At 69.9% G+C, this 112,898-nt stretch carries 106 protein-coding genes, 1 pseudogene and 1 riboswitch (1 of these 108 running past the window's edge); of the genes and pseudogenes, 58 read left to right on the forward strand and 49 right to left on the reverse strand.

Translation table 11 applies throughout. From position 1 onward, the window contains the following. Positions 1-15: 15 nt before the first annotated feature. The gene (locus tag HSO01S_RS13425; RefSeq protein WP_066042267.1) at positions 16-975 is read right to left on the reverse strand and encodes an alpha/beta hydrolase; all 960 of its coding nucleotides are present in this window, start codon (positions 973-975) and stop codon (positions 16-18) included. Between the two features lie 205 nt (positions 976-1,180). On the opposite strand from HSO01S_RS13425, the gene HSO01S_RS13430 reads away from it, so the two are divergent. Both HSO01S_RS13430 and HSO01S_RS13435 read left to right on the forward strand, forming a co-directional pair. After that, complete coding sequence (locus HSO01S_RS13430) at positions 1,181-3,931, forward strand: AAA family ATPase (protein ID WP_066042270.1); 2,751 nt, start codon at positions 1,181-1,183, stop codon at positions 3,929-3,931. Continuing rightward, positions 3,928-4,449 (forward strand): MarR family winged helix-turn-helix transcriptional regulator, encoded by a 522-nt coding sequence (locus HSO01S_RS13435; protein ID WP_245636007.1) that lies wholly within the window; start codon positions 3,928-3,930, stop codon positions 4,447-4,449. The genes HSO01S_RS13430 and HSO01S_RS13435 overlap by 4 nt, the downstream gene beginning before the upstream one ends. A 24-nt stretch (positions 4,450-4,473) precedes the next feature. Here HSO01S_RS13435 and HSO01S_RS13440 read toward each other — a convergent pair whose 3' ends face one another. The 5 genes from HSO01S_RS13440 to HSO01S_RS13460 form a co-directional block, all read right to left on the reverse strand. Then, on the reverse strand, positions 4,474-5,688 hold the full coding sequence (locus tag HSO01S_RS13440) for a low temperature requirement protein A (RefSeq protein ID WP_157079079.1): 1,215 nt from the start codon (positions 5,686-5,688) through the stop codon (positions 4,474-4,476). A gap of 99 nt (positions 5,689-5,787) precedes the next feature. Then, positions 5,788-6,555, reverse strand: coding sequence for an MBL fold metallo-hydrolase (locus HSO01S_RS13445; RefSeq protein ID WP_066042276.1), 768 nt, complete (start codon positions 6,553-6,555; stop codon positions 5,788-5,790). Between the two features lie 12 nt (positions 6,556-6,567). Continuing rightward, a complete protein-coding gene (locus HSO01S_RS13450; RefSeq protein WP_066042279.1) occupies positions 6,568-7,122 on the reverse strand; it encodes a TetR/AcrR family transcriptional regulator in 555 nt (184 codons plus the stop codon). Next, positions 7,119-8,213: a hypothetical protein gene (locus HSO01S_RS13455; RefSeq protein WP_066042282.1), complete on the reverse strand. Its 1,095-nt coding sequence runs from the start codon at positions 8,211-8,213 to the stop codon at positions 7,119-7,121. Before HSO01S_RS13455 ends, HSO01S_RS13450 begins: the two co-directional genes overlap by 4 nt. 97 nt (positions 8,214-8,310) lie before the next feature. Beyond that, positions 8,311-8,913 (reverse strand): NADPH-dependent F420 reductase, encoded by a 603-nt coding sequence (locus HSO01S_RS13460; RefSeq protein WP_066042959.1) that lies wholly within the window; start codon positions 8,911-8,913, stop codon positions 8,311-8,313. Positions 8,914-9,098: 185 nt separating this feature from the next. On the opposite strand from HSO01S_RS13460, the gene HSO01S_RS13465 reads away from it, so the two are divergent. From HSO01S_RS13465 to HSO01S_RS13485, 5 genes and pseudogenes are all read left to right on the forward strand, one after another. Beyond that, positions 9,099-9,863 (forward strand): ABC transporter ATP-binding protein, encoded by a 765-nt coding sequence (locus tag HSO01S_RS13465; protein ID WP_066042285.1) that lies wholly within the window; start codon positions 9,099-9,101, stop codon positions 9,861-9,863. Then, positions 9,860-11,203 carry an FtsX-like permease family protein gene (locus HSO01S_RS13470; protein ID WP_066042287.1) on the forward strand — a complete coding sequence of 448 codons (1,344 nt, stop codon included), beginning with the start codon at positions 9,860-9,862 and terminating at the stop codon, positions 11,201-11,203. Before HSO01S_RS13465 ends, HSO01S_RS13470 begins: the two co-directional genes overlap by 4 nt. 42 nt (positions 11,204-11,245) lie before the next feature. After that, positions 11,246-11,959 (forward strand): annotated as a pseudogene (locus tag HSO01S_RS13475) (NADPH-dependent F420 reductase); the annotation flags it as partial. Positions 11,960-12,050: 91 nt separating this feature from the next. Continuing rightward, entirely contained in the window at positions 12,051-12,626 is a 576-nt protein-coding gene (locus tag HSO01S_RS13480; protein ID WP_066042294.1) for a dihydrofolate reductase family protein, read from the forward strand. Between the two features lie 56 nt (positions 12,627-12,682). Beyond that, positions 12,683-12,907, forward strand: coding sequence for a DUF433 domain-containing protein (locus HSO01S_RS13485; protein WP_066042297.1), 225 nt, complete (start codon positions 12,683-12,685; stop codon positions 12,905-12,907). Positions 12,908-13,048: 141 nt separating this feature from the next. Here the strand turns inward: HSO01S_RS13485 and HSO01S_RS13490 are convergent, their stop codons facing one another. Next, positions 13,049-13,393, reverse strand: a complete 345-nt coding sequence (locus tag HSO01S_RS13490) for a MerR family DNA-binding transcriptional regulator (protein WP_066042299.1) — start codon at positions 13,391-13,393, stop codon at positions 13,049-13,051. A gap of 81 nt (positions 13,394-13,474) precedes the next feature. Here HSO01S_RS13490 and HSO01S_RS13495 point away from each other — a divergent pair, with 81 nt between their 5' ends. Next, positions 13,475-14,353: a CE1 family esterase gene (locus HSO01S_RS13495; protein ID WP_174522993.1), complete on the forward strand. Its 879-nt coding sequence runs from the start codon at positions 13,475-13,477 to the stop codon at positions 14,351-14,353. 57 nt (positions 14,354-14,410) lie between these two features. On the opposite strand, the gene HSO01S_RS13500 is transcribed toward HSO01S_RS13495, so the two are convergent. The 5 genes from HSO01S_RS13500 to HSO01S_RS13510 all read right to left on the reverse strand — a co-directional run bounded on the left by HSO01S_RS13500 (position 14,411) and on the right by HSO01S_RS13510 (position 17,416). Next, complete coding sequence (locus HSO01S_RS13500) at positions 14,411-14,908, reverse strand: immunity protein CdiI family protein (RefSeq protein WP_066042303.1); 498 nt, start codon at positions 14,906-14,908, stop codon at positions 14,411-14,413. Positions 14,909-14,979: 71 nt separating this feature from the next. Continuing rightward, a complete protein-coding gene (locus tag HSO01S_RS18800; RefSeq protein WP_157079080.1) occupies positions 14,980-15,153 on the reverse strand; it encodes a hypothetical protein in 174 nt (57 codons plus the stop codon). A gap of 114 nt (positions 15,154-15,267) precedes the next feature. Beyond that, positions 15,268-15,681, reverse strand: a complete 414-nt coding sequence (locus tag HSO01S_RS13505) for a hypothetical protein (protein WP_157079081.1) — start codon at positions 15,679-15,681, stop codon at positions 15,268-15,270. Positions 15,682-15,879: 198 nt separating this feature from the next. After that, a complete protein-coding gene (locus tag HSO01S_RS18805; RefSeq protein ID WP_157079082.1) occupies positions 15,880-16,026 on the reverse strand; it encodes a hypothetical protein in 147 nt (48 codons plus the stop codon). A 385-nt stretch (positions 16,027-16,411) separates the two neighbouring features. Then, on the reverse strand, positions 16,412-17,416 hold the full coding sequence (locus HSO01S_RS13510; protein ID WP_066042309.1) for a PIN domain-containing protein: 1,005 nt from the start codon (positions 17,414-17,416) through the stop codon (positions 16,412-16,414). Between the two features lie 422 nt (positions 17,417-17,838). Here HSO01S_RS13510 and HSO01S_RS13515 point away from each other — a divergent pair, with 422 nt between their 5' ends. Further along, on the forward strand, positions 17,839-19,239 hold the full coding sequence (locus tag HSO01S_RS13515; RefSeq protein WP_066042312.1) for an AAA family ATPase: 1,401 nt from the start codon (positions 17,839-17,841) through the stop codon (positions 19,237-19,239). After that, a complete protein-coding gene (locus HSO01S_RS18385) occupies positions 19,240-19,869 on the forward strand; it encodes a DUF4276 family protein (RefSeq protein WP_084361677.1) in 630 nt (209 codons plus the stop codon). Between the two features lie 377 nt (positions 19,870-20,246). Here HSO01S_RS18385 and HSO01S_RS13520 read toward each other — a convergent pair whose 3' ends face one another. Further along, a complete protein-coding gene (locus HSO01S_RS13520) occupies positions 20,247-21,023 on the reverse strand; it encodes a hypothetical protein (protein WP_066042314.1) in 777 nt (258 codons plus the stop codon). A 1,084-nt stretch (positions 21,024-22,107) separates the two neighbouring features. Between HSO01S_RS13520 and HSO01S_RS13525 the strand changes: the two genes are divergently transcribed. The 3 genes from HSO01S_RS13525 (at position 22,108) to HSO01S_RS13535 (ending at position 24,232) form a co-directional block, all read left to right on the forward strand. Beyond that, a complete protein-coding gene (locus tag HSO01S_RS13525) occupies positions 22,108-23,253 on the forward strand; it encodes a hypothetical protein (RefSeq protein WP_157079084.1) in 1,146 nt (381 codons plus the stop codon). A 395-nt stretch (positions 23,254-23,648) separates the two neighbouring features. Beyond that, on the forward strand, positions 23,649-23,873 hold the full coding sequence (locus HSO01S_RS13530; protein WP_066042321.1) for a ribbon-helix-helix domain-containing protein: 225 nt from the start codon (positions 23,649-23,651) through the stop codon (positions 23,871-23,873). Continuing rightward, positions 23,870-24,232, forward strand: a complete 363-nt coding sequence (locus HSO01S_RS13535) for a type II toxin-antitoxin system PemK/MazF family toxin (RefSeq protein WP_066042323.1) — start codon at positions 23,870-23,872, stop codon at positions 24,230-24,232. The genes HSO01S_RS13530 and HSO01S_RS13535 overlap by 4 nt, the downstream gene beginning before the upstream one ends. Positions 24,233-24,256: 24 nt before the next feature. Here the strand turns inward: HSO01S_RS13535 and HSO01S_RS13540 are convergent, their stop codons facing one another. Further along, positions 24,257-25,534, reverse strand: coding sequence for a multidrug effflux MFS transporter (locus HSO01S_RS13540; protein WP_066042326.1), 1,278 nt, complete (start codon positions 25,532-25,534; stop codon positions 24,257-24,259). Next, positions 25,531-26,421, reverse strand: a complete 891-nt coding sequence (locus HSO01S_RS13545) for a helix-turn-helix domain-containing protein (RefSeq protein ID WP_066042328.1) — start codon at positions 26,419-26,421, stop codon at positions 25,531-25,533. Before HSO01S_RS13545 ends, HSO01S_RS13540 begins: the two co-directional genes overlap by 4 nt. A 127-nt stretch (positions 26,422-26,548) precedes the next feature. On the opposite strand from HSO01S_RS13545, the gene HSO01S_RS13550 reads away from it, so the two are divergent. From HSO01S_RS13550 to HSO01S_RS13580, 7 genes are all read left to right on the forward strand, one after another. After that, complete coding sequence (locus tag HSO01S_RS13550; protein WP_066042331.1) at positions 26,549-27,565, forward strand: zinc-dependent alcohol dehydrogenase family protein; 1,017 nt, start codon at positions 26,549-26,551, stop codon at positions 27,563-27,565. Between the two features lie 37 nt (positions 27,566-27,602). Beyond that, positions 27,603-28,271: an NADPH-dependent F420 reductase gene (locus HSO01S_RS13555; RefSeq protein ID WP_066042333.1), complete on the forward strand. Its 669-nt coding sequence runs from the start codon at positions 27,603-27,605 to the stop codon at positions 28,269-28,271. A gap of 36 nt (positions 28,272-28,307) precedes the next feature. Beyond that, the gene (locus HSO01S_RS13560; protein WP_066042336.1) at positions 28,308-28,634 is read left to right on the forward strand and encodes a carboxymuconolactone decarboxylase family protein; all 327 of its coding nucleotides are present in this window, start codon (positions 28,308-28,310) and stop codon (positions 28,632-28,634) included. Then, complete coding sequence (locus HSO01S_RS13565; protein WP_066042339.1) at positions 28,631-29,032, forward strand: (R)-mandelonitrile lyase; 402 nt, start codon at positions 28,631-28,633, stop codon at positions 29,030-29,032. The genes HSO01S_RS13560 and HSO01S_RS13565 overlap by 4 nt, the downstream gene beginning before the upstream one ends. Before the next feature lie 92 nt (positions 29,033-29,124). Then, positions 29,125-30,111: an aldo/keto reductase gene (locus HSO01S_RS13570; protein ID WP_066042341.1), complete on the forward strand. Its 987-nt coding sequence runs from the start codon at positions 29,125-29,127 to the stop codon at positions 30,109-30,111. Between the two features lie 90 nt (positions 30,112-30,201). Beyond that, positions 30,202-30,777, forward strand: coding sequence for a helix-turn-helix domain-containing protein (locus HSO01S_RS13575; protein WP_169799987.1), 576 nt, complete (start codon positions 30,202-30,204; stop codon positions 30,775-30,777). A gap of 2 nt (positions 30,778-30,779) precedes the next feature. After that, positions 30,780-31,361, forward strand: a complete 582-nt coding sequence (locus HSO01S_RS13580; protein ID WP_066042348.1) for a hypothetical protein — start codon at positions 30,780-30,782, stop codon at positions 31,359-31,361. A 47-nt stretch (positions 31,362-31,408) separates the two neighbouring features. Here the strand turns inward: HSO01S_RS13580 and HSO01S_RS13585 are convergent, their stop codons facing one another. The 4 genes from HSO01S_RS13585 to HSO01S_RS13600 all read right to left on the reverse strand — a co-directional run bounded on the left by HSO01S_RS13585 (position 31,409) and on the right by HSO01S_RS13600 (position 33,559). After that, entirely contained in the window at positions 31,409-31,720 is a 312-nt protein-coding gene (locus HSO01S_RS13585; protein WP_066042351.1) for a transcriptional regulator, read from the reverse strand. After that, on the reverse strand, positions 31,710-32,186 hold the full coding sequence (locus tag HSO01S_RS13590; protein WP_066042353.1) for a hypothetical protein: 477 nt from the start codon (positions 32,184-32,186) through the stop codon (positions 31,710-31,712). The genes HSO01S_RS13585 and HSO01S_RS13590 overlap by 11 nt, the downstream gene beginning before the upstream one ends. A 205-nt stretch (positions 32,187-32,391) precedes the next feature. Further along, on the reverse strand, positions 32,392-32,922 hold the full coding sequence (locus tag HSO01S_RS13595) for a hypothetical protein (protein WP_066042356.1): 531 nt from the start codon (positions 32,920-32,922) through the stop codon (positions 32,392-32,394). Positions 32,923-32,992: 70 nt separating this feature from the next. Further along, positions 32,993-33,559 carry a TetR/AcrR family transcriptional regulator gene (locus HSO01S_RS13600; protein WP_066042359.1) on the reverse strand — a complete coding sequence of 189 codons (567 nt, stop codon included), beginning with the start codon at positions 33,557-33,559 and terminating at the stop codon, positions 32,993-32,995. Between the two features lie 90 nt (positions 33,560-33,649). Between HSO01S_RS13600 and HSO01S_RS13605 the strand changes: the two genes are divergently transcribed. From HSO01S_RS13605 to HSO01S_RS13650, 10 genes are all read left to right on the forward strand, one after another. Further along, entirely contained in the window at positions 33,650-34,672 is a 1,023-nt protein-coding gene (locus tag HSO01S_RS13605; protein ID WP_066042363.1) for an aldo/keto reductase, read from the forward strand. 68 nt (positions 34,673-34,740) lie between these two features. Beyond that, complete coding sequence (locus HSO01S_RS13610; RefSeq protein WP_066042365.1) at positions 34,741-35,211, forward strand: nucleotidyltransferase domain-containing protein; 471 nt, start codon at positions 34,741-34,743, stop codon at positions 35,209-35,211. Further along, positions 35,211-35,573 carry a ribonuclease HepT family protein gene (locus tag HSO01S_RS13615; RefSeq protein ID WP_066042368.1) on the forward strand — a complete coding sequence of 121 codons (363 nt, stop codon included), beginning with the start codon at positions 35,211-35,213 and terminating at the stop codon, positions 35,571-35,573. The genes HSO01S_RS13610 and HSO01S_RS13615 overlap by 1 nt, the downstream gene beginning before the upstream one ends. Before the next feature lie 36 nt (positions 35,574-35,609). After that, the gene (locus HSO01S_RS13620; RefSeq protein WP_245636009.1) at positions 35,610-36,170 is read left to right on the forward strand and encodes an RNA polymerase sigma factor; all 561 of its coding nucleotides are present in this window, start codon (positions 35,610-35,612) and stop codon (positions 36,168-36,170) included. Continuing rightward, entirely contained in the window at positions 36,160-37,050 is an 891-nt protein-coding gene (locus HSO01S_RS19225) for a hypothetical protein (protein WP_157079085.1), read from the forward strand. Before HSO01S_RS13620 ends, HSO01S_RS19225 begins: the two co-directional genes overlap by 11 nt. A 55-nt stretch (positions 37,051-37,105) precedes the next feature. Further along, positions 37,106-37,567, forward strand: a complete 462-nt coding sequence (locus tag HSO01S_RS13630) for a DUF6278 family protein (protein ID WP_157079086.1) — start codon at positions 37,106-37,108, stop codon at positions 37,565-37,567. Between the two features lie 58 nt (positions 37,568-37,625). Further along, a complete protein-coding gene (locus HSO01S_RS13635; protein ID WP_066042379.1) occupies positions 37,626-37,952 on the forward strand; it encodes a hypothetical protein in 327 nt (108 codons plus the stop codon). Positions 37,953-38,011: 59 nt separating this feature from the next. Continuing rightward, positions 38,012-38,515, forward strand: coding sequence for a helix-turn-helix domain-containing protein (locus tag HSO01S_RS13640; protein WP_066042382.1), 504 nt, complete (start codon positions 38,012-38,014; stop codon positions 38,513-38,515). After that, entirely contained in the window at positions 38,512-38,838 is a 327-nt protein-coding gene (locus HSO01S_RS13645; protein WP_066042386.1) for a HepT-like ribonuclease domain-containing protein, read from the forward strand. The genes HSO01S_RS13640 and HSO01S_RS13645 overlap by 4 nt, the downstream gene beginning before the upstream one ends. Positions 38,839-38,900: 62 nt before the next feature. Continuing rightward, positions 38,901-39,137: a PLDc N-terminal domain-containing protein gene (locus HSO01S_RS13650; protein WP_084361682.1), complete on the forward strand. Its 237-nt coding sequence runs from the start codon at positions 38,901-38,903 to the stop codon at positions 39,135-39,137. Positions 39,138-39,158: 21 nt separating this feature from the next. Here the strand turns inward: HSO01S_RS13650 and HSO01S_RS13655 are convergent, their stop codons facing one another. The 5 genes from HSO01S_RS13655 to HSO01S_RS13675 form a co-directional block, all read right to left on the reverse strand. Beyond that, positions 39,159-40,148 (reverse strand): carbohydrate kinase family protein, encoded by a 990-nt coding sequence (locus tag HSO01S_RS13655; RefSeq protein ID WP_245636010.1) that lies wholly within the window; start codon positions 40,146-40,148, stop codon positions 39,159-39,161. 101 nt (positions 40,149-40,249) lie between these two features. Further along, positions 40,250-40,579, reverse strand: coding sequence for a putative quinol monooxygenase (locus tag HSO01S_RS13660; protein WP_066042392.1), 330 nt, complete (start codon positions 40,577-40,579; stop codon positions 40,250-40,252). Beyond that, entirely contained in the window at positions 40,576-41,397 is an 822-nt protein-coding gene (locus tag HSO01S_RS13665; protein WP_066042395.1) for an ATP-binding cassette domain-containing protein, read from the reverse strand. Before HSO01S_RS13665 ends, HSO01S_RS13660 begins: the two co-directional genes overlap by 4 nt. Next, positions 41,394-42,440: an ABC transporter permease gene (locus tag HSO01S_RS13670; protein WP_066042399.1), complete on the reverse strand. Its 1,047-nt coding sequence runs from the start codon at positions 42,438-42,440 to the stop codon at positions 41,394-41,396. The genes HSO01S_RS13665 and HSO01S_RS13670 overlap by 4 nt, the downstream gene beginning before the upstream one ends. A gap of 71 nt (positions 42,441-42,511) precedes the next feature. Then, positions 42,512-43,615, reverse strand: a complete 1,104-nt coding sequence (locus tag HSO01S_RS13675; RefSeq protein ID WP_066042401.1) for a substrate-binding domain-containing protein — start codon at positions 43,613-43,615, stop codon at positions 42,512-42,514. A 161-nt stretch (positions 43,616-43,776) separates the two neighbouring features. Here HSO01S_RS13675 and HSO01S_RS13680 point away from each other — a divergent pair, with 161 nt between their 5' ends. Both HSO01S_RS13680 and HSO01S_RS13685 read left to right on the forward strand, forming a co-directional pair. Continuing rightward, on the forward strand, positions 43,777-44,772 hold the full coding sequence (locus HSO01S_RS13680) for a LacI family DNA-binding transcriptional regulator (protein ID WP_169799988.1): 996 nt from the start codon (positions 43,777-43,779) through the stop codon (positions 44,770-44,772). 424 nt (positions 44,773-45,196) lie between these two features. Further along, positions 45,197-48,199 carry a GH32 C-terminal domain-containing protein gene (locus tag HSO01S_RS13685; protein ID WP_245636020.1) on the forward strand — a complete coding sequence of 1,001 codons (3,003 nt, stop codon included), beginning with the start codon at positions 45,197-45,199 and terminating at the stop codon, positions 48,197-48,199. Between the two features lie 88 nt (positions 48,200-48,287). On the opposite strand, the gene HSO01S_RS13690 is transcribed toward HSO01S_RS13685, so the two are convergent. Next, entirely contained in the window at positions 48,288-49,112 is an 825-nt protein-coding gene (locus HSO01S_RS13690; RefSeq protein ID WP_066042408.1) for a GNAT family N-acetyltransferase, read from the reverse strand. A 101-nt stretch (positions 49,113-49,213) separates the two neighbouring features. Continuing rightward, positions 49,214-50,392: an FAD-dependent monooxygenase gene (locus HSO01S_RS13695; RefSeq protein WP_066042411.1), complete on the reverse strand. Its 1,179-nt coding sequence runs from the start codon at positions 50,390-50,392 to the stop codon at positions 49,214-49,216. 86 nt (positions 50,393-50,478) lie between these two features. Between HSO01S_RS13695 and HSO01S_RS13700 the strand changes: the two genes are divergently transcribed. Further along, positions 50,479-51,123 (forward strand): TetR/AcrR family transcriptional regulator, encoded by a 645-nt coding sequence (locus HSO01S_RS13700; protein ID WP_066042414.1) that lies wholly within the window; start codon positions 50,479-50,481, stop codon positions 51,121-51,123. Here the strand turns inward: HSO01S_RS13700 and HSO01S_RS13705 are convergent. Together HSO01S_RS13705 and HSO01S_RS13710 are read right to left on the reverse strand one after the other, a co-directional pair. Beyond that, the gene (locus tag HSO01S_RS13705; protein ID WP_066042417.1) at positions 51,099-51,701 is read right to left on the reverse strand and encodes a GNAT family N-acetyltransferase; all 603 of its coding nucleotides are present in this window, start codon (positions 51,699-51,701) and stop codon (positions 51,099-51,101) included. The two genes, HSO01S_RS13700 and HSO01S_RS13705, sit on opposite strands and share 25 nt — an antisense overlap. Continuing rightward, positions 51,698-53,131, reverse strand: coding sequence for an XRE family transcriptional regulator (locus HSO01S_RS13710; RefSeq protein ID WP_084361713.1), 1,434 nt, complete (start codon positions 53,129-53,131; stop codon positions 51,698-51,700). Before HSO01S_RS13710 ends, HSO01S_RS13705 begins: the two co-directional genes overlap by 4 nt. 179 nt (positions 53,132-53,310) lie before the next feature. On the opposite strand from HSO01S_RS13710, the gene aceA reads away from it, so the two are divergent. From aceA to HSO01S_RS13735, 5 genes are all read left to right on the forward strand, one after another. After that, a complete protein-coding gene (aceA, locus tag HSO01S_RS13715; RefSeq protein WP_066042423.1) occupies positions 53,311-54,642 on the forward strand; it encodes an isocitrate lyase in 1,332 nt (443 codons plus the stop codon). A 37-nt stretch (positions 54,643-54,679) separates the two neighbouring features. Next, positions 54,680-56,359 (forward strand): malate synthase A, encoded by a 1,680-nt coding sequence (gene aceB / locus HSO01S_RS13720; protein WP_066042426.1) that lies wholly within the window; start codon positions 54,680-54,682, stop codon positions 56,357-56,359. A gap of 84 nt (positions 56,360-56,443) precedes the next feature. Further along, positions 56,444-56,767, forward strand: a complete 324-nt coding sequence (locus HSO01S_RS13725; RefSeq protein ID WP_218003816.1) for a type II toxin-antitoxin system Phd/YefM family antitoxin — start codon at positions 56,444-56,446, stop codon at positions 56,765-56,767. Continuing rightward, positions 56,764-57,036: a type II toxin-antitoxin system RelE family toxin gene (locus tag HSO01S_RS13730; protein WP_066042429.1), complete on the forward strand. Its 273-nt coding sequence runs from the start codon at positions 56,764-56,766 to the stop codon at positions 57,034-57,036. The genes HSO01S_RS13725 and HSO01S_RS13730 overlap by 4 nt, the downstream gene beginning before the upstream one ends. 55 nt (positions 57,037-57,091) lie before the next feature. Continuing rightward, entirely contained in the window at positions 57,092-58,687 is a 1,596-nt protein-coding gene (locus HSO01S_RS13735) for a cation:proton antiporter (RefSeq protein WP_245636011.1), read from the forward strand. A gap of 60 nt (positions 58,688-58,747) precedes the next feature. On the opposite strand, the gene HSO01S_RS13740 is transcribed toward HSO01S_RS13735, so the two are convergent. From HSO01S_RS13740 to HSO01S_RS13760, 5 genes are read right to left on the reverse strand one after another with little or no spacing between them, the layout of a single operon-like run. Further along, positions 58,748-59,599, reverse strand: coding sequence for a hypothetical protein (locus HSO01S_RS13740; protein ID WP_066042438.1), 852 nt, complete (start codon positions 59,597-59,599; stop codon positions 58,748-58,750). Continuing rightward, positions 59,596-61,113: a polysaccharide deacetylase family protein gene (locus HSO01S_RS13745; protein ID WP_169799989.1), complete on the reverse strand. Its 1,518-nt coding sequence runs from the start codon at positions 61,111-61,113 to the stop codon at positions 59,596-59,598. Before HSO01S_RS13745 ends, HSO01S_RS13740 begins: the two co-directional genes overlap by 4 nt. A gap of 19 nt (positions 61,114-61,132) precedes the next feature. Then, entirely contained in the window at positions 61,133-62,944 is a 1,812-nt protein-coding gene (gene glmS, locus HSO01S_RS13750) for a glutamine--fructose-6-phosphate transaminase (isomerizing) (RefSeq protein ID WP_066042443.1), read from the reverse strand. After that, a complete protein-coding gene (locus tag HSO01S_RS13755) occupies positions 62,944-63,969 on the reverse strand; it encodes an NAD-dependent epimerase/dehydratase family protein (RefSeq protein WP_066042446.1) in 1,026 nt (341 codons plus the stop codon). Before HSO01S_RS13755 ends, glmS begins: the two co-directional genes overlap by 1 nt. 54 nt (positions 63,970-64,023) lie before the next feature. Further along, positions 64,024-65,409, reverse strand: coding sequence for a nucleotide sugar dehydrogenase (locus HSO01S_RS13760; RefSeq protein WP_218003817.1), 1,386 nt, complete (start codon positions 65,407-65,409; stop codon positions 64,024-64,026). Between the two features lie 359 nt (positions 65,410-65,768). On the opposite strand from HSO01S_RS13760, the gene HSO01S_RS13765 reads away from it, so the two are divergent. Then, positions 65,769-67,115: a glycosyltransferase family 2 protein gene (locus HSO01S_RS13765; RefSeq protein ID WP_066042449.1), complete on the forward strand. Its 1,347-nt coding sequence runs from the start codon at positions 65,769-65,771 to the stop codon at positions 67,113-67,115. Positions 67,116-67,121: 6 nt separating this feature from the next. On the opposite strand, the gene HSO01S_RS13770 is transcribed toward HSO01S_RS13765, so the two are convergent. From HSO01S_RS13770 to HSO01S_RS13780, 3 genes are all read right to left on the reverse strand, one after another. Further along, positions 67,122-69,770, reverse strand: a complete 2,649-nt coding sequence (locus HSO01S_RS13770; protein WP_084361683.1) for a helix-turn-helix transcriptional regulator — start codon at positions 69,768-69,770, stop codon at positions 67,122-67,124. Between the two features lie 252 nt (positions 69,771-70,022). Further along, the gene (locus HSO01S_RS13775) at positions 70,023-70,784 is read right to left on the reverse strand and encodes an HAD-IIB family hydrolase (protein WP_066042455.1); all 762 of its coding nucleotides are present in this window, start codon (positions 70,782-70,784) and stop codon (positions 70,023-70,025) included. A 90-nt stretch (positions 70,785-70,874) separates the two neighbouring features. Beyond that, entirely contained in the window at positions 70,875-72,479 is a 1,605-nt protein-coding gene (locus HSO01S_RS13780) for a carboxylesterase/lipase family protein (RefSeq protein ID WP_066042459.1), read from the reverse strand. 88 nt (positions 72,480-72,567) lie between these two features. Here HSO01S_RS13780 and HSO01S_RS13785 point away from each other — a divergent pair, with 88 nt between their 5' ends. The 4 genes from HSO01S_RS13785 (at position 72,568) to HSO01S_RS13800 (ending at position 76,589) form a co-directional block, all read left to right on the forward strand. Continuing rightward, the gene (locus HSO01S_RS13785; protein WP_245636012.1) at positions 72,568-74,139 is read left to right on the forward strand and encodes a DUF7059 domain-containing protein; all 1,572 of its coding nucleotides are present in this window, start codon (positions 72,568-72,570) and stop codon (positions 74,137-74,139) included. Between the two features lie 43 nt (positions 74,140-74,182). Then, positions 74,183-75,418, forward strand: a complete 1,236-nt coding sequence (locus tag HSO01S_RS13790; RefSeq protein ID WP_066042467.1) for an FAD-dependent oxidoreductase — start codon at positions 74,183-74,185, stop codon at positions 75,416-75,418. 118 nt (positions 75,419-75,536) lie between these two features. Then, positions 75,537-76,331, forward strand: coding sequence for a hypothetical protein (locus HSO01S_RS13795; RefSeq protein ID WP_066042469.1), 795 nt, complete (start codon positions 75,537-75,539; stop codon positions 76,329-76,331). Between the two features lie 48 nt (positions 76,332-76,379). Beyond that, entirely contained in the window at positions 76,380-76,589 is a 210-nt protein-coding gene (locus HSO01S_RS13800) for a hypothetical protein (protein WP_066042472.1), read from the forward strand. 44 nt (positions 76,590-76,633) lie between these two features. Here the strand turns inward: HSO01S_RS13800 and HSO01S_RS18815 are convergent, their stop codons facing one another. Next, positions 76,634-76,780 carry a hypothetical protein gene (locus HSO01S_RS18815; protein WP_157079089.1) on the reverse strand — a complete coding sequence of 49 codons (147 nt, stop codon included), beginning with the start codon at positions 76,778-76,780 and terminating at the stop codon, positions 76,634-76,636. Between the two features lie 59 nt (positions 76,781-76,839). On the opposite strand from HSO01S_RS18815, the gene HSO01S_RS13805 reads away from it, so the two are divergent. Then, complete coding sequence (locus HSO01S_RS13805) at positions 76,840-78,525, forward strand: AMP-binding protein (protein WP_066042475.1); 1,686 nt, start codon at positions 76,840-76,842, stop codon at positions 78,523-78,525. Positions 78,526-78,644: 119 nt separating this feature from the next. On the opposite strand, the gene HSO01S_RS13810 is transcribed toward HSO01S_RS13805, so the two are convergent. Then, positions 78,645-79,850, reverse strand: a complete 1,206-nt coding sequence (locus HSO01S_RS13810; protein WP_066042478.1) for a low temperature requirement protein A — start codon at positions 79,848-79,850, stop codon at positions 78,645-78,647. 97 nt (positions 79,851-79,947) lie between these two features. Beyond that, entirely contained in the window at positions 79,948-80,349 is a 402-nt protein-coding gene (locus tag HSO01S_RS13815) for a DUF3592 domain-containing protein (RefSeq protein WP_066042482.1), read from the reverse strand. Positions 80,350-80,384: 35 nt separating this feature from the next. Here HSO01S_RS13815 and HSO01S_RS13820 point away from each other — a divergent pair, with 35 nt between their 5' ends. From HSO01S_RS13820 to HSO01S_RS13830, 3 genes are all read left to right on the forward strand, one after another. Continuing rightward, entirely contained in the window at positions 80,385-82,097 is a 1,713-nt protein-coding gene (locus HSO01S_RS13820; protein WP_066042486.1) for a cation:proton antiporter, read from the forward strand. A 28-nt stretch (positions 82,098-82,125) separates the two neighbouring features. After that, on the forward strand, positions 82,126-82,641 hold the full coding sequence (locus HSO01S_RS13825) for a gamma carbonic anhydrase family protein (RefSeq protein WP_066042494.1): 516 nt from the start codon (positions 82,126-82,128) through the stop codon (positions 82,639-82,641). A gap of 66 nt (positions 82,642-82,707) precedes the next feature. Then, the gene (locus HSO01S_RS13830) at positions 82,708-83,901 is read left to right on the forward strand and encodes an acyl-CoA dehydrogenase family protein (protein ID WP_066042497.1); all 1,194 of its coding nucleotides are present in this window, start codon (positions 82,708-82,710) and stop codon (positions 83,899-83,901) included. Positions 83,902-83,904: 3 nt separating this feature from the next. Here HSO01S_RS13830 and HSO01S_RS13835 read toward each other — a convergent pair whose 3' ends face one another. Then, on the reverse strand, positions 83,905-84,885 hold the full coding sequence (locus HSO01S_RS13835) for a DUF4349 domain-containing protein (RefSeq protein WP_084361684.1): 981 nt from the start codon (positions 84,883-84,885) through the stop codon (positions 83,905-83,907). A gap of 171 nt (positions 84,886-85,056) precedes the next feature. Here HSO01S_RS13835 and HSO01S_RS13840 point away from each other — a divergent pair, with 171 nt between their 5' ends. After that, positions 85,057-85,272 (forward strand): hypothetical protein, encoded by a 216-nt coding sequence (locus HSO01S_RS13840; protein ID WP_066042503.1) that lies wholly within the window; start codon positions 85,057-85,059, stop codon positions 85,270-85,272. A gap of 30 nt (positions 85,273-85,302) precedes the next feature. Here HSO01S_RS13840 and HSO01S_RS13845 read toward each other — a convergent pair whose 3' ends face one another. Next, positions 85,303-86,133 (reverse strand): aldo/keto reductase, encoded by an 831-nt coding sequence (locus HSO01S_RS13845; RefSeq protein WP_066042506.1) that lies wholly within the window; start codon positions 86,131-86,133, stop codon positions 85,303-85,305. A 61-nt stretch (positions 86,134-86,194) separates the two neighbouring features. Beyond that, the gene (locus HSO01S_RS13850; protein WP_066042509.1) at positions 86,195-87,403 is read right to left on the reverse strand and encodes an MFS transporter; all 1,209 of its coding nucleotides are present in this window, start codon (positions 87,401-87,403) and stop codon (positions 86,195-86,197) included. Positions 87,404-87,441: 38 nt separating this feature from the next. On the opposite strand from HSO01S_RS13850, the gene HSO01S_RS19230 reads away from it, so the two are divergent. Then, positions 87,442-88,269: a Pr6Pr family membrane protein gene (locus tag HSO01S_RS19230; RefSeq protein WP_157079090.1), complete on the forward strand. Its 828-nt coding sequence runs from the start codon at positions 87,442-87,444 to the stop codon at positions 88,267-88,269. A 101-nt stretch (positions 88,270-88,370) separates the two neighbouring features. On the opposite strand, the gene hrpA is transcribed toward HSO01S_RS19230, so the two are convergent. The 3 genes from hrpA to HSO01S_RS13870 are packed head-to-tail and all read right to left on the reverse strand — an operon-like array spanning position 88,371 to position 96,687. Continuing rightward, positions 88,371-92,480, reverse strand: a complete 4,110-nt coding sequence (gene hrpA, locus HSO01S_RS13860; RefSeq protein WP_066042520.1) for an ATP-dependent RNA helicase HrpA — start codon at positions 92,478-92,480, stop codon at positions 88,371-88,373. Between the two features lie 23 nt (positions 92,481-92,503). Further along, positions 92,504-94,207, reverse strand: a complete 1,704-nt coding sequence (locus HSO01S_RS13865; protein ID WP_066042522.1) for a carbohydrate-binding protein — start codon at positions 94,205-94,207, stop codon at positions 92,504-92,506. Next, on the reverse strand, positions 94,204-96,687 hold the full coding sequence (locus HSO01S_RS13870) for a glycosyltransferase family 2 protein (RefSeq protein ID WP_084361685.1): 2,484 nt from the start codon (positions 96,685-96,687) through the stop codon (positions 94,204-94,206). Before HSO01S_RS13870 ends, HSO01S_RS13865 begins: the two co-directional genes overlap by 4 nt. A gap of 272 nt (positions 96,688-96,959) precedes the next feature. Between HSO01S_RS13870 and HSO01S_RS13875 the strand changes: the two genes are divergently transcribed. Together HSO01S_RS13875 and HSO01S_RS13880 are read left to right on the forward strand one after the other, a co-directional pair. Beyond that, the gene (locus tag HSO01S_RS13875; RefSeq protein WP_169799990.1) at positions 96,960-97,694 is read left to right on the forward strand and encodes a DUF1684 domain-containing protein; all 735 of its coding nucleotides are present in this window, start codon (positions 96,960-96,962) and stop codon (positions 97,692-97,694) included. Next, on the forward strand, positions 97,691-99,985 hold the full coding sequence (locus HSO01S_RS13880) for a thioredoxin domain-containing protein (RefSeq protein WP_066042529.1): 2,295 nt from the start codon (positions 97,691-97,693) through the stop codon (positions 99,983-99,985). Before HSO01S_RS13875 ends, HSO01S_RS13880 begins: the two co-directional genes overlap by 4 nt. Before the next feature lie 128 nt (positions 99,986-100,113). Here the strand turns inward: HSO01S_RS13880 and HSO01S_RS13885 are convergent, their stop codons facing one another. Continuing rightward, entirely contained in the window at positions 100,114-101,208 is a 1,095-nt protein-coding gene (locus tag HSO01S_RS13885) for a sulfurtransferase (protein ID WP_157079091.1), read from the reverse strand. Positions 101,209-101,389: 181 nt separating this feature from the next. Here HSO01S_RS13885 and HSO01S_RS19640 point away from each other — a divergent pair, with 181 nt between their 5' ends. The 4 genes from HSO01S_RS19640 (at position 101,390) to HSO01S_RS13900 (ending at position 104,828) form a co-directional block, all read left to right on the forward strand. Beyond that, the gene (locus tag HSO01S_RS19640; RefSeq protein ID WP_281177826.1) at positions 101,390-101,518 is read left to right on the forward strand and encodes a hypothetical protein; all 129 of its coding nucleotides are present in this window, start codon (positions 101,390-101,392) and stop codon (positions 101,516-101,518) included. A gap of 153 nt (positions 101,519-101,671) precedes the next feature. Then, positions 101,672-102,847, forward strand: a complete 1,176-nt coding sequence (locus HSO01S_RS13890; RefSeq protein ID WP_066042534.1) for an RtcB family protein — start codon at positions 101,672-101,674, stop codon at positions 102,845-102,847. 146 nt (positions 102,848-102,993) lie between these two features. Then, positions 102,994-104,016, forward strand: coding sequence for an ATP-binding cassette domain-containing protein (locus HSO01S_RS13895; RefSeq protein ID WP_066042537.1), 1,023 nt, complete (start codon positions 102,994-102,996; stop codon positions 104,014-104,016). Next, on the forward strand, positions 104,013-104,828 hold the full coding sequence (locus HSO01S_RS13900; protein WP_066042539.1) for an ABC transporter permease: 816 nt from the start codon (positions 104,013-104,015) through the stop codon (positions 104,826-104,828). The genes HSO01S_RS13895 and HSO01S_RS13900 overlap by 4 nt, the downstream gene beginning before the upstream one ends. A gap of 31 nt (positions 104,829-104,859) precedes the next feature. On the opposite strand, the gene HSO01S_RS13905 is transcribed toward HSO01S_RS13900, so the two are convergent. Then, positions 104,860-108,294 carry an AfsR/SARP family transcriptional regulator gene (locus tag HSO01S_RS13905; RefSeq protein ID WP_066042541.1) on the reverse strand — a complete coding sequence of 1,145 codons (3,435 nt, stop codon included), beginning with the start codon at positions 108,292-108,294 and terminating at the stop codon, positions 104,860-104,862. A 60-nt stretch (positions 108,295-108,354) separates the two neighbouring features. Further along, a riboswitch (guanidine-III (ykkC-III) riboswitch) is annotated at positions 108,355-108,418 on the forward strand. A 14-nt stretch (positions 108,419-108,432) separates the two neighbouring features. Here HSO01S_RS13905 and HSO01S_RS13910 point away from each other — a divergent pair. Next, on the forward strand, positions 108,433-108,747 hold the full coding sequence (locus tag HSO01S_RS13910) for a DMT family transporter (RefSeq protein ID WP_066042544.1): 315 nt from the start codon (positions 108,433-108,435) through the stop codon (positions 108,745-108,747). A gap of 98 nt (positions 108,748-108,845) precedes the next feature. Here the strand turns inward: HSO01S_RS13910 and HSO01S_RS13915 are convergent, their stop codons facing one another. Next, complete coding sequence (locus HSO01S_RS13915; RefSeq protein WP_066042546.1) at positions 108,846-109,889, reverse strand: YeiH family protein; 1,044 nt, start codon at positions 109,887-109,889, stop codon at positions 108,846-108,848. Then, positions 109,886-111,544: a dolichyl-phosphate-mannose--protein mannosyltransferase gene (locus tag HSO01S_RS13920; RefSeq protein WP_084361688.1), complete on the reverse strand. Its 1,659-nt coding sequence runs from the start codon at positions 111,542-111,544 to the stop codon at positions 109,886-109,888. The genes HSO01S_RS13915 and HSO01S_RS13920 overlap by 4 nt, the downstream gene beginning before the upstream one ends. A 43-nt stretch (positions 111,545-111,587) precedes the next feature. On the opposite strand from HSO01S_RS13920, the gene rsmI reads away from it, so the two are divergent. Together rsmI and metG are read left to right on the forward strand one after the other, a co-directional pair. After that, the gene (gene rsmI, locus HSO01S_RS13925) at positions 111,588-112,433 is read left to right on the forward strand and encodes a 16S rRNA (cytidine(1402)-2'-O)-methyltransferase (RefSeq protein WP_066042549.1); all 846 of its coding nucleotides are present in this window, start codon (positions 111,588-111,590) and stop codon (positions 112,431-112,433) included. A 27-nt stretch (positions 112,434-112,460) separates the two neighbouring features. Beyond that, positions 112,461-112,898, forward strand: the 5' portion of a protein-coding gene (gene metG / locus HSO01S_RS13930) for a methionine--tRNA ligase (protein ID WP_066042551.1). 1,137 nt of this gene lie beyond the right edge of the window; only the first 438 of its 1,575 coding nucleotides appear in the window; its start codon is at positions 112,461-112,463; its stop codon lies beyond the right edge, outside the window.

Below are 112,898 nucleotides of genomic sequence, written 5' to 3' on the forward strand. Positions count from 1 at the left end.
GCCCGCCCGCCCGGCTCAGCGGAACGCGTCGATCAGCGAAGCGTTCGCCAGCCAGATCGCGTGCTTGGCCGACTCAGTGCCGTGCAACGAGTTGACCATCACGAAGTCGTGCGTGATCCCGCCGAACCGCACGTTCGCGGTCGGCACCCCGGCCTCGCGCAGCCGAGCGGCGAACGCCTCGCCCTCGTCGCGCAGCACGTCGGCCTCGCCCGTGATGATGAGGGTGTCGGGCAGGCCCGCGAGCTGGTCGAGGCTCGCCTGCAGCGGAGATGCCGTGATCTCGGCGCGCTGGGCCTCGTCGAGGGTGTACTGATCCCAGAACCAGCGCATCCCCTCGCGGCCGAGGAAGTAGCCCACCTCGAACTCGTCGTACGACTCCGTGTCGAAGGCCGCATTCGTCACCGGGTAGAAGAGCACGAGCTTCGAGATCGCGACATCGCCGCGCTGCTTGGCGAGAAGCGCGACCGCGATCGCCATGTTGCCGCCGACCGAGTCGCCCGACACCGCGAGCCGGCGCGCATCCAGACCCTTGCTGGCGCCGTCGGTGACGATCCACTGCGCGGCGGCGTACGACTGCTCGATCGCGACGGGGTACTTCGCCTCGGGCGAGCGGTCGTACTCGGGAAAGACGACGGCCGCGTTCGAGCCGATCGCGAGGTCGCGCACGAGGCGGTCGTGGGTGTGGGCGTCGCCGAACACCCAGCCGGCGCCGTGGATGTACAGGATGACCGGCAGGTCGCCCTGGGCGTCGAGCGGCTTGACGATCCGCAGCTTCACCGTGCCGGTGGGGCCGCCGGGGATGTCGATCCACTCGTCCTGAACCTCGGGCTTGTCGATCGGCGAGTCCTGCACCGAGTCGACGGCCTTGCGACCCTCCTCGGGGGTGAGCTGGTAGAGGAACGGGGGAGTGGATGTCGCGTCGGCGAACTCCTGCGCGGCGGGTTCGAGCGCGATGTTCTTCGGGTTTCCGGCCATGATGCCTCCAGTGTCGAGTGACGTGTGACCCTCAGAGTCGCAAGGGGCCCGATGGGGCGTCATCCGTGACCTGACGTAACCTCTCGGCCAGCGGGGTGGCAGACGGGCAGGCCGGCACGGGCGGCACGGCGGCGCGGCGGCATGACGGCAGCCCAACAGCCCGGCACCGCTCGACGCGAGCAGACCTCTCGCCTAAGATGGTGACATGTCACTCACCATAGCTTCGCGCGCCGGCGGAGGGCCCCTGATCGGGCGCTCGGCCGAACTCGAGGAGCTCCGTGGCGCGGTCATCCACTCGGAGCCGGTGGGAGTCGCGGTCCTGGTGGAGGGCGAAGCCGGCATCGGCAAGTCCTCCCTCCTCGCCGAGATCACCAGCCGGGCCGCCGACGCCCACTACCGGGTGCTCACCTGCACGGGCTTGGAGCGAGCCTCTCCGGTCGGGTACGCCGCCCTGCACCAGATGCTGCGGCCGCTGCTCCGCCACCGAAACCGTCTTCCCCACCGCCAGCGCGAGGCTCTGGAATCGGCCTTCGGCCTGGCCGACGGCTCCTCGCCCGACCGGCTGCTCGTGAGCGTCGCCGCCCTGGGCCTGCTCGAGGAGGTGGCGTCGTCGACGCCCCTGTTCATCGCGGTCGAAGACCTGCAGTGGGTCGACAAGTCCACGCAGCACGTGGTGGAGTTCATCGGTCTCCGCCTGGGCGGCTCGCAGGTGTCCCTCGTCGCCACGACCCGCCCCGCGTGGAACGGCGGGCCCGGGTTCCAGGGTCTCGAACGGATGCTCCTGGGTCCCCTCGACGACGCCGCCTCACGAGAGCTGCTCGCCGAGGTGGCGCCCGACCTCAGCGAGGCACAGCGGGTCCGCGTGCTGCGCGAGGCCGGCGGCAACCCGTTGGCGCTCCGCGAACTGGCGATCGCGGTCAGCGGGCCGGCCCGGCGGACCGGGCTCCGCAGCGTCATCCCGACCACCCAGCGGCTGGAACAGGCGTTCCTCGGCCAGCTCGTCGACGTGCCCGAGCGCAGCCGCACGCTGTTGCTGCTCGCGGCCGTCGCCGACGACTCCCGCATGCTCGACGTGCTCGACGCGGCCCGGCTGCTGGGGCTCGACCTGGGCGACCTCGCCCCGCTCGAGACCGCCGGCATGCTGCGTGTGGTCGACGAGCGGCCGCACTTCCGCCACCCCCTGCTCCGCGCCGCCATCCTGGGCGCCTCGCCGACCGAGGCTCTGCAGCGGGCGCACTCGGTGCTGGCGCAGACGGTTCGCGACCCGGCCCGCGCCGCCTGGCACAAGGCGGCCTCGACCTTCGAACGCGACGACGTCGTCGCCCAGGATCTGGAGCACGCCGGGGCTCAGGCCCAGCTGCGCGGAGCTCTCGTCGAGGCCGCCGCGGCCTACCACCGCGCCGCCGAACTCTCCGAGTCGAACGACGGCCGCTCCGCCCGACTCGCGCGGGCCGCCGACGTCTCGCGCGCGGCCGGTCTCGGCGCCGAAGCCCTCGAGTCGGTCGAGGAGGCGGAGCGGATCGCCACCCGCCCCGAGACGATCACCCTCCTGGCCACCACCCGCAACGGCCTGGCCCTGACGACCGGCTTGACCGGGCACTCCCCGGCGGACATCGATCGGACGATCGCGCGCCTCAAGGGCCCCGAGAACGCCGACCGCCGGATGGACGTGCTCTGGGCCGCCGCCATGACCGTCCGAGGCCGCAATCTCCCGCCGGCCGAGTGGCGCAAGGTCGAGCGGCAGGTGCGGGCGATCCACACCCAGAACCCGCTCAAGCCCATCATCCTGGCCCTGATGTCCCCGCTCGGTCAGGTCGACGAGGATGTGCGCTCCGCGCTCCCGCAGCTCATCCCGCAGCTCGATCAGTCGCCGATCGGGATGCTCAGCCTCGCGATCGCCGCGGAGTCGCTGCACGACATCGAGACAGCACTGACCTGTTGGGGGCTCGCCCGCGAACGCTTCCACGAGCGCGGCGCCCCGGCCGACGAGGCGCAGGCGCTGCGCGGCAAGGCGACCCTGCTGATGCTCCGCGGCCGCATCAAGGAGGGGCTCGCCGAGGCCGAGTTCGCGGCCCGGATGGCGCGGGACACCGCGCAGCCCCTCGTCGAAGGGATGTGCATCGCCACGATCGCCCGGGGCTACGCGACCCTCGGCGACTCGGAGCTGACCGCGGCCACCCTGCAGCGTCAGCACGAGCTCGCCGCGATGCATCCATTGGCCATGGCCACCGCGGATGCGCGGTGGGCCGCCGGGATCGTCGCGCTCTCGGAGAACCGGTACCGGGACGCGCTCATCGACCTCACCCACGTGACCGTCCACCCGACCCGGGGCCTGTGGGCGATCGCCGACCGCACCGAGGCGGCCGTGCGGGCCGACCGGGCCGACACCGTGCGGGACAGCGTCGACGCCGCGGAGGGAGCCGCTCGGGCCTACCGCTCTCCCTTCCTGGGTTCCCTGGTCGCACGCAGCAAGGCGCTGCTGTCGGATGCGGAGGGCAACGCGAAGGATGCGGAGCAGCACTTCGCGGCCGCGATCGGGATGGGCGAGTTCAGCGAATCGCCCTTCTCGCTGGCCCGCACCGAGCTGCTGTTCGGCGAGTGGCTGCGCCGGGAGCGGCGGCCGGTCGAGGCCCGCCCGCACCTCAAGCGGGCGATGGACACCTTCGACTCGAGCTCGGCCACCGGCTTGGCCGAGAGGGCGGCGGCCGAACTGCGGGCGGCGGGCGAGGCACCGCGCCGCGGTCCCGCGGCGGCCGAGCTCTCGCCGCTCACCCCGCAGGAACTGCAGGTCGCTCTCCTGGCGGCCAGGGGCATGAGCAACAAGGAGATCGCCGACCGCGTGTACCTCTCGCACCGCACGGTGAGCACGCACCTCTACAAGACCTTCCCGAAGCTCGCGATCTCGAGCCGGTCGCAGCTGCGGGATGCCCTCGAAGAGGGAGGATATTTCAAGTGAGTACATCCGATCGACCGAGCCCGCCTGAAGGCTCTCCCTACTCGCTGATGAGCGACGAGCAGATCCGGGCCTGGTACGCCTACATGAAGGTTCAGCTGCGGCTCCGCTACGAGATGAACCGGCAGCTGCAGGCCGACAGCGACCTCTCGCTTCCCGACTACGACATCCTGGTCGCGCTCACGAGCGAGCCGTCGGGCACCATGCGGATCGCGGCGCTCGCGACCCGGCTGGGCTGGGAGCGCAGCCGCACCTCGCACCACGTGCGGCGGATGCAGCAGCGGTCGCTCCTCGAGACCAGCACGGGTGTCGACGACCGCCGCGCCACCGACGTGCGGCTGACCGCTGAGGGATGGCGGGCGTTGCACGCCGCGACCCCGTCGCACGTCGAGCTCGTGAAATCGATCTTCCTGGATGCGCTCGACGAGTCAGACCTCGAACAGCTCGCCGGCATCATGGAGCGCGTCTATGAGCAGCTCATCGAGCACGGGACCCTGCCGCGGCCGAACGATCACCCCTGAGCTGAGCGGTCGGCCTCGCCCCGGTCATCCTGGTTCGCCCCGGTCATCCCGCCTCGCCGGGCCGCCGTCGGCCGTGCGGCTGAGCTGGTCACGGGATGCGACGACCACCGTGGCCGCGCAGATGATCGCCCCGAGGGCGACGACGCCGACCGGGTGCAACTGCTCCGTCGCGAGCGGAAGAAGCGCCGCGATCGCCGCCGATGGGAGGAGTACCCGCGCGCGCAGGGCGCCCTCCGGCATCAGTTGCGCGTTGACGCCCCACAGCGACACGAGGAAGGCCGCGATCGGCAGAGTGACCGCCGCCCCCATCACCCAGGGTGGGATGACGCTGTGCCCGTCGCTCGATGCGACCGCGACCTCGAGACCGGCGCCCAGCATGGCGAGGGCGGCGAACACCACGTAGTGCCCATAGGCCCAGATGTACGAGAACCGTCGGCGCAGGGCCAGGCCCTCGGCCGACGGCTGGAGATAGTAGAGCCACCACAGCGCGAACAGCGTCACGACCGCGGAGAGCGCGACGACCGTCAGCTCCGGGCTCGGTCCGTTCTCGGTGATCGAGCGCTGGAAGCCGGTCATCGCCGCGAGCACGCTCTCGCCCAGCAGGATGATGGTGAACAGACCGAAGCGTTCGGCGATGTGACCGGGGTTCCAGCCCGGGTCGCCGACCCTCGCAGCCCAGAGCGGAACCGCGAGCTCGAGCACGATGAGAACCACCGAGAGCCAGAGCCCCCACGGTTCGGACACGAGGAGCCGTGCCAGCCAGCAGAGCTGCAGCGTGCCGTAGCCGACGATCGTGCGCACGGCACCGCGGCGGTGTGCGGGGTCGGCGGAGGCCGCTCGCACCCACTGGGCGATCAAGCCGACCCGCATCACGAAGTAGCCGAAGATGAGAACCGCGTAGTCGCCGTCCTCGAAGGCAGCCGGAACACCGGAACCCAGGATGAGCACCCCGACCATCTGCACCATCGTCGTGATGCGGTAGAGCGCGTCGTCGTTGTCGTAGCCCGACGAGAACCAGGTGAAGTTCATCCAGGCCCACCAGATCGCGAAGAAGGTGAGCCCGAACGGGATGAGGGTCGACTGCACCTCTCCCTCCTCGATGCCGTGCACGAGTTGGGCGACCGCCTGCGCGATCGCCACGACGAAGGTCAGGTCGAAGAGCAGCTCGAGGGGAGAGGATGCGCGGTCGCTCTCGTCGATGCGTCGCGCGACCAGCGGCACGCGGAACTTCACCGCCATGGGCTCGGGGAGTCGTCGCGCATTGGGTGCCTTCCTTTGGAAGGTCAGCCTGCACGCTCACGGCGGTCGGAGAATCCGTCGTCTGACGTACGGTTCGGGTCAGACGCCTTCCGCGGGGCCGTGGCCCGGCAGGATGATCCGCGGATCGCGCAGGAGCGTGTAGCCCTCTCGGCGCGCCCGCTCGGCGTCCCAGTGCCACATGGGCTGCAGCATCTGCCGGCCCGAGGTCGTCGAGGTCGGATGTCCCGTGATGAGGGCGTCGCCGGTCACCAGGATCCCGTGTTCGGGCAGTTCGAACACGAGGTGGCCGGGCGTGTGTCCCGGGGTGAGGCGCGGGATGACCGTGTGCCCGCTGAACCGCACCGGGACATCCGGATCGAGCACCTGGATGCCGTCGCGCACGCCGGGATCCTTCAGTCCGCCGGCTCGCACGGCGTGGAGAGTCCAGGCGAGGTAGCGCGGCTGCCAGAGGTGCGGGACGATCTGGCCGATGCCGATCTGGTGGAGCTCGGCGCGGGTGATGTTGGGGATCTCCTCGCGGGCGGCCCAGACGGTGACGGCTGCCGTCTCGCCTCCGGTATCGGTGACGGTTCCGCCTCCGGTGCCGACTCCGATGCCGCCTCCCATTTCGGTGAGCCGGCGCACCGAGCCGATGTGGTCGGAGTGCCCGTGCGTCACCAGGATGTTCCGCAGCGGGGCGCCGCCGGCCGCCTCGGCCAGCGAGTCGTCGACCAGGTCCGCGTCGGCGGGGTAGCCCGTGTCGATCAGCGTCGCGCTGCCCTCCCCGACGAGAACGACCCAGTTCGACGCGGGCCCTTCGGTGAAGAACACCCCGGGGGCGACCTCGCGTGTGGTGCGTGCGTTCATCCTGAGTTCCCCCTACGACCGGGGTTTCTCGAGAACCCGGGAGATCAGATCCTTCGCGTCCGAGCTCGTGCTCGTCGAGAGGTCGATCGCCATCACCGTGTTGATGAGCATCCCGCGGGCGAGGAAGGTCTCGGCCTCGTCGGCCGAGAGCTTCGCGGTGTGCAGCAGGAAACCGAGCAGTTCTTCGAACCCCGCCCGGGCGGCGGGCCCGACCGCCGGGTCGGCGCTCGCCGCGAAGGCCTGAAGCAGGATGAGGTGCACCTGCTCCTTCTGGGCCAGAGCGACGTAGGCCGCGCCCAGCGCCCGGAGCGGCTGGTCGGGGTTCTCGTCGAGGGCGACTCGGAAGGCGCTCATGATGCGGTCGAGCGACTGGCGGATCACCTCGATGAAGAGGGCCTCCTTGCCGCCGAACATGCGCACCACGTAGGGCTGGCTGATGCCGGCGGCCCGGGCGATCTGGTCGGTGCTGGCCCCGAAGTAGCCCCGGGCGGCGAAGACGCTCGTGGCGGCGTCGATGGTGAGCGCACGCCGCTCGGGGCCGGGAACGCGGGGCACGGGATCGGTCACTCGGCCACTGTACCGGCGGCCACTGTGTCGGTGGCCACCGTGCTAGTGGCCGCTGCACCCGCGGCCCCCGTGCCCGCGGCCCCCGCACCCGAGGCCTGGCTCGCGGCCTGGTGCGCGACACGGCGACCAGCCCGACGCGTGGCGACGAACAGGAGCCCGGCGGCCGCGACGTTCCACGCCACGAGCACCAGCACCGGTCCGAGCGTGTTGGTGCCGCCGAAGTACCCCACGCTCACGATGAGCCGAAAGGCCGCACCCTGGGGGAGCAGCTCACCCAGAGTCGCCACCACGGGCGGCATCAGGAAGGGGCTCACCGTGGCTCCGCCGGTCGCGTTGCCCGCGACCGTGAACAGCAGGGTCGAGATCACGTTGCCGATAGGCCCGATCGCCGCCGCGATCGCCATGGTCGAGATCGACACGGCCGCCGACAGCAGCGCGAGGCCCGGGATGACCACCCACAGGCTGGCCGGAACGGCGCCCAGCACGGGGCCGGCGATGACGGCCGTGACCGCGGCGCTGACGACCGCGCCTCCTGCGACGGCGATGATCCGAGCGCGAAGGGTCAAGAACGCCATGGCGGTCAGGATCTGCGCCAGGATGAACGCGGCCAACGTCACCCCGAACACCAGGTAGAAGCTCGAGAGCCCCTGCCGGTCGTACTGAACGAGGGGCACCACGTCGGTGGTCGACTGCACGGGCAGGCCCGCCGCATCCGCCAGCCCGTCGATCAGGCCGGTGGCGGCCATCGTCACGCTGCGGCCGTTCGCGCCGGCGGTGTAGACGTCGAGGCCGGTCGCACTCGGGATGAAGGCGGCGACGGCGTCCTGGCTGCGCAGGAGGTCTTGCGCTTCGGCCGCGGTGCCGACGACCGTCACCTCGGCCTTGTCGCCCCAGGCGGACTGAGCGGATGCGGCGAGCTCCTGACTGGTGGTGACGACGGGCACGTCGAGCGGCGCGGGGTCGCGCTGGAGGCTCAGATAGATGCCGACGAACGCCGATGCGACGAGCGCCGACAGGATGATCTGGATCGCCAGGATGGGCAGCGCCTTCGACCGGGTGGCCGGGCGGTCGTGGGTGGGGTGGTGGGTCACGATGGTCTCCTTTGTAATCATCACATTATCACTTAGGTAATGTATCAATGCATAACGTAGAGAGAGACCGGACTATTCCCGCCCGACGCGACCGGCGTCAGAACTGGATGAGGTCCCGCCCGGCCAGCGGCCCGCCCGGGAACTGATGGAGCCGCCCGCCGTCGCGGAGCGAGCCGAGGTCGATCGCTTCGAACCCGAGCGCCGTGACGAACTGCCCGACGGCCGCCTTCGCATCCGCGTCGTCGCCCGAGAAGAAGATCACCCTCGTGCCCTGACCCACCTGAGGTGAGCTGCCGAGAACGGCCGGGCTGAGGGTGTTGAAGGCCTTGATCACCCGTGCCCCCGGAGCGTGCGTGGCCACGATCTCGCTCGAGGTCGAGTCGCCCAGGTCGAAGGGCACGAAGGTCGGCGCCTCGATCGGGTTCGTGGTGTCGATGAGGATCTTGCCGGTCCAGCTGTCCACCTGCCCGAGGGCTTCGGGAACGTGACTCCAGGGCACGGACACGACGACGATGTCCTCCTCGCTCGCGGCCTGGGCGGTTCCGGCGACCGCCGATCCGCCGATCCGGCCCGCGAGCTCCTGAAGCGACTCCGGTCCGCGGCTGTTGCTGAGGGTGATCCGGTCGATGCCGGCCGCTGCCGCCCGAGTCGCGATCGCGGTGGCGATGGCTCCGGCGCCGATCAGTCCGAGTGTCGTCATGGTCATCCCTAGGGGGTCGTGGTGCTTCGTGTGAGCTGGCCCGGCGAGAGTGCAGCGGGTCAGTGACGAAGATCCCGCACCGCGCCCAGCCGCGCCATACGTCAACTCACGGATGTGCCCGGGTGCCCTTTCCGCGATGCTGATCAGCACGGGCCTTTCCGGTTCGAGACCCCAGGAGACACGCAATGCAGAAATCAGCCGGCAGCACGGATGGCGGTCTGCTGCTCGAGGCGCAGAACCTCACGAAGGCCTACCCCGCGGCGGACGGCTCATCGGTCGAGGTCCTGCGCGATGTCTCCCTCACCGTGGGTCAGGGCGAATTCGTCGCCATCGTCGGGCCGAGCGGATCGGGCAAGTCGACGCTGCTGTACTGCCTCGCCGGGCTGGAGCCCTACACCTCCGGCAGGGTGCTCCTCCGTGGAAGGCAGCTCGACCAGCTCGCGCCCAAGGCGCTCGCCGCGATCCGGCGCGACGAGGTGGGCTTCGTGTTCCAGTCGTTCAACCTCATCCCGTCGCTCACCGCTCACCAGAACGTGGCGCTGCCCGCACGACTCGCGCACCGGGCCGTCTCCGCATCCGCCGTCGACGAGGTGCTCGCCTCGGTCGGGCTGCAGGGCCGTGAGGGATTCCGCCCCGGACAGCTCTCGGGCGGCCAGCAGCAGCGCGTCGCGATCGCCCGGGTTCTGGCGGCGAGCCCGTCGCTCGTGTTCGCCGACGAGCCGACCGGGGCCCTCGACACCCAGGCGGGTGCCGCGGTGCTCGAGCTGCTCCGCCGCGTCGCCGGGGGAGAGCGCTCGGTCGTGATGGTCACTCACGACCTCGAGGCGGCCGCGCGGGCCGACCGCGTGCTCGTGCTGCGCGACGGGATGGTGCACCGCGAACTGCTGCGCCCCACCGCGAGCGAGGTGCTCGAGGCGCTGACCGCGGCGGCGGATGAGGCGTCGCGATGATCCGGCTGGTCTTCCGCGATCTGGTGACCAACGTGCCCATCTGGCTCGGGGCGCTCGTCGTCACTGCAGCCGCGGGTGCGGCCGTCTCGGTCGCGGCCGGCCTCATCACCTCGGGTCTCGGACTCGACTTCGTGTATCTGGCGGGGCTCACGACCCTCGCGTCGATCTCCACCGTGCTGACGATCATCTCGATCGTCGCCGTCCTGGGCACGGTCGCGCGCTTGACGGTCGACCTGCAGCGCCGAAGCTATGCGCTCTGGCAGCTCGTGGGCGTCTCGGCGGCGCGGGTCACGTGGATCGTGCGGGCACAGCTGACCATCGTCGCCCTGCTCGGGTCGGCGCTCGGCACGCTCATCGCGGCCGCGTTCATCCCCGCCATCCTCCGCTTCGGGCTCTCGGATTCGTCCGGCCTGCAGGAGATCGAGCCCCGAACCCAGCCGATCGCCCAGCTCATCGTCATCCTGTTCGTCACCGCGGTCGTCGTGCTGGGAGGCCTGAAGGCGTCGAGACGCGCTGGGCAGGTGCGCGCCATCGAGGTGCTTCGGGATGCCGACAGGGGAGCGGCCCGGATGGGGGTCGCGCGGTGGATCCTGCTCGCGCTCACCCTGGCTCTGGCGCTCCTCTCGACCTGGAGCGTCGGCAAGAGCGCGGGCGGCGGCGCCGGGCAGCTCCTGCTCATCGGCCCTCTCTACACGGCGGTCGCGGTCTCGGCGATCCCGCTCGTCGCACCTCCCTTGCTGCGGGGGTGGACGAAGGTCATCCCCGATCGGTTCTCGAGCGCGTGGTTCCTGGCGCGCAACGCGGCCTCGTTCAGCGTGGGCCGCAGCACGGCCACGATCAGCGCGCTCGTCGTCACGATCGCCCTGCCCGGCAGCTTCTACGCCGCGTTCACCACGAACGGCAACTTCGTGACGGCATCCACCGGCGAGTCCATGGGAGCCCTTGGGCCCGGCAGCTTCCTCATCCTGCTCGGCGGCCCGCTGCTGGTGTCTCTGGCCGGAGCGACGGCGACCGTGCTGATGGCGACCCGCACCCGTGAGCAGGAGACGGCGCTGGTGCAGGCCGCCGGTGGTGGTCGTGGGCTGGTGCTGCTGCGGGCGACGTGGGAGGCGGTCATCCTCGTCGTGACGGCGGCCCTCATCTCCGTGGGCGTGCAGCTCGTGACGGGTGTGGGAATGGCGCTCAGTCTCAGCCGCATCACCGCGACGGTGCCGTCGTTCGGGTTCGGGCCGGCGGCGATCGCGGCGGCCGTCTGCATCCTCGCGGTCACGGCGGCCAGTGCGCTGCCCGTGGCCTCGGCCTTGCGTCGCCCGGTCAGGGCCGTGCTCGCGGCGGAGTGAGCCGGCCTCGCTGCGTTACTCGAACATCCTGATTCGACAACAAGAAAGGACACCACCATGTCAGTCATCGCCGTAATCGGTACCGGTCGGGTAGGGCTCGCTTTCGCCGAGGCCGCGGTCGCAGCCGGGCATCAGGTCGTTCTGGCCAACTCGCGGGGCCCCGAGACGCTGACGGATGCCGTCGCGACGCTCGGCGCGTCGGCGACGGCCGACACCGTCGAGGGCTCGGCGGCCCGGGCCGACCTCGTGCTGCTCGCCGTGCCGCTCCACAGCTACGCCGACCTCCCGCCGGCGGCGCTGAACGGTCGCATCGTGATGGATGCGGGCAACTACTACACCGACTGGTCGGGTCACATCCAGGAGCTCGACGACGAGACCACGACCACGTCGGAGCGCTTTCAGTCCCTCTTCCCGGCGGCTCGGGTGGTCAAGGCGTTCAACAGCATCTACGCCGAGGACATCGCAGCCGATGCGCGGCCGGGTGGCGCAGCGGTGCGCGCGCTCCCGGTCGCGAGTGACGATGCTGCGGCGAAAGAGGTCGTCACGCAGCTCATCGAGAGCATCGGCTACGAAGTCGTGGATGCGGGCCCCCTCAGCGAGGGCTGGCGCTTCCAGCGCGGCACGGCGGCGTATGTGGTGCCGCTGACCCGCGCCGAGTTGGTCGAGGCGCTGGCGCAGGCGCGGCGGTACCGCGACATGGCGTCGAGCGACGTGACGACGGCGCGGACGCACCAGGTGCCGGGGAGTGACGCGTAGCGGGTGGGTGCTCTTCCCGGCGCCATCGCCTCGCCAGTACCCTGACAACGCACCGGCGAACCACTCCGCCCGCGTCGAAGGAGAGCAACGGATGAGACCCCTGCGCTACGGAATCAACGTCACCCTAGACGGTTGCGTGCATCACGAGGCGGGCATCGCCCCCGACGAAGAGTCGATGCGCTTCTGGACCGCCCAGATCGCCCGAGCGGATGCGGTGCTCTATGGCCGTGAGACCTACCAGATGATGGAGTCGGCTTGGCGCCGGCCGGCCTCGGGTGCGTGGCCTGACTGGATGACCGAGCGGGACATCCCCTTCGCCGAAACCCTCGACGCAGCGAAGAAGTACGTCGTCTCGAGCACCTTGCCCGAGGTCGACTGGAACGCCGAGCTCGTGCGCGGCGACCTGGAGCAGGCGGTGCGAAGCCTCAAGGGAGAGCCGGGGGAGGGCCTGTCCGTCGGCGGAGTCACGTTGCCGCTGGCCCTGGCCGACCTCGGCCTGATCGACGAGTACGCGTTCGTCATCCATCCGGTGATCGCAGGGCGCGGCCCGACCCTGTTTGCAGGCCTCCACGAGAGGCTGAAGCTCGAGCTCATTGATCGCCAGGAGTTCCGGTCTGGTGCCGTGGCGCTGATCTATCGTCCCGCAGGCGGCGGACTGGCTACCTAGCGGAATGCGCCGGCCGTCACCAACCGAAACGCACGTCCCAGCGGTAGCCTCGTTTCATGTCTCTGCTGGCTCGCATCGTCGTAAACCCGGAGGTCGTGCACGGCCGGCCGGCCGTTCGCGGCACCCGCGTCCGGGTGACCGATGTGCTTTCGCTTCTCGCGGCGGGTGCGTCCGAGGCCGAAATTCTCGATGACTACCCGTACCTGACGGCGTACGACATCCGGGCCTGCCTCGCCTATGCGGCCGCGCAGGCCGACCACCCGATCCTGCTCGCGTCTTAGTTCGTGCGTTTCCTCGTCGACGCTCAGCTGCCGCCGGCGATGATCGAGGCCGGTGACCTCGTCGAACTCCGCTGAGCAATATCGCGGCGGTAACGGGTCTCATCGACCCGCACGGTGCGAACCCAGGCGTTTAGAGCCACCTCAGCGCCCCCGCTCCTCCAGAAACGCACTCACCTGCCGATGCGTCTCGGTGAGTCGCTCGATCCGCTCCGCCAGCCCCGCCCGCACCTGCACGAGCTGTTGCGCGAGCGCGTCGTGCGCATCCGCCGGCGCCTCCCCGGTGCAGGCCAGCACCGACACCACGACCTCGCGCGGAAAGTCCATGCCGAAGAGCAAGTGGATGATCTCGGCACGTTCCACCGTCGAGTCGTCGTAGTCGCGATACCCGTTCGACTCGCGGCGAGCAGAGATGAGCCCGTGCTGCTCGTAGTACCGCAGCGATCGCGCGCTCACACCGCTGCGCCGGCTGACCTCGCCGATCTTCATCGTGCGTTTGACCTTGACATGATGTCAGAGTCTAGCGTGACGGTGTTCGGGCGAGATCCGCCGGAACACGAAGGATGTCTGATGCGATCAACTGTCACGGCCGCCGGCCGAACCCGCTCGTTCACGGTGATCGGGGAGCCCGACGGTGCCGAAGACCGCGCCCTCGTGCTGGTCTTCCACGGCTCGAAGCAGGACGGTGAGGTCCACCGCCGTTTCACGGGAGGCGCCCTCGACCGTCTCGCGACTGAAAATCGTGCGGTAGTCGTTTACCTCGACGGCTACCGCGGCAACTGGAACGACGCCCGCGCCGAGAGTTCCTTCCCAGCCCGCCTCGAGCAGGTGGATGACGTCGCGTTCGCGCGTGCCGTGGTCGACTCCGTGCGCCGATCCCACCGCGTCGACGTGCGCCGGGTCGTCGGCGTCGGCTACTCCAACGGCGGCCAGATGGTCTTCCGCCTCATCCACGACGCACCGGATCTCCTGACGGGCGCGGTCGTCGTGGCAGCGACCATGCCCGATCGGGACGGCTTCCTCGGCCCCTTCTCGGAGACGACGAAGCACCCCATCCCCGTCACTCTCGTGGCCGGCACAGCGGATCGCATCGTTCCCTACAAGGGCGGCCGGATGGCGTGGTGGGCGCGTGCGATATTCAAGGTCGGGGGAGTGGCGCTCTCCGCGCCGGCCACGGCCGAGTACTTCGCTCGTCGCAATGGCGTCACCGCCGTCCCCACGGTCGTGGACGTCCCGGCATCGCCCGGCATGCGCCGCCGCCCGCGGACGGAGGAGACAACGTACCGCGAGCCGGGCCGCCCGCCCGTCACCTTTTACACGGTGCACGGCGGCGGCCACACCGTTCCGGCGGCGAAACCGGCGCCCGCCGTTCTTGGACGAACGGGGGCAGGTCGCCGCATCGACGACATCGTTCTCGACACCGTGGGCGCACTCAACCAATCTGCGTGAGGTGAGTCGTCTCGCAGTCGGCCGGGTGCCAACTAGTTATCGGGTCCGGCGGCTGACTTAGAAGGGTTCGTCCACGCTCGGAATGATCTCGTGAAGCGACCCGTCTTCGCTCGTGCGCATGAGGCGGACCGGGCCGGATTCCTCGCGGAGCTCGGCGAGGCGCTTGAGCTGAGCGACTTCGGCATCCGCCAGCTCATTGAAGAACGCCTCGGCCTCAGGGTTCTCGGCAGGTACCTGACTTCGTGTACTGACCTTGCCGCGGAAGACGTCGTACTCGATTTCGAATCCAGGACCCACCTCGCGCGCAAGGAGTCGCGCCAGTCGCTCGCCCTCCGCAACGTGAGCTCCGGCCAGCGCTTCGCTCTTGAAGCCCCGAGTCTGCAGATCGAGGGACGCGTAGAAGGAGCTGTCCCATTCCTGCAGCGCGGTCACGAGCTCGTCGCTCAGTCGAGTCTTTTCGTAAGCAACCGGCCCCATGAACCAGACCACGGATGGGGCGTAGTCCGAAAAGAGGCGGATCGTCGTCCTGCGCTGCACGCGCTGATCACTGGTCACGGCCCGAGCGTATCGCCCGGAGCGTCGACCTGCACGAAGGGCGAAGTGCACGCGATGACGGTGTCTCCGGCCTATTTCATGTCGAACTCGGCCGTCAGGCCTTCCCGCCGCGTCTTGCTGAAGTGGTCGTCGATGCGCTTGGCAACACCGTCCGTGATCTTGTCCGTCATCTTCCCGGCAAGGATGACCAATCCAGCCGCAGCGGCCGTCACCGCGGCGGACGCGACGTACCCGATCAGATCCACGGTGCCCTCCTGTGGCGAGGGTACCAGCGGACGCTCGTGCTACGTCGAGAAGGAAAAGCGCTGTCGCGTCTCGGCTATTCACCCACGTTGAACGTCGGTCCGACCGCCACTCTCCTATCTGCTCAAGTCGGCTCGTTCGCGTCGGAATGATTGCCCGGACCATCTCCAAAGGGGTCGGGCCGTGAGAAGAATGAGCACCGCAAACAGGCTCTGACTGATCACGCCGAACAACGAGAGTCCGCCGACCATAACGAAGACGGTCCAGTTCACCGCGATGTCGGCGATGATCACGGCGATGCCGAGCACGATGCCGGAGCGCCGTCGGAAGATGATCAGCCCGGCGGTGGCCGGATCCAGGATCGTCAGCGACACCCAGAACAGCCGGACGCCGGAAGGGAAGTCGCTGTAGGCATTCAAGCCGCTGACGATCAGATCCGCCGTGTGAGTGGTTGTTCCCACGAGGAAGCCGAGCACCCACACGACTTGGAATACTCTGAGCGCTCGCGCTGATGCGGCGGGAGCGATCACGCGCTCATGTTACTGACCCGGATGGTGCCGCCGAGTCCTTCTTTTAGTCCACGAAAGCGTCGAACGTCTCCTTGATCCAGAGGTCGTCGGCGCAGTCCTCTGAGCAGGCGCGGTGGTCGTAGACCATCTCGCTGCGGGGCACCCGGATGCCGCATTGCCGGCAGCGCCGGAGCCGGCCGCTGAACCGCTCGTGCACACTCACAGCGGCACCGCCCCGACGTACTTGCGCAGGGCCGCGCAGACCACTGCATTTATGTCCTCGCCTCGTGCCGCGGCAATAAGACGAGCCGTCCGTTCGAGCTGGTCGGGAACCCCGACGATCAGCTCTATTTTGCTGGCTGTCATAGAGCAATTCTAGAGGGTGTGGCCACACCAGACAAGTGTAAAATGATGATTGCTCGTTCGGTTTCTGAGAGACTGACGACGTGCCGAATCAGCCTAAGACACCCAAGCGAGGGTTTCGCATTCCTACTGATCTCTACGAAGCCGCCCAGGCAAGGGCCGCGAGTGAAGGGCGGACAGTCAGTGATGTCGTGCGTGACGCGCTCACTCGCTACGTACAGGATGTGACCGACTCGGGAATGGGGAAACAAGACTCCAATCGATCTGCGTGGAGTGGCTCCCCGTCGTGAGTGAACGTGGTCGGCGCCTTAGGCAGTACCGCCTTCCAACGCATTCCAGGATCGCCAACCCCACAATGGCCTCATCACGGATCACTGGACCCTGAGCGTCAGCGGGGTGGCTTCCTTCGCTCTTCCAACCCCAACACTTCTACGGTTCCCTCTCCGATGATCCGAGTCTCATGGCCCGCGGTTTCTCCTCGCCACCGCACATGCAGGTTCCAGCGCGCTGACATTTCGCTGAAGTCCACATCGTCTCCGAAGCCTTCGTCGATGATGAGGATCGCAGCGTCGATGTCTGCGATCGCTTCTACGCTGAGCTCATATATCTCTGAGCCATAGCGCTTCTTTACGTCTGCTGTCTGGTCCAGGAGATCTACCCGCCCCACGCGCCGTACGTCAGCATGGTCTGGGCCGGGAGGGCTCCAGCGTGTGATATTCAACCCCGGGAGACCGTCTTTGATCAGGGTTTCAATCTCCATGGGATGGATGTGAAGGCTACTGAAATCGAACTGGCCACTCTCGTATTCGCCGGGGAGTTCCAAACTGGCGAAGGACCGCAGCACAGTTAGCTCTGCGCCGGTCTCACGCCGAAGTTCCGCTGTGAGATCGCTACTTCGCTTTGTGAAAACACTGTCGTCTGACACCAGGACCAAATTTTCGAATGGCGGTTCGTCTACTTGTTCAAGGGCGGTGAGCCACAGCAACGTGTCTCTATACCCACCACCACTCTCATCGAACGGTGCCAGTCGGTTAATTGCTCGCTCGGTCATATCGATATGGGTGCGATCGGGCGGTTCCGCGATTAGGAACCCGATCTCGTGCAGGCGGGTGTTCAGGATCGATTCGTATTGGTCAACTTCATCGGCATAAACCCGGAGTAACGACTCCGCAGCCGCCTTCGCACGGTTCGTCGATTTGCGGATTACGCCCTTTACCTGCCGGATTTTATCCTCGTGGTCGCGGCGATACCCGCCGATAGCCTCGAGTCGAGCAACTTCTGGCAGGACAAGCCGCAAGCGGTCTGCATCGACGGCATCTTTCGCGACCCGCCACTTACGATCACGGAGGATCGCATCCTTCATAATGACGTTGGCGTCAACGATGACAAGCATTCATCCCCCACGGATTCACCCTTGGCTACATCACAACTTGCGTTCGAGGTCGGGCGACGGCGTGCCTCTCGCATTCAAGATTAGCCCTGGGGCTCTTTGTCAAATGTAATGGCTGGCCTCTGCGAATCGGCATTCCATTCTGGGCACGCGCTCACGCCGACGCTACGGACGACTCCGCAAGCTACAGCAACTAGTCTGAAGTGTCGCTGAGGATGGTCTTCCCGGCATGACTGAACTCTTGCATGCGTCTAGTGCAACGAGGATGCATATACTGCGCTATCCGCACCAGTCCCCTCCCTCGATATGTTCAAACTCTCGGGTGCGCGGCGCGCCGGCCACTTGGCGCTCAAACATCGGGTCCTTATTAGTCGGACGGACGGTTCGTTGAAACGGCGTGGTGAGCGAGGCAGTAGCTTTGGGACATGCTTACGCGTATTGAAGTCAACGGGTTCAAAAACTTGTTCGACATTGCGGTGGACTTCGGACCATACACGTGCATCGCTGGCCCAAACGCACTTGGTAAATCCAACCTGTTTGATGCGATTGAATTTCTTTCGCTGATCATGGACTACCCGTTCATGGAGGCTGCGCAGCAGATTCGCTCGGCCGGTAGTCGTATGGGTGACCCGCGCACACTGTTTTGGGTGGGGGGCGTCGAGCCGCCTCCGCTTATGACGATTGCAGCGGAGATGATAGTTACAGGCGTAGTTCACGACGACTTTGGGCAAGAAGCGAAGGCGACGAGCACTTTTCTTCGATACGAACTGACTCTTGAGTACGCACCTCCTACGGATGCTGGCCCAATCCAGATGGGTGCTATTCGGTTAGTTCGGGAAGACCTCAACTACATAACGCAATCCAAAGCTGCGACAAGAATTCGTTGGAAGAACAACGCCACGAAGTTCAGACAGCGCGTCATCACAAATGATCGGAAGGGCACCGGCTACATCTCTACAGGGGGGGACGGTGCCTTCCAAGTCCATCAGGACGGAGGCAGTCGCGGTCAGCCTCGTCGGTCAGCGGTAGCGCCGCGCACGGTCTTGTCGACCATCAACACGTCGGATGATCCAACCGCGCTCGCGGCGCGGCGTGAGATGCAGCAGTGGCGAAACCTCGCGCTTGAGCCGTCAGCGATGCGTGCCCCCGATTCCGTGATGGGTACTTCGGCGATTGGGTCAGATGGCTCCCACCTCGCAGCAGCACTCTTTCGAATGGCTGACCAAGGCAAGCAATTGGATGTCTATGCAGGAGTTGCTGCGACAGCATCTGCGTTAGTAGATGTTCGGGATGTGGGTGTGGACTTCGACCCAAAACGCGACCTCTTGACTCTCGAAGCTCAGATCGGGAATGGGCCACTTTTGCCGTCGCGGGTGCTGTCTGATGGAACGATGCGGTTCCTTGCACTATCCGTAATAGAAGCTGATCCCGCTTTTGGTGGAGTGATCTGCATGGAAGAGCCTGAGAACGGAATTCACCCGGCGAAGATCGAATCAATGGTGACGCTCCTCCGGGATCTTGCTGTTGACCCTCAAGAAGAGCCCGGAACGGACAATCCCCTTCGCCAGGTGATTGTCAACACTCACTCGCCGCGCTTTGTAGTTTTCCAGCACGACGACGACATGTTGCTTGCCGTGCCTCGTAGCGTCGTAATCGAGGGCGAGACGAGGCAAACAATCAAATTCGCACCGTTGTGGGACACGTGGCGAGCGGACGCATCCGGCGAGGGCGTGTCTAAGGGCCTGATCGGTGACTATCTCACAGCCCCAGACGATGCGCCGATGATGCTCGATTTTCCGGGCCGCGAACTCGGAGAGATTGACTGAATGACCGACCTCCAGTACGCGCTCATTCGTGAGGGCACCTCAGACGATGGCCTGATCCCGCACATTTCAGCGCTCTTGCTGAGGGCGGGGGCATCCGCCGTAATCGGTGCAGCGCGTCAATATAAGGGCTCAACTAGAGAGCGCCTCAGCCAGTTGCTTGCCGAGCCGAAGCCGCCGGCCCTGATCTTCGTCCACCGCGACTCCGATTCCGCCGATCCCTCGTCGAGACATCAGGAAATCGCCGCGGCTGCTTCCGCGCTCGGGTGTGTCGAACGAGTGATACCAGTGGTTCCAGTGCAAGAACTTGAAGCATGGTTGTTAACAGATGAAGGCTCGATCAGGGCGGTGGTTGGACGGCCAAGCGGTCGAACACCAATGGGCCTACCGGCTCTGCGAAACATTGAGACGACATCGAGCCCAAAGGAAGTCCTCCAGAACGCCTGCCTTATTGCGAGCGAGAAGACTGGCGTCCGGCGCAAGAAGGAGCGGGGACAGTTCAATGTTCGACGCGCAAGCCTCTTGGAACGAATTGACATCGATGGTGCGGTGACTTCGCTGGCGTCATGGCAGCGCTTCGTCGGTGACCTCACTACTGCGGCCGTTCGGGCACTCGAAAATGATGCCACTTGAAGCGACGTATTTCCTCGTCACGCTAACCTGCCATGCGCGATCAGGGCGGCGAGTCTAAATGATGATCGCGACCAGAGTATGCGGAGACTCCCGCTAAGTCGCTGCGCTGTTTGATGCGGTAAGCGACCAGCTTTCAAGCGCCACGAGAACGCAGTGATGGGGTGAGGCCCGCGAGCTGTTTGCCGCGGGCAGCCCGGCGCGCCGGCACGTGGGCGAAGCGCGGGGCTTCACGCAGGTGGCCCCATTCGGTACTGCTTCGTCAAGCAACGATTGATTGACTTGGAACTTGAATCATGCTTGTCAGAACCATCCGGCGACGACTACTCACGCTCCGAATGCGTGTGCCGCGGGAGATGTCGCTTGTCTCCCGCGCAGGTTTACTTCGGCTTCTCGTCCACACCAGGCATGTCGGCGACCAGTTTTAGCGTCGGAGACTGAGTAACTCCGGCAATGATGCTCTGGAACATGACTTCCATAGCCGCCATCTTGGTTTTAGCCGCACTCTGGGTCAAGACGACCGCGCCGATGAAGGCGAAGAGTTCAATTAGCAGTGCTCCGATGCCAAAAAACTCGTAAGTCCGATAGGTCAGCGCGGCACCGACGGCGACGAGCGGCATGCCAATTCTTCCTCGGAAGGATGCCTCGGCATCCAGGCGGTCGTATTTGTCGTAAAGGTCCTTATTTGCAGCCTGGAGCGACACTTCTGCGAGGTCGACTTCGTCGATGACGCGCTGGCGCAGAAGTGGTAGAAGGCGTTCGCTGGTCCATTGCCAGAAACCCTCCTGCATGTACTCATTGACTGTTATGTCTTCGAAAGCCGCGATGTCCGAAGCCTCCGCCTGAAGCTCGCGCTGGGCTTCCGATGTCCAGTGTGCTCTCTCTTCGGCCTTGAGGAGCGGGAAGGGTCTCAGTACCCAGCCCGATGGAACGTTGCGAGATCTCGCGTCCGTGACCGTTCTCTCTATCAGCTCATCGAGATTCGTTACAGTTGTCGGCTGTAGCTCATCCCTCAGGTCATTGGAGAGTGTAGGGAATGACTCACCTACGCGTTCGGTCAGAACGCCGATCAGGTAGGCAATAAACGCCAGTGCCGCCCCGACCCCCGCCGGACCAAGCCACCCGGCCACGTCATACAGCTGGCTGATGATGCCCACGGAATCTTCCTTGGTCGGGACTAGCGGCCCAAACGCAAGCCACGCAGCAATGAGCCACATTGCACCCACGGCGAGCGGAACACGGAGCTCCCGGATGCCAGGTAAGAGTGCGGCTAGCATCGATTTCCCCTAGAGGAGCTCAGCGCAACTTTCGGAGAATATTCCAGTACGCCCCAGTTTGCTTGCCCTGATTGTGGATGCACCCCGCATTGAGATCGAAAGCGGTCGTCGGCCACTGCAAAGTTCATGTTAATGGGCACCTCGCGGTAGGGGGGAGGAGGACGCAGGAGTGAAATCTTGCGCCTCGTTCACGCCGAGATTCGCAAGCGGTCTGCCAATGATGCAACAGTGCGAGATGTCTGAGCGGTATTGCCGCCCCAGCCAAAGGCACAGGGGCAAAATTTGGTTGAATCGCGGGCCCTCAGGACGAGCTCCAGAGCTCTCGAAATTCTCGGTGATACCGGGGTGCGCGGGCTTGCGGCACTCGATCGGCAGCGCCGGAACTGCGGCCACTCCAGCGCTGCCGCGAGGATGCCACGACGTGACGTGGTGGCTGTCGAGGTCGCCCGTTGCGGCCCATTCGTCAGGAGCACTGACGACTTAGGCGCGTATTTCTGGACGTGCTGGCTAGAAATCTTGAACGAAGGGGCGCCAGCGAAGGCTCGCCTACTCCGTATAGGCAGCTAGGGTCGAGCTGGTGAGTGATGAATTCGTATCACCAAGGGGTTGGTAGGTCGGCGCAAGCAGGGATTGATTGGCGCTAATGGCAGAACTATCGCGGGTTGGGAGACCTCCCACGTATCATGCAGTCATCACGGCAGCCAAGCAGTTCAGGCCTGAGCTGCTCCTTCCCCTCCTCGCGAGCGCGAGTGCCGCGAATGACCCATTGGTGGGTGCCGGCCGGGAGTGGGTGCGAACTCAGCCCTGGGTCTATGCGGCTATCGCTCGGGAAAGCATCCTTCATGGATCGCTGTCGAGTCCGAATGTGCCCACTGGGCGGACCGTCGAGCGTCTTCGCCAGATCTTCATCGATTCCTACGATGATCTCCATGACCCGACTCTCTCGGCTATCATCGGGCCGCTGATGTATGAGCAGTTCCCCTACCAGCTCTCACCTGGCGAAGAATATGCCCGCATTCAAGCCCTGTACGGGGACCCGAATCTCGGAGAGGTGCCACCGTGGGGGGATATCCTCGGTCAGTCGCTAACGGACGCGCTGAGGGCGAACATAGTCATCAGCGCATGGATACACCATCACGATGGACAATTCCGACTGTCGATCCTCGATGACCCTGAGTATTCGGAGGTGTGGGAGAAGATTGCTTCCCGCGAATCCGTCGAAGTTCACGCCCGTTACCTGACGGCGACGATCGCAGAAGCCAAAGGGCTTGCCGCTGTGGCTCCCGTGCTACCGCGTAGTCTTCAGCGATACCGCTACAACCCTCTTTGGCAGAAGCCGCTAATCGATCTCGGCGATACGGGAGTTTGGGCTCCAGACAGCATGCTACTTCGAGGGGCAATTGCACCCGGTCGCCTGTACTACGCAGCAGCAAGCCAGTGGAAAGCGAACTTCGCAAACGAGCTCGGCCATCGCACGGAGCTCTACGTCGGCGAGCACCTGAGGATCGTCGCCGGCCAAAACGTCGAGCCGGAGATCGAATACGCCGTTGGGAAGAGATCACTGAAAACGGTTGATTGGATCTGGTCTGCCGACAGCGCAACGATACTAGTCGAGAGCAAATCGGCCCGGATGAGCGTCGGTGCGCAGGCGGGGCTGGACCTGCAGCGCGAAGCCGATCTCCTTCGGAAAGCACACATGCAGATCGATTCCACCGTGGAGGCGATCCATGGCGGGCGCCACCCGGAACTGGCTCACCTGTCGGCAGAGAAGCCCTTTCTGGGCATGATCGTTACCTCTGAGCCGTTCTACCTCGGCAACGCCGAGCTTCCCGAATATGGGGCCATAGGACAGACACCCCGTTTAGTTCTATCTCTACGCGAGCTCGAACAACTGGTGTGCTTCCCTGCAGAACTTGTCGTCGCCCACCTCCTGCCCATACTCGACGACCCGGACCAGCGACGCTGGTCCTTTAACAACACGCTCACTCAGCTGCGAAATTCGGCATCACCAATCAGCAACCCGATTCTTCTAAAAGCAACGGAAGAATGCGCCTTCCTCGAACTCCAGAACATGACCAAGAAGGCCCTTGGTGCGGGCTCTTCCCCCTGACGTTCGTGGTTCGTCCGCTCGGCTCCTGGCCCTTTGGCCGACTCGCCGACCCGCGAGACAGGCAACGGGCACTCGCTGCGGCGGTCACGATGATGTCGGCCGGATCCGTCGCTCTCGCGGTTGCCTCGATCGAACGCGCGGTCTGGGCGTGGTCCGCTTTGATCCTCGTGGTCGTTCAGCCTGCTCCAGGCGTCGCCACCGGGGGTGAGTACGCGGCCGACACGGAGTTGTGTTCGGTGCCGGCCACGCGAGGCGACCGCCCATTCTTCGCCCCGCTCCAGGCCGCCACGATCGTCGGCGGACTCGTGCTCGAGAGGAACGCCCCTACCCAACCGAAGCGATCCCCGACCTTGCGGGCTGGGAATGGTCCGGTCAGACTGCGGTAGTATTGCGGTATGACCATGAAGCTGAGTGTGAGCCTCTCCGAGAGCGACGTCGAGTACATCGACGAGCTCGCGCGCGCTCGATCGGGCAACCGGTCGGCTGCCATTCACGATCTCGTTCGGATTGCTCGAGAGCGCGCAGCGGTCAGCGATTACGCTCTGGCGAACGATGAGTGGATCGACTCCGGCGAGGCTCGTGCGTGGAAGACGGCCGAGGCCGACGGCCTCGGGGCATGAGGAGAGGAGACGTGGTGGCCGTTCGCCTCGACCCGGCTGAAGCCGGCGAGGCGTCGAAAACCCGACCCTGCCTCGTGGTCAGCAACGACGGCGCCAACGAGGCGGCGACCGTGATGGGCCGGGGCACGATCACCGTCGTGCCGTTGACCACCAACGTGACAAACGCGCGCGGGGAGTTTCAGGTGCTCGTGTCAGACGGCGACGCGCTCGAGTCGATGGGCCTGACGAGTGTGTCGAAGGTGCAGGCCGAACAGGTGCGCACGGTGTCGGTCGAGCGACTCGCCGGCGCCCGCGGGGCCGCGCCCGGCTGGGTGATGCAGCAGGTCGACCACGCGCTGCGCTTTCACCTGTCGCTCTAGGCGGTCTGCGGCCAAGCCCCGCGCCTATCGAACGCGGAGGCCGTCGAGGAGGCGCTCCTTGGGGTTGAACGAGCCGTCGAGGGCGGGCGCCTGCCGCGAGACCGCAAACCCCGCGACCAGCACCACGAGGCAGACGCTGAAGGCGATCGAGAGCGACACCGGCAGGCTGACGCTCCCCGCCCCGACCGTAGCGGTGCTGACTCCTGCGAGCGCGAACTGGCTGAACCCGATGATCGCCGACGCGGTACCGGCCGCACGCGGCACAGCACCGATCGCGGCCGCCACCGCATTGCCCTGCAGCAGCCCGAATCCACCCAGGAAGAGCGGCAGGCACAGCGCCATCAACCAGGCCGGCATCCCGGTCAGGGCCACGACCGCGAAGGCCGCCGCAGCCACCGCCATGACGACGAGGCCGAGGGTGAGGATGCGGCGTGGCATCCAGCGACCGGCCAGCCGCGACGCGATGAACGTGGCGACCACGAGCACGAGGGCGTTCGCGCCGAAGGCGAGCCCGAACTGCGCGGGGTCGAGCCCGATGACGCCCTGGTAGAGGAAGGGCGCGGCCGAGACGTAGGCCATCAGGCCGGCGAACGAGAAGGCGCAGACGAGCGCATTGCCGATGAAGAGGCGCGAGCGGAGATCGCGCAACGCCGAGCCGTCTTCGGCCGCACGCGCACGAAGATGCTCGCGGCGCGACACCGGGTGGGTCTCGGGGATCGCGACCAGCGCGACCACGAGCATCCCGACCGTCAGCGCGAAGACGATCACGAGGGCACCCCGCCAGCCGATCGGGCCGGCGACGAAACCTCCCACCACGGGGCCGACGATCGGGGCGATGCCGCCGATCGTCATCACCAGGCTGAACGCGCGAGCCGCGGTGGCCCCGGTGGCGATGTCGGCGATGACCGCCCGGCCGATGACCATGCCGGCCGCCCCGGTCGCGCCCTGAACGAGGCGGGCGGCGATCAGCACGGGGAGGGTGGGGGAGAAGACGGCGACCGCGCCGGCGAGGCAGCAGAGGGCGGCACCGATGATGAGCGGGCGGCGGCGGCCGAACCGGTCGGATGCAGGGCCGAGGATGAGCTGGCCGACACCGATTCCGACCAGCGACGCGGTGAGGGTGAGCTGAGCGCCCGTCTCGTCGACGCCGAAGTCGGCGGCGAGCTGCGGGAACGACGGCAGGTAGAGGTCGGTGGCGATGGGGGCGACGGTCGAGAGGAAGGCGATCGCCACGAAGATGGGCAGGGGGATCTGGCCCGGTGCGGCGCTCGCGCGCGGGCCGGGCCGGGATGTGCGGCTCACGAGGCGGTGTCTGCGGCCATCGTCGGGAACGCGACATCCGTCTGCGTCAGAGCCCAGCTCGCCAACAGCCGCAGCTTCTCCTCGGTCGCGGAACCACGGGCGGCGTTGTAGACGGTGAGCGTCAGCCCGGGATCGGCGGGGAGGTCGAGGGCGTTGTAGATGAGCTCGAGCCCGCCGACCGCCGGGTGCACGAACGTCTTCACGCCGGAGTGGTGAAGGCTCACCCGGTGAGCGGCCCAGCGGGTGCGAAAGTCGTCGCTGCGGGTGGAGAGCTCGCCGACCAGATCGGAGAGGCCGCGGTCGTAGGGGTTGCGACCGGCCTCGGTGCGGAGGATCGCCACGTTGTCGTTGGCCGCCCGCTCCCAGTCGTCGTAGAACTCGTGCGCCTTCGGGTCGAGGAAGATGAACCGCGAATGGTTCACCGGCCGCTCCGTGTTCGCGAACAGCGGCGAATAGAGGGCGTGGCAGAGCAGGTTGCCCGCCACGAAGTCCATCCGCGCGTTCCGCACGAACGCCGGTGCCGCCGAGATGGAGTCGAGGAGGAGTTGGATGCTCTCCCGCAGCTTCGGCTGCGCGGGCCGCTTCTTCGGGCCCCGGATGCCCGCGTTCGCGGTGCGGGACAGGTCGAAGAGGTGCGCTGTTTCTGCATCATCCAGGTGGAGGGCGCCGGCGATGGCGTTGAGCACGCTGTCGGAGACGCCGGTGAGGTTTCCGCGCTCGAGGCGGGTGTAGTAGTCGGTCGAGACGCCGGCCATCATCGCGACCTCCTCGCGGCGCAGCCCGGGCACTCGCCGCTTGCCGCCGTAGATCGGCACGCCGGCCTGCTCGGGGCTGATCCGTGCCCGCCGAGCGGTCAGGAACGCCTGGATGTCGTCGCGGTTGTCCATGTCGAAAACGCTACGCCCGAGGGGAAGGCCGTTGAGAGGGTTTGTCATAACCGGGATAACCCCGCCCTCTCAGGAGGTCTTCGCGCGGGTGTCGACTGGACATCCACCACCCGAAAGGAGCCCCACCGTGCGTGGAGCAGTCATTTACGCCCCCGGCGACGTGCGCGTCGAGAACCTCGACGACGCCGCCATCCTGAAACCCACCGACGCGGTCATCCGCCTCTCCGCGACCTGCGTCTGCGGGTCGGACCTCTGGGACTGGCGGGGCATCAACCACGTCGACCAGCCCACCCCGATGGGCCACGAGTACGCCGGCGTCGTCGAGGAGATCGGCGACGACGTCACGACCGTGAAGGTCGGTGACTTCGTCGTCGGGTCGTTCTTCGCCTCCGACAACACCTGCCCCATCTGCCAGGCCGGCTACCAGTCGTCGTGCGTGCACCGGGAGTTCGTCGGCGGCGCCCAGGCCGGACGGCTTCGGGTTCCCCTGGCCGACGGCACCCTCGTCGCCACCCCGGGTATGCCGGACGCCGACCTGATCCCGTCGCTGCTCGCCGCATCCGATGTGCTGGGCACCGGCTGGTTCGGCGCGGTCGCCGCCGAGGTCGGCCCGGGCAAGACCGTCGCGGTGGTCGGCGACGGCGCGGTGGGACTGCTCGGTGTTCTCGCCGCGAAGCAGCTCGGCGCCGAACGCATCATCGCGATGAGCCGCCACGAGTCGCGCCAGAGACTCGCCCGCGAGTTCGGGGCCACCGACATCGTCGAGGAGCGCGGCGACGCCGGCGTGGCCCGGATCAAGGAGCTCACCGACGGGCTCGGCGCCCACTCGGTGATCGAGGCCGTCGGCACGCAGGAATCGATGATGCAGGCCATCCGCTCCACTCGCCCCGGCGGGCACGTCGGCTTCGTCGGCGTCTCGCACGACGTGGAGATCCCCGGCGAGCAGCTGTTCTTCTCGGCCGTGCACCTCCACGGCGGGCCGGCCCCGGTGCGCAGATTCCTGCCCGAGCTGATCGACCTGATCTGGAACCGGCAGATCGACCCGGGCAAGGTCTTCGACCTCACCCTCCCGCTCGAGGAGGCCGCCGAGGGCTACAAGGCCATGGATGAACGCCGCGCCATCAAGGTTCTGCTTCAGCCGTGAGTATTCGGATTCGACCGCACGAGAGAGAAGATCCATCATGAAGATCGCTGTTCTGGGAACCGGGATGGTCGGGCGAGCGCTCGCCGGCCGCCTCGCCGACCTCGGCCACGAGGTCGCCGTGGGCACGCGCGACGTCGCCGACACGCTGAGCTCTGAGGAGTATGCCTCCTGGCAGGAGGGGCATCCGACCGTGGTGCTCCGACCCTTCCGGGAGGTGGGCGAGTTCGGCGACGTGGTGCTCAACGCGGTGGCCGGCATCCACGCGTTGGCCGCACTCGAGGCGGTCGGTGCGGCAGCGCTCTCGGGCAAGGTGCTCCTGGATCTCGCGATCCCGCTGGACCTGTCCGCCGGGCTGCCGCCCACGCTCACCACCGCGAACACCGACTCGCTCGGCGAGCAGATCCAGGCCGCGTTCCCGGACGCGCTCGTGGTCAAGTCGCTGCACACGGTGTACTACGAGGTCATGATCGATCCCGCTCGGGTGCCCGGTGAGCACTCGATCTTCGTGGCCGGAAACGACGAGGCGGCGAAGACCATGGTGTCCGGCATCCTCGAGCAGTTCGGCTGGCCCGCCGGGTCGATCATCGACCTCGGCGACATCACGGCCGCCCGGGCGACCGAGATGTACTCGCGGCTGTTCTTCGCCCTCTACGGGCGGCTGGGCAGCTTCGACTTCAACATCAATGTCGTGCGCGCCGGCGCCTGACATCCCTTCCCAACGATAAGCACCAAGGAGAACCCCATGACAGACCAGCCCAAGCAGATCGGCGGCGGCCGCCGCATGTTCGGCGACTTCGCCCCGAAGCTCGCCGCCCTCACCGACGACGTGCTGTTCGAGGATGTCTGGAACCGGCCCGAGCTGTCGGCCCGCGACCGCAGCCTCATCACCGTGGCCGTGCTCGCCGCCGGGGGTGACACCGCGCAGCTCGAGTTCCACCTCGGCCGTGCTGTCGAGAACGGCGTGACGAAGGATGAACTAATCGAGGCCATCACGCACGTGACCCTCTACGCCGGCTGGCCCAAGGGCATGGCGGCGATGGGAGTGGCGAAGGAGGTGTTCTCGGAATGAGGATCATCCCGAAGCCGGCGACCGTCAAGAACCCGCCGGAGCAGTTCACCGGGGACGTGTGGGTCGACCCGATCGTATCGCCCCAGAACGACGACCAGCGCGCCACCGTGGCGATGGTGCGGTTCAGCCCCGGTGCCCGCACCGCCTGGCACTCGCACGCTCGTGGCCAGACCCTGCACATCACGGAGGGCGTCGCGCTCCTCGGAAGTCGCGACGGCACCGTCATCGAGGCGCGGCCCGGGCAGACGATCTACACCGCGCCTGGGGAGGAGCACTGGCACGGCGCTACGCCTAGCGACTTCATGCAGCATCTGGCGTGTTTGGAGATGGGGGAGGATGCCGCGGCCACGACCGTGTGGCTGGAGCACGTGACGGATGCCGAGTATCAGCGGCGCTAGACCGCACCTTTAGTAGACCGCACCGTCGGCAGACCTCGGCGGGCGCAGAGCTCACCGGACCTTGACCTCAACCGAAGTAGAAGGAGAACGCGATGCACACACGCACACTCGGACAGGGCCTCGAGGTCTCGGCCATCGGCCTGGGCGGCATGGGGATGTCGCAGGGGTACGGCCCGAACCCCGGCGACCGTGACGAGATGATCGGCGTCATCCGCGCCGCCGTCGACCGGGGGATCACCTTCTTCGACACCGCCGAGGTCTACGGGCCGTACGTGAACGAAGAGCTCGTCGGCGAGGCGCTGGAGCCGGTGCGCGACCAGGTCGTCATCGCGACCAAGTTCGGCTGGGACATCCAGGGCGGCAAATCGGTCGGGCTCGACAGCCGCCCCTCGCAGATCAGGCGGGTCGCCGAGGCATCCTTGAGGCGGCTCCGCACCGACACGATCGACCTCTTCTACCAGCACCGCGTCGACCCGGATGTGCCGATCGAGGACGTGGCCGGGGCGGTGGGCGAACTGGTGCAAGAGGGGAAAGTGCGGCACTTCGGCCTGTCGGAGGCGGCGGCTGCGACCATCCGGAAGGCGCACGCGGTGTTCCCCGTCACCGCGGTGCAGAGCGAGTACTCGCTGTGGACCCGCGACCCCGAGGCCGAGGTGCTGCCGGCGCTCGCCGAGCTGGGGATCGGGTTCGTGCCGTTCAGTCCGCTCGGCAAGGGCTTCTTCACCGGGACCGTCGACACGGCGGCACCCTTCGGGGCCGGCGACGTGCGGAGCGGCATCCCGCGGTTCGAGGCCGAGAACCGTGCTGCGAACCAGGCGCTGGTCGATCACGTGACGCAGCTCGCTGCTGCCCGGGGTGCGACGCCGGGGCAGATCGCTCTGGCGTGGTTGCTGGCGCAGCATCCGTGGGTCGTGCCTATCCCGGGCACCCGCCGCCTCGAGCGGCTCGACGAGAACGCGGGTGCGACCGGGGCGGCGCTCTCGGCGGATGACGTGGCCGACCTCGACGGCATCGTGGCGCGGCTCGGGGTGCGGGGCGATCGGTACAACGAGGTGCATATGGGGTACGTGGGGCGGTGATCGTGTGGCCGACCGCTTCACTGCCCGGGAATGCTCGCTAAGATTATGATTTACGCGACATATTGCTAAAAGTGAGCGGAGGTGATCGACGTGGCAGACGCATCCACGCTCATCCGCGCCGCCCGCAGGAGTCGCCGGCTGACTCAGGAGCAGCTCGCTGATCGCGCGCAACTCGATCAGGCCAGCGTCTCGCGCTCTGAGCGGGGTCGGGATGCGGGCTACAGCACGATCGATCGGCTGCTGGCCGGGGCGGGTCACCGGCTTTACTCGGCTCCCACTCGTCGGGACGATGCGGCGACGGCTGCTGCCGAGATCCGTCGACGGCTTCGGAGCGGCGACAAGGATCGCGCTCTGCGCGCGTTGCTGCAGCTCAACGACAACCTTCTCGCCGAGCACGGTCTCGTGCGCGGGGTTCTCGGGCTCGCCGAGCCCGAATCGACCGGCGATCCGGTCTGGGATGCAGCGGTCGCAGCACTGGTGGCGTGGCGCCTCGGGGCAGAGAGCATCCCGCTGCCGGCCTGGGTCGACGAGCCGGGGCGCTTCCTCGGCGTGCCGCGGATGCTCGAGGTCGACCCCGCCGACCCGGTGCCGCCACGCTCGGAAGTGCCCGACGAGTTCGCCGAGCGGGGCGTTCTCGCCTGGCGTGACACCTTCGCGAGCGTCTGATCATGCCCACTGCTCTTGACCGGGACGACATCATCGCTGGCCTGCGCGAACTCATCGCCGAGCTTCGCGCCGCCGGTCAGGTCGCGGGCATTCGGCTCGCCGGCGGGGCAGCGCTGGCGCTTCGCTATTTCGACCGAGGGACAACTCAGGATCTCGACTCGCTGCACGTCCGCCCCGGTAGTGATCAGGAAGTCGCCGCTGCAGCAGCTCGTGTAGCCGAGCGGCACGACTGGGATCCGGCCTGGCTGAACTTCGAAGTCACTCGAGCCGATGCGCTCCCGACTCTCGGCCGTGAAGTCGTCTGGGAAGCCATCCACGACCAGGATGGCATTCTCGTCCAGGTGGCCTCGAAGGAGGCGCTGCTCGCTATGAAGCTACGGGCCAACCGGCCGGGTCGTGACACCCGCGACATCCGTCTCCTCCTCGGCCTGTGTGGCGTGCGGACTCTGGAGGCGTGCGAGGACTTCTATGAGGAGTTCTACCCGGGCGACAGCCTCGCTCCGCGTGCCGTGAGCATCGTCACTGCGATCCTCGCCGAAGGCCCGCTTCACGTGCCTGACCCGCCGGAGCCGGTCGAGCTCTGATCGGCCGCCGACGCCGGCACGCAGGTTCGCCCGAGGCGGAAGGCTGCTCAGCCGCCGAGGCCGCCGGCGATGCGGCGGAGGGCCGCGACGTGCCGGTCGAAGGCGAGCCGGCCCTGGCTGGTCAGCGCCACCGTGGTGGTGCGGCGCTGATCGCCGCGGGTCGCCGAGGAGGCCTTCGTGACGCGGACGTAGCCGATGTCGGTGAGGCTGCGCAGCGTCTTCGAGAGGTTGGCTTCCGTGAGCCCGAGGGTCGAGCGGAGCGCCGAGAACTCGGCCGCGTCGACCGGGCGGAGCAGCCCGCAGATGCGGAGCCGGGTGGGCGCGTGGATCTGTTCGTCGAACCCGTCGTCAGCGTCCACGCCGCAGCTCACGATCGTAGGCACGGTCGTAGAGGACGCCGCCGCCCCACATCGCAGCGCACGCCGCAGCCGCGCTGGCCGCCACCCACGGGGCATGCCCGGTGGCGGCGAGGGCGAACGAGACGCCGAGCAGCAGCACGACGACGATGCCGAGAACTATGGCGATGGCAAGACTCCGCGGGCCCGCCGTGCGGGTGACGGTCAGTCCGGTGATGCGCTGGTAGGCCAGCGAGAGGAAGGCGATGCCGAGGCTGCCGAACGCGACCATCACGAACTGCGCCGGTGCGCCCGGGCCGGGCGACCCGACGATGAGCGCCGTGGCGAGCCCTAGCAACGGGTAGTACCAGGCGGGGGTGCGGATGCGGTCGGCCAGCACCTGCCGGTCGGCGTCCAGGGCCGACAGGGCGTCGCGGGCGGCGGCGTCGGTGGGCCGGGCGGTCGTGCTGTCGTCAAAGTCGCTTGCCATGTGGTCAAGTCTTTCACTTGCCGAGGAGTTAAGCAACGCGGGTGTCGGTGTCCGATTGCCAGAACATCGACGGACGGCGGGCGTGCTCGCGTGGGGAAGGACATAGGCGTTAGAATTGCGTCGTTCGCCGCGTTGAGCGGTGGAAAGTGAACCCGAGACCCGTCCGGAATGGTCGTGGCGCTCGGGTTTTGCGTTTAACCAGCGTTCAGGCGTCGATCACTCGGGCTACGTTGCCGCGGCACCGTCGTTGCCAGTCTCCTCCGCGGGCCCACGCCCATGCGATCGCGTCGGGGATGGCCAGAAGCGGTTCGGACGAGGCTGCCTCGTGCCGATAGGCGAGATCCCGCGCGTCAGAGACTCGAGTCGCCTCGATCAACCACTGGCGGTCACGGCTGACGAGGGTCTCGTCACGCTCGAGAACGAGCGTTTGACGCTGGCTGCGCGCACACTCCTTGACCAAGGCGCGCAGGCAGTGTTCACGTCGCGCCAGATCGGTTCGATGGTGTGCCCTGGCGCGGTAGATCGTCGCTGCGGGACGAAGCCGCACGATTCCGTCCAGAATCTGGCGCTTGCGTGAGTCGCTCTCCTTCTTCATGTGAAGACGCGGCTGTCCTCGCAGGGTCAAGTCGCGGATGAGAAAGCGTGCCGCGGGGACGTCGATGGGGTGGATGGCGGCAGCGACGAGAAGGTAACTCCGCGCTTTCGTCTCGTCCACGAAGACGTGCTCCCCGGTCATCGCTCGTGGATCTCCCGACGGACAGTGATCGGGTGGAGAATCATTTGAAGATGATGACAACTCAGATGACCTATTGCGCGCGGAGGCCGTCGAGGAGGAGGCGGACCATGGGGTTGGGGGTGCCGTCGGGGGAGGGGGCGCGGTGGCTGAGGTCGCCGACCGCCTGGAGGAGTTCGAGGGGGTCGACGCCGGGGCGGATCTCGCCCGCCGCCGACGCCGCTTCGAGCAGCGACGCCAGGGCGGGGCCCAGCTTGCTCGTGAGGAGCGCTGGGAGGGCGTCGTAGGCCGGATCGCCTGAGCGGAGCGCCGCCGAGAGGCCCTGCTTGGTGGCGACGAAGCGGGTGAAGCGGGTGATCCAGAGGTCGAGGGCCTCGCCGGGCGGATGCGTGGCCAGCAGCGAAGCCGCCTCGGCCGCAGTCGCGTCGATCTCGGTGGTGAAGACGGCGGCGACGAGCTCGGCGCGGTTCGGGAAGTGACGGTAGAGGGTGCCGACGCCGACGCCCGCCTCTGTGGCGATCTCGCGAGCCGGCGCATCCACCCCTGAGCGCGCGAAGACGGTGCGGGCCGCGACCAGGAGGGTGTCGAGGTTCTGGCGGGCATCCGCTCGCACCTTGCGTGGCGGATCCGGTGTCGGCACGACAGGGCCCCTTGCGTAAGCGGAACAACGTTCCGTATAGTGGATGAGTAGCGGAACGGCGTTCCGCATCCAACTCTAGAGGAGAACCCCATGCAGTATCGACCCCTCGGCCGCACCGGAATCCAGGTGACGCCGTACGCCCTCGGCGCCATGATGCTCGGCTCGTTCGGCAACCCTGATCGGCAGGAGGGCGTGCGGATCATCCACCGCGCACTCGACGGCGGCATCAACTTCATCGACACCGCCGACCGCTACGGCGACTCGGAAGAGGTGGTGGGCGAGGCGCTCGCCGGCCGGCGCGACGAAGTGGTGCTCGCCACGAAGTTCTGGGGCCCGGTCGACGAGGACGTGAACCATCGTGGTGCGTCGCGGCGGTGGATCCGGCAGGCCGTCGAGCGCTCGCTGCGCAACCTGCGCACCGACCGCATCGACCTCTACCAGCTGCACCGCCCCGAGCCCGAGACCGACATCGACGAGACGCTCTCGGCGCTCACCGACCTCGTGCGCGAGGGCAAGGTGCTCGCAATCGGCACGTCATCCATGCGCGGGTCGGAGATCGTCGAGGCGCAGTGGATGGCCGAGCGGCGTGGGTTCGAGCGGTTCCGCACCGAGCAGCCGAACTACTCGATCCTCGACCGCGAGATCGAGCGGGAGATCCTGCCGGTGGCGCAGCGGTACGGCATGGGCACGCTCGTCTACAGCCCGCTGGCCGGTGGCGCGCTGTCGGGCAAGTATCGGGCGGGGCAGGCCAACGACAACTTCCGGGCGGGGACGGGAATGCGGCACTTCCGCGATGAGCGTCGGCTCGCCGCAATCGAGGAGCTGGTCGGGCTGTCGGAGGAGGTGGGCATCCCACTGACGCACTTGGCGATGGCGTTCACGATCGCGCATCCGGGCGTCACCTCGGCGATCGCGGGGCCGCGCACGATGGAGCAGCTCGAGGACACGCTCGCGGGTGCGGAGGTGTCGCTGTCGGACGAGATCCTCGACCGCATCGACGCGATTGTGGCGCCGGGCGAGAGCATCGGGGCGATGGACATGGTCTATCGGGGGCCTGAGGTGCTGGATGCGTCGATGCGGCGGCGGCCTGTGGCGGCGCGGTCGGCGGGGTAGGGGCTGCGGCTGCGGCTGAGGCTGGACAGCTCTGGTCACTGGTGCAGCTGGGGTGATAAAATCATTTTATGGATCTGCAGGAGGCCTACGACGATGCGGGGCGCGATGCCGAGCGCGCCCGGCTTCGTCGTGTGCTCCTCCTCCGGGCGATGCTCGCCGAGGGGAAGTCGCAACGCGAGGTCGCTGCTCGGTTCGGCGTGACGCAGCCGGCGATCAGTTATCAGGTCGCCCGCGAGCGTACGGATGGCGTGCGGCCCAGTGAACTCGTGGCCGCCGGCGGGTCGGTGCTCCGGCACGTCGCCGAAGAGCAGGGCTTCACCCAGGTCGCCATGTTCGGCTCAGCGGCCCGCGGTGACGACCGTCCCGATTCGGATCTCGACCTCCTCGTGCAGCCGCCGGCCGCCACGGATGCGTTCGACATGACGCGTCTGGAGGAGACGCTTTCCGCCGTTTTCGGCCGGCCGGTCGATCTAGTCAGTTATCGGGGCCTCGACCCGCGACTGGATCAGGACATCCTCAGAGACCGGGTGCTCCTCTGATGGAAATGCGCGTCGCGAAGGAGCTGCTGCACATCCAGCGGTGGCTGTCCGTGGCCGCGACGATCGTGGTGAAGGGCCAGGGGGCCTACCGCTCCGACGAGGTCGCTCAGGAAGCGGGCGATTCGCTGATGATCAAGATCGGCGAAGCGGCGAAGGCCCTCGCGGCTCGCGGCGTGCAACCACCTAAGGGAGTGAGTTGGGGTGACGCGGCGAAGAACCGCGAGAAGCTGGCTCACCATTACTCGATCACCGACCGCGAGGTGACCGGGCAGACGTTGTCGGTGTCACTTCCTGCGTGGGAGCGTGCGCTCGCTCCGCTGTTCTCCGAAGCGGCGGCGGTCGTCGACCGAACTGGCGTGTGACCTTTCCGCGTCCTGCGACATCTCTAGGGTATGGGGGTGCCTGTGGATGACAGCGGAGTGACCGATGCCGTGCTGCTCGAGCGGCTGGCTCGGGGTGAGCCCGACGCGCTGGGGGCGGTGTTCGACCGGCACGCATCCGCTGTGACGCGGTACGCCTGGGCGCTCGCCGCCGACCGGCGTGACGTCGAGGAGCTGGTGCAGGACACGTTCCTCACCGCCTGGCGGCGAGGCGCCGCGATTCCGCAGGAGTCGCTACTGCCGTGGCTGCTCGTGACCTGCCGCAATCTCAATCTCAATCTGCAGCGAGCGCGGGCCAAGCACCGCGCGGATGAGCTGCGCGACGACCTTCTCGCGGCATCCGGTGCGCAGCGCGCCGACGACGACAGTGAGGATGCTCGCGAGCAGCTGCGGTGGGTGATGGCGGAGATCGAGCGCCTCCCCGCCGTCGACCGGCGGGTGTGCGAACTGTGCTTGATCGAGGGCCGCTCGTATGCCGAGGCGGCCGAACAGCTGGGGCTGACCGTCGGTGCTGTGAAGCAGCGCGTGCTCAGATCCAGGACGCGACTCAGGAAGGTGGTGACCGACGATGAGAACTGACCCTCCCGCCGGCGACGAGCTCGCCCGCATGCTCGCGACGATGCGTTCGTCTGTGATGAACGCCGCGGTTCAGGATGCGCCCGCGCTGGTCGCGGCCCGGCCTAAGACCAGCGGGTCGGCCGTGCGACGGCGTGCGCTGGGTATCGTCTTCGCCGTCGTGGGGCTCGTGGTGATCGGGGGCGGGGGAGCGGCGCTGGCGACAGGCCTCATCCCGAACCCCTTCGAGGCGCCGCCTGCGCCGGTCGTGACCGTCACGGTCACCCCGACGCCGTCGCCGTCGCCCACGCCGACTCCGACTCCGACGGCCGAGCCGCTGCCACCCGCGCCTGTGACGCCGGCCGCGCCCGTGGTCGACCCGCTCGACCCGGGGACGTGGGTGGTGGACTACGGGCAGGTGGGGAGCCTCAAGGTGGGCGACCCCATCGCGCCGTTCGCCGAGGCCGCGGGCTTGGAGCCGAATCCGTCGCCGATCGACTGCCCGTCGGGGTACTACCGGATCGGTACGTTCGACGAGAACTCTCTGGATGTGTCCATGGCTCTGACGCAGGCCGATGCCCGAACGGACCCGGTCGACGACCCGATGCTCACGTTCGCGAGATTCTCCACGCGCGGAGTCGCCAGCTCGCCGCTCGCGGGTTCGCCGGTGACGGCGGCGGGCATCCGCCTCGGCTCGTCGGAGGCCGAGTTGCTGGCGGCGTATCCCGACCTCCAGGTGGGGCGCTCGAAGTACGACGACACCCAGGGCTACACCACCTACACGTCGGGCCCGGTCGACGGCCGGTACCTGGTGTTCCAGGTCACTTCGTCGCCCGACGGCACGCGCAACGTGCGCCTGATGCAGACCTCGACGGTGGACTTCGCCTACGACATCTGCGACTGATCCGGACCTCGGGAGCCACTTGACGGCGGATGCGGGGCGGGCGGATGGTGGACCGGTGACTCGAGCCCGCCGCCAGCCCACGCAGGTGCTTCCACCCGCCATGTCCCGCCGGTACGCGACCTACGCGCCGGTCCCTTCCGGCAAGGGGTCAGGGAGTTCGGGGCTGGAGGAGCCGATCACCGACGTCGGAGGCTACGACGACCTGCTCGATGCGCTGGAGCGGCGAGGCGTCGACATCGACGTGAGCCGTGCGGGTCTGGTCGAGCTCGATGCCGTGCTGGATGCGCTTCCGCGCGGGCTGGAGCGGGCGGTGGGGATGTACTTCGGCGATGTGGTCATCCGCTGCCTGCCGGGTAGCCGGTGGAAGGTGGTCCGCGAAGGCCGCCCGTGCGTCGAGGTCGCGGGAGGGGCATCGGCCGACGTCATCGCCGTCGCGGAGTCGAGGCTCGCGGGTGGCCCGCATACGTTGATCGAGGTACTCGACCACCTCGACGAGCTCGCCGGCCGCAACGCCTGATCGCCCGACATCGGCGGTCGTCGCTGCTGTGCGACGGCCCCGTCGGCATACTGGGAGCATGTCTCGCGTTCAGCGCATCGTCGTCGCATCCGCTCTGCTCGTCATCGCCGTGCTCGGCTTGGTGAGTGTCGCGAGCCAGATCGGGGTGACGTACTACCTCCCGCCCGACGACAGCGGGTTCGCCAGCACGCACGTCGCCGTGTTCGCGCCGGCGGTGGTCGGCACAGTCGTCGCCGCCCTCGTGGTGTTCGTGCTCGTGGTTCTGCTGATCGTCGTGGTGCGGCGGGCGGTGCCTCTGGGAATGTGGATCGCGGCCGCCGTCGTGGCGATCGTCGCCTTGGTCACCCCGTTCGTCGTCGGGATGCTGGACCGCCCGACCTTCTAGCGGCGCGATCGGGACCAAGCTCACTGGAGGCCTCAACTACGATCCGCTATATTCGTCGCATGACCCCGGCGGCCGAGCTTCTTCGCAGCGCACGGGAGACGTCTGGGCTCACGCAGAAGGAACTCGGTAAGCGGGCGGGCGTCACGCAGAGCGTCGTGAGCGCCTACGAGAGCGGCCGGCGCGAGCCGTCACTCAGCACTCTCTCGAAGCTGATCGGGGCGACGGGACTGCGGCTCGAAGCGCGGGTCGCTCCAGCCCGCACCCCAGAAACTCACGATCTCCGCGCGCTCGTTCACGTACGTCGGCGCGACCTCGAGGCGGCGCTGGCGCCTCTCGGTGCGGCCAGCATCCGTCTCTTCGGCAGCGTTGCGCGGGGCGAGGCGACCGCCGACAGCGACGTCGATCTGCTCGTGCAACTTGAGGAAGGCGTGGGCCTCTTCGCGCTCTCGCGGATGCGCGGGGAGGCCGAGCGGATCCTCGGAACCGCTGTCGACGTGATCCCCGAGGACTCCCTGAAGCCCGATGTCCGTGAGACCGTTCTCGCCGAAGCCGTCGCACTGTGAGTCGGAGCGACGAGCGCCTGCTCGGCGACATTGCCCTCGCATGTGAGGCCATCATCGACTACTCCAGTCGAGCGGCGGCGCCGGACGATCTCGTCTTCGACGCCGTCCGCATCCGGCTCGTGGTGATCGGCGAAGCGGTGAAGGGCTTGAGCGACGCGACCACGGCTCGGGCACCCGAGGTGCCGTGGAGCGACATCGCCCGAATGCGGGACACGCTCGCCCACCACTACTTCGACACCTCGCACGCGATCGTGACGGAGACGGCGCGAACGGACATCCCTGCCCTCTATGAAGTGGCGGGCAGATTGCTGCGGTCTCGGTAAGAACGTCCCCCGAGCCTCCTTGAGGTGCCCAGGTAGCCTGGAAGGCACAGGAGGTGCTTCCCATGTATGAACCGACAGTTCCTCTTCTGCCGATACTGATCGGCGTGGGGGCGGTGGCGCTCTACGTGGCCGCGATTGTTTTCGCGATCAGGCAGGTCATGAAGTCGGCAGAACTCAACTCCACCGAACGGTCGATCTGGATCGTCGCCGTCCTGCTCGCCCCGTTCGCGGGCGCGCTGGTCTGGTACGCGCTCGGGCCGCATCCGTTCGGTCTGCGCGCCGGCCGCGACCCCTCCTGAGCGACCGCACGGATCCGTTGCTTAGGAGATCGACGGAGCCTCGACGAGGCGCGGGGTGAGGTCAGCACGCGTGGGCGGGTTCGCCCCGGGGCGGGAGACCGTGATTGCCGCGGCTCGGACCGCGAAGTCGCCTAGGCGGGCGAGGGTGGTGGGGTCGAGGGTGGTGCCGGTGCGGAGGGACTCGACCGGGAGGCCCGCGTCGAGCAGCGCGGCCAGCCCGTCGATCAGGGCGCTCATGAATGAGTCGCCCGCGCCGATCGTGTCGGCGACCGTCACCGGGACGCCGGGGATCGAGAGGCGCGCCGACCTGGTCGCGAGCAGGGCGCCGTCGCCACCACGCGTGACCGCGACCAGGGACGGGCCCAGACGCAGGATGCGGTCGGCCGCGTCGTCGGGGTCGGCTCCGGGGTACAACCAGACCGCGTCCTCGTCGCTGAGCTTCACGACTGCGGCTGAGGCGGCGAGCTCCTCGAAGCGCGCGAGCACGCGGGCATGCGCGGGCACGATCGAGGGGCGGATGTTGGGGTCGAGCGTAATAAGAGGTACGGGGAAGCCGGCAGCGGGGTGCGCGAGGGCGTCGAGAAGACGGGAGACCGCGGCCCCGCCGGGCTCGAGGAACGCCGCGATCGAACCGGTGTGCACGATGCCGGCCGCGGCCAGCAGGGGGCTCGCCGCGGAGAGGCCGGCGGGGAGCGACCAGCGGAGGTCGAAGGAGTAGTCGGCCGAGCCGTCGGCCGCGAGCCGGGCGGTCGCCGTCGAAGTGGGCTCGGGATGCTGCGAGCCGGGCGCGAGCGCGACCCCGGCCGAGCGGAGGTGGGCGGCGATCGCCTGGCCGTGGGCATCCGTGCCGATGCGGGTGATCAAGGTCGCGCGCCGGCCGAGGCGGCCGAGGCCGAAGGCGATGTTCATGGGGGAACCGCCCGGATGCTCGACCGCGGCGCCGCCCGGCTGCCTCACGACGTCGATGAGCGACTCGCCGATCGCGACGACGGAGGTGGGGGAGTGGGACACGATCGGGCCTTTCGGGCGTGGGTGGAAGGACGGCCCCGCCCGCGCGAGGTGCAGCGGGCAGGGCCGTCGAGATGGTGCGGATCGGGCGGGGCAGGAGGAGGTCAGGCCCCGAGGGCCCCAGCGCCCGCGACCCCGCCGAGCGGCTCGAGCCACGTCAGCTGCGACCCGTCCTCGACGATCAGCGGCCCGAGCCGGGCGTTGAACTCGGCCCCGTACGCCGCACCGATGTGCGCCGCGAAGGCCTCCTCGTCGCGGTAGACCTCGTAGACGAAGAACCGCGACGGCTGCGAAGCCAGCCGCGACGGGGCGAACTCGACGCAGCCGGGCTCGGCCCGCACCTGCACGGTGAGGTCGGCGAGCAGCGCGGCCACCGTCTCCTCCTGGCCGGGAAGCGCGGTGAACTCCGCGAACAAGACCTTGGGGCCGGTCATGCCGTCGCCGCTCCCGTCATGATCGCCACCGCATCCGTCATCGAGTGCGACTGCGGAGTGATCGTTGCCGCCCGCTTGCCGAGACGCTGGATGTGGATGCGGTCGGCCACATCGAACACGTGCGGCATGTTGTGGCTGATCAGGATGACCGGCACACCACGGTCGCGCAGGTTGCGGATGAGCTCGAGCACCTGGTTCGACTCGCGCACACCGAGCGCGGCGGTGGGCTCGTCGAGCACCACGACCTTCGAACCGAACGCCGCGGCCCGCGCCACGGCGACCGCCTGACGCTGACCACCCGAGAGGTTCTCGACCGGCACCGTCACGTCTTGAAGGGTCGAGATGCCGAGCGTCGTGAGCTCGTCGCGAGCGGCCTTCCGCATGCCGGCGGTGTCGAGCATCCGGAACACCGAACCCAGGATGCCGGGCCGCCGCTTCTCGCGACCGAGGTACAGGTTCGAGGCCACATCCAGCGCGGGCGAGACCGCGAGGTTCTGGTAGACGGTCTCGATGCCCGCACCACGTGCATCCTGAGGTCGCTTGAAGCTCACGCGGCGCCCGTCGAGGAAGAGCTCTCCCTCGTCGGGGATCTCGGCACCGGTGAGGCACTTGATCAGCGTCGACTTGCCGGCGCCGTTGTCGCCGATGATGGCGAGCACCTCGCCGGGGTAGAGCTCGAGGCTCACCCCGTCGAGGCCGACCACGCGACCGAAGGTCTTGACGAGGCGCTTGGCCTGCAGCACCGGCGTGCGGGTCTGCCCGTCAGCCGACGAGGACGACGACGAAGAAGCAGAGGAGGAGGGGGAGGTGAGAGTCACTTGCGTACCTTTCGGATCCACTGGTCGACCGAGACGGCCACGATGATCAGGATGCCGACGGCCAGCGTCTGGTAGAGCACGTCGAGCCCGGCGAGCGAGAGCCCGTTGCGGAAGACGCCCACGATCAGGGCGCCGAGCAGCGTTCCCCACACCGTACCGCGGCCGCCGAAGAGGCTGGTGCCGCCGATGACGACGGCGGTGATGGAGTCGAGGTTCAGGTCGGCTCCGGCGTTGGGGCTGGCCGCGTTGCTGCGGCCGATCTGGATCCAGGCGCCGATCGCCAGGATGGCGCCGGCGGCGAGGTAGACGCTCAGCAGCACGCGGTTCACGCTGATGCCGGCGAGGCGCGCGGCCTCCTTGTCGTCACCGACCGCGTAGACGTGGCGCCCCCAGGCGGTCTTGCCGAGGATGAACGCGACGACCACGTAGAGCACGAGCATGATCACGACGCCGAAGCTGACCCGCACCCCGAAGAGGTCGAAGGTCTGCCCCGTCCAGGGCAGAAGGCTCGGCATGTCCGACCCGCGCACGGTCGAGCCGCTCGAGTAGAGCAGCGTGAGCGCCACGAAGATGTTGAGCGTACCGAGGGTCACGATGAACGGCGGCAGCTTGAGCCGCGTCACGAGCAGACCGTTGAACAGGCCGGCAGCGAGGCCGACGACGAGCCCGAGCACGAGCGCCAGCACGGCGGGCACCCCGTTCGAGGTCGCGGTTTGCGCGATCACCATCGAGGCGAGCACCATCACGGCACCCACCGAGAGGTCGATTCCGGCGGTCAGGATGATCAGGGTCTGGGCGACGGCCAGCGTTCCGACCACGGCGACCTGCTGGGTGATCAGCGAGAGGTTCGCGGGGGCGAGGAAGCGGTCGTTCAGGATGCCGAAGACGATGATCGCGACGACCAGCACCACGGCCGGGCTGACGGCCGGGTAGCGGTGCAGCACACCGCGGACGCGGTCGAGCGGGGTGCGGCGGTCGAGGAATTCGGATGCGAGATCGAGCGAGGAGGTCGGCGGTGTCGACGCCGGTGTCTTGGTGCTCACGGGAGCCTTTCTGAGGAGGGGGAACGGGAAGGGGCCGGAGGGCGCGCGGTCACGCACCCTCCGGCCGGGGATCACTCACCCCAGCAGATGTCGGTCGCCGCCTGCGAGGTGATGCTGTCCAGGCCGTCGACGGGGGTGTCGGTCACCAGCTGCGAGCCGGTGTCGAAGAAGTCGAGGCCGGCGCTGGTCTCGGGCTTGGTGCCGTCGGTGGCGAGCTTCGCGATCGCCTCGACGCCGAGCTCGGCCATCTTCACCGGGTACTGCTGGGCGGTGGCGCCGATGACGCCCTCGGAGACGTTCTTGACGCCGGCGCAACCGCCGTCGATCGAGACCAGGAGCACGTCCTTCTCCTTGCCCGCGGCCTGCAGGGCCTGGTAGGCGCCGTAGGCCGCCGGCTCGTTGATCGTGTAGACGACGTTGATGTCGGAGTTCTTCGACAGCAGCGTCTCCATCGCGGTGCGGCCGCCGTCCTCGGCGCCGTTGGTGGCCTCGTTGCCGACGATCTCGTAGTCGCCGTCGCTGTACTTTCCGGTCGCCGCCTCGTCGCCGTTCTTCTCCGGGTCGGCGGTGTCGATGCCGAGACCGGTGAGGAAGCCCTGGTCGCGGTTGTAGTCGACCGAGACGACCTTGTCGTCGAAGAGGTCGAGCAGCGCGATGGTGGCCTTCTTGCCGCCGAGCTGGGCGGCGGTCCACTTGCCGATCGACTCACCGGCGGTGAAGTTGTCGGTGGCGAAGGTGATGTCGACCGCGTCGGCCGGGTCGGGAGCGGTGTCGAGGGCGATCACGAACAGTCCCGCATCCCGCGCCTTCTGGATGGCGTCGACCACCGAGGGGCCGTTGGGCGTGATCAGGATGCCCTTGTCGCCCTTGGAGATGGCGTTCTCGATCGCCTGGATCTGAGTGTCCTCGTCGCCGTCCTCCTTGCCCGCGGCGAGGGTGAGGTTGACGCCGGCCTTGTCGGCGGCCGCCTTCGCGCCGTCCTCCATGGCCACGAAGAACGGGTTCGAGGTGGTCTTGACGATGAGCGTCACGCCCACGTCGCCGCCCGAAGCCGAGTCTGAGCTACCGCCGGAGCTGCTGCTGCCGCTCGAGCAGGCGGCCAGACCCACGGATGCGACGAGGGCGATGGAGGCGAAGCTGCCCAGTCGGGCGGCAGTCGATGTGCGATTCTTCATTGAAGTCCTCATTCTGCAATCGGGAGGCCTGTCGCCTCCGACAACGATGTCAGTGTCTAGGTATAGACGGGTCCGGCCGATAGAGTCAAGCCCGAGATGCAATCAGGGAGTGCGTTATGACATCGTTATCGGGATCTGGGGTGCCTCGGAAGCGGCCGACCATGAAGAACGTGGCCGATCTCGCCGGGGTGGGCGTGAAGACGGTTTCCCGCGTGATCAACCAGGAGCGGCACGTCTCGGCCGACACGATCGCGAGGGTGATGCAGGCTGCCGAGCAGCTGCAGTACCAGCCCGATGTGCAGGCCGGGAATCTTCGTCGGGCCGACCGGCGCACCGACACCCTCGGGCTTCTGGTCGGCAGCGTGGCCAACCCGTTCTCGGCCGCCGTGCACCGGGCGGTCGAGGATGCGGCCATCCATCGTCACGTCGCCGTGTTCGCCTCGAGCCTGGATGACGACCCCGAGCGCGAACGGGCATCGGTCGAGGCGTTCCTGCGTCGCCGGGTAGACGGGCTCATCCTCACCACGATCCAGCCCAGCCAGGCCTATCTCGGCCCGCAGCTCGAGCAGGGCATGCCCGTGGTGTTCGTCGACCGGCGGCCGAACGGCCTGGTCGCCGACACCGTGCTGACCGACAACCTGGATGGCGCGGCCCGCGCGACCCGGCACCTGCTGGGGGCGGGTCACCGCCGCATCGCCTTCCTCGGCGACAGCGGGGACATCTACACCGCCAAGGAGCGCAAGCGCGGGTATCTCGAGGCTCTGCGGCTTGAGGGCGTAGCCCCGGACGCCGAGCTCGTGATCGAGAATCTCGGCGAAGAAGTGCAGGCCGAGGCCGCCGTGAACCGGTTGCTCGCGCTGGCGGATCCGCCGACCGCGATCTTCAGCGCCCAGAACCTGATCACGATCGGGGTCATCACGGCGCTCCGCGCGCACGGGGCCTCCGAGCGGGTCGCACTGGTCGGTTTCGACGACGTTCCGATGGCGTCGCTGCTCTCGCCGGCGGTGACCGTGATCGCCCAGGATCCGACGGCGATCGGCGCCATCGCGGCGCGTCAGATCTTCGCGCGGCTCGACGGGAACGCGGAGCCGGCGCAGGACTTCATCGTGCCGACCCGGCTGATCGAACGCGGCTCGGGCGAGATCCGCCCCGTCTGACCGTCGCGAAAAGTTGTTCAGAACCGCCCCTTGAATTGTCCGGTGGACAGTCCGTAGTGTCGCCGACATCCACACCGACAACGATGTCACCCCTGTGACACGCGCATCGAAGGGCGTCCACGTGCACCATCAGAAATCCCATCCGCAGCCTCGCCGACAGCGATCCGCGACGACGACGAGGGCCGCTGCCGTCGTGGTCGCGTCGGTGCTCGCGAGCGCCGGCCTGCTCGCCGCGGGCCCCGCGACCGCCGCGCCGGCGACCGCGAGCCCGGCCGTCGCGAGCCCCGCATCCGTCAGCCCCGCGTTCGCGCGCCCGGCCGTCGCGAGCCCCGCATCCGCCGCCGCGCTCGCCGCAGCGACAGCTCCCGCGCCGCCGGCCGAGCCGTACCGCCCCTACCTCGGCTACAGCCCCGAGAAGAACTGGATGAACGACCCCAACGGCCTGGTCTACTACGAGGGCGTCTACCACCTCTTCTACCAGTACAACCCGTTCGGCACGATCTGGGGCAACATGAGCTGGGGTCACGCCACCAGCCCGGATCTCGTGCACTGGACCGAGCAGCCGCTGGCGATTCCGCAGGATGCCGACGCCGACATCTTCTCGGGCTCGATCGTGGTCGACCACGACAACACCTCGGGCTTCGGCACCGCCGAGAACCCGCCCCTCGTCGCGATGTACACCTCGGCCTACAAGACCGGCAAGCAGGCGCAGGCGCTGGCCTACAGCACGGATGCCGGGCAGACCTGGACGAAGTACGCCGGCAACCCGGTGCTCGACCGCGACTCGAACAACTTCCGTGACCCGCACATGTTCTGGTACGACGGCGGCACGCCCGAGACCTCGTACTGGGTGGTCGTGACGGTCGAGGCGACCGAGCACCGCGTGCTGCTCTACCGCTCCGACGACCTGAAGAACTGGACCTACCTCAGCGACTTCGGCCCCGCCAACGCCACCGGTGGCGTGTGGGAGTGCCCCGACCTGTTCCCGCTGCCGGTCGACGGCGACCCGGCCAAGACCAAGTGGGTCATGGTCGTGAACCTCAACCCGGGCGGCGTCTCGGGCGGCTCCGGCGGCCAGTACTTCGTCGGCGACTTCGACGGCACGACCTTCACCTCCGACACCACCCGTTCGGACGACTCGGTGCCCCCGGGACAGCTCTTCGCCGGCTTCGACGACGGCAGCTACGACGGCTGGACCGTGGCGAACGAGCCCGGCAACTGGAAGAACGGTCCGTTCGGATCGGCTCCGGCCGCCGGTGCGATCGACGGCCAGCAGACCGTGACCGGCCAGATCGGTGAGGGCCTGATCAACGGCTTCAACGACGGCGACTGGCCGATCGGCACGGTCACCTCGCCCGACTTCACCGTCTCGTCGCGCACCATCAACTTCCTCGCCGGCGGCGGCAAGCACCCGCACATCGAGGGCGGCCAGCTCGGCAACGAGGCGCCCGCGGGCAGCGAACTGCTCTTCGACGGCTTCGAATATCCCGGAACCGAGAGCCTCGCCGACCACGGCTGGACCTTGACCGGTGACTTCACGGCGGCCCGCAACCCCTCCACCAACGGCGGCGACTACGCGATCGGCGCGAAGCGGATCAACACCTGGGAGGGCGGGCCGAACGGCGACGACAATACCGGCACGCTCACCTCGGGCGCCTTCACGATCGACAAGGACTACGTGAGCATGCTCGTCGGCGGCGGGAAGCGCGACGCGGCGAGCGGCCAGACCCTCCAGGTCGAGCTCGTCGTCGACGGCGCCGTGGTCGACACCGCGTCGGGCGAGAACGACGGGGCGCTCAACTGGAAGAGCTGGGACGTCTCGGCCTACCAGGGCAAGCAGGCGAGCATTCGGGTGAACGACCAGGCGACCGGCGGCTGGGGGCACATGACGCTCGACAACGTCGTGCTCGCCGACTCCCCGGCACTCGTGCGCAGCAGCGAGACGACGGTGAACCTCGTCGTCGACGGGCAGGTCGTGCGCAGCACCACCGGCAACGACAGCGAGGGCCTCGACTGGAACTCCTGGGACGTGTCGGAGTTCGCCGGACGCACCGCGCACATCACGGTCGTCGACAACAACCGCGCCGGCTGGGGGCACATCCTCGCCGACCAGTTCGTGTTCTCGGACGAGCCGGCCACGCCCCGCATCCGCTCGTACGACTGGCTCGACTGGGGCCGCGACTACTACGCCGGCGTGACCTACGACAACGCACCCGACGGCAAGCGGATCATGGTGGCCTGGCTCAACAACTGGGACTACGCCAACCAGATCCCCACCGGTCAGTGGCGGAGCGCCATGGCGCTGCCCCGCGAGCTGTCGCTCCAGACGGTCGACGGCACACCGAAGCTGGTGAGCGAGGTGGTCGACCAGGTCGACGGCCTGTCGAAGCCGTTCGCCGCGGTCGCGGTGCCGGCCGGCCCGGTCGCCGAGGGCGAGACCGCGCTGCCCGTCGGTGACGTGGGGGCGGTGTACCGAGTGGATGCCGTGCTGAAGCCGGGCACCGCGTCGCGTTTCGGGCTCGCGTTGCGGACGTCGGAAGACGGCACGCAGTCGACACCGCTCGTCTACGACACCGCATCCGGAACCCTGCAGCTGGACCGCACCGCGTCGGGAGACGTGGCCTTCAACCCGACCTTCGCCTCGGTCGAGAAGGCGCCGGTGGCGCTGGACGCCGACGGTCGCCTGAAGCTCGAGGTCTACGTCGACAACGCGTCGGTGCAGGCCTTCGCCCAGGGCGGGTCGACGACGATCAGCGACCAGATCTTCCCGGATCCGTCGTCGACCGGGATCTCGCTGATCTCGACCGGCGGCTCGGCCGAGATCGAGAGCCTCACCGTCACGCCGCTCTACGGCGGGATGTACGACCCGCAGCGGGTGCTCGCGGTTCCCGGTGCGCCGGGGGCGGTGGTCGCCGAGTCGACGGAAGCCGGGACGGCCAGCGTGAGCTGGTCGGCGCCGGTGGATGACGGCGGGTCGCCGGTGACGGGCTACACGGTGCGTGCTGTCGGTGGCGCTGCCTCTGCTGGCGGCAGTGCCGCCGCTGTCGCCGCCGACGGTTCGGTCGTCTGCCAGGTGACCGGCACCTCGTGCCAGGTCACGGGATTGGCCGCCGGTTCGACGGTCGCGTTCACGGTCACGGCGTCGAATGTCGTGGGAGACGGGCCGGCCTCGGCGGCCAGCGCGGCCGTCGTGGTCGCGGGCCCGTCGGTGGGTGGAACGCCGTCGCCGACGCCCGCTCCGTCGTCGTCCGCCGACCCGTCGAGCCCGGCATCCGCTGCCGGGACCGGCGGTAACGGGGGGAACCTCGCCGCGACGGGCGCGAACGGGATCGCCAGGATCGGCCTGGCGGCTGCGGCGCTCGCGCTGCTCGGCGGCGGGGTGGCGCTTCGTACGCGCCGGCGCCGCGCATCCCGTCCGACCGTGTGACCCACAGTGTGACCCGCGGGTGACACCCACGAGGGCCGGCGTCGAAAGGCGCCGGCCCTTCGGGGTCTCCGGCCACCGGCCTTCCGGCTCAGGCCCTCCAGGTCCAGTTCGTGCGGTCGTAGAGGTGCGCGAAGCCGGCGCGGCGGAGGTTGCGGTGCGAGGCGTCGTCGGGCGAGGCGCTGGTCTCGGCCGAGACCACTCGGCAGCCCGCGTCGGCCGCCGCCTGCACGCGTGCGGCCACGAGCGTGCGCTGGATGCCCCGCCGGCGGTGGGAGGGCAGGGTACCCCCGGTGTTCAGCGAGGCGGCCTCGCCGATGAGGTGCACGGCTCCCGCGCCCACGAGGAGGTCGCCGTCCCAGACGCCGATCACCCGGGCGACGGGGTCGGTGATCGCCGAACGGAGCATCGGCGTCAGGTCGGGTTCAGCCATCCCGAACGCCTCGCGCACGATGTGCTGCCACGCCGGGGCGTCGTCGGCGACGAGGGTCCGCACCTCGAGATCGGCAGGTGGTTCGGGATGCTCGGCGAAGGCCGTCGTCGACCGGGCGAACTTGGCCCACGCCGACGACGGTGTCAGCCCGAAACGCCGGCTCGTCTCGTCCCAGTCGCGCGGGAGGGCCGAGGGGGCGATCGTGATCGTGCCCTCCTCTTTTCCGGAGGATCGGAACACCTCGACGATCTCGCCGATCAGGTCGGCGTCGACCGGGTCGCCGGGCCCGAATCCCAGCGCCTTCGTCCAGTACCCCGAGGGGTCGTCCCGCATGGCGGTGACCACCCCGCCGCCGATTTCCTCCGTGCGGATGCCGAGGTCGCGCTCGGTGCGCTCCGGAACGCGCGCGAGGAAGCGCCGGAAGTACTCCGCCTCGGCCTTCTCGACGAGGCGGGTCGTGCGGGCGTCAGGAAGAAGGGTCACGGAAGTTCCAGTCGGGTCGATCGTCACGGGTCGGTGCCGTCGCGGTCCGGGTGCTCAGGACGACGTGCTTCGAACCTTTCATAGGTGGACGGCCCGGGACATCAGTAGTTTCCCTGAACTTCACCGTCGTCCAGTCCCGCGAGCCAGTTCCCGATCGAGGCATTTCCCTCGGGCGTCGCCAGCAATCGGTTGAAGGTCGCGCGGATGGCGAGGGCCGACGGATCGGCCGCCCTGATCAACGCACTCTGCGTCAGGGTGGAGGTGCGGAGCGCCTCCCCGAAGGCGCGACGCTCGACCGCGTAGTCGTCGAGGACGTTCTCGGGCTGCGAACCCCGGACGAAGGCGGCAGCCCGCCATCCCAGCCCCATCGCATCCTGGATGCCGGCGTTCAGGCCCAGCCCGCCGGTAGGCCAATGGATGTGCGCCGCATCGCCCGCGAGCAGCACCCGACCCCGCCGGAACGTGGCCGCGAGACGATTCGCGTCACCGAAGCGGGAGAGCCAGGAGGGGTCGCGGAGACCGAGATCCGTTCCGGTCATCCGCTGCACGAACCCCCTCAGCGTCTCGAGGTCGAGTTCCTCGTCGGCCGACTGGTGCTCCGGGTCCCAGCCGGTGAGCCGGTGGCGCCCATCGGGCAGGGGCGCGACGATGAGCGCACCGTCCGGCCTCACGATCCGGGTGCCGGGCGCGGGCGGGGCATCGAGGTGCACGTCGCCCACGAAGCCCCAGGCCGAGCTGGCCTCTCCCTCGAACGGGATGCCGGCGAGCTCGCGCACCGCACTGCGGCCGCCATCGCTGCCGACGGCGAGTGCAGCGTCGAGGTGGTGGGTCCGCCCGGCCTGCAGATAGGTCACGGTCACGGTCGAGTCGGTCTGATCGAGCCCGGTCACCTCGGCGCCGGTGCGGATGTCGACGCCCAGACCGCGTGCCCGCTGCTCGAGGAGGGCTTCGGTCGTGGTCTGAGGGATGAGCAGCATGTAGGGGAACTGGGTGGTCAGCGTGTCGAAACGGACGCTCTGCTCGAGCAGGCCGAAGTGCCACGCGGGCACCGGGCGGCCGGCGGCGAGGAACGGTTCGACGGCGTCTCGGAGCGCCAGGATCTCCAGGGTCCTCGGCATCATCCCCAGGGCCCGGGCGTGGGGGGAGCGCTCGACCCGCTTCTCGAGGATCACGGCGTGGACGCCCGCAAGAGCGAGTTCGGCGGCGGCCCAGAGTCCCGTCGGTCCGGCGCCGACGATCACGACGGTGTTCGAGGTGGGGTGTGCGGTGGGGGTGGTCATGGCGCGCGGTGTCCGATCGTTCGGGTTAAATTCGATATAGGGGCATGTTATGAATACAAAGCTGTGTAATGACTTAGGGTGATCTCATGGCATCCCGTGCGTACACGTCGGAACGGCGGGCGATCGGCGCGGCGCGGACGAGGTCGGACATCCTGCAGAGTGCGCTCGCTCTGTTCGCCGAGAACGGCTATGCCGCCGTCACGATGCCGCAGATCGCCGAGCGTGCCCGCGTCTCGATGGCGACCGTGTATTCGGCGGTGGGGAGCAAACCCCAGCTCGTCGTCGCCCTCTACGACGAGGCCGTGGAGGATTCGGTGGCCGACGCCGCGATGCGCGTCGTGGCCGAGGCGACGACTCCCGCAGAGGTGGTGCTGGCGATCGCGCACGGCACCCGATCGCTCTCCGAGCGGCACCCGTGGCTGCTCGGTGCCCTCTACGACAACGCCGGAGCCGAGCCGGTGATCGCCGACCGTCTCGCGGCCGCCCTCCGTGATCTGCGGGAACGGATGGAACAGGCCGCATTGCGCATCGAGGCGCTCGGTGGCGCCGACGACCAAGACGTGCCCGAGATGACGACCATTCTGCTGTTCTACTTCGGCGTCGCGCCGTGGCGCTCGCTGCGTGACGCCGGCTGGTCCTGGGACCGGGCCGAGCAGTGGCTCGCCCTGCAGGCGATGCGAGCGCTCGGTCTCGGTCTCCCGGACGCTCAGCGCGGGCGGGTCACCCGGTAGAGGTAGTGGAGGGGATCGTCGAGCGGGTTGTCGGGGGTGAGGGGGCCTTCGGCGATGCGGGTGAGGCCGGCGCGTTCGAGGGCGCGCCACGACCCCCGGTTCGCGGCGACCACGGACACCAGCACCGTGGAAGTGCCGGGGAGTTCGGCCCAGACCCGCTCGACCGCGGCGCGGATCATCGCTGTGCCGATGCCACGACCCCGGAAGGCCGGGTCGCCGAGCAGGTAGTCGAGTTCCACGGCCCCCGCGGGCACCGGCCCTAGGCCAGCCGCGTCGAGCAGCGACGCGAACTCGATCAGCTCGGAGGGGTAGTCGTCGATGACGGATCGCTGCAGCAGGCCGACCGGCACCTCCGCGTGCGGAGACCCCGACTCGGTGAGCAGCACGACGAAGTCGTCGCCCGGCTCGTCACCGCGGACGCTCGGCCCGAAGTCGTGCTCCACCGCATCCGGGGCGGGGTCGTGGTTCCACCAGCGCCGCACCTGGGGTTCGGCGAGCCAGCCCGCCAGCATCGGGAGGTCGGAGGCCTCGAGGCGCCGGAAGGTGAACGAGAGGGCGTCGCGCGCATCGGGACTCATGGCGCCGCCGGCGCGTGCCGCTCCAGGAACTCGAAGACCTCGGTCGAGTCGACACCCGTGAACCCGGTCGTCGGCATCGCCGCGTGCAACGACGAGTTGAGCCGGGCCGAGGGGTAGGCCTGCCCCGACCACCGCGCCGCGAGCGCCACCGGGGGCCGGCGGCAGCATGACTCGTCCGGGCAGCGGGAGGCGAACCGGTGCGCGGTGTCCCGCCCCCGGAACCACTTCGCGTGCGCGAACGCCGTTCCCACCGACACCGAGAACTGCCCGCGCGACGAGGGCTGGATGCGCGAGGTGCACCAGTACGTGCCCGCCGGCTTGTCGGTGTACTGGTGGTACGGGCTGAACCGGTCCTCGACGTCGAACACGCGGCGCGCGCTCCAGAAGCGGCAGACCGTCTGCCCCTCGACCGCACCCAGCGCATCCGTCGGGAACTGCACGGCGTCGTTCTCGTAGGCCTTCGAGATCGTGCCCGACTCGTGCACCTTCAAGAAGTGCACCGGGATGCCGAGGTGCTCGGTGGCCAGGTTCGTGAAGCGGTGGGCCGCCGTCTCGTAGCTGACGCCGAATGCGTCGCGCAGGTCTTCGACCGACAGCTCACGTGCATCCTTCGCCGCCGAGAGGATGTCGACCGCGCCCTTCTCGGGGATGAGGAGGGCGGCCGCGAGGTAGTTCGTCTGCACCCGCTGCTGCAGGAACTCGGCGTAGTCGCGCGGTTCGCCGAGCTGCAGCACGTGCGACGACAGCGCCTGCAGCACGACCGAGCGCGGGTCGGCGTCCGGCGACTGGCCGAGCGGCACGTAGATGCGGCCGTTGCGCAGGTCGGTCACCGACCGGGTCGACCCGGGCAGGTCGCCCACGTAGTGCAGCGTGAACCCCAGGTGCGACGCCAGATCGGATGCCACGCGCTGCGACAGCGGGCCGCCTGAGTGGCCCACGGCCGCGTGCAGCCCGGCCGCGACCTGCTCGAGGTCGGCGAAGTAGTTGTGGCGCTCGCGCATGGCCCTGCGCAGAGAGGTGTTGGCCCGGCGCGCCTCTTCGGGCGTCGCCGCGCGCTCGTTGTGCACGCGCTCGAGCTCGCGATGCAGCCCCAGGATGGTCTCGATGGCCTCGTCGCTCAGCGACTTGCGCACCGGCAGCGGCGGCAGGCCGAGCGAGGCGAACAGGGGCCCGCGCTGCGCCCGCTCGAGCGCGATCTCGAGCGCCGCCCGCCGGCTCGGCGGCTCGGCCGAGAGCAGCTGGTCGATCGACACCTCGAACACCCGGGCGAAGCGCTGCAGCTCACCGAGCTTCAGTTCGCGCTTGCCGTTCTCGATCACCGAGACCTGCGAGGGCGCCCGCCCGATGGCCGCGCCGAGGTCGTCGAGGGTGAGGCCGCGCTCCGCACGCAGCTGGCGGATGCGGCGGCCGATGGTGAGGGAATCGAGCATGATCCCATCCTGCGCGGCGGGGGCGAACGGATGCGGCATGCCGACACCCTCTCATGTCGGCTTCTTCGTGAAAACAGAAGAACGGCCGAACTTCTGCTGCCTTCGACCCGGAAAAGGTCGTTCAGAGCGCCCAGAGTCGAACCCACGCCGTAATTCGATTCGCAAGGGAGCGCCGACAGATGAGCACGGAGACGAACACCGGAAACACCATCCGGCCCGGAGAGCAGACCCGGCCCGGGGACCAGACCCAGACCGCCGCCGACCTCGAGCGCAGCTGGAAGACCGACGCCCGCTGGAACGGCATCCAGCGCGACTACACCGCCGAGGACGTCATCGCCCTGCGGGGCCGGGTCGCCGAGGACGCGACCCTCGCCCGCCGAGGCGCCGAGCGGCTCTGGCAGCTCCTCCACACCGAGGAGTGGGTGCCGGCCCTCGGTGCCCTCACCGGCAACCAGGCCGTGCAGCAGGTGCGTGCCGGCCTCAAGGCCATCTACCTCTCGGGCTGGCAGGTCGCCGCCGACGCCAACCTCAGCGGCCAGACCTACCCCGACCAGAGCCTGTACCCGGCGAACTCGGTGCCTGCGGTCGTGCGGCGCATCAACAACGCCCTGCTGCGCGCCGACCAGATCGAGTTCGCGGAGGGGCTGCCCCAACGCGAGTGGATGGCGCCCATCGTCGCCGACGCCGAGGCCGGCTTCGGCGGCCCGCTCAACGCCTACGAACTCATGAAGTCCATGATCCAGGCCGGAGCCGCGGGCGTGCACTGGGAGGACCAGCTCGCCAGCGAGAAGAAGTGCGGGCACATGGGGGGCAAGGTGCTCATCCCGACCAGCCAGCACATCCGCACCCTCAACGCGGCCCGGCTCGCCGCCGACGTCGCCGGGGTGCCGACGGTCGTCATCGCCCGCACCGACTCGCTGGCCGCGAACCTCATCACGAGCGACGTCGACTCGCGCGACCAGCCGTTCCTCGACGGCACCCGCACGCCCGAGGGCTTCTACGGAACCACCCCCGGCATCGACACCGTCATCTCCCGCGGCCTCGCCTACGCCCCCTACGCCGACCTGCTCTGGGTCGAGTCGTCCGAGCCCGACATCGAGCTCGCCCGCCGCTTCGCCGAGGCGGTGCACGCGGAGCATCCCGGCAAGCTGCTCGCCTACAACTGCAGCCCCAGCTTCAACTGGAAGGCGAAGCTCACGGATGCGCAGATCGCGACGTTCCAGAGCGACCTGGCCGCGATGGGGTACGCCTTCCAGTTCATCACCCTCGCGGGCTTCCATGCTCTCAACCACTCCATGTACACGCTCGCCCGCGGCTACGGCGAGCGGCAGATGAGCGCCTACGTCGAGCTGCAGGAGGCCGAATTCGCCTCCGAGGCCGACGGCTACACCGCGACGCGACACCAGCGTGAGGTGGGCACCGGCTACTTCGACCGGATCGCCACGGCCCTGAACCCGACGAGCGCCACCCTCGCGCTCGTGGGTTCGACCGAGTCCGAGCAGTTCCACTAGACCGCCACCCCGACGACTCCGAAAGGCACCCACGACCATGTCCCACCCCATCCCCACCTCGATCACCGTGCACGCCGACACCGACACAAACGCAGGCACCGATCGCTTCGACGAGATCCTCACCCCCGAGGCCCTGCACTTCCTCACCCGCTTGCACGACCAGTTCGCGGGCCGCCGGCAGGAGCGCCTGAACGACCGGATGCTCCGCCGCAAGTCGGTCGAGAACGGCCGCGACCTGCGCTTCATCCCCGAGACCGCCGCCATCCGCGACGACCCGACCTGGCGGGTCGCGGGTGCCGGCCCCGGACTCGACGACCGCCGCGTCGAGATCACCGGCCCCACCGATCCGAAGATGACGATCAACGCCCTGAACTCCGGTGCAAACGCCTGGCTGGCCGACCTCGAAGACGCCACGAGCCCCACCTGGCCGAACGTGATCGGCGGGCAGCTCGCCCTGCACGACGCGATCCGCGGGAGGCTGTCGCATACGAGCGACGACGGCCGGCCGTACCGGGTCACAGCTCCGGCCGACGAGCAGCCGACGATCATCCTCCGGCCCCGCGGCTGGCACCTGGTCGAGAAGCACCTGCGCTACACCGACCGCGGCGGCTCCACCCGTGCGGCGAGCGCGAGCCTGGTCGACTTCGGGCTTTACCTCTTCCACAACGCCCACGCGCTGATCGAGGCCGGCCGCGGCCCCTACTTCTACCTGCCGAAGATCGAGAACCACCAGGAGGCCCGGCTCTGGGACGACGTCTTCACCTTCTCGGAGAACGCCCTCCGCCTGCCGCACGGCACGATCCGCGCGACCGTGCTGATCGAGACGATCACGGCGGCCTACGAGATGGACGAGATCCTCTACGAGCTCCGCGAGCACGCCGCGGGCCTCAACGCCGGGCGCTGGGACTACGTCTTCAGCCTGATCAAGACCTACCGTGAGCGTGGCGCGGGCTACCTCCTGCCCGACCGCGATCGCATCGCGATGACCCTGCCGTTCCTGCGGTCGTACACCGATCTGCTCGTGCAGACCTGCCACGCGCGGGGCGCATATGCCATCGGAGGCATGAGCGCGTTCATCCCGAACCGCCTCGACCCCGAGGCCACCGAGCGGGCGCTCGCGAAGGTCGCCGACGACAAGCGGCGCGAGGCCGGCGACGGGTTCGACGGCACCTGGGTCGCGCATCCGGATCTCATCCCCACCGCCCGCGCCGAGTTCGACGCGGTCCTCGCGGGACGCCCCAATCAGCTCGAGAGGCGACGAGCCGAGGTGCAGGTCTCTGCCGCCGACCTCGTCGACCTCACGGGTATCGACCGCACGGTGACGGATGCGGGGGTGCGGTCGAACGTCTCGGTCGCCCTCCGCTACATCGAGAGCTGGCTGCGGGGGACCGGGGCCGCAGCGATCGACGGCCTGATGGAGGATGCGGCGACCGCCGAGATCGCGCGCTCGCAGCTCTGGCAGTGGATCCACCTCGGGGTGACCACGGCCGAGGGCACGCGGATCACCCGCGACCACGTGGGCGAGGTACTGCACGAGGTCGTGCGGAGCCTGCCCCACCGCTCGCTCGCCGACCGCTTCGACGACGCCGAGGACGTGCTCCGCCGCGTCGCCCTCGAGGACGAGTTCCCCACCTTCCTCACCATCCCCGCCTACGCCCACTACCTCGCCGACGACGCCCGCACCCCCGCCCGCCACCCCCAGGGCCTAGCCGCCTAGCCGCAACCGCGCTTGCGGCGCCGACCCTCGTTTCGCCTCGATTCACCGGCCGAGACGAGGGTCGGTTGCGCTAGAATTCTGTACATGGCCACCATCCCCGTCGCAGAAGCCCGCGCGAACTTCTCCAAGATTGTGGAGTCGGCCGCCACCACCCACGAGCGCTTCGAGGTCACCCGCAACGGGAGTCGGGCCGTGGTGATCCTCGGAGCCGACGACTACGACGTCCTGCTCGAGACCATCGACATCCTCGCCGACTCCGACACCCTCGATGCGATCCGGGAGGGGCTCCGCGATCTAGAGTCCGGCGACGTCGTCGACGCCGATGACGTGCGCCAGGCCATGGTCGAGGCGCGGCGGCTCGGCGAGGAGCGGCGTTCCGGCGGCGCGCCCGCAACTCCCGCGGAGTGACCGAGCAGTACGAGGTGCGCTTCACCCGCTCGGCGAAGCGTGCCCTGACCGAGAGACTCCCCGAGTCGGTGGCGGCTGCCGCGTTCGAGTTCATCATGGGTGCCCTCCGCGACAACCCGAAGCGCGTGGGCAAGCAGCTCGACGAGCCGCTCTTCCCGCTCTATTCCGCCCGGCGCGGTGAGTACCGCATCCTCTATCGCGTCGAAGACGGTCGCCTGATCATCGAGGTGGTCTCCGTGATCCACCGCCGGGACGCCTACCGCACCTGAGCCGGGCGGGAGCCGGGGTCGGCGAAGGCCTGCCGCTCTCGCCATAATGGTGTGCATGGACCCGGTCGGAACCATCGTGTGGATCGTCTCGTTCGTGGCGGTCACGGTCGCCGTCTCCGGGCTCGCGGGGCGGGCGGGGGTCTCGGCCCCGATCGTGCTCGTGATCGTCGGGGCGGTCGTGTCGTTCATCCCGGGCGTGCCCACCATCGAGGTCGAGCCCGACCTCATCCTGTACGGGCTGCTGCCGCCCCTGCTCTACGCGGCGGCCATCCGCACCTCGTTCGCCGACGTCCGGGCCCGGCGCGACGGCATCCTGCTGCTCTCGGTGGGGCTGGTCGCATTCACCGTCGTCACCGTCGGGCTCACCGCCTGGCTCGTCGTCCCGGCGATCTCGCTCGCGGCCGCGTTCGCGTTCGGCGCGGTCGTCGCGCCGACGGATGCGGTGGCCGTCACCGCGATCGCCGGCCGCCTCAAGCTTCCCCGGCGGCTCGTCACCGTGCTCGAGGGCGAGAGTCTCCTCAACGACGCCACCGCTCTGGTCGCCCTGAACGCCGCCATCGCCGCGATCATCGGCGCCTCGAACCCGAACGCCCAGCCGCTGACGCCGTGGAACATCATCCTCGAGTTCGTCATCGCGATCGTCGTCGGTGTGGGGTTCGGCTTCGTCGTCGGGTTCGTGCAGGCCATGATCCGCAAGCGCCTGCACTCGCCGGTGCTCGACACCAGCCTGTCGCTGATCACCCCGTTCGTGGCCTTCATCCCAGCCCAGCTGCTGCACGGCTCGGGGGTTCTCGCCGTGGTCGTCGCCGGTCTCTACCTCGGCTTCCGCGCCCCGGTCATCCAGACCGCCGAGGCCCGCATCGCCGAGTCGCTCAACTGGCGCACGATCCAGTTCCTGCTCGAGAACGCGGTGTTCCTGTTCATCGGGCTGAGCCTGTTCTCGATCCTGCAGGGGATGATGATCGGCGGCGAGAGCATCGGCCAGACGATCCTGATCTGCGTCGTCATCCTGTTCGCGATCTTCCTCTCCCGCTTCGCCTGGATGATGCTCACCACCTCGATCTACCGGTTCGGCCCGCAATGGCTGCGCAACCGCGGGTGGAGCTGGCGCAACGGCATCGCGGTCTCGTTCGCCGGTATCCGCGGGGTGGTGACCCTGGCCGCCGTGTTCCTGCTGCCTCCGGAGACGCCCGGCCGCTCCTTCCTGCAGTTCCTCGCCTTCGTGGTCGTGGTCGGAACGCTGCTCGGCGGCGCCCTGCTGCCCTTCGTCATCCGTCGCCTGCGGCTCCCGCCCCCTGACTTCTCCCAGGAGCAGACCGAGGTGCACCTGCTCATGGCCGAGGCCCAGAACATCGGGCTCGAGAAGCTCGAGGCCGAGGTGACGGATGCGATCGACCAGCGCGTCGTCGACCGCCTGCGCATCAACGCCACCTTCTTGAGCGACTCGCTCGAGAACCCCGGCCCCGAGGGCGCCGAGCCGCCCTACAAGGCCTACGCGCGCCTTCGCCGCATCATGATCGCGGCCGAGCGGGATGCGGTGCTCACCGCCCGCTCGGAGGGCCGCTACCAGGAACGCGCGGTCAAGGCCGTGCTGGCGAAGATCGACGTCGAGGAGACCGAGCTGAACCTCGGGCGGCCGCGCGCGGAGTAGGCGCAGCGACCGCGCCCGGAGGCCGAGCGCAGGCACGGGCGCGGACGCGGGTGCCGCGGCTCAGCGCACCTGGCTCGTCGTGATCACCCTGGTCCACGGCCCCGCCGGGACATCGCCGTCGTCGACGAAGCGCCACGAGACCCCGGCCTGCTCGCCGTTCAGCTCCTCGAAGCCGAGGCAGCCGACGACCGCGGGGGAGACATCCATTCCGGCCCCGCCGTAGCGCGCGTTCAGTGGCCGGGCATCGTCGGCGCCGAAGACGTACTCGGCGTCGTCGTACTCGCCCGGCCCCGCATCCTCGATCTGCGCGTAGCAGGTGGCCCCGCCGTAGCTGATCGCGACCCACCGGTTCTTCAGGTAGCTGAATCCGTTGTCGCCCTGGTGGGACACGTAGGGTTCCTGACCCGCCCAGGGCACGACGGAGTCGCGTCGCGCGAAAGCTCGCGGGTCGTTGATGTCGTCGAAGGGCAGGTCGAGGTAGAACGGGTTCTCGAGCGGGGTGATCGCGGTCGGGAAGTAGTCGTTGCCCGCGGTGCGGGGCTCGGTCTCGCAGCCGCCGCCCGTGATCTGCCCGTCGCAGCCGCCGTAGTGCTCCTGCCAGAGCGAGTCGAAGGTCGAGAGCACCTGGCTGCCGTCGGAGGCCGAGGGGTCGAAGATCTCGCCGACCCAGAACGTCGTCGCCACGATGCCGGTGTGCTCGGGATACCCGCCGCCGGACGGGGCACCCGGGGTGCCCGGGGTCGGGGTGGACCCGGCGACCGTTCCCGAGCATCCGGCCAGGTTCATGCAGATGGGGAACGCCGAGCACGCGGCCAGGGCTCCGCCCGCGAGGCCGAGCACGGCCGCCGCGGCGAGGCCCCGCCGGAGGGGGGTCCGGCGGGGCGGATGAGGGAGCGGCCGGCGTCGGGTCATCCGGCCGCTCCGGTCGTGGGCGGAGTCACGGTGTCCGTCGTGCCCTTCGGGGCATCCGTTCCGCTGTTCGAGTGCACCTCGACGGGCCCGGCGACCTTCGGCGCCACGGCGGGCGCCGGGAGGGCTGCCACCGTCGGAGCCGGGGCTCCGACCGAGTCGTAAAGCGAGTAGTCGTCGGTCTCGAGCGTGCCGTTGCCGAACACGTTCAGGCCGAAACTGATTCCGGTGTAGCCGGCCGGGATCGCCGCGGTCGTGAACACCGCCTCGGAGAACACCGGGTTCGCGGCGAACCACGGGCTCGAGGTCCAGTACTGCCAGACCCCGGCCGTCGTGCGCAGGTAGATCGCGAACTGGGTCGGCACGGTCGAGGTGTACCAGGCCCGCATCGAGTACGTGTGCCCGGTGACGACCGTCGGGGTGCAGGCGCCGAGGTCGAAGGCGGGCAGCAGCTTCGCATCGCCGTCGACGTAGTTCGACACGGTGACGTAGCCGGCCACGGACCCGGTGCGGGCCGGGGACTTCGTGGTGATGACGGGGGTGTTCGAGCCGTAGCCGCCGGTCATCCAGCAGCTCGGCATCCCGTTGACGCCCGCCGTCTCGAGGCTCGGGTTGACCACGGCGTTCACGCCCGGGCCGGCCGGAGCCGTCACGGGTCCGGCGACCGCGGGCTTCACCGTGCCGCCGACGACCTGGCCGACGGTCTTCACCACCGTGTTGTTCGACGCCGCCCGCGGGGCCAGCCAGGTGAGGAACTGGCTGAACACGGTCGGCGTGACGTTGAGGTCGCAGCCGGATGCGCAGACGTTGTGGAAGGTGAGCGGCACCCAGCCCCCGGTCTTCTCGGCGTTCGTCACCGAGGCCTTGAGGTCGGCCAGGGTCCACGTGTTGTCGACCTGGTCGAGCGCCTTGAGGTAGAACGGCTTCGACGGCGGGATCGACTCGGTGTAGCTGCAGTCGGTGCAGCCGAAGCGGCTGCGGAGGTCGCCGAGCATCCTGGCGCTGTTGTAGCCGCAGTTCTTGGCGGCGGTCTCGTTGGCGGGCACGCTGCTGGCGAAGGGGTAGGCGAAGCTCGTGACGGTGTAGCCCCAGCTCATCAGGGTGCTGCGGTCGTTGCAGATCTGGCGGCTGACCTCGGTGGCGGGGAGGGTCGCGAGATCCGGGTGGTTGACCGTGTGCCCGCCGATCTCGTGGCCGGAGGCCTTCAGGGCGTCGAGGCCGGCGCGGGTGAAGTAGCCGTTAGCGCCGACGAAGCCGGAGACGATGTAGAACGTGCCCTTCATGCCCTTGGCGTTCATCAGGTCGGCGGCCGCCTGCTGGTTGGCGTTGCCGTCGTCGAAGGTGAGGCTGATGACGGTCTGCGGCTTTGCCACGGCGGCGGGCGCAGCAGCGCCGGTTGCAGCACCCGGCACCGCGGCCGAAGCCGGCACCGCGCTCGTGAGCACCGGCCCGCTCAGGGCGGCGGTCGCGGCGAGGGCCGCCACCGCCACCCGGGCGAGGAGGGAACGGAAGGACATCGTCGTCCGGATCATCACGTCACTCCACCGTCACGGACTTCGCGAGATTGCGGGGCTTGTCCACGTCGCGCCCGAGGGAGAGCGCGAGGTCGCGGGCCAGCACCTGCAGCGGTACGACCGACTCCAGCGGTCCCCAGCGGTCCATGCCGCCGGGCATCGGGGTGCCGAGGCTGAGGCCGAGTGCCGGGATCGTGCTGCCGGCGCCGCCGATACGGATGACGCGGCCGCCGCGGGCCTCGACCTCCGAGATGTTGCTCTCGATCCGCGGGTCGCCCGAGTCGATCACGACGACGGGGGTGCCGAGCTCGATCAGCGCGAGCGGGCCGTGCTTGAGCTCGCCGGCCGGGTAGTGCTCGGCCCAGCGGTAGCTCAGCTCCTTGAGCTTCAGCGCGCCCTCGGCGGCGTAGACGACTCCCGAGCCGCGCCCGAGGAACAGGTAGCCGCTGGCGTCGTGCAGCGCGTCGATCAGCGGCGGGATGCGGTCGTGCGAGACCGCGATGGCGTGCGCCAGCAGGTCGGGCAGCCTCCGCAGGTCGTCGACGTGCAGCAGCGCGGTCTCCCGGCTCATCCGGCCGGTCGCGACGAGCGCGGAGAGCGCCATCGCCACTCCGCTGATCGCCTGGGCGACGAAGGTCTTGGTCGCGGCGACGCCGATCTCAGGGCCGGCCTGGCAGTCGAGCACCGAGTCCGCCGTGCGGGCGAGTGTCGAGTGGGCGGTGTTGGTGAGCGCGAGCAGCGACGACTCCGCGAGGTCGAGATCCTCGATCGCCCGCAGCACGTCGGCGGTCTCGCCGGACTGGCTGAGCGCGATCACGAGCGTGCCCGGCTCGAGCACGGTCTCCGAGGCCTCGCTCGCGATGATGGAGGAGACCGGCAGTCGGCCGAGGGCGCCGAACGCCGAGCCGACCACGCGGCCTGCATTCAGCGAGGTGCCGCAGCCGAGCACCGCGACGCGGCGGAAGTCGGGGATGCCGAGGCCGTCCCAGAGCGCGCCGTTCGCGATCCCGGGAGCCAGCTGGTCGATGATCCGGGCCGCCGTCTCGGGCTGCTCGGCGATCTCCTTGCCCATGAAGTCGGGGTGGCCGTCGAGGTCACGGACCACGGCGGTCCACGACGAGCGTACGAAGGGCGGGGGAGTGGCGGGCTGCCCGTCACGGGTCCAGATCAGCTCGTCGGCGAGCTCGACGACGTCGCCGTCGCGCATGGCCTGGAAGCCGTCGACCCGGGAACCGATCGCCTGCACGTCGCTCGCCGCGAAGACCCCGGAGGGCGAGCTGGCGACCAGGAGCGGCGACCGGTGCGTGGCGGCGACCAGCCGGCCGGTGTCCGCATCCAGGGCGACGATCGCCCAGGAGCCGGTGAGCCGGGCGATCGTCGCCTCGACGGCGGCCCGCAGGTCTCCGGATTCGCGGAGCTCCTCCTCCACGAGGTGGCTGATGACCTCGCTGTCGACCTGCGTGATCAGACGGTGGCCTCGGGCGGCGAGCTCGCGGCGCAGGGCCTCCGCGTTCTCGATGATGCCGTTGTGCACGATGCTCACGCGGCCCGAGCAGTCCAGGTGCGGATGCGCGTTGGTCTCGGTCACCGCACCGTGCGTCGCCCAGCGGGTGTGGCCGATCCCGGCTCCCGGCAGGGTTGCTCCCGACCAGCCGGCGAGCTTGTGCGAAAGCGACTCGACGCGCGCGATCGTGCGGGAGGTGGCGGTGATGCCGCCCGTGGTCCGTACGGTCACGCCGGCCGAGTCGTACCCGCGGTACTCCAGCAGGGCCAGCGCGCCGATCAGGAACGGGGCGACCGGGGCATCCGTCCGGCACGCCACGATGCCGCACATCAGGCGCTCCGGCCGTCGAGGATGACCTGGCGGCGGACGAACTGCGGCTCGCGCTCACGGCGCTCCCGGCTGTGCATCTCGCCGGCCACCCGGAGGATGATGTCGTCCAGGCGGGTCGCCGGGTCGAAGCCGACGAGCTCGGCGGCCTTGGTGTAGTCCGGCACCCGACGGCGCATGTCCTCGAAGCCGGCCGCGTAGGCCTCGCCGTAGCTGAGGTGGGTGACGTGGCTCGTGCTGCCGGTGACGTCGATGATCCGCTGCGCGAGCGAGTTGATCGAGACCTCCTCGGCGCCGCCGAGGTTGAAGGCCTGACCGGTGGCGCGCGGCTCGGCGATCAATCGGACCATCGCGGGCACCACGTCGCCGACGTACGAGAAGCAGCGGGTCTGCTCGCCGTCGCCGTACACGGTGAGCGGCTCGCCCCTGAGCGCCTGGCCCACGAGGTTGGGTACGACCATCCCGTAGCGGCCGGTCTGCCGCGGGCCCACGGTGTTGAAGGGCCGCACGATGGTCACGTCGAGGCCGTACTCGGTCCAGTAGGCGTGGGCGAAGGCCTCGTCGATGCCCTTGGCGGCGGCGTAGGTCCAGCGCGACTTGAGCGGCGAGCCGAGGATGCGGTCGGATTCCTCGGTCAGCTTGTCCGAGGCGTTCTTGCCGTAGATCTCGCTGGTCGAGACCAGCAGCAGCGAGGCCCCCGTGGCGACGCAGGCGTCGAGCACGTTCTCGGTGCCGTGGATGTTCGTGCGGAGGCTCGACAGCGGCTGCTCCACGATGAGCTTGACGCCGACGGCGGCGGCGAGGTGGAAGACGCGGTCGGCGCCGCGCACGGTGGCGAGCACCTTCTCGCGGTCGAGCACCGAGCCGTGTTCGATCGTCAGCCGGGGATCGTCGAGCGAGCCCATCAGGTTGCGGGGAGCACCGGTCGACATGTCGTCGAGGACGACGACCTCGTCTCCCTGCTCGAGAAGGTGTTCTACGAGGTGGCTGCCGATGAAGCCGGCTCCACCGGTGATTACGGTACGCATGTCATTCAGTCCTGTTCACTCATCGAGGTCTGGGTAAGGGGTGGTGGTCGGGGGTCAGAGGATCGAGCGCTGCGGGATGTCGGTCCCGCGGTAGGTGGTGTCGAGCACCAGCTGGTGCGACTGGATCCAGTCGACGTCGCTGTCGGTGTGCCGGGTGTGCAGCACGACGAGGGCGGCGCCGAAGGCGGCCGGATCCTCGAGGTTGCGGAGCACCGCGCCGCTCGGCAGCGTGATCGTGTCGAAATGCGCGTCGGTGAAGGCGACGGTCGCCCCCCGCGCCACCAGGCGGTCGAGGATCTCGAGCGCCGGCGACTCGCGGAGGTCGGCGACGTCGGGCTTGTAGGAGACGCCGACGACCAGCACGCGGGTGCCGTGCATCCCGAGGCCGGAGCCGGAGAGCACCTCCTGCACGCGGTCGACGACCCGGGTGGGCCGCGCCGCGATCTCGGTCATGGCCTGGGTGATCATCGGGGCCGAGACCCGGTTCTCGCGCAGCTGCCAGAGCAGGTAGTGCGGGTCGCACGGGATGCAGTGACCGCCGACGCCGGGGCCGGGCAGGAACGCCATGAAGCCGTAGGGCTTCGTCGAGGCGGCGTCGACGACGTCGGCGATGTTCAGATCGAGCGTCTTGCAGATGTCGGCGAACTCGTTGGCCAGGGCGATGTTGACAGCGCGAAACGTATTCTCCAAGAGTTTGGTCATCTCGGCCGCGGCCAGCGAGCGCACGCGGTGCACGCGTCCGACGTAGCGCAGCAGCAGGCGCGAGGCCTCCTCCTCGCACTCGGGGGTGGCGCCGCCGACGACGCGCGGCACTTCCTCGTGGTCGAACGAGGCGTTGCCCGGGTCGATCCGCTCGGCGCTGAAGGCGACGAAGACGTCCTGGCCGACGGTCATCCCGCGGGCCATCAGGGGCGTGACCAGCAGGTCGTCGGTGCATCCGACGTAGGTGGTCGAGGTGAGCATCAGGATCTGGCCGGGCATCACGTGATCGAGCACCATGGCGCAGGCGGCGCGGAGGATCGACAGATCGGGCACCAGGTGGTCGTCGACCGGCGTGGGCACGCAGACGATCACGGCGGCGGCGCGGCGGAGGTCGTCGGGGTCGCTCGTCAGCACGAAACCGGGGTCGTCCAGAGCGGTCGACAGACGGGCACGGTCGCTGTCGAGCAGGTCGGCCTGGCCCGCCTCGATGATGTCGATGCGGCGCTGCGAGACGTCGAGCCCGAGCACACGGGTGTGGGCTCCGTGGTAGGCCAGCGCGGTGGGAAGGCCCACGTAGCCCAGGCCCACGATGGCGACGTCGAACTCGAAGCCGGCCGCCTGGGCCGCCTCGGCGGCGGTGGGCGTCCGCTCGATCGACGCGGGATCGGCGTCGGCGTCGCGGCCGCGCCTCCAGTCCTCGTCGATGTGCGTACGGGTGATGCTCTCGAATGTGGTCACGGCGTTCTCCCTCGGATGTCCGGTGCCGATTGGCAGTCAGAAAGACGGTGTCGCCGGCTGCGGGATGAACGAGTGGGTGTCCCCGGGTGAGGCCTCGTTCATCCCGGCGCCGGATGACGCGGTCGGGTCGGGTTGAGAGATGAGCGGATGTTCGGACTCTTGCCCCCGGACACACTGTCGCCGTCGCCGGAGAGCGAAATCAATCGGATCCGGGAGTCGTGCGGTTTCCCACGCCGGGTTCGCGTGGGGCTGCGGGAGCGCGCTCCGGGGTGCGGTTTCCCGCAGCCATCGTGCGGGTGGTCCAGGGGCCGTCGTCGCCTAGCGTGGGCGAGGAACACCGAGTGAGTGGGGAGGGGACCATGCTGTCCTTCGTGATCGTGGTGATCCTCGTCTTCGGGGTCAACACACTGCTGTGGACGACCGCGGGCGGCCTGCGCGTCATCGCCGCCTGGGTGGCGAGACTGCGGTCGACGCCCGAGCGGGATGAGGCGCGCCGCGAGGCCACGCCCGGCCGCGACCGCGTCGCCATCCTGATCGCCGCGCACAACGAGGAGTTCGTGATCGGCCACACCCTGGAGGCGCTCGAAGGGGTCGGCGACGACATCGCCGTCTTCCTCGTCTCGGACGGGTCGAGCGACGCCACGGCCGACATCGCCCGCAGCCACGGCGCCACCGTGCTCGAGCTCAACCCGAACCGGGGCAAGGCCGGCGCGATCGTCGAGGCGGTCAAGCACTTCGAGATCGCCGACCGCTTCGAGGTGCTGCTGCTGCTGGATGCGGACACGCGGCTGAGCAAGGACTACTTCGACACCGGCCTCGGCGAGTTCGCCGACCCGGGCATCGTGGCCGTCGCCGGCCGCGCATCCACGCTCTTCAACCCGCGCTCGCCGACGCGGATCGGCCGCATCCTGGTGGCCTACCGCGAACGCGTCTACATCGCGATGCAGTACCTGTTCAAGTTCGGGCAGGCCTCGAAGCACGCCAACGTCGTGCCGATCGTGCCGGGGTTCGCGAGCATGTACCGCACCCGCATCCTGGCCGACATCGACATCGCAGCCCCCGGTCTCAAGATCGAGGACTACAACATGACCTTCGAGCTGCACGCCAAGAAGCTCGGGCGCATCTCGTTCCATCCGCACGTGGCCATCGCGCTGACGCAGGATCCGGACACCTTCGCGGACTACGCCAAGCAGGTCGAGCGCTGGAACACCGGGTTCTGGCAGACCGTCGTGCGGCACCGCTTCCGGTTCCGCCTGTTCTGGTTCGTGCTCACGCTCTTCATCGTCGAGCTCGTGATGGCGAGCGTCGTGCTGATCTCCCTCGTGCCCTCGATCGTGCTCTCGCTCTACGCCTCCGCGGTCGTCGCGCTCGGCTGGGATCCGACCGGCACCGCCGCGGAGATCACGACGCTGCTGCCGCCGCTCGCGCTGGTGCTCGGCGTGGTGCTGCCGGACTACCTGCTGACGCTGATGGCGGCCGTTGTCGCGCGCCGGCCGGTGTACCTGCTCTACGGCCTCTGCTTCCCGATCCTGCGAGTGATCGACGCGGTGCTCTGCGCGATGGCGCTCGCCGTGGCGCTCACGGGCCGCACGAGCGGCACCTGGACGAGCCCCTCCCGCCGCGCCATCCGCTCGGAGCCCGGCGGGGCCGAGGTGACCGTCACGGAGGGCAGCGTGCCCAAGGAGGCCGTCCCGGCGGTCAGCTGACGGAGGTCAGTTCAGCAGGGACGCCAGGTGGGAGCGGGAGCGTGCCCCGACCTTGCGGTAGATGTGGGTCAGGCGGAGCTCGACCGTGCGGAGCGACAGGTACAGCTCGCTCGCGATCTCGCGGTTGCGGAACCCGCGGCTGACCATCTGGGCGACCTCGCGCTCCTCGGCCGTGAGCATCGCGAGCACGGCGCTCGCCTCCGCCGGCGCCCGCGGCACGTCGGGCGCATCCGTCCGCCGGGCCCAGCGCACGGCGCCGCTGCGCTCGAAGGCGGTCACGGCATCCGCGATCGCGCGGTCGGCGGCCTTGGCGTCGCCCTGCCGGGCCAGCCACTCGCCCTGGGCGAGGAGGGTGCGACCCCGGTCGTAGCCGAGCGAGTCGGTCGGTGCGCGGCGCACGGCCTCCTCGAACAGGGCTCCGGCGAGGTCGTCCGGTGCCACCAGGGCGCGGGATCGGGCGACCGCCAGGTCGAGCCACTGCGTGGGCCGGCGCACCAGCTGATCCTCGAGGCGGCGCAGCACGCCTTCGGCGTCCCGCGGCCGGCCCGCGGTCATCAGGGCTTCGACGAGATCGGCGGAGTGCCGGATCATCGCGGGGTTGCGCGGGCCCGCCCCACCCGTCGCCACGTCGGCCTGCTGCAGCAACCGGACGGCCTCCTCGGGCTCGCGCGCGAGGAGCGCGTCGGCTCCCTGGAGGGTGAACAGCATCGCCAGCACCGCGCTGTGGTGCTCGGCCGAGGCGCGTGCGAGGCAGTCCTTCGCGTAGCCCACCGCATCCTCGGAGCGGTCGCCCGACGAGGAGTACCAGTAGAGCGCGAGCGCGCGGGTCGAGCGGTTGATGACCGACTCGACGGGCTCGGCCATCCACTCCTCGACCGCGATCCGGGCGCGGTGGAAGTCCTGCGCGCGCATCTCGTTGATGTACGCCATCTGGCGGGCCCACTCGTTGGCGAGCCGGTGATGGGAGTGCCGGCGGAAGATGATCGTGTACACGCGCCTCGCCTGGCCGTACCGCTCGCGGTAGCTGAGCGTCTCGCCGAAGGTGACGAGCGAGTACACCGAGAGCCGTTGCAGGTCGTCGGCGCTCAGCCGATCGGTGCTGAGCCCCGGATCCGGCACGCCCTCGATCGCATCGAGCAGGGCGCCGGCCTCGTCGTGGGCGAAGATCGTGGAGGCTCCGGTGCGGGGGGCGAACCGCGCGCCGAGGGCATGGCCGCGCCGCGCCTCGTCGAGCTCCCAGCGGGAGCTGCGGAAGAAGGCGGCCCGGGAGAGCAGGGTCACGGCGCCGGCCGGGTCGTCGTCGCCGTACAGGCTCACCGCCGCGTCGACCTCGCCGGGAGTGATGGACTGGGAGCGCTCGAAGTCGATCGTGATCCGCTCGGCCGCGAGGGCCATGTTGAGCGAGGCGGAGGCCGGCGGGAAGCGTACGAACTTGAGGTAGCGGGCCGCGAGATCCAGCTCGGCCTGCGCGGTCAGCGCCCGAACGAGCCGGAGCACCCCGTCGTGGTGCCCGGTGAGGTCGGCCGCGAGCAGCAGCGCGCGGTCGGCCAGCTCGACGGCCGTGGCCGGGTCGCCGTCGGCGACGAAGCCGGCAGCCGCCTCGAGCAGCGGATCGGTGGAGGGCTCCCCGGCCACGTCGAAGCTCTCGTGCCAGATGCAGAGCCGGGGGTCGGCCTCGCCGACGGCGCGCGCGAGTTCGAGGTGCCGTTCGCGGCGGAGTCGCGGCCTCATCTCCCAGTACAGCGAGGAGCGGAGGAGCGGTTCGTCCAGTCGCACCGACTGACCACGGGCGACGGCGAGCCCGGCGTAGAGGATCTCCTCGAGGGCGTCCGCGTCGTCCGGTCCGCCGAGCAGCGCCGTGAGCGGCATGATCGGTGCCAGGGCGATGCTCTGCAGCAGCCGCCGCTGGTTCTCCGGCACGGTGGTCAGGCGCTCGGCGGCGGCGGCCTTGAGTGCGTCGTGGGGTCGGGCCGGCAGCACGAGCGGCTCGAGTCCGGCTGCCTGCTCGTGGCTCAGCGAGCGGGCCGCGTCGATCATCACGAGCGGATTGCCGTCGCCCTGGGAGGCCAGGATGCGGAGAGTTCCGGCATCCGCCCCGGCGCCGAGCTCGGAGGAGAGCAGCTCGGCCGACTCCTCGATGCCGAAGCGCGGGATCTCCCGCTGCGCGAAACCGGCGAGCGGGCTGTCGGGGGTGAGCGGCGCTGCGGATGCGACGAAGCGGAGGCCGGTGCCGGCGAGACGCCCGGCCATGAAGCCGATGAGGGTCTGGCTCTCGGCATCCATGCGGTCGAGGTCGTCGATGAACACCATCAGCGGGTCGAGGTTGAGCCCGCGCAGCAGGGAGAGGAGGTCGCGCGCGGCGGCGAACATGAACTGCGGCTCGGTGGATCGGAGGGTGAATCGCCCGCTGAACTCCACCGCCCGCGAATCGTCGATCGAGGCGAAGATGGTCGAGAACCCGGAGAGCGGCCAGGCCGCCTCGGCGGGGTTCGCGCGGAGCAGCACCGACTGCGCGCGCAGCCGGTTGTGGGCCACCTCCAGCAGGCGGGACTTCCCCATCCCGAGCTCACCGGTGAACACTGTCGCCGTCTCGGCCGGGGACGCGGCGGCATGCTCGATGTACTCGAGCTCGTCGGTACGAGCCACAAACGTCATCACGGCTCCTTCCCGTCGGGTCGGGGAACCAGCCGCCGCGGATCGCTCGGGTGAAGCGAGGCGGGTCTGGTCAGGACCGCGCCGTCTGCGCAGCGGCGGCACGCGAGGTGCGCCGATAACGGGTACCTGATGTTTACCCCAGGCCCCCGGTGTTCACAACCCCTGAACTGGGGGACTGTGGTGAATCCTCAGCATCGTCGGATGCCCGGAAGCGCTCTCTCACGAACGCCCGGTGCTCCCGAGCCCCCTCCGTCAGGAGCGTTCGGCGAGGAATCCCTCGACGAAGGCCGCCGTGTCCTGCCAGCCCTCGACCGCGCGGGTCGGCACGCCGAGCGCCTTGACGGGGTAGTCGTTGCCACCCTCGTCGAGGCGGTCACCGACGAAGAGCATGTCGGCGAGCGGGATGCCGGTGAGCTCGGCGAGCCGGTTCATCCCGTACGCCTTGTCGATGCCCTTGCGGGTGATGTCGACCGAGGTCGACCCGCCCGAGCGCACCTCGAGGTCGGGCAGCAGGGCGGCGACGGCCGCACGGAGCGACTCCTTCTTCTCGCCCGTCGGGTCCCAGGCCGACTTCGCGTCGACGGGGGCCGCCTGGCCGAGTGCGGAGAAGGTGATCTGCGATTCGCGGTCCTCGAGCACGGGGCCCCAGGTGTCGGTCTCCCAGAGGCCGAGCTTCTTGGCCTCGTCGGCGAGCGCCGTGAGCGCCCGCTCCTTCTCGTCGTCGGTGAGGGTCTCGGCGTAGACCTGCACCCAGGTGTCGGCCTCGTAGCGGTAGTACTGGGTGCCGCAGGTCGGCATCAGGTGCAGGCGCTCGAGCTGGGCCTCACCGGTGGTCGGCAGGTTGGCGATGAGCTGCGACTGGAACTGGCCGAACTGGCCGCCCGAGATGACGCAGACCGGTACGACGTCGAGCAGTCGCACGAGGAGTTCGGCCATGCGGGGATCCAGCGGCGCCTTCGAGGGCGCGAGCGTGTCGTCGAGATCGAAGGCGACCAGGCGGACGTTCGTCGTCAAAGGGGGTTCTCCTCGTGTGCGATGGGGTGCGATGGTTCGGCGGATGAGCCGGGAGGGCCCGCGGATGCGGGTGCACCGCCCTAGATTGTGTCAGATGAACCCGATGACCTCATCGCCCCAGGCCAGGCGCACCGCTGCGTCGGGGTCGTCGACGATCTGCTCCTCGTGTCCGATCACCAGGGTGGAGCGCGTGTCCTCCTCGTAGACGGGCCACGACCCGGGGTCGCCGCCGGTCGCGAAGGCGAGCCAGTGCGCCTGCATCGAGGCGCTCACCCGCTCGGCCTCCGGGAGGCCGCCCAGGTCGAAGCTCGGATCCTTCTTGTTGACGCCGAGCGTGCCGAACACGTAGGCGATCTCGGTGCCGTGCGTGGCGCCGAGGCCGAGCATCTTGAGCATCGGCGTCGAGTGGTCGAACCGGTACATCCAGGTCGCAGCGCGCCGGCTGTGCGCCGAGGCGAGCCAGATCGATGGCATCCGGAACCCGGCGTCGCGCGCGAGCTCGGCCGGCGTGGTGCGCTTCGGGAACTCGGGGTACGCGGCCTCGATGCGGGCCTCGGCGGCGGCGACCTCCGGATGCTCCGCGGCCAGTTCGGCGAACATGGTGTGCACCGAGGCGCCCGTGATGGGCATCAGCGGCGACTTCATCATGCGGAACAGCGTCGCCTCGTCGTGGTTCGTGCCGATGATCAGGGGGATCGGCAGCTGGGTGCCCGCGCGGTAGGCGTCGAGCGGATGCACGGGGACGACGTCGCCGTCGACCACGGGGGCGATCGCGAGGGAGCCCGGGGCGTCGCCGGCGACGGCGGCCACGAGCTCGAAGGCCGCGGCCGAGAGCCGCTCCGGCGACACCCGGCGGAGTTGGGCCGGGTCGTCGGGCGAGACGCCGAGGAGGTCGAGGAAGCGGTGCGACACCGCGGCGGCCCGCACCTCGTCGTAGACCGAGGTCGCGGGGGAGCTCTCGGCGATCGCGCGGTGGAAGAGCCCCTCGGCCAGGGGCGAGGTGAGCAGCGTGGTCACGCAACCGCCTCCGGCGGATTCGCCGAAGACGGTGACGTTACCGGGGTCGCCCCCGAACGCGGCGATGCTGTCCTTGACCCACCGCAGGGCGAGCAGGATGTCGCGGAGGCCGAGGTTGGTGTCGAACGGCTCCTCCTCGGTCGCGAAGGCCGAGAAGTCGAGGAAGCCGAGGGCGCCGAGCCGGTAGTTGACGCTGACGAACACGACGTCGCCGCGCTCGATCAGGTGCACGGGGTCGTAGAGCGTGGGGGCGCTGCAGCCGGCGACGTAGGCGCCGCCGTGGATCCAGACCATCACGGGGCGGAGGCCATCCATCCCGTCGTCGCCCTCGAACTCGTAGTCGTCGGCACCGGAGTCGGCTCCGCCGTAGGCGGGATCGGTGTCGGCCTCGGTGTCCTTCGCGAAGACGTTGAGCGTGAGGCAGTCCTCGGACTGCACGATGCCGTCCGGCAGGGGCATCGCCTTGCCCTCGTGCTGCGGCGCGGCCGGGCCGAAGGCCTGAGCGCTGCGCACCCCGTCCCAGGGCTCGGGCGGCCGGGGGCTCCGGAAGCGCAGGGGTCCGACGGGGGCCGCTCCGTAGGGGATGCCGCGCCACGAGCGGATCCCCTTGACGACGCTGCCGCGGACGGCGCCCGACGGTGTCTCGACGATGAGGGGATCGGCCGCGACACGGTTCATGTGGCCACTGTAGCGATCGGAGGCATCAGCGCGGGGGTGATTGTCCGAGGCATCCGCCGGGGGCTGACGAGAGGGGTTGAATAGGGGAGTGAATACCGAGCTGATCGACCGACTCCGCGACGACCTGACCGCGGCCCGGTACCGCGTCGACGCGCTCGACGCCCTCTGGGGCGGCGCCGCTGCCTCCGCGCTCTTCCGGGGCCGCACGCTCCCGGCCGTGCGGGCGCTGGCCCGCCGCCGGGCCACCGGTGCCACGGTCACGCCGGTCGAGACCCTGGGTGCGCTCTTCGTGCTCGGCGAGACCGTGGGCCGTCACGAGCTCGACGCGGCCCTGCCCGCGCTCGGCTCGCTCGGCGCCGAGGAGCTCGGGCTGGTCGGGCCCGAGGACGACGGGCTGCGTGCCCGCCTCGACCTCCGCCCCTACAGCTTCGTCGACGGGCAGGGGGCCGGCAGCTGGTGGATCCTGTCCGACCTCGGCGAGACCGCGCTCGGCCGGGCCCTCGACCAGGACCACGTGCTCGGCGTCGGCGGCGCCTCGAACACGCTGAGCGGCCTGATGATCACCGAGCCCGCCGACTCGGTGCTCGATCTCGGCACCGGATGCGGCATCCAGGCCATGCACGCCACCCGCTTCGCCCGGCGTGTGGTCGCGACCGACATCTCGCGCCGGGCGCTCGCCATGGCGGCGCTGAACGCGCGGCTGAACGGGATCGACTCGATCGAGTTCCGCCACGGCTCGCTGTTCGAGCCCGTCGCGGGGGAGCGGTTCGACCGGATCGTCTCCAACCCGCCGTTCGTGATCACCCCGAGGGTCGAGGGCGTGCCGCAGTACGAGTACCGCGATGGCGGGCTGATCGGCGACGCGCTGGTGGAGAGCGTCGTGCGCCAGGCATCCGAGCACCTCACGCCGGGCGGCATCGCGCAACTGCTCGGCAACTGGGAGTACCGGGTGGCGGGCGACGCCGTGCACGGCGGGCTCGACCGGGTGCGGGGGTGGGTCGAGTCCGGGGCGGGCGCGGGCGCCGGTGCCCATGAAGTGCTCGACGCCTGGGTGATCGAGCGCGAGCGGCAGGATGCGCCCACCTACGCCGAGACCTGGATCCGTGACGGCGGCACCCGCCCGGGTTCACCCGAGTTCGAGGCCCTCTACGCGGCCTGGCTCGACGACTTCGAGCGACGCGGAGTGTCCGAGGTCGGTTTCGGCTACATCCTTCTGCGGCGACCGCCGGGCGACGGGCCGCGCGTCCCGCTCGCGCGCTACGAGCACGTCGACTCGGCGCTCGGCGACAACCCGGTGGGGCTCGGCGACCACCTGGCGACGAGCCTGGCCGGGCACGACTGGCAAGAGGCGCGGGATGACGCGGAGCTCGAGCGCGCCCTGCTCCTGCACGCGCCCGACGTCACCGAGGAGCGGCACTACTGGCCCGGCCACGACGACCCCGTGGTCATGACGCTGCGGCAGGGCGGCGGGCTCGGGCGGAGCGTTCCGCTCGACACGGGGCTGGCGGCCTTCGTGGGCGCCTGCGACGGCGACCTGTCGGCCGGGGCGATCATCGCGGCGATCGCCCAGGTGCTGGAGGTCGACGAGGCGGCGTTGCGCGCGGAACTCGTGCCGCGCATCCGCTCGCTGCTGGACGACGGGTTCCTGCTGCCGGCCTGAACTGCTGCTGGTCGCCGCCGCCCGCCGCCCCTAGAGTTGCGCCATGCGACGGCGCATCGAGTGCGAGGTCTGCGTGGTCGGCGGCGGGCCCGCCGGGATCATGCTGGGTTACCTCCTCGCGCGCTCGGGCATCGACGTGGTCGTGCTCGAGAAGCACGGCGACTTCCTGCGCGATTTCCGGGGCGACACCATCCATCCGTCGACGCTGTCGCTGCTCGGGCAGCTCGGGCTGCGCGAGGCGTTCCTCAGGCTGCCGCACACGGAGGTGCGGACGATCGACTTCGTGGTCGACGGCGTGCGGATCCACGCGGTCGACTTCTCGCGGCTGCCGGCGCCGGACGACTTCCTCAGCACGATGCCGCAGTGGGACTTCCTCGACTTCCTGGCCGGTCAGGGGCGGGCGCTGCCGTCGTACCGGCTCCTGATGTCCACGGCCGCCACGGGGGTGCTTCGCGAGGGGGCCGCCGTCGCGGGCGTCACGGCGGTCGGCCCCGAGGGCGAGCTGGAGATCGTCGCGGGGCTCACTGTCGCCGCCGACGGGCGCTCATCGACCGTGCGGGCTGCGACCGGGCTCCGACCGCGCGAGTACGGCGTGGGGATCGACGTGCTCTGGTTCCCGCTGCCGTCGCCGGAACGCCGGCCGCCCTCGACCATCGCCTACGTCGAGGGCGACTCCTTCGTGCTGACGATCGACCGCCGCGACCACTACCAGGCCGGAATGGTCATCGCGAAGGGCGGAGCGGCGGCGCTCGAGGCCGAGGGCATCGAGGCCTTCCGCACGCGGCTCGCCCGCACCGCCCGCCCGTTCGCGCCGGTCGTCGACGCGCTGCGCTCGTGGGACGAGGTGAAGCTCCTGGCGGTGCAGGTCTCCCGGCTCGAGCGCTGGCACCTCCCCGGGCTCCTCTGCATCGGCGACGCGGCCCACGCGATGTCGCCGGCGTTCGGGGTGGGGGTCAACTACGCGATCCAGGATGCAGTGGCCACCGCCAACCTGCTGACCGCGTCGCTGCGGGCCGGCCACGGCGCCCCGGAGGAGCTGCTCGCGGCCGTGCAGCGCCGGCGGCTGCCCCCGGTGCGGGCGATGCAGGCCCTGCAGCTGAGGCTGCACCGTACGATCGCGACGCCGGAGCGGAAGCCGCTGCTGGCCGATCCGCCGACCGCGCTGCAGCGGGCCGGCCTCAACCTCACCGTCCCGGTCATCCGGGCGCTCGCTCCCCGGCTGATCGGGCGGGGCTTCCGCCCGGAAACGATCAGCGAGGCCGTGCTGGGCGCTCAGTGACGGGGGTCAGCTGATGCACGGGCTCAGTGACGTCGGCGCTCAGTGATCTGCCAGTCGCCGCGGCGAGACTGGACTCCAGCGACGGCGCATCGGGCGCCCTGAGATCGGAGCGATCACCATGGGATTCCTCGACCGACTCCTCGGCCGGGACGAGCCGCAGCAGGCCGTGCCCGCCCCCGCACCGGCGCCAGCGCGCCCGGCATCCGCTCAGCCCGCGTCCCCGTCCGCGGCCCCTTCCGCGAACGGTCAGCCCGCGCGCAGCGAGGACGAGATCGCGGTCGAGCGCTACCGGTACCTCCTGCGCACCGCGCCTCCCGAGACGATCGAGCAGGTGCACGAGGAGGCCTTCACGAAGCTGACCCCGGACCAGCGGCGCATCCTGTTCACCCAGCTCAGCGAGAACGCGCCCGCCGGCGAGCAGCCCCGCGGCGACGACCCGCGCTCGCTCGCACAGGCCGCGACGCGCTCGGAGCTGCGCCAGCCCGGCACGATGGAGCGTTCGTTCGCCGGGGCCGGCCGCGCCGGCGGCGGTGGCGGGATGGGCTTCGGCGGCATGGTCGCCTCGTCGCTCCTCGGCACCGTGGCCGGCTACGTGATCGGCTCGGCGCTCGTCAGCGCGTTCCTGCCCGACCCGGGAGCCGACCAGGCCGGGGCCGATCAGAACGGCGACCAGAACGCTGCCGACCAGAACGGCGATCAGAACGGCGCCGACCAGAACGGTGACCAGAACGGCGGCGACCAGGGCGGTGACCCGGGGGCAGATGCAGGCGGCGACGGCAGTGTCGACGCCTCCGGTGCCGACGGCGGCGGCGACTGGTCCGGCGGCGGTGGCGACTTCGGTGGCGGAGGAGACTTCGGCGGCGGGGGCGGCGACTTCGGCGGCGGCGACTTCGGCGGCGGCTTCGACTTCTGACGGGCGCCCGTCAGGGGCGCGGTCATCGGGCCCGCTAGGATCTCGTGCATGACTGACCTGCACATCGTCGAGCGCGAAGACGACGACACCATCAGCTACCTGGTGGTCACCGACCTCAACCCGGACGACTTCCCCGACGCGCCCTCGCTCGGACCGTTCGCCACCCGCGCCGAGGCCGAGCAGGCCATCGTGGAGTGGGACCAGGAGCTCGTCGACGACGCGACGCCCGACGACGAGAGCACCGCGCCCGCCGTCTGAGCGGCATCCGTCTGACCGGCATCAGTCTGGCCGGCATCCGCCCGTCAGGCGTTCTGCAGCACGACCACCAGCGAGATCGCCCCGATGCTGAGCGCGACGAGGCCGATGATCACGATCCAGGTCAGCGCGCGTGCGCGGCCGAGCCTGCTGATGAACCCCGCGGGCCGGTCGTCCTGATCGTCGTCGCTCATGCCTCGACGATAGCGGGTAGCGTGAGTGCGAACCCATCCCGTCGACAGCGAAGAAGGCGATGAACGTATTCGAGAGCCGGCCCTGGCTGAGCAGCTACTCCCCGGACCTCGCCCCCACGATCGGCTCGACGCCGTTCGAGACGGTGGGTCAGCTGGTGCACGAGACCGCCGAGCGGTTCGCCGGCAAGACCGCGTACTCGAACCTCGGCACCGAGCTCAGCTTCCGTGAGATCGACGAGCTGTCAGACCGTTTCGCGGGCTTCCTCCTGGGCGAGCTGGGGCTCGTCAAGGGCGACCGCATCGTGGTGCAGATGCCGAACCTGCTGCAGTACCCGGTCGCCCTGTACGGCGCTCTCAAGGCCGGGCTGATCGTGGTCAACGCGAATCCGCTCTACACCGCCCACGAGATGAAGAAGGTCTACGCCGACTCGGGTGCCGTGGCGATCGTGCTGCTGGAGAACTTCGCCGATCGCCTCGAGTCGGTCGTCGACGAGACCGACCTGAAGCACATCGTGCTCACCCAGGTCGGCGACCTCCTGCCCGCGCCCAAGCGGGTCGTGACGAATCTCGTCGTGAAGCGGGTGCGACGGATGGTGCCGGCCCACGGTCTCCGCAGCCGTACAGGCACGGTCTCGTTCCGCGACGCGCTCGCGAAGGGCGCCCGGCACGCCGGCGTGGGGCTGCCCGAGATCACCCGCGACGACACCGCGCTGCTGCAGTACACCGGCGGCACGACGGGCGGTACGAAGGCCGCCGTCATCTCGCACCACAACCTCGTGTCGAACCAGGCGCAGATGCTCGCGCCGATGCGGTTGCGGCTGCACGAAGGCGAGGAGACCGTGATCGCGGCCCTGCCGCTCTACCACATCTTCTCCTGCACGGTGAATGCGCTGGCGTTCTACGCCTTCGGGTCTCACAACGTGCTGGTGACGAACCCGCGCGACACGAAAGACCTGATCAGCACCCTCGACAAGACGCGGCCGAGCGTGCTCATCCTGGTCAGCACCCTGGCCGGCGGTCTGCTCGAGAGCGACGCCTTCCGGGCCCTCGACTTCTCGCGGGTGAAGCTCGCCGTCGCGGGCGGGATGGCGGTGCGGAGCGCCACGGCGAACGCCTGGCGCGAGGCGACCGGCAGCGACATGCTCGAGGGCTACGGCCTCACCGAGGCGTCGCCCGTGGTCGCGGTGAACCCCACCTGGACCAGCCCGCGCGTCGGCACCATCGGGCTCCCGCTGCCCTCGACCGACATCGAGCTGCGGGGCGAGGACGGCGAGCCCGTGGGTCTCGACGAGCCCGGCGAGCTCTGCGTGCGCGGCCCTCAGGTGATGCAGGGCTACTGGAACCAGGACGACGCGAGTGCCGAGGTGCTGAAGGACGGCTGGCTGCTGACCGGCGACGTCGCCACGATGTCGGCCGACGGCTACCTCACGATCGTCGACCGCAAGAAGGATCTGATCGTCGTGTCGGGCTTCAACGTCTACCCGAGCGAGGTCGAGGAGGTCGCGACCGCGCATCCGAAGATCAAGGACGCCGGGGTCGTCGGCGTGCCCGACGACCGCTCCGGCGAGGCCGTCGTGCTCTTCGTGGTGCCCTCGGATCCGTCGCTCACCGAGGCCGAGCTCAAGACCTACTTCAAGGGCGAGCTGGCCGGCTACAAGCGGCCCACGCGAATCATCTTCCGCGACGACCTGCCGAAGTCGAACGTCGGCAAAGTGCTCCGTAGAGAGCTGAAGGAACTGCTCTGATTTTTCTCCGCGCCGCCGCCTCTGCGGCGCGGGGGACATGTTCCGCTGTGGTCGCTGCCGCGGCGACGGCGTCACCCTGGGTCATTCGGGAGCGCCCAGCAGCTTTCGATCGGCGCTGATCAGCGCGGGCGCCGGATCATGATGGTCAGGGTGATGACCGCCGCGATCGTGAGGGTGATGAGCAGGGCGACGACCCCGAGGGGGAGTGCTCCGGCCGTCAGGGCGAGCAGGAGGACGACGACCGCTGCGCCGAGCGAGACCGCCGGCGGGATGACGGTGCTGCCGTTCAGCGGCCGGTAGAGCACCTGCATCGCCACCAGGAACACCGCGACCGGCACCGCGACCGCGAGCGCCACCACCACCGGCGGAGCCTCGACGTGGTGCCCGACCGCCTCGACGCCCACCTCGAGCCCGGCGCCGATCGCGGCCAGTGACGCGAACACGACGTAGTGCCCATAGCCCCAGAAGAACGACCGGTCGCGGTTGCGTTCCAGGCCTTCGTGCGCCGGCTCCAGGAAGTAGATCCACCACAGCCCGAACAGCAGGGCCAGCCCCGACACGGCGAGCAGCACGAACTCCACCGACGACGACCCGGCGCTGACGATGCTCTGCACCCCGACGGTCGAGGCGAGCACCGACTCACCGAGCAGGATGATCGTGAACAGCGAGTACCGCTCGGCGACGTGGTGCGGGTGCCACCGCGTCATGCCTGTCCGCTCTGCCCACAGCGGCACCGCCATCTCGCAGACGGCGAGCAGGGCGAAGATTCCGATCTGGGCAGGCACGGGCAGCCCGCCGACCGTGAACAGCCGGATGATCCAGAGGGCCTGCACCACGGTGATGCCGAGCGCGTAGCGCAGGGCCGTGGCACGACTGTCCGGATCCTGCATCGCGGCCCGGAGCCACTGCACGACCAGCGCGATCCGCATGATGAAGTACCCGAGCGTGATGAGCGTGAAGTCGCCGTCGTCGAAGGCGCTCGGGACCCCGGCGGCGAGCACCAGCACGCCGCCCATCTGCACCATCGTCAACAGCCGGTAGGGCACGTCGTCGGTGTCGTAGGCCGAGGCGAACCAGGTGAAGTTGAGCCACGCCCACCAGATGGCGAAGAACACCATCAGGAAGTTCGGCAGGGCCTGCCCGACGTGATCCTCCGCGACCGCATGCGCGAGCTGCCCGACGATGGACGAGATCGCCACCACGAAGGTCAGGTCGAACAGCAGCTCGAGCGGGCTGGAGACCCGGTTCGGTTCGTCGATGTCGCGGGCGCGCATCCGCACCATCGGGATCAGACCGGCGGCGGCGTGCACAGGTTTCGCGGGCATGGCAGAAGCCTAGGGGGAGCCCGGCTCAGCCCGACCCGACCCGACCTGAGCCGGCCCGACCAGACCTGAGCCGCCCGCGCTCAGAAGAGACCCGGGCTCAGAAGAACAGCAGCACGAACTGGATGACGAGGGCCGCGAGCCCCAGCCCCAGCAGGATCCACCCCGTCGTACGGAGCGCCCGCCCCTCGTGGGCCGGGTCGTCGACGCGACCCACCGAGGGATCGCGCGGGTTCACGTAGACCGTCACGTCCTCGCCCGGCTCGAGCACCTGCGAGTCGTCGTCGATCGCCGGCGCCTCGTAGAGTGCGCCGTCCTCGCCGAGCCAGCGGTAGGCGAGGTCGCCCTGCTCGTCGAGCACCACGACCCCGAGAGCTTCCCGCCAGCCGCGGAAGAAAGCGCCCCGCAGATAGCCCGCGATGAGCAGCACGACGCCGAGCCCGAGACCGATCCAGCTGAACAGCTCGGTGATCAGCGAGGCTGCGGCGGCCGGATCATCCATGCAGCCACCGTATCGCCCCTGGGTAGAGTGGCACCGTGAACGGCGTCCAACTGCTCCTGGTCATCGTGGGCGCGATCGCGGTCACGGGGCTCGCGCAGCGCCGCGGCCTCCAGCCCGCGCTCGTGATCACGCTCGTGGGCTTCGCGGCCTCGTTCATCCCGGGCTTCACCCGGCTGGAGCTCGACACCGACATCGTGCTCGGCATCGTGCTGCCGCCGCTGCTGTACTCGGCGGCGCTCAACTTCTCGTTCTTCTCGTTCGCGCGCAACTTCCGCCCCATCTTCGGGCTCGGCGTCGGCCTCGTGGTCGTCACGGCCCTCGTCGTCGGCGTGTTCGCGGCCTGGATCGTGCCCGCGCTCACGATCGGCACCGCCCTCGTGCTCGGGGCGATCGTGGCGCCGCCGGATGCGGTCACTGCGGTCGCGATCGGCCGCAAGCTCGGCCTGCCCAAACGTGTGATGTCGATCCTGACCGGCGAGAGCCTGGTCAACGACGCCGCCGCGCTCACGCTCTTCAGCATCACCGTCGCCGCCGTCGCGGGCACCCACACCCTCTTCCAGAACCCCCTGCTGCTGTTCGCGTACAGCTCGGTGGTGGGCATCCTGGTGGGGGTCGTGCTCGCGGGCGTGGCCACGGTCATCCGCCGCCTGCTGAAGGACTCGTCGCTCGAGACCGTGCTGGGCCTGATCGTTCCGTTCGCGGCCTACCTGCTGGCCGAGCAGTTCGAGGCCTCGGGCGTGCTCGCGGTGGTCGCCGCCGGGTTCGCGGTCGGCGGCTCGTCGACGCGAGCAGGCTACGCGACCCGGCTGCAGGAGCGCCAGGTCTGGGCGTCGCTCGATGTGCTGCTGGAAGCCTTCGTCTTCGCCTACATGGGGCTGCAGCTGCGCTTCGTGATCCAGGACCTCTCGGATGCCGGTCAGTCGGTCTGGGCCGTCTTCGGCGCCGGGGCGCTGGTGCTGCTGGTGGTGCTGTTCATCCGGCCGGTCTGGGTGTTCCTGTCGTTCGGGCGCAACTGGCTGAGCGACCGGGTGATGCGGAGGAAGATCGCGACCGACGTGCGGATGCGCGAACGGATCGAGCGCGAGAACGCCGTCCGCGTCGCGCGCGGCCGGAAACCGCGGCAGCTCCCCGTCTTCCTGAACTGGAAGGAGAGCCTCGTCGTCTCCTGGACCGGGATGCGCGGCGTCGTCACGCTCGCCGCCGCGGCCGGTGTGCCGCTCGTGCTGGCGTCCGGCGAGCCGTTCCCGGGGCGGCCGGAGATCCAGGCGATCGCGTTCATCGTGGCGGTCGGCACGCTGCTCGTGCAGGGCCTCACGCTTCCCCTCCTCATCCGCTCGCTGTCGCTCAGCGACCCGAAGCAGGACGAGTACGACAAGGAGCAGACCCGGCTCGCCCACGAGATCGCCGAGAAGGCCTCGACCGGGGTGTTCGAGAAGTTCCTCGCCGCGCCGCCGAAGGATCTGCCGCCCGAGGTGCTCGAACGCGTGACGGCCGCCGTGAAGCGGCAGGCCGACCAGGCCGCCCGCGAGGCCGAACGGGATGCGGAGCAGCAGGGGGACTCGGCGGCCACCGGGCGCTGGGGCGGCGCCTTCGGCGAGCTCTACCGCCAGGTCATCCAGGCCCAGCGGCTCGCGGTGGTCGAGGAGCGCGACCGCAACCGGCTCGACGACGACGCGGCCCGGGAGTTCCTCGAGCAGCTCGACTACCAGGAGGCCGCGATCGTCTCGCGGCTCGGAAACCGGCTCTGAGCACGGCTCGGCGCCACAACGGAGGATCATGATCGTCACCATCGAAGGCCGCACCCCCTCCGTCGAGCCGTCCGCCTGGATCGCCCCGACCGCCGTGCTCGTGGGCGACGTCACGATCGCCGCGGGAGCCAGCGTGTTCTACGGCGCCGTCGTGCGCGCCGACACCGACACCATCGTCCTGGGGGCGGGGTCGAACCTGCAGGACAACGTGGTCGTGCACTGCGACGCCGGCCGGCCCACCACGATCGGATCCGGCGTGAGCGTCGGTCATGGCGCGGTGCTGCACGGCTGCACGATCGAGGACGACTGCCTGATCGGGATGAACGCGACCGTGCTGAACGGGGCCGTGATCGGCACCGGGTCGCTGGTCGCGGCCGGCGCGGTGGTGCTCGAGGGCATGATCGTGCCCCCGGGGTCGTTGGTCGCCGGGGTGCCGGCGAAGGTGCGGCGGGAGCTGGGCGAGGCGGAGGCCGACGGGATCCGGCGGAACGCGCAGACGTACCTGCGGTTGAACGGGGAGCACCGGGTCGCGACGGTCGACTGAGCGGGGCCGGCGCCGGGCCGGCGCCTGGCGGGCGCCGGTGTCGGGTGCGGTGGGTAGGGTGGCCGCATGGCCGACCAGAACCACGCTGCTGTAGAAACCGTCGAGTCGCTCATCGATGACGAGCTGCTCACGCGCATCCGGTCGCGGGCGGCGACGCACGATCGCGAGAACACCTTTCCGGAGGACGACCTGCGCGAGCTCGCCGAGGTGGGCTACCTGCGGATGCTCGTGCCCGTCGAGCACGGCGGCCTCGGCTACGGGTTCGCCCGGGTCGCGCGCGAGCAGACGCGCCTCGCCACGGCCGCGCCCGCCACGGCGCTGGCGATCAACATGCACCTGGTCTGGACGGGGGTCGCCACGCTGCTCGGCAAGCAGGGCGACCACTCGCTCGACTGGCTGCTCGAGGAGGCGGCGGCCGGCGAGGTCTTCGCCTTCGGCAACAGCGAGGCGGGCAACGACCTCGTGCTCTTCGGCTCGCGCACCCGGGCGGTTCCGACGGGGGACGGCGGCTACGGCTTCACCGGCCGCAAGATCTTCACCTCGCTCTCTCCGGTCTGGACCAGGCTCGGCGTGTTCGGCCTCGACGACAGCGACCCCGAGGCGCCGCTCCTCGTGCACGCCTTCCTCGACCGCGGCCCCGGCGTCGAGACCCTCGACGACTGGGACACGGTCGGGATGCGCGCGACCCAGAGCCGCACGACCGTGCTGAGCGAGGCGCGGGCACCCGCATCCCGGGTATTCCGGAAGCTGCCGGCCGGGCCGAGCGCCGACCCGCTGATCTTCGGGATCTTCGCGGGGTTCGAGATCCTGCTCGCGGCCGTCTACACGGGGATCGGGCAGCGGGCGGTCGAGCTCGCGGTCGAGGCGGCGCACCGGCGCACCTCGATGAAGAACGGGGGGCGTCCGCTCGCGCACGATCCCGACATCCGCTGGAAGGTGGCCGAGGCCGGCATCCTGCAGGACGGGATCCCGCCGCAGATCCAGGCGCTCGCCACCGACGTCGACGAGGGGGTGCCGCACGGGGCCGCGTGGTTCCCGAAGCTCGTCGGGCTCAAGGTGCGGGCGACCGAGAACGCGCGGCTCGTGGTCGATCAGGCGTTGCGCGTCTCGGGCGGTTCGTCGCTGGCGAACTCGAGCGAGCTCGGGCGGCTGTACCGGGATGTGGTGGCCGGCATGTTCCATCCCTCCGACGGGGAGTCGGCGCACGCCACCGTCGCCACGTCGCTCCTCGGGCCGGTGCCGGAGCCCGGTTCCGAGTAGTGCCTAGTGCTCGGCGGGCTGCTGGGGCTGCTGCGGCTGCGGCTGTGTGGGCTGCGGTGGCTGCTGGGGCCGGTGCGGGGCGGGCGCGGTCGACGCGCGGCGTGCATCCCGACGCCTGGTCAGAACGACGATCGCGATGACGACGGCCGCGATCGCCGCGAGCGGCAGCAGCCACGGGATCAGCACACCGATGACCACCACGAACCCGGTCAGGGCCGCCGTGAGCGAGGCCCACCCGGCGGCGAGGCCGCTCCAGAAGTCGCCGGGCGCATTGCTCGGCAGGGTGCCCTTCTGCACGAGGTCGAGCGTGATCGTGGAGTAGTCGATCTGGTCGGCGAGGTACTGCTTCTGCGACTTCAGGCTGTCGAGCTGGCCCTGCCTGTCCGAGATCGCGGTCTCGAGCTCGATCAGGTCGGCCGTGCTGCTCGCCGAGCCGACCAGCTGCAGGAGCCGGTCGACCGAGGCCTGGAGGGCGCCGATCTGCGCATCCAGATCCCGCACCTGCAGGGTCACGTCGTTGGAGGAGAGGGAGACGGAGTCGACGCTGCCGAATTCTTTGAGCTTCTCGATCGTGTCGTCGACGGAGTCGGCCGGCACGCGGATCGTCAGCTGCGAGGTGGACCGCTGGCCGTCCGACCCCGCCTGCTCGGAGCGCGAGTCGATCCGCCCGTCGACCGAGGCGACCAGGGCGACCGCCTGCTCGGTCGCGGCGATCGGGTCGTCGACGGTCACCGTGATCCAGCCGGTCGTGATGACGCTCTGGCCCGATCGGGTCGAGCCGTCGGCGGCACCGCCCTCGGCCGTGCCGTTCTGCCCGAGCCCGTCCGGTGCCGCGCCGTCGCCGGGGACGAAGGGTTCCGAGCCGGGCGCGGCGGGCTGCGGGATGCCGCCGCCGGACGAGCTGCTCGACGACCCCGCGGCGGAGCAGCCGGCGAGCACGAGCACGGCCGCGACGGCGGCGGAAGCGAGGATCATTCGTCTCATGAGGCCCAGGCTAGGGATCGCACGCTGAGTCCGGGCTGGGGAGGGCCGGATGGTTATCCGGTCGTTATCGCGACGGGCGGCGCGAGCAGTCTGGGAGGCCGCTGAAACCCTTGGCCGGTGTCGGGAGCTCGTCCTAGGTTGGGAGGACAGACCACGAACGAGGAGGCGCTGATGGGATTCATCGACGACGCGAAGGATGCGGCCGAGGCCACGGGCAAGAAGATCGGCCGGGCCGTCGACGACACGAAGGAGCGCATCGGCGACCGTGTCGACGAGGCGAAGGCCGACGCCCAGGTCAAGCGTGCCGAGGGCGACGTGAAGAAGGCCGAGGCAGAGCGCGACGCCACGAAGGCCAAGAACGACTACAAGGAAGACCTGCGCGACTGACCTCGCTGCAGCATCCGCCCGGCGCCCGCCTCAGTTGCGGTCGTCCGGGTCGACGCCCGTCCGCATCCCGCTCTCGAGCGAGGCGATGACCGCGAGGTCGTCGTCATCCAGCTCGAAATCGAACACCTCGATGTTCTGGCGGATGCGGGCGGGCGTCACCGATTTCGGGATCACCGCGATGCCGAGCTGGATGTGCCAGCGCAGGATGATCTGGGCCGGCGACTTGCCGTGCTTCCGGGCGATCGCGGCGATCGGGCCGTCGTCGAGCAGCTGGCCGCGGGCGAGCGGGGACCAGGCCTGCGTCACGATGCCGTGGTCGGCGTCGAAGGCCCGGAGCTCGCGCTGGGGGAGCCACGGGTGCAGCTCGACCTGGTTGACGGCCGGGGCCTCTCCGGTCTCGTCTATCAGCCGCGAGACGTGGGCGGGGTGGAAGTTGGCGACCCCGATCGAGCGGGCGCGACCCTCGTCGCGGATCGTGCGGAGGGCCTGCCAGGTCGGCACGTAGAGGTCGTTCTTCGGCGCGGGCCAGTGGATCAGGTAGAGGTCGACGTAGTCGAGGCCGAGGCGGTCGAGCGACTCGCTGAAGGAGCGCAGGGTCGAGTCGTAGCCGTTGTCGGTGAACCAGACCTTCGTCGTGACGAAGACCTCCTCGCGGGGGAGGCCGCTGCGGCGGACGCCCTCGCCGACCCCGGCCTCGTTGAGGTACATCGCGGCGGTGTCGACCAGGCGGTAGCCCTGCCGCAAGGCGGAGTCGACCGCGTCGGCGGCCTCGTCGTCGGTCGTCTTGTAGACCCCGAGGCCGAGTTGCGGCATCCGGTTTCCGTCGTTCAGCGGGAGGAGGGGCGACAAGGCTTCGACCATGCCTCCATTATCGCGGGAGGCCGGGTGGGGCGGCTGGGCAGGCGGTGGCGAGCTCGGCGGCTCAGCTCGTGATGGCCTGCACCGGCTCGGTGTCCGGCAGCGGGCTCGCATCCTTGCCCCGCAGGTCCGGATGCCAGCGCCGGCCGAGCAGGGGTACGAGGAAGCCGAGCAGCGCGAGCGCCCCGGCGACGTAGAAGGCGCCGATCGCGCCGATGCCGTCGATCAGGAAGCCGGCGAGGGCCGATCCCACGGCGGCTCCGATCAGCTGACCGGTGCCGACCCAGCCGTAGGCCTCGGCGGTGTCGCTGAAGCGCACGCTCGTCGAGACGATGGCGAACATCACCGCGAGGGCGGGCGCGATGCCGACGCCGGCGATGAAGAGCGTGATCGCGAGCCACCAGACGTTGAGCGAGGCGGCGGCGACGGCGGTGCCGACGAACACGATCGCCATGCGGCGCGCGAGCGACCAGGGGCTGATCGGCCGGTGGCCGAACGAGAGCCCGCCGACCAGCGAGCCGACCGCGAAGAGCGCGAGCACGAGACCCGCCTCGGCGCCGCCCTCGCCGAAGGTCGAGACGACTCCGGCCTCGATCGCGGCACAGGTGGCGACGAGCAGGAAGCCGACGACCGTCGCCAGCAGCACCGGCGGCTTCTTGAGCACCGCGCCGAGCTTGCGCTTGGAGCGCGGGATGCGCACGCGGCCGAGCTCGGGACTGGTGAGGAACCAGATGCCGCCGCCGACGAGGAACGCGACCGCGAGCAGGATGCCCCAGACGGTGCCGATCTGGATCGAGACGAAGGTGATGACGACCGGGCCGAGCACCCAGATGATCTCCTGCGCCGAGGCGTCGAGCGAGAACAGCGGGGTGAGCTGCTTGGAGTTGACCATCTTCGGGTAGATCGTGCGCACGGCGGGCTGGATCGGCGGCGTGCTGAGGCCGGCGATCAGCGCGATGCCCATGTCGGCCGCGATCCCGAGCGGGAAGAGGGCGATGCTGGTGATCGAGAGGGCGCAGACGATCATCGCGAGCAGGATGACCGGGCGCATCCCCCACACGCCCATCAGGCGGCTGGTGAGGGGGCCGGCGATCGCCTGGCCGATACTCAGGGCGGCGAGCACGAGTCCGGCGACGCCGTAGGAGTCGTAGGTGTGCTCGATGTGCAGCAGGAAGGCCAGCGACAGCATTCCGTTGGGGAAGCGGGCCGTGAGCTGGGCGGCGATGATGCGCGCGACGCCTCGCGTCTTCAGGAGTTCGGTGTAGCTGCTCACCGAACGAGTTTAGTGTTGATGTGGTGGCCAGTGCGCAGATGACCCAGATCGAACCAGGCCCCGGACCGACCACCGGGGCGGCTGGGACGACCGCGGCTGCGACAGCGGCGGCGACATCTGGGGCGGCGACATCGGCAGCGGGCCCGGGCGCGGGCGCGTCGGTCGCCCGCGCGGTCGGAGCCGCTGCGCTGATGTTCGTACGCTTCGCGGCGATCGGCACGGCGGTGGGGGCGCTGGTCTCCCGCGCCGACTGCGCGTTCGTGTTCGGCACCTGCTCGCTGCGCAACCTGCTGGGCTACTTCACGATCGAGAGCGCGATCCTGTTCGCGGTGACCATGGCGGTGGCGGTCGTGCTCGCGGGCAGTGGGTTCCGGATGCCGCGCTGGTTCGGCTTCGTCAGGCTGACCGTGGCGACCTACGTGATCGTGTCTGGCCTGGTCTTCGCGGTGCTGATGAGCACGGCGGGGTACACGGGGGCCGAGTTCCTCGTGCCGCTGTCCTCGCGCATCCTGCACTTCGTGCTGCCGGCGTTCGCGATCCTCGATCTCATGCTCGATCCGCCGCGCGGCCGCCCGTACCGCCTCTGGCCGGTGCTCGTCTTCCCGGCCGGCTGGTTCGTGGTCACCCTCTTCCGCGGTGCCTCGACCCAGTGGTACCCCTACTTCTTCGTCAGCCCCGAGGCCGTGGGCGGCTACCCCCAACTGACCCTCTACGCCCTAGCCCTCGCCCTGATCCTCCTAGCCGCCTTCTGGCTAGTCAGATCCCTCGCCCGAGCCGCAGCCGGCGACCCCACGAGCAAACCGACCCATCGCACTGGTCCCGCCAGTAATGCGAAGCCGCGGGCCGCGCTCAATGACCCAGCGTGAGCGCGTCGCCGCGAGGCCCGACCGCAGGCCGGGCCTCGCGACGGCACGCGAACATGTCGCCCGCGCCGGGCAGGGACCGGCGCGGCACTAATACAGAGCGCTTAGGCCAATAGTTTGGTGATCCGCTGCAGCGACGCCGGCTCTGCCGTACCCAGGGGCTGCGCGAAGAGGCCGATTCGCAGCTCCTCGATCATCCAGCGGGCCCGCACGAGCGGTTCGGGGGTGAACGGCTTCAGCGGGATGCTGCCCCCGGCGTCGACGTACCGGGCGGTGGCGGTCTGCACCTCGGTCATCCACGCCCGGTCGCGCGCCGGGTTGTCGGGCAGCTTCTCGAGGCGGTAGGTGATGCCGGCCAGGTAGCGGGGGAGGTGCTCGAGCCTGGCCAGGCCGGTCTGCGCGATGAAGCCGGGGTGCACGAGCGCCCCGAGCTGCTCCCGGGCGTCGCCGATCGCGGCCAGGAGCGCCATGCTCGTGACCTTCTTCAGCGCCCTTTCGGCGTCGCGGGCGGCGTTCAGGATGCGGATGACGGTCGACACCGTGTGGTCCAGCTGCGGCAGAACGGCCTTCGAGAAGCGGTCGCGCACGGCCTCGAACTCGGCCTCGGTCCAGAGCAGGCCGTCGGGGTGCAGCGCGTGCAGCGCCTCGTCGGCCCCGGCGCGGAGGGCGTCGTCGAACAGCGCGTTCACGTTCTGGTACGGGCTCGTCGCGAGCAGCAGCTTCTCGTTCTGCGTGAGGTGGTCGCGCACGTAGGCGGCCGGGCTCGGCACCTGGAGGAGCAGCATCCGGATGACACCGTCGGGGGTCGCCCGGGCCTGCTCCTCGGCCGTGGCCATCAGCCGCACCGCGACGTCGTCCTTGCCGGCCACGAGCGCGGGGTAGGCGCGGATCACGCCGCCGTGCTGCCGGGTGTCGACGAAGCGGGGGAGGTCGCCGATCGTCCAGGAGCGGAGCCCCTCGACCTCGCGGAAGCCCGAACCGCCTCCCGCCCCACCGGCCGCCGCGATGCGGGACAGGGGAGAGCCTGCGTCAGCCGAGCCCGAGCTCGCGCCCGCGCCCGCAGCGGCGCTCCCGCCGTCGGCTCCGGCCTTCCCGCGTCCACGACGGCCGCCGCCGCCCGTCCCGGCCCCGTCGCCGCCGTCGGCCGCACCGGTCGACGCGCGGGTGATGCTCGCCCGGGCCGCATCCGACAGCGACGTCTGCAGGGCCGCCAGATCCTTGCCCTCGCCGACCGTGCGCCCGCGCTCGTCGACCACCCTGAAGGTGACCTTGAGGTGGTCCGGGATGCGGTCGCGATCGAAGTCGGCCGGGGTGACCGTGACGTGCGCGAGGCGCGACATGGTCGCGGCGAGCCGGGCGAGCAGCGCGTCATCCGCATCCTGACCCAGCTCGTCGAGCAGGCGGCCGGCCCAGTCGGTGGCCGGCACGAAGTTCACCCGCAGCCGCTTCGGCAGCGAGCGGATGAGCGCGGTCACGAGCTCGCGCCGGAACCCCGGCACCTGCGACTCGAACGCCGCCTCGTCGAGCCGGGGCAGCAGCGCCAGCGGCACGGTCGCGGTCACGCCGTCCTCCGCGCTGCCAGGCTCGAAGCGGTACCGCAGGGCCAGCCGCTGGTCGCCCTGCTGCCACTGCGCCGGGAACTCGTCCTCGTCGACCTCGGGCGCCCCCTCGGGCAGCAGCGTCTCGAGGGTCATCGTGAGCAGCTCGGGGTCGTCGTGCCGCGCGGTCTTCCACCAGCCCTCGAAGCTCCGCTGCGAGACGACGTCGCGGGGGATGCGCGCCTGGTAGAACTCGAACACGGCCTCGTCGTCGAGCAGGATGTCGCGGCGGCGGCTGCGCTCCTCGAGCTGTTCGAGGTCGCGCCGGAACGCCCGGTTCGCCCGGTCGAAGGCCTGCTGCGACTCCCACTCGCCCTCGACGAGAGCGTGCCGGATGAAGAGCTCACGCGCGTAGGCCGGGTCGATCCGGGCGAACTGCACCCGGCGGCGCGCGATGATGGGCACGCCGTAGAGCGTCACCCGCTCGTAGGCGACCGCCGCGCCCTGCTTCTTCTCCCAGTGCGGCTCGGAGTAGGTGCGCTTCAGCAGGTCGCCCGCGAGCGGCTCGGCCCAGGCGGGGTCGATCGCCGCGTTCATCCGCGCGAACAGCCTGCTGGTCTCGACCAGCTCGGCGCTCATCAGCGCGGCCGGCTGCTTCTTGGCCAGTGCCGAGCCCGGGAACACTGAGAAGCGAGTCTGGCGGGCGCCGAGGTAGTCGCGCTTGACCTGGTCGCGCAGACCGATCTGGCTGAGGAGGCCGGACAGGATCGACTTGTGGATGCCGTCGGGATTGACCGCGGGCTCACCGACCGTGAGGCCGAGCGGCTTGGCCAGCTGGCGCAGCTGCCGGTAGACGTCCTGCCACTCCCGGATGCGGAGGTAGTTGAGGAACTCGGCCTTGCAGAGCCGGCGGAACGCGCTCGAGCCGAGCTCGCGCTGCTTCTCCTCGAGGTAGTTCCAGAGGTTGAGCAGGGTGAGGAAGTCGCTCGTCTGGTCGGCGAAGCGCGCGTGCAGCTCGTCGGCCCGGCCGCGCTTCTCGAGGGGGCGCTCGCGGGGATCCTGGATGGTGAGGCCCGCCACGATCGCGAGCACCTCGCGGCTCGTGCCGGTGCGCTTGGACTCGACGACCATGCGGGCGAACCGCGGCTCGATCGGCAGGCGCGCGAGGTCGTGGCCGATGCGAGTGAGCGCGACGCCAGGCGTCGCGGAAGGCGGCAGCCCGGCCGGCCGCGAGGCCGATCGAGCCGCGGTGGTCTCAGGGCCGCTCCCTTTCGTCGGTCGCACTGCGCCCAGTTCCGCCAGCAAATCCAAGCCGTCCTTGATGCCCCGCGAGTCCGGCGGCTGGAGGAACGGGAACGCGGCGATGTCGCCGAGCCCGAGCGAGATCATCTGCAGGATGACGGCCGCGAGGTTGGTGCGGAGGATCTCGGGGTCGGTGAACTCAGGTCGCCGGTCGTAGTCCTCCTCGGAGTACAGGCGGATCGCGATGCCGTCGCTCGTGCGCCCGGACCGGCCCGACCGCTGGTTGGCTGACGCCTGCGAGATCGGCTCGATCGGCAGCCGCTGCACCTTCGACCGCACCGAGTATCGGCTGATGCGTGCGGTGCCCGCGTCGATGACGTACTTGATGCCCGGCACCGTGAGGCTCGTCTCGGCGACGTTGGTCGAGAGGATCACGCGGCGACGGATGCCCGGGGTGCTGCTGGGCTGGAACACCCGGTGCTGGTCGGCGGCGGAGAGCCGGCCGTAGAGGGGGAGGAGCTCGGTGGTGGCCGCGGCCCCGCTCGAGGCGAGCCGGCCGCGCAGGGACTCCTCGGCATCCCGGATCTCGTTCTCGCCCGAGAGGAACACCAGCACGTCGCCCGCCTTCTCGCGGGCGAGCTCGTCGAGGGCGTCGCCGATGGCCTCGAACAGGTCTTTCGGCTCGCGGTCGGATGCGTCGCGAGTGCCGCCGTCGCGAGGGGCGCCACCGCGTCGTGCGGTGCCACGGCGAGTGGGCTCGGCGGCCTCGCCCGCCCCGTCCTCATCGTCCTCGTCATCCGGGTCGTCGGAGGGGGCCTCGGGTGCCAGCGGCCGGTACCGGACCTCGACCGGGAACGTGCGACCGGAGACCTCGACGATCGGCGCGGGCGTCCCGTCCGGCCGTGCGAAGTGGCGGGCGAAGCTCTCCGGGTCGATCGTCGCGCTCGTGATGATGACCTTGAGGTCGGGGCGCTTCGGCAGCAGCTGCTTGAGGTACCCGAGCAGGAAGTCGATGTTGAGGCTGCGCTCGTGGGCCTCGTCGATGATGATCGTGTCGTACCGGCTGAGCATCCGGTCGTGGTTCATCTCGTTGAGCAGGATGCCGTCGGTCATCAGCTTGATGCGGGTCGCGGCCGACGCGCGGTCGGTGAACCGCACCTGGTAGCCGACGAGGCCGCCGACCTCCTGGCCGAGCTCCTCGGCGATGCGCTCGGCGATCGTGCGCGCCGCGAGCCGCCGAGGCTGGGTGTGGCCGATGCTCGTCCGCCCCAGCTCGAGGCAGATCTTCGGCAGCTGCGTGGTCTTGCCCGAGCCGGTCTCGCCGGCCACGATCACGACCTGGTTGTCGCGGATGGCGCGCGCGATCTCCCCCCTCTTCTGGCTGACGGGCAGCTCGGGAGGGAAGACGATGGAGAGGGGGGCGTCGGGGGACATCAGCCCTCCATCGTACCCGCGCGTCAGCCGGCCGAGGAGGGCGCGGGCGCCGGGGTCGAGTCGGCGGCGGGCGCATCGGTGCCCGTGACGACGGCGGCGACCTGGGCCGCCGTCAGCGCGACCCACGGCGATCCGTCGGAGTCGCGCTCGGTGGCGGCCGGGCTGTCGCCCTGCGTCCACCACTTCGCCTCGAACGGCACGCCCTGGAACAGCACTCGGTCGCCGGCCTGGTAGACGCTCGTGCCCGCCCAGTCCGGGTAGGTGCCGGCCGGCAGGGTGGGCGGCGTGTACGGGGTCTCGCCCGGGAGCACGGGGCCGATCAGGGTCCACGCGGTGTCGGCCGCATCCGCGACCGGGTCGTCGGGGCGGTCGCCGCGGGTCCACCACTTGGCCGAGTAGACCGTGCCGTGCCAGACGACCTTGGAGCCGGAGAGGTACACGGTGCCGGGCGACCAGATCGGGTACGGGCTGGTCGCGGGGTCGTCGGCCGGGGGCTCGCCCTCGTGGCCGGGACCGGCGGTCGCTTTCCCGCCACCGGTCACCGTGGGGGTCGGCCGGATGCCGGACGACGACGACGATGCCGGCTGCCCCGGCCCGGTCGCGGTCGGCGTGCCGGCCACCCCGCCCGCGGAGAGCCCGGTGGCGAGCACCTCGGCGAAGGTCTCGTCGCCTTGGTCGACCCCGCTGCAGAGGTTCGAGACGGTGGTCGTGTCGAGGTAGTTCGGGCCGCACGAGCGGTCGCGGTTGAGCGACCAGGCCGAGAGACGGCCGAGCTGCACCTGCTGGGCGAACTCGTTCAGCCGGTGCGCGTCGTCGAGGGTGAAGACCTCGCCGGGCACGTCGTTCTGCCCGATCAGCGGGGTGGCGCCGAGCTTCGACCAGAGGGTCGCGTCGGTGAGGTCGTCGCCGGCCACCGAGTAGGCGTGCGCGAGCTGGCCGTGCACAGAGTTGAGGGCGTCGACCGCGGCATCGCCCATCGTCTCGTCGCCGAGATCGATGCCGTAGTCCATGGTCATCACGTTGACGCCGGCGAGGTCGACGCCCGCGGCGAGCATCTGGTCGACGAGGTGGCTGCCGTCGGGGGTGAGACCGGTGGGCATGGTCGGCAGGGTGAGCCAGACCGCGAGGTCGTGACCGGCCGCCTTGCGCTCGGTCTGGAGAGCAGCGATCGCGGTCGCGCGGCGCTCGCCGGCCACCGAGTCGGTCAGGTCGTCGGCCTCGACGTCGAGGTCGATCGTCGAGAGCGAGTAGCGGTCGACGACGGCGCGGTAGGCCGCGGTGAGGTCGTCCACGCTCGAGCAGGCGGTGGCGAGCTCGGCGTTGACCGCTCCGCCGAACGACACCACGACGTCGCCGCCGAGCTGGCGGAGGCGGGCGATCCGGCGGTCCATGTCGAGATCCTCGGCGGCCGCGTCGAGCGAGTAGGCCGCGCCCCAGCTCGGCGTGCAGTCGGTCGGCGAGGCCGCCACGACGAACGAGAGCACGACGTCGCCCTGCGCGCGCGTCTCGGGGGTCTCGAAGGCGTACTGAGGGGTGAGCGTCGCATCCACGTACCCGGCGAACCAGGGTGAGGTGCCCCCGGCCCGGGCCTGGTCGACGACGAAGAGGCGGAAGCCGAACACCGCGACCGCGGCCACGGCGGCCACGGCGACGAGGCCGAGCAGCACCCGCCAGAACGACAGGCGTTTGCCGGCGTGCGGGCCGGCGGGCTGGGGGAGGGTGCTCATGCGGGGTGCTTCTCGTTCTCTGCGTGGCGGGGGCCGGTCTCGGGCCGCTCGGTGCCGGCGGCGGGGGTGACCGTGGCCGCTGCGATGGATGCGACGGCGGTGGATGCGGATGCGCCGAGTGCGGATGCGGCGGGTCGCGCCGGCCGCGCGTTCCGGCGCGTCACGGCCCGTGAGCCGCTCTGGGCTCCGGCCGGGGCGTGCCCGTGATAGAGCGCGGTCTGCCAGTCGAACTCGCCGCCGGTGCTCTGGTCGTGGTCGTCGTCGCGGCGCTTCTTGTCGACCCACATCCAGTCGGTGAGCCCGAGCCAGATGTCGGCGAGCGAGTTGACGACGCCGATGTTGCCGAGGATGGCCCAGGAGGCGGTGAAGGCGTTGAACGCCGCGAAGGCCGCGTTGCCCCAGTTCTGGTCGAGCACGTTGCGCCAGGCGGTGAGCACCGAGAACGCGACGATGCCGTAGGGCGCGACGACATAGAGCAGCTGGGTGGCGGTGCGGTTGCGCACCTTGGGCGTGCGGGCGAACGGGATCTTCTTGCCGGTCAGCGACTGCTCGATCGACTTGAGCACCCCGGCGAGGTTCACCGGCAGCAGGATCAGGTTGAACCCGTAGATGCGAAGGATGTCGCTGTACTTGTAGCCGCAGGCCTTGAGGTCGCTGGCCTGCGCGATGAAGTAGGGCAGCGCGGCAAGCAACACGAGCGGGCTCAGCAGCCGGCTGTCGTAGGGGTAGGCGAGCAGGAACACCAGGCCGAAGCTCGCCCAGGCGATCGAGGCCATGTAGTTGACCCGCAGCATGACCTCGGTCAGCCGCACCGGCACGCCGGCGCGCTTCCGCGCCTTCATCTGCCGGAAGAACTTCGGCAGGATGAGCAGCCCGCCGTTCGCCCAGCGCCGCCGCTGCACGACGAGCGAGCCGAAGTCGGGCGGGGTCGCGCTGTAGCTCAGGCGCTCGGGGTAGTTGACCAGGGTCCAGCCGTGCTCGCCGAGGTCGATGCTCGACTCGGTGTCCTCGATCACGGTGCGGTCCTGCACGTAGCGGCGCACCTCGAAGCCGCCGGAGGTCTCGATCTCGAGGATGTCGTCGAGCGCCTCCATCCTGATCACCGCGTTCGCACCCACCCAGAAGGTGGCGTCGTACTCGGTGAGGCCCTGGTGCAGGATGTGCTGCAGATCGGTGCTCGCCCCCGCGAGCCGCTCGATGCGCGTCGGGGCGCCGCGGAATGAGGAGTACGGGGTCTGCGTCACGGCGACCCGCGCGTTGTCGGGCTGCTCGAGCAGGTAGACCAGGCGCAGGCAGTAGTCGCGCAGCAGCAGCGAGTCGGCGTCGAGCGTGAGGAGGTACTCGGCGTTCGGCACCACGAGGTCGGCGGGCTGGGCGCCGGCGACCGGGCGGAGCACGACGCCCTCGGGGATGCGCTCCTCGCGGAAGCGGCCGCCCATCAGGCCGATGTAGGCGTTGAGGTTCATCGCCTTGTTGGCCTCGTGCGAGAGCGAGGCGTAGGCCTTGCGTTCGAAGGTCGCGGTCTCGACGCCGAAGATCCAGACCAGGCGGCGATGGAGTTCGAGCATCCGGTCGCCGCTGAGGGGGGATTCGGGGGTACGGGGGTCGCCGGGCTCACCGGGCTCGGCGTGCAAACCGGGCTCGGCGGTCTCGGCCCGCAGGGCGGCGTCGAGGGCGAGGGCGGTGAGCTCGAGGTCGTCGGCGAGACCGCCGAGCACCTGGTCGATGAAGAAGGTGTCGACGTGGTCCTCGTGCGGCTCGTCCGCGGCCATGGCGCGGAGCCAGCGCACGGCCTCCTCGTACTCGCCGGCGAGGATCTCGACGGCGTCGAGGGAGACCCGCCCGGTCAGCAGCAGCTCGTGCTCGAAGGTGAGCAGGGCATCCGCGAACCGCGCCGCGGGCTCTTCGAGCGCGCGGGCGATGTCGTCGGTGATCGCCCTAGTGGTCTCGAGGCGTGCGGCGACGAAGGGGTCGCTCGGCTTCGGCGGGTCGTCGAGGAGGAGCACGACGCGGAGGGCCGGGTACTCCTGCAGCGCGGCCGACCAGAGGGTCTTGCGGATGACGGAGGGCTCCTCGGCGTACGAGGGCACGAGCACCGTCATCCCGTCGGGGTGCGGCGAGGCGAAGTGGTGGTCGAGCTCGGCGCGCGGCACCCGCACGTGGTCGCGGAACCGGCGGAGCGCACCCTGCCGCGCGACCAGGTACATCAGCGCCGAGAAGGTGAGGAAGGTCACGACCACGAGGTAGAAGATCGCCTCCATCGAGAGACGGAAGTCCTGGTTGCCGTACTCGAAGATCTGGCGGGCGATCGTAGTCACCAGGTAGAGCACCCAGGCGGTGACGGTGACGATGATGGCCACCCGCCCCCGCACGATCTTCGCGTCGCTCGGGCGGAGGTGCACGGTGGGGAGGGGAGTGCGAGTGCGCTCGGATCCCCATTGCCGCCGCCTGGTTGACGGCGGTCTCGTCGATCTCGACATAGTCCCTCGGTTGTCGGAGCACGGCGGTCGACCCCGCGAGAGGGGTGGGGTTCTCGCGCGGGGCCGGCCGTCTTCGGGTGGGCGCCGGGGGATCGCACGGGTGATGCGGCCCACACCGGCATCTGAACGCTAGTGCGCGACGCCTGTCGAGAACGGCGTCTTGATCAAAAGCTGAGCAGAAACTTGAGCTCGGCGATGGTGTGTGGATGCCGCCGGCCCAGGCGGGTGCCGCGACAGGCGGGCGGGCGCGCGGGCGGCGTAGGCTCGGCTTCGTGAGCGAGAGTCGGCAGGAATTCGAGGAGTCGTGGAACGCCTGGCACCGGGCGCGGATGCGTCTGGTCACCGCCCCGCACGGCCTCGCCTCGCTGGTCGGCACGCACTGGCTCTCGCCCGAACCCCAGACCATCGAGGGCGTCCCGGGCAGCTGGTACCTCGACGGCGCCGCGATCGTCGGGGAGGACTGCACGATCGACGAGGGCGGCGAGCTGCTCGTGGGCGGCCGGGTGTTGCGCAACTTCCGTCGCGACGACGACGTGGCCCTGCGGGTGCTCGACCCGGACGCGCCCTCGCGGGCCGCCGTCGCCGACATCGACGCGTATCCGCCCGACCCGGCGCTGGTGCTCAAGGGCCGCTTCCGTCCCGCCGAGGACGCCGCCCGGATCGACCTGACCGAGATCGACGGCTACGTCGAGAGCGAGGCGCTCGCCGGAACGGTGACGGTCGAGATCGACGGCGTCGAGGCCGAGCTCGTGGTCACAGGCCCGCTCACCCGGCTCGAGGTGGTGTTCTCGGACACGACGAGCGGCGACGAGACCTACCGCTTCCGCTTCCTCACGCTGCGGGCCGACGGCGGGGCCGGCGAGATCGACGTCGATCTCAACCGCTCCTACCTCCCGCCCTGCGCCTTCTCCGACTTCTACGTCTGCCCGCTGCCGCCGCTGCAGAACCGGCTGACGGTGCCGGTCCGGGCGGGGGAGAAGACGGTCGTCCGAAAGGAAGCAGCATGACCAACCGACTGGCCACGGCGATCAGCCCCTACCTGCGTTCGCACGCCGAGAACCCCGTCGACTGGCACCCCTGGGGCGAGGAGGCGTTCGCCGAGGCGAAGGCCCGCAACGTGCCCGTGCTCGTCTCGATCGGCTACTCGACCTGCCACTGGTGCCACGTGATGGCGCGCGAGAGCTTCAGCGACCCGGTGCTCGCGGCCCGGCTGAACGAGGGGTTCGTGGCGGTCAAGGTCGACCGGGAGGAGCATCCCGAGGTCGACTCGGCGTACCTCGCCGCGGCCGGGGCCTTCACGCAGAACCTGGGCTGGCCGCTCAACGTGTTCACGACGCCCGACGGCAAGGTGTTCTTCGGCGGCACGTACTCGCCTCCGGTGCCGATCGAGGGGCATCCGTCGTTCGGGCAGGTGCTGGATGCGGTGACCGAGGCGTGGACGACGCGGCACGACGAGGTCGTCGAGGTGTCGGAGCGGATCGCGTCGGCGCTCGCCGAGGCGCGGCGCGGCGCGGGTGGCGGTGACGCCGGCGGCCCGGGTGCCGGTTCTGTCGGCATCTCGGCCGAGCAGGTGGCGGGCGTCGTCGCCGAGCTCGGCCAGTACGAGGATGCGCAGTTCGGCGGGTTCGGCGGGGCTCCGAAGTTCCCGGTCGCGCCCGTCCTTCGCTTCCTGCTCGAGTACGGCACGAGCGGTGCGGGTGCGGGTGCCGGTGCCGGGGTCGCTGTCGGCGCGGGTGCCGGTCTCGGCGCCGCGGACGCAGGCGCCGGCGACGGCACGCCGTCGGGCGGCGGCGACGCGGCGAGCGCCTTCAGGCTCGCGACCCGTACCCTGCGGGCCATGGCGGCGTCCGACCTCCGCGACCCCGTCGAGGGCGGCTTCTTCCGCTACGCGACCCGGCGGGACTGGACCGACCCGCACTACGAGCGCATGCTCTACGACAACGCGCTCCTCCTGGACGCCTACAGCACGGTCTGGGCGGCCGACCCCTCGGCGCTCTGGGCGCGCGAGGCGGCGGAGGGCATCGCGGGCTTCCTGCTCGACGTGATGCAACTGCCCTCGGGCGGCTTCGCCTCGGCGCAGGACTCCGAGAGCACGGTCGACGGCCGCCGCGTCGAGGGCGGTTACTACGCCCTCGACGCCGACGAGCGCGCTCGGCAGACCCCGCCCGCCCTCGACGAGAAGGTGCTCACGGGCTGGAACGGCCTGGCCATCGGCGCCCTCGCCCACGCCTCCCTCGTCTTCGACCGCGACGACTGGGCGATGGCCGCCCAGCACGCCGCCGACTACCTCCTGACGACGCACCTCCTGCCGGAGCCGGCTTCCGGCTCCCTCTCGGGCTCTCACCGCCGGCTCGTGCGCGCCTCCGTCGACGGGGTCGCGTCACCGGCCGTGGCGACGCTCGAAGACTTCGGGATGCTCGCCGAGGGCGTGCTGCGCCTTGCCGCGGTCACGGGCTCGTCGCGGTACGCGATGGCGGGGCGGATGCTCGTCGACTCGGTGTTGCCGGACGACGAGTCGGGCCGCCGGGCCGGTGGCCACGTGGAGGGTCACGTCGAGGTGAGCGCCGACGGCGCCGAGCGGCATCTCGACGCCGAACTCTGGAGCGCCGACGGCATCGACCTGAACCACGGCGAGCTCGCGGGGGTGACCGCGGCGGGCGCCGAGGTGCATCGCGCCGAGGCCCCCGAGGGCTCGGACGGGTCGGGTGCCGTCGACGAGGAGCCGGTCTTCCGCACGCCGGGCGGCGGCGACCCGGTGCTCCGGAGCCGCGGGCTCGCCGCCGAGCTCGATCCCTCGGAGGGGGCGTACCCCTCGGGCACCAGCGCGTGCGCGGCAGGCGCGCTGCTGCTGCACGCGCTCACCGCGGAGCAGCGCTACCGCGACGCGGCCCGCCGCGCGCTGGCGCCGCTCGTGCCCCTCGCCGTCTCGCAGCCGATCGCCTTCGGAGCCACCCTCGAGCTCCTCACCCGCCTCTCCCGGCCGAGCGCCCAGCTCGTGCTGATCGAGCCGGACCCGGCCGCCGACCTCCTCGCGCCCGCCCCCGCGAGTGACGGCGCCTCTGCCGCGCAGGGGCCCGAGGACGAGCGGATGGGAGCCGACGGCCTCCGCGCGGCGGTGCGCATGGCGACGGGGGCGGTCGTCGCGATCGCCACGGAGGAACAGGCGCAGATGCTCGCCGAGTCCGGCTTCGAGCTGTTCGCGGGCCGCGTCACGCGCGACGGCGCCCCCACCGCCTACCAATGCCTCGACTTCGTCTGCCGGCTGCCCACGACGAAGGCCTCCGGCCTCGCCGACTGACCGCTGCGCCGTCCGAACGGGCTCTTTCCCACCAGCCTCTTTCCCAACGGAATGAGAAACAGGGGGTTCGAGTGCATAGTGCACTCAGACCCCCGGAATCTCATTCCGTTCGGATCGGACCCTGCGCGTCAGGCCGCCGAGGTCACCAGCGGAGCGTGCAGATCGGCGCTCCACTCCTCGAGCGAGCCGTCGTAGACCGCGACGTCGGTCTCGCCGATCACGGCGAGCGCGAACGCCGTCGCCGAAGCCGCGATGCCCTGGTTGCAGTACGTGATGACGCGCGGAGACTCGGCGGGAGCCGCCGCACGGCGACTGCCGACGGGCGGGGCGAGAGCGTCGAGCACCCGTCCGAACCGCTCCCGGAGCGCCGCCGGCTTCAGCCAGCGCGCGCGGTCGCGGTCGAACAACCCCGTGGCGGGCACGTTCAGACTCCCGGGGATGTGGCCGGGACGCGCCTGCAACCCCGTCTCGCCGCGGAAGTCGGATCCCGACAGCGCGCACAGCAGCAGAGCGCTCCGCGATCCCGTCACGACGGACTGCACGTGGGCCTTGTCGACCCAGTACCCCGGCTGCTCCACGGCGACGAAGGGGGCGAACTCGTCGCCCTCGTCCTCGTCCGACAGGTCATCGCCGACGGAGGACGTCGCGGCAGCGAGGACCGGTTCCACCGAAGCTCTCAGCGGCCCGCTCTCGACCGGCCGTTCCTCGTCGCGCCAGGCGCCGAGGCCGCCGTCGAGCACCGCGACGCGCTCGTGCCCGAACGACCGGAACAGCCACCACAGCCGCGCGGCCCACTGCCCGGCAGCGCCGTCGTAGACGATCACGGTCGACTCGGCGTCGATCCCGAGTGCCCGCACCGACGCCTGAAAGCGCTCGGCGTCCGGCCGGCTGAACACGTGCGCGCCGTCCGGGTTCGAGAAGCCGTCGAGCAGATCGGCGAAGAGAGCCCCCGGGATGCGGTCGCCCGTCAGGTGCGCGTCCCGCCCGCTCAGCCACACCGGCCCGCGCCCGATCGACACGACACCGGCCAAACCGGAACCGCCGACGCCGGAACCGCCGGCACCCGAACCGCCCGCGCTCGACCCGCCCGGCCCCGCCCCGCCCCGCACCGTCGCGTCGACGACGACGAGGCCGTCCGACCCGAGATGGTCGGCCAGCCACTGCGGCGAGACGAGGGGTGAGGCGAGATACGGCGACACCCGGAGAGCACTGTTCCTGGTCACGGCTCCACGCTAACCACGAACCGATCGTCCGGGCTGGCAATCGCAACAGAAAGTAACGTGAACATAACGGTCACGACGGTGACTCTTGCGTGCCGACCCGAGGCGCCGCTAACGTGACCAAGCCCCAGAGGCACAACCCCACGCGGCACAACCCCAGACCACGCACGAGAAAGGACGAGCCATGTCGATCACGACGCAGAAGCAGCACCCGCTGCAGCAGCGCATCCAGCGACAGCTCGCCCTCGCACCCGTCCGCGCACTCGCGGGCAATCGCGATCTCGAGTACACCGTCGTGGTGCATCCGGCCTGATCCGCCGCCCCTGAGAAGGGGCAGCTCTCCCGCCCCGCACCGCGTCCAGGTCCGGGGCTTTTTTCATGCTTCCGTCGTTCCAGCCCACGCGGCGCGAGCGGCCCCGGTCCGAACGGGCACCGTGAAGAACGAATCAAGAAGAGAGAAAGGACCATGGAGAAGATCACCGACCGCCTGTTCAGTTGGGCGAGCATTCTCGACGAGAACGCCCGCGCGCAGGCCGTCACCACCTCCACGATGCCGTTCGTGTACCCGCATCTGGCCCTGATGCCGGATGCGCACCTCGGCCTCGGTGCGACCGTCGGCTCGGTCATCCCCACCCTGGGGGCGATCATCCCGGCTGCCGTGGGAGTCGACATCGGCTGCGGCATGATCGCGGTGAAGACGCAGTTCACCCGCGACGACCTGACCGCGAACGAGAAGGGCCTGACCGAGCTGCGCGAGCAGATCGAGCGCGCCGTCCCGCTCTCGGCGGGCGGCGTGAACCGTCGCGTCGTCGAGACCGCGGCGCCGAGGATCGCCGACCTCGAGGCGCGGGCCGCCGAGTCGGGCTTCGACCCGGCACTGTACGCCAAGCGGTGGCGCGAGCAGCTCGGCACCCTGGGCTCCGGCAACCACTTCATCGAGGTGTCGGCCGACGAGACCGGCGCGGTCTGGCTGTTCCTGCACTCGGGTAGCCGGGGTGTGGGCAACCGCATCGCCGGCCACCACATCGAGGTCGCGCAGAAGCTGATGACGCGCTGGTGGATCGAGCTGCCCGACCGCGACCTCGCCTACCTGGTCGAGGGCACGGACGAATTCGACCGGTACATCGCCGAGCTGCGGTGGGCACAGCACTACGCGTTGCTCAACCGCGAGGAGATGATGGACCGGGTCGTCCGCCAGACGAGCGAGTGGATGGGCGTGCCGGTGATCGAGCAGGAGCGGATCAACTGCCACCACAACTTCACCGAGAAGGAGCGGCACTTCGGCAAGGAGGTCTGGGTCTCCCGGAAGGGCGCGATCATCGCGACCGACGGCGCCCCCGGCCTCATCCCGGGGTCGATGGGCACCGCGAGCTACGTGGTCGAAGGCGCGGGCAACCCGCTCGCGCTCAACTCCTCGCCGCACGGTGCGGGCCGCGAGTACTCGCGGTCCAAGGCTCGCAAGACCTTCACGCACGACCAGCTGCGCGAGGCGATGACGGGCATCGAGTTCCGTGACACCGACGCCTTCATCGACGAGATCCCGCAGGCCTACAAGCCGATCGACCGGGTGATGGAGGATGCGCGCGACCTCGTGCGCATCCGTCACACCCTGCGGCAGCTGGTGAACGTCAAGGGCAACTGACGCCGGTCCGAGATCGAGGATGCACGGCGCTGACACGGGTGGACACCCGCGTCAGCGCCGTGTAAGCCCCGCGCAAGCGCGCCCTCGCACACTGGTCGAGAACCCCAGGGGTTCCACGACATCCCCCTCGATCGAAAGGAGATCGGATGCCTGAATCACGATCCACCGACTGGGCCGTCGAGGCCCACGGCCTCGTCAAGGTCTTCGGCGACAACCGGGCGGTCGACGGCGTCGACCTGAGCGTGCGCACCGGAACGGTGTACGGCGTGCTCGGCCCGAACGGCGCCGGCAAGACCACCACAATCCGCATGCTCGCCACCCTGCTGAAGCCGGACGGCGGCGAGGCCACGATCTTCGGCCACGACGTGCGGCGCGAACCGCAGATCGTGCGCCAGCTGATCGGCGTCACCGGCCAGTACGCCTCGGTCGACGAGACGCTGAGCGCGACCGAGAACCTCGTGCTCTTCTCGCGCCTGAACGGCCTCAGCCGAGCGGATGCGCGGCGCCGGTCGAGCGAGTTGCTCGAGGAGTTCGGGCTCAGCGAGGCCGCGAAGCGCCCGCTGAAGAACTTCTCCGGCGGCATGCGCCGGCGCCTCGACCTGGCGGCGAGCCTCATCTCACAACCGCCGCTGATCTTCCTCGACGAGCCCACCACCGGGCTCGACCCGCGGACGCGGGCGCAGATGTGGGACACCATCCGCCGCCTGGTCGCGACCGGATCCACGGTGCTGCTGACCACCCAGTACCTCGACGAGGCCGACCAGCTGGCCGACCGGATCGCGGTGATCGACCGCGGCATCGTCGTGGCCGAGGGCACGGCCGACGAGCTCAAGGGCTCGGTCGGCTCGGCCTCCCTGCTGCTCCGGCTCGCCGACCCCGCGAGCCTCGAGCGTGCCCGGCAGGCGATCCTCGACGTGCTGCACGTCGACGCCGTCCTCTCGCCCGAGGCGGGCCGGATCACGGCTCCCATGAGCGACCCGGACAGCGTCACCGACCTGCTGATCCGCCTCCGCACCGACGGCATCGCCGTGGCGGAGATCGCGGTGCAGCAGCCCACGCTCGACGAGGTCTTCCTCGCCCTCACCGGGCACGACACCACCGCGGCGGACGCCGCATCCGGAGACCCCGCCGGCCCCGGCGCCGAACTCGAACTGGAGGGAGCACGATGACCCAGCTCACCATCGCCCCGGGTGTCTCGCGCACCCTGAAGAATCACGTCAGCATCGGCCAGACCGTGCAGAACTCGCTCAGCATGGCCTGGCGCGGGCTTCTCAAGGTGCGCCGTACGCCCGAGCAGCTGATCGACGTCACCGTGCAGCCGATCATCTTCACTCTGATGTTCACCTACATCTTCGGCGGTGCGATCGCCGGAAGCGTGGCGAACTACCTGCCGTTGCTGATCCCCGGCATCCTCGTGCAGACCGTCGTGACCACCTCGGTGGTCACCGGTGTGCAGCTGCGGGAGGACATGGACAAGGGGGTGTTCGACCGCTTCAAGTCGCTGCCGATCGCCCGGATCGCGCCGCTGGCCGGTGCGCTCCTGGCCGACACGGTGCGGTACGCCATCGCCACGACCCTGACCTTCGTGATGGGGTTCGTGCTCGGCTACCGTCCCGAGGGCGGGATCGGCTTCGTCATCCTGGCGGGGCTGCTCGTGATCGTCTCGTCCTGGGCGATCAGCTGGATCTTCGCGTTCTTCGGCGTCATCGCCCGCAGCGCGGCCAGCGTGCAGGGCATCTCGTTCCTGGTGCTCTTCCCGCTCACCTTCCTCTCGAACGCCTTCGTGCCGGTCGACACGCTGCCGGTCTTCCTGCAGTGGTTCGTCAACATCAACCCGGTCTCGCACCTGGTGACGGCGGTGCGCGACCTCGCGAACTCCGGAACGTGGACGGGCGACGCGTGGATCTCGCTGCTCGGCGCCGCGGTGATCGTCGCGATCTTCGCACCGCTGACCGTGCGGGCGTACATGAAGAAGGCGTGACCCGGAAGTCACGTCCGGGAGCGGGCGCCGATCAGGCGCCGCGCACCGACCAGGGCCCGGATGCCCGCAGCACCGCTGCGGCGCGTCCGGGTCTTTCCGTCGGGGTGAGGGCGGCGGCGGCCGCGCGGGCGTGCTCGACGGCAGCGTCGGAGGTCTGGGCGCGGAAGCGGGCGAAGAGCGGGGCGAGGTGGAGTCCCGGCGCGTCCTGCTTGGCGCCCATCCTCTCGGCGAGGGCGAGGAGTTCGAGGGCCATGGCGGTCAGGCGCGACTGCTCGGCGTCGGCCGTGAGGCTCCCGTGCATCCGCGGGTCGGCGAGCCAGACCGCGAGGCCGACGAGCGAGGCGCCGAGCACCGGCTGGTCGGCGAAGGGGCTGATGCGCAGCGTCGCGATCGTGCGCGACCGGAGGCGCCGGGCGAGCCTGAGGGCCTCGTCCGGCCCGCCGGAACCGTCGAGCACGAGCACCGCCAGCGTCTCCGACAGGACGGTGCGGAACCACGGTGACGCCCGCAGCCGCGGCGCGTCGAAGGTGTCGAGCGCCTCCCGCAGCCGGGCGAGTCCTTCGACCGGCCGGCCCTCGGCCCGCAGCAGTTCGCCCTGGCCGGCGAGGCCGATCGAGCGGTACTCCACACCGTCGGTGCGGCCGGGCAGGGCGACGAGCCGCTCGAACACGTCCCGGGCCGCCGCGAGGTTGCCGACACCGATCGAGTTCACGCCGATCACCCAGTCGAGCTGCTGCAGATCCTCGGTGGCGCCGATGACGGCCAGGCCTTCGCGCGCGGGTCGCGCCCAGCGCAGCGCCTCCTCGGGCTCGGCGCTCTGGCTGGCGAGGGCCGCGAGCATCTGGGCGGCCATCGCGGCGCCCCAGGTGTCGCCGAGCTCTGCGGCGAGCCGCGCTCCGTTTCGCGTGACCACCGCGGCGGTGTCGCGGTCGCCGTCGTTCTCGGCCGAGATGCCGGCGATCAGGGTGCCGAGCAGGGCAGTCGCACGGTCGTCGGACGCCATGGCCCGTTCGACGCGCGCGGCGAGCTCGACCGCGTTGCCGGCCGCCATCATGATCTCTGCGACGGCGATCAGTCGCCGATCGCGGACCGACCGGGTGCGGAGGAGCCACCGCAGCCGGCCGAGCGGCCGCACCGCGAAGCGCAGGTCGCTGACCATCGTGGTCGCCGTGATGATCACGAGCACGCCGGCGAGCGCATCCACCTCGTCGGGGGCGGGCTCGAAGTGCCGGATCGCGTCGAAGACCGGCCGGCTGAACGCGTCGACCTCGGAGTGCGCGCTGCGGAGCGACCAGTAGTAGGCCAGCAGCGCGAAGACCGAGGTGACGATGTCGGGGCGCCCGGCGTCGATGGCTCGGCGGAGCACGTCGATGAGGTTGTCCTCCTCGGCCGTGACCTCGCGGAAGGTCGGCACCTGCTCGCGGCCGTCCATCCGGGCGCCGCGTGCGCGCGAGAAGTCGTCGGCCCAGGCAAAGAGGGCGTCGCGCACCTCGTCGCGGGCGCCCTGGCGCTCCAGCTGCAGCTGCCCGAACTCGCGGACCGTCTCGAGCATGCGGTAGCGGAGGCCGGTGCGGGTCTCCCGCACCATCACGAGCGACTGCGCGACGAGGGCGTCGAGGAGGTCTTCGATGGATTCGGGACTTGACGCGCTAGTGGCCGTGGTCGTGCTTGCTCCCGCCGCCCCGGCGAACACCACCGCCCCCGCCGCCTCCGCGCCGAACCCGTCGGCGAACTCCGAGAGCCGGGCGAGTGCGCGCTGCTCGTCCCGCCCGAGCAGGTTCCAGCTCCACTCGATCACCGCGAGCAGTGTGCGGTGCCGTTCGGGAGCCGACCGGTCGCCGCCCGCGAGCAGCGCGAAGCGGTTCGAGAGCCGGCGCTCGATCTCGTCGATCGACATCGTGCGCACCCGGGCGGCGGCGAGCTCGATCGCGAGCGGCAGGCCGTCCAGGCGCGCGCAGAGCCGCGCGACCGTCGCCACGGGCAGCACGGCGTCCTGCCGGGCGGCTGTCGCGCGGTCGAGGAACAGCCTGACCGCGTCATCCGTCTCGCCCGCACCGAGGGGCGCGAGCGCGAAGACCCGCTCGCTCGAGATCGCGAGCGGCGTGCGGCTGGTGGTGAGGATCGTGAGCTCGGGCAGCTCGGCCGTGAGCGTCGCGCACCACTCGGCAGCCGCCTCGATCACGTGCTCGCAGTTGTCGAGCACGAGCAGCGTGCGCGTCTCGCCGAGCCGGTTCAGGATGCGCGTGCGCAGGTCGGCGCGCACCACCTGATCGCCGAGGCGCCGGCCGTTCCCCGAGTCCCGGATGCCGAGGGCCGAGGCGATGCCGAAGACGACGTCCTCCTCGGAGCGCACGCTCGCGAGCTCGACGACGGCGACCGCGCGGAAGCGGTCGAGCGAGCGCGCGGCGACTTCGTGCGCCACCCGCGTCTTGCCGAGTCCGCCCGGACCGAGGATCGTGGTGACCCGCGCGATCTCGAGCAGCGCGAGGATCGCGGTCACCGCCGTCTCTCGGCCGATCAGCGCGTTCGGCGCGGCCCGGATGCCGCGGCCGATGCCCCGACCGGCGCTGCTTCGAACCGGGAGCGGTTTCTCGACGGGGGAGCGGTCGCTCCCGCCCGCCGGAGCGTCGCGGCCGAGCAGCTCGAGGTGCAGCGCCTGCAGCTCGACGTCGGGGCTGGTGCCGAAGGCGTCCTGCACCCGCTCGCGGAACCCCGCATAGACGGCCACCGCTTCGGTCGACCGGCCCCGGGCATCCAGGGCGCGCATCAGGAGCAGGTGCGCGGTGTCGTCGAAGGGGGCTCGGCCGGCGAGGCCCCGGGCGAGCTCCTCGGCGGTCTCGGCGCGGCCGAGCGCGAGGGCGGCGCCGGCGGCGACGGTCTGCAGCGCGTCGAAGACGTGCGCTGCCCGACCATCGAGGGCGTCGGCCAGGGCTCCGTCGTCGAGGTCGGCGCCGGGCTCGCCGCGCCAGAGGGCGACCGCCTTCCCCGCCAGTGCGGTGGCGGCGTCGGGCGACCCGTCGGCGACCGCGATGCGCGCCCGCTCGAGCAGCTCCTCGGCCGCCATCAGGTCGATCGCGGTCGGCTCGAGCGTCAGGCGGTAACCCGACGGGAGGGACTCGATCAGCTCGTCGCCGACGCTCGACCGCAGCCGGGAGACGAGGGTCTGCAGCGCGGCCCGAGCTCCGCGGGGCGGGTCGTCGCCCCAGATCTCGTCGGTCAGCCGCTCGGCCGAGACCGGCCGGGGAGCGGCGAGCGCGAGAGCCGCGAGCAGGGCCTTCGCGCGCGGCCCGGAGGCCTCGACGAGCGTGCCACCGGTGGCACCCGCGGTCGCGGTCCTAGCGGCGACGGGCCCGAGGACCCCCACCCGGACGCCCGCGCGGGCGTCGGCACCATCGCGGGAGGCACCGTCCGCCGGGACGGCGCCCGGCGCGGCCGGTGCGGTCGCCTCCGCGGGTTGCTCGCTCACCCGGCACAGCCTAATCCGTGCCTGCACAGGCGGTGATCAGGGCCATCCGGCATCATGGAGGCAAGGCCGCGATGCGGCCTCCGGACGAGGGCGCAGTACCCGGAGAGCGACAAGACTGACCACACGAGGAGTGTCGTCATGTCCTGGGTCGTTCTGATCGCATCCGGTGTTCTCGAGGCCGTCTGGGCCACGGCCCTGGGCCGCTCGGCGGGATTCACCAAGCTCTGGCCGACGGTGATTTTCGCGGGCGGGCTGCTCGCCTCGATGGGCGGGCTTGCGTTCGCGCTCCGCACCATCCCGGTCGGAACCGGCTACGCCGTCTGGGTCGGCATCGGCGCCTCGCTCACGGTCGCCTACGGGATGGCCTTCGGCGGCGAGGGCTTCTCGCTGGTGAGGACGCTGCTGGTGCTGGGGATCGTGGGGTGTGTGATCGGCCTCAAAGTCCTGCATTGACTCCGGCCACGCCGAGTAACTCTGCAAATGGGCGAGAGTGGGGGCGTATACGGGGTCGGTGTGCGTTATTTGCAGGGTTACTCCGTGCTCACCCGCACTCAGCCGCGGAGGAGGGCTACTGCTGCGAGCGACAGGAGGGCGATCAGGGCCCAGGAGGTGAGGCCTACTGCGAGGGCGCGGGTGCCGGTGCGGGCCAGGGCTCGGAAGCGGATGCTCGAGCCGAGCGCGAACAGGGCCATCGCCAGGAGGATCGTCTGCACGAGGTCGGCGGTGTCGAGCAGGGCCGACGAGCCCGACGCCGGCAGCAACGGCAGCAGGAAGGTGCGCACCAGCACCGCGGCGATGAACCCCGCGATGAACAGCGGCACGATCGGCGGCCGCTTCGCCGCCGGACGCTCGACGTAGTCCGGGTGCCCGGCGCCGAGCGCCGCGTTCCGGGCATCCGCCCGCCGCTCCACCAGACCCACGATCGCCACCATCGGCGCGAGCGTCAGCACCCGCGTCAGCTTCACGACGACCGCGGCCGCGAGCGCCGCCGGCCCCGCGATCTGGGCGGTCGCCACGACCTGGCCCACGTCGTGCACGCTGAGGCCAACCCAGAGCCCGAAGTCCTCCGGCGACATCCCGAGCGGGATCCGCAGCACCGGCAGGATGAAGATCGCCAGCGTGCCGCAGAGCGTCACGAGCGCCACCGGCGTCGCGGTGTCCTCGTCCTTGCTGCGGGTCACGGCGCTCATCGCTCCGACCGCCGAGGCGCCGCAGATCGAGAAGCCGGCGGCGATCAGGATGGGCTGCGTCCCGGGCAGCCGCAACGCACGCCCGAGCAGCAGGGTCGCGGCGAAGGTGATGCCGACGATCAGCACGATCACGACGATCGTCTCCCAGCCGAGTCCGGCGATGTCGACCAGGCTGAGCTTGAGGCCGAGCAGCACGATGCCGATCCGCAGCAGGCGCCGGGCCGCGATCGCGAGCCCGGGCTTCAGCACCCCGTCGAGCACGCGTTGCACGGCCGGGATCTGCCCGGCGATCATCCCGAGCCCCACGGCCGCCGTGAGCATCGGCACCGCCGGCAGCAGCAGGTGGATGCCGAAGGCCACCAGCGCGGCGACTCCCGCGACGGCCAGCCCGGCGACGAGCCTCATCGCCAGCTCGGCAGCCAGTAGTGCAGGCTGAGGAACCAGGCCGGCACCGGCATCCCGACCCAGACGGGGTAGAACCAGGCCGAGACCAGCACGCAGATCGCGAAGAAGCCCCCGACGATCCACAGAGCCCTCGTGCGAACCGGGCGCGGATCACCCCGCGAACCGAGCGCGAGCCCGATCACGAAGGTCAGCCCGAGGATCATGTAGGGCTCGAAGGCGATCGTGTAGAACTGGAAGATCGTGCGGTTGACGTAGAGCAGCCACGGCAGGTAGCCGGCGACCATCCCCATCAGGATGAGGCCGACCTGCCACTCACGCTTCCGGACCAGCCGGTAGACCAGGTAGAACAGGGCGGCGGTCGCGCACCACCAGATGATCGGGTTCGCGATCGAGGTGATGTTCTCGTAGCAGACGTCTCCGCCGCACTGGTCGGCGGGCACCGAGTTGACGTACATCTGCGTCGGCCGCACGAGGAACAGCCAGCTCAACGGGTTCGCCTGGTAGGGATGCGGCGAGTGCTCGTTGACGTGGTAGTTGTACACCGCCGACTCGAGGTGCCAGAAGTTCTGCAGCGACAGCGGCACCCAGGAGAGGCCTCCGGTCCACTGGCCCTGCGCGGCCTCGGCCCAGTTGCGGTACATGCCTCCCGAGGTCGAGAACCAGCCGATCCAGGTCACCATGTAACAGACCAGGGCGAGCGGCAGCAGCAGCACGGCGGTCACCGGCCCCTGCTTCAGCACCGCCGCGCTCAACCAGAACGGGATGCCCAGGCGACGGCGCGCGAGCGCATCCACCACCACGAGGTACACGCCGAACGCGGCGAGGAAGTAGACGCCCGACCACTTGACCGACGAGGCGAAGCCGAAGGCGACCGCCGCGGCGAGCACCCAGGGCCGGTTCCAGAGCACGGGCCCCCAGGCGGGCACGACGGGAGGCCGGGACGTGCCGTCGGGCCGGTCGGGCGGGTGCGTCGTGCGCGCGGCGACCGCGGCGGCGAGCCGCGTGGCGTGCCACTCCCGGTCGAGCAGCACGGCCCCGAAGCCGAGCAGCAGAAACAGCGCCACGATCCCGTCGAGCACCGCGACCCGGCTCATCACGATCGCGTGCCCGTCGATCGCGAGCAGGAACCCGGCGATCGTGCCGAGCAGGGTCGACTTGAACAGCTTCGTGGCGATCAGCGCGGTGAGCAGCACGAGCAGGATGCCGCAGACCGCCACCGAGATGCGCCAGCCGAACGAGTTGTCGGCGCCGAAGATCGCCATGCCGAGCCCGATGATCCACTTGCCGAGCGGCGGATGCACGGCGAACGAGGAGTTGGTCTGGAAGATCTGGTACGCCCCGGCGTTGAACTGCGCGTCGGCGTCAGCGGGCCAGGAAGCTTCGTACCCGAGGTTCCAGGTGGTCCAGGCATCCTTCACGTAGAAGGTCTCGTCGAAGACGAGGCTGTGCGGATGCGCGAGGTCGACCAGGCGGAGCACGGCTGCCAGCAGCGTCACCGCGATCGGCCCGCCCCAGCGCCAGAGCCGCTGCCGGCCCGGAGTGCCGACGAGCCGCAGCCACCAGTCGTCGAGGCGCGAGCCGGTGGGGCCGGTGTACTCGGGCGGGGTCGGGGGCGACGCCGGGGCCGGGGGCTCGGTCGTCACCTCTGTGCTCACCGGGCCATGCTAACGGGTGCGGCCCTGGTGGGAGACTGGGGCCATGCTCATCCTCGCGGCCACCCCCATCGGCAACCTCAAGGATGCGTCGCTCCGGCTGATCGAGATCCTGGAGAACGCCGAGGTGGTCGCCGCCGAGGACACCCGGATGACGGCGAAGCTCCTGCGAGGCCTCGGCATCGAGAACCGGCCGCGCTTGATCCCGCTGCACGAGCACAACGAGCGCGAGAAGTCGGCGTCACTGGTCGAGCTCGCCCGCGACGGCGACCTGGTGCTGGTCAGCGACGCCGGGATGCCCACGGTCTCGGACCCCGGCTACCAGCTCGTCGTCGCCGCGGTCGCCGCGGGCGTGGACGTGACGGTCGTCCCCGGGCCGAGCGCCGTCGTCACGGCCCTGGCGCTCTCCGGGCTGCCGACCGACCGCTTCACCTTCGAGGGTTTCCTGCCCCGCAAGCAGGGCGAGCGCCTCGCCGCCTTCCGGGCGCTGTCCCGCGAGACCCGCACGATGGTCTTCTTCGAGTCGCCGAACCGCATCGCCGACTCGCTCACCGACCTGGCCACCGCGCTCGGCGCCGACCGCCGGGCCGTCGTGGTCCGCGAGCTCACCAAGCTGTACGAGGAGGCCAAGCGCGGCACGGCGGCCGAGCTGGCCGAGTGGGCCGCCCAGGGGGTCAAGGGCGAGATCTGCCTGGTCGTCGCCGGCGCCGCGGCGCTCGAGATCGATCTCGGCACCGGGGTGACGCAGGTGCTCGAGCTCGTCTCCGACGGGCGGAGGCTGAAGGACGCGGCGGCCGACATCGCCGAGGCCACCGGCCTGTCCAAGCGCGACCTCTACGAAGGCGCCCTCGCGGCCCGCCGTCCCGGGGCGGGCGGGCCCGCCGCCCCCTGAGTCCGCCCGGCCTTTAGGATGGTCACCATGTCCGACGGCTCCTCGTTCTACGTCACCACGCCGATCTTCTATGTGAACGACGTCCCGCACATCGGGCACGCCTACACGGAGGTCGCCGCCGACGTGCTCGCGCGCTGGCACCGTCAGGCGGGCGACCCCACCTGGTTCCTCACCGGCACCGACGAGCACGGCCAGAAGATCCTGCGCACCGCGACCGCCAACGGGGTCACTCCGAAGGAGTGGGCCGACAAGCTCGTCGCCGAGGCCTGGCAGCCACTGCTGGAGACGATCGACATCTCCAACGACGACTTCATCCGCACCACCGACGAGCGGCACGAGGTCAACGTGCAGCTGTTCCTGCAGCGGCTCTACGACGCCGGGTACATCTACACCGGCGAGTACGAGGGCTACTACTGCGTGGGCTGCGAGGAGTACAAGCAGCTCTCCGACCTGGTCGACGGCACC

Source organism: Herbiconiux solani NBRC 106740 (genome assembly GCF_001571005.1).
Taxonomy (GTDB): Bacteria; Actinomycetota; Actinomycetes; order Actinomycetales; family Microbacteriaceae; genus Herbiconiux; species Herbiconiux solani.

Coding starts and splice junctions, on each gene's coding strand:
- HSO01S_RS13765 (WP_066042449.1), top strand. CDS start 65,769: ATGCTGTCCTTCGTGATCGTGGTGATCCTCGTCTTCGGGGTCAACACA.
- HSO01S_RS13810 (WP_066042478.1), bottom strand. CDS start 79,850: ATGCCCGCGAAACCTGTGCACGCCGCCGCCGGTCTGATCCCGATGGTG.
- HSO01S_RS13705 (WP_066042417.1), bottom strand. CDS start 51,701: ATGAGTCCCGATGCGCGCGACGCCCTCTCGTTCACCTTCCGGCGCCTC.
- HSO01S_RS13790 (WP_066042467.1), top strand. CDS start 74,183: ATGCGACGGCGCATCGAGTGCGAGGTCTGCGTGGTCGGCGGCGGGCCC.
- HSO01S_RS19640 (WP_281177826.1), top strand. CDS start 101,390: ATGTCGATCACGACGCAGAAGCAGCACCCGCTGCAGCAGCGCATCCAG.
- HSO01S_RS13495 (WP_174522993.1), top strand. CDS start 13,475: ATGCGATCAACTGTCACGGCCGCCGGCCGAACCCGCTCGTTCACGGTG.
- HSO01S_RS13895 (WP_066042537.1), top strand. CDS start 102,994: ATGCCTGAATCACGATCCACCGACTGGGCCGTCGAGGCCCACGGCCTC.
- HSO01S_RS13845 (WP_066042506.1), bottom strand. CDS start 86,133: ATGGTCGAAGCCTTGTCGCCCCTCCTCCCGCTGAACGACGGAAACCGG.
- HSO01S_RS13890 (WP_066042534.1), top strand. CDS start 101,672: ATGGAGAAGATCACCGACCGCCTGTTCAGTTGGGCGAGCATTCTCGAC.
- HSO01S_RS13610 (WP_066042365.1), top strand. CDS start 34,741: ATGGATCTGCAGGAGGCCTACGACGATGCGGGGCGCGATGCCGAGCGC.
- HSO01S_RS13640 (WP_066042382.1), top strand. CDS start 38,012: ATGACCCCGGCGGCCGAGCTTCTTCGCAGCGCACGGGAGACGTCTGGG.
- HSO01S_RS13915 (WP_066042546.1), bottom strand. CDS start 109,889: ATGAGGCTCGTCGCCGGGCTGGCCGTCGCGGGAGTCGCCGCGCTGGTG.
- aceB (WP_066042426.1), top strand. CDS start 54,680: ATGTCCCACCCCATCCCCACCTCGATCACCGTGCACGCCGACACCGAC.
- HSO01S_RS13545 (WP_066042328.1), bottom strand. CDS start 26,421: ATGGACAACCGCGACGACATCCAGGCGTTCCTGACCGCTCGGCGGGCA.
- HSO01S_RS13800 (WP_066042472.1), top strand. CDS start 76,380: ATGACTGACCTGCACATCGTCGAGCGCGAAGACGACGACACCATCAGC.
- HSO01S_RS13490 (WP_066042299.1), bottom strand. CDS start 13,393: ATGAAGATCGGCGAGGTCAGCCGGCGCAGCGGTGTGAGCGCGCGATCG.
- HSO01S_RS13865 (WP_066042522.1), bottom strand. CDS start 94,207: ATGAGCACCCTCCCCCAGCCCGCCGGCCCGCACGCCGGCAAACGCCTG.
- HSO01S_RS13695 (WP_066042411.1), bottom strand. CDS start 50,392: ATGACCACCCCCACCGCACACCCCACCTCGAACACCGTCGTGATCGTC.
- HSO01S_RS13805 (WP_066042475.1), top strand. CDS start 76,840: ATGAACGTATTCGAGAGCCGGCCCTGGCTGAGCAGCTACTCCCCGGAC.
- HSO01S_RS13465 (WP_066042285.1), top strand. CDS start 9,099: ATGCAGAAATCAGCCGGCAGCACGGATGGCGGTCTGCTGCTCGAGGCG.
- HSO01S_RS13570 (WP_066042341.1), top strand. CDS start 29,125: ATGCACACACGCACACTCGGACAGGGCCTCGAGGTCTCGGCCATCGGC.
- HSO01S_RS18805 (WP_157079082.1), bottom strand. CDS start 16,026: ATGACAGCCAGCAAAATAGAGCTGATCGTCGGGGTTCCCGACCAGCTC.
- HSO01S_RS13725 (WP_218003816.1), top strand. CDS start 56,444: ATGGCCACCATCCCCGTCGCAGAAGCCCGCGCGAACTTCTCCAAGATT.
- HSO01S_RS13485 (WP_066042297.1), top strand. CDS start 12,683: ATGTCTCTGCTGGCTCGCATCGTCGTAAACCCGGAGGTCGTGCACGGC.
- HSO01S_RS13445 (WP_066042276.1), bottom strand. CDS start 6,555: ATGAACGCACGCACCACACGCGAGGTCGCCCCCGGGGTGTTCTTCACC.
- HSO01S_RS13425 (WP_066042267.1), bottom strand. CDS start 975: ATGGCCGGAAACCCGAAGAACATCGCGCTCGAACCCGCCGCGCAGGAG.
- rsmI (WP_066042549.1), top strand. CDS start 111,588: ATGCTCATCCTCGCGGCCACCCCCATCGGCAACCTCAAGGATGCGTCG.
- HSO01S_RS13870 (WP_084361685.1), bottom strand. CDS start 96,687: ATGTCGAGATCGACGAGACCGCCGTCAACCAGGCGGCGGCAATGGGGA.
- HSO01S_RS19225 (WP_157079085.1), top strand. CDS start 36,160: ATGAGAACTGACCCTCCCGCCGGCGACGAGCTCGCCCGCATGCTCGCG.
- HSO01S_RS13740 (WP_066042438.1), bottom strand. CDS start 59,599: ATGACCCGACGCCGGCCGCTCCCTCATCCGCCCCGCCGGACCCCCCTC.
- HSO01S_RS18385 (WP_084361677.1), top strand. CDS start 19,240: ATGACCGACCTCCAGTACGCGCTCATTCGTGAGGGCACCTCAGACGAT.
- HSO01S_RS13830 (WP_066042497.1), top strand. CDS start 82,708: ATGGCCGACCAGAACCACGCTGCTGTAGAAACCGTCGAGTCGCTCATC.
- HSO01S_RS13835 (WP_084361684.1), bottom strand. CDS start 84,885: ATGAGACGAATGATCCTCGCTTCCGCCGCCGTCGCGGCCGTGCTCGTG.
- HSO01S_RS13480 (WP_066042294.1), top strand. CDS start 12,051: ATGAGACCCCTGCGCTACGGAATCAACGTCACCCTAGACGGTTGCGTG.
- HSO01S_RS13605 (WP_066042363.1), top strand. CDS start 33,650: ATGCAGTATCGACCCCTCGGCCGCACCGGAATCCAGGTGACGCCGTAC.
- HSO01S_RS13710 (WP_084361713.1), bottom strand. CDS start 53,131: ATGCTCGATTCCCTCACCATCGGCCGCCGCATCCGCCAGCTGCGTGCG.
- HSO01S_RS13460 (WP_066042959.1), bottom strand. CDS start 8,913: ATGACGACACTCGGACTGATCGGCGCCGGAGCCATCGCCACCGCGATC.
- HSO01S_RS13675 (WP_066042401.1), bottom strand. CDS start 43,615: ATGAAGAATCGCACATCGACTGCCGCCCGACTGGGCAGCTTCGCCTCC.
- HSO01S_RS13470 (WP_066042287.1), top strand. CDS start 9,860: ATGATCCGGCTGGTCTTCCGCGATCTGGTGACCAACGTGCCCATCTGG.
- HSO01S_RS13770 (WP_084361683.1), bottom strand. CDS start 69,770: ATGACGTTTGTGGCTCGTACCGACGAGCTCGAGTACATCGAGCATGCC.
- HSO01S_RS13560 (WP_066042336.1), top strand. CDS start 28,308: ATGACAGACCAGCCCAAGCAGATCGGCGGCGGCCGCCGCATGTTCGGC.
- HSO01S_RS13515 (WP_066042312.1), top strand. CDS start 17,839: ATGCTTACGCGTATTGAAGTCAACGGGTTCAAAAACTTGTTCGACATT.
- HSO01S_RS13735 (WP_245636011.1), top strand. CDS start 57,092: ATGGACCCGGTCGGAACCATCGTGTGGATCGTCTCGTTCGTGGCGGTC.
- HSO01S_RS13650 (WP_084361682.1), top strand. CDS start 38,901: ATGTATGAACCGACAGTTCCTCTTCTGCCGATACTGATCGGCGTGGGG.
- HSO01S_RS13825 (WP_066042494.1), top strand. CDS start 82,126: ATGATCGTCACCATCGAAGGCCGCACCCCCTCCGTCGAGCCGTCCGCC.
- HSO01S_RS13510 (WP_066042309.1), bottom strand. CDS start 17,416: ATGCTTGTCATCGTTGACGCCAACGTCATTATGAAGGATGCGATCCTC.
- HSO01S_RS13555 (WP_066042333.1), top strand. CDS start 27,603: ATGAAGATCGCTGTTCTGGGAACCGGGATGGTCGGGCGAGCGCTCGCC.
- HSO01S_RS13635 (WP_066042379.1), top strand. CDS start 37,626: ATGTCTCGCGTTCAGCGCATCGTCGTCGCATCCGCTCTGCTCGTCATC.
- HSO01S_RS13880 (WP_066042529.1), top strand. CDS start 97,691: ATGACCAACCGACTGGCCACGGCGATCAGCCCCTACCTGCGTTCGCAC.
- HSO01S_RS13745 (WP_169799989.1), bottom strand. CDS start 61,113: ATGTCCTTCCGTTCCCTCCTCGCCCGGGTGGCGGTGGCGGCCCTCGCC.
- HSO01S_RS13685 (WP_245636020.1), top strand. CDS start 45,197: ATGAACGACCCCAACGGCCTGGTCTACTACGAGGGCGTCTACCACCTC.
- HSO01S_RS13535 (WP_066042323.1), top strand. CDS start 23,870: ATGAGGAGAGGAGACGTGGTGGCCGTTCGCCTCGACCCGGCTGAAGCC.
- HSO01S_RS13530 (WP_066042321.1), top strand. CDS start 23,649: ATGACCATGAAGCTGAGTGTGAGCCTCTCCGAGAGCGACGTCGAGTAC.
- HSO01S_RS13440 (WP_157079079.1), bottom strand. CDS start 5,688: ATGGCGGTGAAGTTCCGCGTGCCGCTGGTCGCGCGACGCATCGACGAG.
- HSO01S_RS13910 (WP_066042544.1), top strand. CDS start 108,433: ATGTCCTGGGTCGTTCTGATCGCATCCGGTGTTCTCGAGGCCGTCTGG.
- HSO01S_RS19230 (WP_157079090.1), top strand. CDS start 87,442: ATGACCCAGATCGAACCAGGCCCCGGACCGACCACCGGGGCGGCTGGG.
- HSO01S_RS13900 (WP_066042539.1), top strand. CDS start 104,013: ATGACCCAGCTCACCATCGCCCCGGGTGTCTCGCGCACCCTGAAGAAT.
- HSO01S_RS13595 (WP_066042356.1), bottom strand. CDS start 32,922: ATGACCGGGGAGCACGTCTTCGTGGACGAGACGAAAGCGCGGAGTTAC.
- HSO01S_RS13815 (WP_066042482.1), bottom strand. CDS start 80,349: ATGGATGATCCGGCCGCCGCAGCCTCGCTGATCACCGAGCTGTTCAGC.
- HSO01S_RS13565 (WP_066042339.1), top strand. CDS start 28,631: ATGAGGATCATCCCGAAGCCGGCGACCGTCAAGAACCCGCCGGAGCAG.
- HSO01S_RS13700 (WP_066042414.1), top strand. CDS start 50,479: ATGGCATCCCGTGCGTACACGTCGGAACGGCGGGCGATCGGCGCGGCG.
- HSO01S_RS13590 (WP_066042353.1), bottom strand. CDS start 32,186: ATGGCAAGCGACTTTGACGACAGCACGACCGCCCGGCCCACCGACGCC.
- HSO01S_RS13840 (WP_066042503.1), top strand. CDS start 85,057: ATGGGATTCATCGACGACGCGAAGGATGCGGCCGAGGCCACGGGCAAG.
- aceA (WP_066042423.1), top strand. CDS start 53,311: ATGAGCACGGAGACGAACACCGGAAACACCATCCGGCCCGGAGAGCAG.
- HSO01S_RS13525 (WP_157079084.1), top strand. CDS start 22,108: ATGTATGAGCAGTTCCCCTACCAGCTCTCACCTGGCGAAGAATATGCC.
- hrpA (WP_066042520.1), bottom strand. CDS start 92,480: ATGTCCCCCGACGCCCCCCTCTCCATCGTCTTCCCTCCCGAGCTGCCC.
- HSO01S_RS13580 (WP_066042348.1), top strand. CDS start 30,780: ATGCCCACTGCTCTTGACCGGGACGACATCATCGCTGGCCTGCGCGAA.
- HSO01S_RS13755 (WP_066042446.1), bottom strand. CDS start 63,969: ATGCGTACCGTAATCACCGGTGGAGCCGGCTTCATCGGCAGCCACCTC.
- HSO01S_RS13615 (WP_066042368.1), top strand. CDS start 35,211: ATGGAAATGCGCGTCGCGAAGGAGCTGCTGCACATCCAGCGGTGGCTG.
- glmS (WP_066042443.1), bottom strand. CDS start 62,944: ATGTGCGGCATCGTGGCGTGCCGGACGGATGCCCCGGTCGCCCCGTTC.
- HSO01S_RS13430 (WP_066042270.1), top strand. CDS start 1,181: ATGTCACTCACCATAGCTTCGCGCGCCGGCGGAGGGCCCCTGATCGGG.
- HSO01S_RS13660 (WP_066042392.1), bottom strand. CDS start 40,579: ATGACCGGCCCCAAGGTCTTGTTCGCGGAGTTCACCGCGCTTCCCGGC.
- HSO01S_RS13780 (WP_066042459.1), bottom strand. CDS start 72,479: ATGAACCGTGTCGCGGCCGATCCCCTCATCGTCGAGACACCGTCGGGC.
- HSO01S_RS13680 (WP_169799988.1), top strand. CDS start 43,777: ATGAAGAACGTGGCCGATCTCGCCGGGGTGGGCGTGAAGACGGTTTCC.
- HSO01S_RS18815 (WP_157079089.1), bottom strand. CDS start 76,780: ATGAGCGACGACGATCAGGACGACCGGCCCGCGGGGTTCATCAGCAGG.
- HSO01S_RS13795 (WP_066042469.1), top strand. CDS start 75,537: ATGGGATTCCTCGACCGACTCCTCGGCCGGGACGAGCCGCAGCAGGCC.